Below are 81,664 nucleotides of genomic sequence, written 5' to 3' on the forward strand. Positions count from 1 at the left end.
CAAGTAAATGAAAAGACTTTTGTCGGGGTGGCAGGATTCGAACCTGCGGACTTCCCGATTAAAAATCGGGACGTGATAATCGTTCTATACTAGAATTTTAGCTTTCAGTTTATGCCAAAAAAAAAGTCTCTCCAAGTAAATGAAAAGACTTTTGTCGGGGTGGCAGGATTCGAACCTGCGGCCTCCTGCTCCCAAAGCAGGCGCGATAACCGGGCTACGCTACACCCCGTAAGCGGGTGCAAAGATAGAACTATTTTTTACTTATCCAAAACAATTTAAAAAATTAAGAGCTTTTTTTATTTCAGAAGAACCTAACGTCCTCAAAAATTGAAGATCTAAAAAACCTTATAGTATATAGATTCAAATTTAATATTTGCTTTCCCTTGGCCAAAATGGTAATTAAACACTTTAGCCTTTCACTTAAAATCTTCATCTTAATAAAAATAAATCCATCAAAACACGCATAGAACAAAGGCTTACGGAGGTTTAGTAAATGTTAACAAAATAGATTTTCAGAAACCATAAATAATTGTATTTTTACGGTTCAAAATTCAGAAAATAAATGGGCAAAATCATTGCGATTGCTAATCAAAAAGGAGGCGTTGGAAAGACTACTACATCAGTAAATCTTGCAGCCTCATTAGGTGTTTTAGAAAAGAAAGTACTTTTAATCGATGCTGATCCTCAAGCCAATGCTACATCTGGTCTTGGTATTGACGTAGAATCAGTTGAAGCTGGAACTTATCAAATCCTGGAACACAGTATAACACCAAAAGAAGCTATTTTAAAATGCACTGCTCCAAATGTGGACGTGATACCTGCTCACATTGACCTTGTTGCCATCGAAATCGAATTGGTTGATAAAGAAAACAGAGAGTATATGCTTAAAAAAGCATTAGAAAGTGTAAAAGATGATTATGATTATATCATAATCGACTGTGCACCTTCATTAGGCTTGTTAACTTTGAACGCTTTAACAGCTGCTGACTCTGTAGTTATTCCTATTCAATGTGAATATTTTGCACTTGAAGGATTAGGAAAATTATTGAACACTATAAAAAGTATTCAAAAAATACACAACCCAGATCTTGATATCGAAGGATTGTTATTAACCATGTACGATTCAAGATTACGTTTATCAAATCAGGTTGTAGAAGAGGTTCAAAAACACTTTAACGATATGGTTTTTGATACTGTTATTCAGCGAAATGTAAAATTAAGCGAGGCTCCAAGTTTTGGAGAAAGCATTATTAATTACGACGCAACGAGCAAAGGAGCTGTTAATTACATCAATTTAGCTCAAGAAATTATAAAGAAAAACAGCAAATAGTTTTTATGACAAAAGCAATTAAAAAACAAGCCTTAGGAAGAGGATTATCAGCATTATTAAAAGATCCGGAAAATGACATTACATCAGTAGAAGACAAAAATGCTGACAAGGTTGTTGGAAATATTATTGAGCTTGAAATAAGTGCTATCGAAATAAATCCGTTTCAACCAAGAAGTAATTTTAATGAAGAATCGTTACGCGAATTAGCCACTTCTATAAAAGAACTTGGTGTGATTCAACCTATTACTGTTCGAAAATTAGATTTCAACAAATACCAATTAATTTCTGGAGAACGTCGTTTACGTGCTTCAACTCTAGTAGGATTAACACATGTTCCTGCCTATATCCGTATTGCAAATGATAACGAATCATTGGTTATGGCATTGGTTGAAAACATTCAACGTCATGATTTAGATCCTATTGAGATTGCACTTTCTTACCAACGTTTAATTGATGAAATTCAATTAACTCAGGAACAAATGAGTGATCGCGTTGGAAAAAAACGTTCTACAATTGCCAACTATTTACGTCTTTTAAAACTAGATCCAATTATCCAAACAGGTATACGTGACGGTTTTATCAGCATGGGACATGGTAGAGCAATTATCAATATTGAAGATTTAGATGTTCAAACAGACATTTATCAAACAATAGTTAGTCAAAACTTATCTGTTCGTGAAACTGAAGCTTTAGTAAAAAATTATCACGAAAGTTTAAAACCAAAAGCAGAAGGAAAGCCAAAAGCAGATTCGTCATTTATGGTTAAAGAAACGCAAAAAAACACTTTCAATGATTATTTTGGTGCGAAAGTTGATGTAAAAGTCGCGGGCAACGGAAAAGGAAAAATTACAATTCCTTTTAATTCTGAAGCCGACTTTAATAGAATTATAAAATTAATAAACGGATAGTGAATAAAATTGTCCCCATAAGTCTATTGTTCTTTCTTATAGGAACCGTTTCTCTTTTTGCCCAGGCAAAAAAAGACACGGTTTTGGTTGTTAAAGACACTAGCAAATTACAAGAAATAGACCCTCTTACACCAGCAAAAGCAGCTTTTTATTCGGCTATTTTACCCGGTTTAGGTCAGGCCTACAATAAAAAGTACTGGAAAATTCCGTTAGTATACGGAGCAATTGGTACGAGTTTATACTTTTACATAGACAACAATAAAAAATACCATGATTATCGAGACGAATACAAACGAAGACTCGAAGGTTATGGCCCAGGAACTGGTGGGAAGTACGATTTTCTAGACGACAGCAGACTTATTGCTGGTCAAAAATTCTACCAAAGAAACCGAGATTTATCCCTACTATTTGTTGTCGGCTTTTACGCCTTAAACATTATCGATGCCAATGTTGATGCAGCGTTAATTCAATTTAACGTAAACGAAAGATTATCGCTACGTCCGGAAGTTTATCCTGACGCAATAACTTTTAAACCAAACGTTGGACTAACTTTTAATTACCACTTTTAGATAGCCTTTGCTATTTAAATTCAAAAATATACACAAAATGAAAATTGCGCTTTTAGGATACGGAAAAATGGGTAAAGTAATCGAAAGAATTGCTTTAGAAAGAGGTCATGAAATTGTTTTAAAAAAAGACGAATCCAACACTTACGATGGACTTTCAACAGCTGATGTCGCTATAGATTTCAGTATTCCAACTGCAGCCGTTGACAATATCTCAAATTGTTTCCATGCTAATGTTCCGGTAGTTTCAGGAACAACGGGATGGTTGGAACATTATGACGAAATGGTAAAACTTTGCAACGAAAAACAAGGTGGATTTATTTCTAGTTCAAACTTTAGTTTAGGTGTAAATATTTTCTTTGAATTAAATGAATATTTAGCTAAAATAATGGCTCAATTTGACTCTTACAAAGTGACGATGGAAGAAATTCATCATACTCAAAAACTTGATGCTCCTAGTGGAACAGCTATTTCTTTAGCAAAAGGTGTTATTGAAAATAGTAATTACGCTAATTGGACTTTAGATCAGGCAAAAAACAACGAGATTCATATTGAAGCAAAAAGAATTGGTGATGTTCCCGGAACACACACTGTAACTTATGATTCAAATGTCGATAGTATCGAATTAAAACATACTGCTCACAATCGCGAAGGTTTTGCACTTGGAGCTGTAATTGCTGCTGAATGGCTTGCCGGAAAAAAAGGAATTTACAGCATGAAAGACGTATTAAATTTAAAATAAACTGATTTAATTTTAAGGCTTACCATTCAACAACCTTAAACTTTAAACTCTAAACAAAATATTATGACACTATATCTTTGGTTTGTATTTTTCTTAGCTGTACAAGTTATTCATTTTATAGGAACATGGAAACTGTATCAGGCAGCGGGAAGAAAAACTTGGGAAGCTGCGATTCCAGTTTATAATTCGATTGTTTTAATGAAAATAATTAATCGCCCAACTTGGTGGACATTATTACTTTTCATTCCAATTATCAACCTAATTATGTTTCCGGTTGTTTGGGTAGAAACTTTAAGAACATTTGGCAAAAAATCAACTTTAGATACTATTTTAGGGATTTTTACTTTAGGTTTTTACATCTATTATGTAAACTATACTCAAAAATTAGAATACAACGCCAACCGTTCATTAACACCAACAAACAAAACTGCTGATACTATTAGCTCATTACTTTTTGCTGTTATTGTGGCGACATTAGTACATACTTATGTGGTACAACCTTATACAATACCTACTTCATCTTTAGAAAAATCATTGTTAATTGGTGATTTCTTATTTGTAAGCAAAGTAAACTATGGCCCTAGAGTTCCAATGACAACTATTGCATTGCCAATGGTTCATGACTCAATTCCGTTTACAAAACGCAAATCATATTTAAGCTGGCCACAATTGCCTTACTTTAGATTACCTGCTATGGAAAAAATAAAACGATCTGATATTGTCGTTTTTAACTGGCCGGTAGATACAGTTCATTATTTCTACGAGCCAAAAGGAAGACCTGGAGTAATCAAACCAATTGACAAAAGATCAAATTACGTAAAAAGATGCGTTGGTATTCCTGGTGATAGCTTATCTGTTGTTGACGGATATGTTTTCATTAACGGAAAAAAACTAATTTTACCTGAAAGAGCAAAACCTCAATATTCTTATTCTGTTGCATTAGACGGAAAAACAAATATTGATTTTGAAAGATTATTCAAAGAATTAGACATAACAGATCCTGCAGGTTTCAGAACTGAAAAAAGAGATACTCTTTATTTTAGAGCTTTAACAGAAGCCAGTGCAGAGCGCTTAAAAAACACACCTGGAATTACTGCGGTTAAAAGAGAAATCGACAGAGGAAATGACAATGCTATTTTCCCTCACATTAACAAATGGAGTCAGGATAATTTTGGTCCAATTTACATTCCGGAAGCAGGAAAAACAGTTGCTTTAACCAATACTTCTCTACCTTTTTACAAAGAAATCATCACTAATTACGAAGGAAACACTTTGCAATTAGACGGTTCTAAATTTTTAATAAACGGAAAACCAACAACAACATACACCTTCAAACAAAACTATTACTGGATGATGGGAGACAACCGTCACAACTCTGAAGATAGTCGTTATTGGGGATATGTTCCGGAAAATCATATTGTAGGAAAACCAGTTTTCATTTGGCTAAGCTGGGACACTAACGGAAAAGGAATTAATAAAATTCGCTGGAGCAGAGTTTTCACCACTGTTGACGGTGAAGGACAACCTCAGTCGTACTTTAAATATTTCTTATTCATTCTTGCAGCCTATTTTGTTGGAGAATATTTCTGGAGAAAAAGAAAAGAAAACAAAGCATAATAAATTAGTCAAACGTTTAAAAGTCTAAAGTCATAAAGTCAAGCTTAAAACTTGTTTTTGTGACTTTGGACTTTTGACTTTAAAACTTTAGACAAACTATGAACTCTTTATTACTTCCTACCTATTTTCCGTCTATTAGCCACTTTGCGGTTATGGCTCAATCTGAAAATATCACTTTTGAAATGGAGGATAATTTTCAGAAACAAACCAATAGAAATCGTACGTATATTTATAGTCCAAACGGAATTCAATTACTAAACATACCCGTTAAACATTCAAAAACAAATCATCAAAAAACAAAAGATGTCTTGATTGAAAATGAATTCGACTGGCAAAAACAACACTTTAAATCATTAGAAGCAGGCTACAGAAGCTCCCCTTTTTTCGAATTTTTTGAAGATGATATTCGTCCTATTTTCGAAAAACAACATACCTTTTTGATGGATTTAAACATGGAGGTTTTAGATGTTGTAACGAAATGTTTGCGTATGAAATTGGAATTTGGAAAAACCACTGAATATTTTCCTGAAACAGAAAACGTTACAGATTTCAGAGCTTTGGCAAACGGAAAAAAAGATACCAATTCGTTCGAAAAATACACTCAGGTTTTTGATGACAAACATGGTTTTATCAATAATTTAAGCGTTTTAGATTTACTTTTCAACGAAGGTAAATTCGCAATGGACTATTTAAAAAGCCAGAAAGTAATATAAAATATTCCGATTATAAGAAACGCGTTTTTCGTATTAGACATAAAAAAAGGACTTAGAATTTCATTAAAATCTAAGTCCTTTTCTTTTATAAATATTCCAAACAGAAGCTTTTTTTTATTCTATCGAAAGTCTTGTCATAATTGGATAATGATCTGAATTTTCGAAATCAGGAAAGCTTTCAAACTCTTTCACTTTCATTTTACTATCTGTAAAAATATAATCGATTCTGGCTGGATAATATCGGAATTTATAAGTTGCGCCAAAACCTTCTCCCGCTTCTTCAAAGGCATCTTTTAACTTTCCTTTTATGCTTCGATACACATAAGAAAACGGACTATTATTCATATCTCCGCAAATAATAATCGGATTTTTACATTGTTTAATATTCTCTTTAAACATTTCAGCCTGCTCTTGCTGTTGCCTAAATCCTTTACTTATTCTACCATAAATAAGCTGTGATTTCTTCTGATTTACATTATCAATATTATTGGAAATTTCACTAACATCAGGAGATATTTTAATAGACTGCAAGTGCATATTATAAACACGAATAACATCTTTACCACGTTTTATATCTGCATAAATTACATTATTGTCTGATTTAGGAAAGATAATATTCCCTTCGTTTATAATTGGAAATTTTGAAAAAATAGCCTGACCCGTTTTAATTTGCTTTCCATCAATAAAAATATAGCGATGCGGATATACTTTTAAATCAAGATGTGCTGAATTTGAATACTCTTGAATGCATAAAATATCAGGATCTTTCTCGTCAATAAATGCTTTTATATTTGATGGTATATCATCGCGATCCAACCATTTAAAAACATTAAAAAGACGCACATTATAACTCATTACAGAGAAATCTTTCTCGTCATGAACATATTCTTTTGCCGAAAATTTGTAAAACTTACTGATAAAAGTAATTCCCATTAACAATACCAAACCAGATAAAATAAGGCGCTTTTTAAACTGAATTGCCCAATAAACAAAGAACAGGCCATTCATAACAAAAAAAGCCGGCATAAAGAGCGTCAATACCGATAAAAGCGGAAAACTCTTTGGTGCCAGAAATGGTAAAATATAAATACTAAAAGTCAATACAGTTAGCACTATATTCAAAAAGAACATTATTTTATTAAACCACGAAAGGTTTTTCATATTTGTTGGCTAAAAGGATTATTTTCCAGCTTTAAATAAAAACTCTTTTTCTTCTTTTGTTAGACAATCGTAGCCAGACTGGCTAATTTTATCTAAAATTTCATCGATTTGCTGTTGCGTTTTATCTTTCGTAACAATTCTTGATGTAACTTTTTCTGTAGGTTTTTTATAATTCTTATGAACTTTTGTAAAAGGGGTCGAAGGTGATTTTTTGAATAGATTAGTAAAGAAATCTAATATTTTTGAAATTATAACACTTAAATCGGTTCCGTTTTGAAGCGATTTCATGTAGATAAACCCAAACAAAGCTCCAGCTAAATGCGAAATATGTCCGCCCGTATTATCTAAGCGAAGCTGCATTAAATCCAGAATTAAAATTACTGCAGTAACATGCCAAAGCTTAACACTTCCAACAAACATTAAGCGAACTCCCATTAAAGGCTGATAGGTAGTTACAGCTGCTAAAACAGCCATAATTGCAGCAGAAGCTCCCACAATTGGAGCCGAAATATTTAAAACATAATAACTTAAAGTAAATATTATTCCCGAAAAAATAGTACCAAGAATATAAACTCCTAAATATTGTTTTTGCGTAAAAAAAGTTAAAAATAATTGACTTGCAAAATTCAACACAATCATATTAAAAAACAAATGCAAAAATGATCCGTGAAAGAAAGCATAAGTTAAAAGTGTCCAAGGCTTGAACATAAAAACCTGCGGATCTGACGATAATGCCAACCAATTTGGATAATCAAAGCCACCACCAGAATACTGATAAAAAAACACTAGTGAAATCAAGAAACATGCAATGTTCCAATAGATAACACGCATAGCAATGCCACCTAATTTATATTGTAGTTTTAAATCGTCAAGAATATTCATAATAGCTTCTTTTGGTTATTATTTTTCGATATTAAAATTAAAAATTAATTCCAACGATTTTTATTAAACTGATTTTTTTTCCAATACAACATCATCAAATATCCTGTTAATGCTCCTCCAATATGAGCAAAGTGTGCAATTCCAGTACCACCACTTCCAAATAAAGAACTTCCTTTGAAACCTAAAAACAAATCTATCGCAAGAATTCCAGGAACAAAATATTTAGCTTTAATTGGAACAGGAATAAACATCAAAGCCAATTCAGCATTTGGAAACATAAAAGCAAAAGCTGTAAGCAATCCATAAATTGCACCAGAAGCCCCAACAACGGTTCCAAGATAAGCATCTGTAAAACCACTAAATTCTGAAACAGAAACTAAATTCTGCCATCTGGTATCGATTTTACCTTCTGCCAAAAGCTTCAAAATTTCTTGTTTCTGAAATCCATTTGCCATCAAAGTACTCATTACATCTTGAAAAGAATAGTAATTTACTAATGTATGAAGCAACGCAGAACCTAAACCACATGATATATAAAAAAATAAGAACTTTTTTCCTCCCCAAAAATGCTCCAACGCAGACCCAAAAGATACCATTGCAAACATATTAAAAGCTATATGCATAAATCCGCCATGCATAAACATATGCGTGATTGGCTGCCAAATTTTAAAATTTGGATTTTCCGGAAAAAACATAGCCAAATATTCATAAGAAACTGGCACTAATTGCGAACCAAGAAAAAATATAATATTGATTATCAACAATTGTTTTACTACGGGAGTCATATTCATCATAAGGCAAACTTTTTATCAATATCTTCCACACGCATTGTGATGAAAGTTGGTTTTTGAAAAGGTGAAATATTTGGGTCTTTGCAGGCAAACAAACCGTTTACCAAATTATCTTGTTCTTTTTCGGTTAAATAAGACCCTGTTTTAACCGCTAAACTTTTTGCCATCGATTTGGCAATTGTATCATTTTGACTATAACTACTAGCCGGAATTCCGTCTTGCAAATCGCTCAATAATTGTTCAATTACAAGCGAAACTTCACTCTCGGTAATATTTACCGGAATTCCAGAAATTATAATATGATCTGTTTGCGCTTCATCAAAAACAAAACCAGTTGTTTCTAGTGAAGGTTTCAATTCTTCGATTAATTCCATTTCGCCAGACGAATAAAACAAATTCAGCGGAAACAACAATTGTTGACTCGAAGCTTGATTTACGGTCATATTCAGCAAAAATTGTTCATACAAAATACGCTGATGTGCGCGTTGTTGATCGACAATTACCATTCCTGACTTTATTGGCGAAACAATATATTTTTTATGAATTTGGTATGTTCCCTGACTCGCCTGTTCGATTTCATTATCATTAAATAAAGACGAAGTTACTTCTTCATTTTCAAAAGTAAAAGGCGAACTCTCAATAGTTTCTGTATCCAAACCTACATATAAGCTTTCCCAACTTGCAGTTGGTTCTACTCGTTTATTATAACTAGGATATGAACTTGATCCTGAGCCGGAACTAAAACTTGAACTTGAACCAGATCCTGAGCCAGAACCCGAATTAGATTTAGAATAATGCTGATTGGTTTTGTCATCTGTAAACGGATTAAAAGTTCCATCTACCTGAATAGTTGGTGTTTCAGCTTCTAAATCCTTATAATGATATGGTGTATCTAAATTGGCATCACGATCAAAATCAAGAACGGGAGAAACATTAAATTGTCCCAAACTGTGTTTAATCGAAGCTCTTAAAATAGCATATAAAGCTTGTTCATCATCAAACTTAATTTCTGTTTTAGTTGGATGAATATTAATATCGATTGTATTTGGCGGAACTGTTAAGTACAAAAAGTAACTTGGCTGTGAACCATCTTTTAAAAGACCATCATAAGCTGCCATTACCGCATGATGCAAATAACCACTTTTAATGAAACGATCGTTTACAAAGAAGAATTGTTCTCCTCTGTTTTTCTTTGCAAATTCCGGCTTACACACAAATCCCTGAACATTTATAATCTCAGTATCTTCGTTTACAGGAACCAATTTTTCATTGGTTTTACCAGACATTATCCCAACTATACGCTGACGATATCCAGCAGCTGGCAAATTATACATTTCGCTGCCATTATGGTAAAAAGTAAAATGAATATTTGGATGCGCCAATGCCACTCGCTGAAACTCATCCATAACATGACGAAATTCAACCGTATCTGATTTTAAAAAGTTACGACGAGCCGGAATATTAAAAAACAAGTTTTTAACCGCAAATGAGGTTCCTTTTGGTAAAACAGCTACTTCCTGCGATACAAATTTACTTCCCTCGATAACAATATGCGTTCCAAGTTCATCCTGATCTTGTTTGGTTTTCATTTCCATGTGTGCAATTGCAGCAATAGAAGCCAATGCTTCTCCACGGAAACCTTTTGTATGAAGTGAAAATAAATCTTCGGCCTGACGAATTTTTGATGTCGCATGACGTTCAAAACACAAACGCGCATCGGTTACACTCATTCCTTTACCATTATCAATAACTTGAACTAATGATTTTCCAGCATCTTTTATAATCAATTTAATATCCGTCGCACTCGCATCAACGGCGTTTTCCAACAGCTCTTTTACAACTGAAGCTGGTCTTTGAACCACCTCTCCGGCAGCAATTTGATTAGCAACGTGATCAGGAAGTAATTGAATGATACTCGACATTAAGAAATTTGGGTTAAAGGTTGTCCTTCAATTCTCATCAGACTTCGTCTGTAAAAATCTCAGGATAATATTATTAATTAATTTATGATTTTTAAAAACCAAAGTCTACAAATTTAATGAATTTCCGTTGGCTTTTTAAATAAGTGGCGTCATAAAAAAAACAAAAAACCTATACTATTTATACACAGTATAGGTTTTAGTATTTTAAAACAATTGTGTTTTATTCTTTTTCGATCGTTATTGGAGTTTCTTCGATTTGAATTGCTCCTGAAGATAACAATGGTTGATTGAATGAGTGTGAAATTGAAGCTTGCTGACGAATATAGGCCATTTTGATTGCTGCAATTGCTGCCTCAGTTCCTTTGTTTCCGTGAACTCCTCCACTTCTGTCAATGGACTGCTGCATGTTGTTATCTGTTAATACACAAAAGATAACCGGAATATCTGTTTGAACATTCAAATCTTTAATTCCCTGTGTAACACCTTCGCATACAAAATCAAAGTGCTTTGTTTCGCCTTGAATAACGCATCCAATAACAATAACTGCATCTACATTTTGCGTTTGCAACATTTTTTTTGCACCGTAGATCAACTCAAAACTTCCTGGAACATTCCAACGAATAATTTGTTGAGCAGGAACTTCACAATCAATTAAGGCGTCGAAAGCACCATTGTAAAGCCCTTCAGTTATAGTTTCATTCCACTCAGAAACAACAATCCCAAATCGAAAGTCTTTCGCATTTGGGATCGTGTTTTTATCGTATTCTGATAAGTTTTTATTTTCAGTAGCCATCTGTATATTTTAGATTTTAGATATTAGACTTTAGATTTCAGATTCTGAAATACAAATCTACAATCTTAAATTTAAAATTCAGGGTTTTTATTGTGCTAATCCAATCAATACATCAACAGAAGCTGCTTCTGGAGTTGCATCGAAGTTTTCTTTAATATCTGTTAAGTATTTTAAAGCATCCTCTTTTTGACCTAAAGCTAAAGCAGTTTTACCAGCTTTTAACAAGAAACGAGGTGTTGTAAAATCATTTTTATTAAAATTAGCAGCTTTAACATAATAATCTAAAGCTTCTTTTTGTTGGTTTTTTTGAGAATAAGCATCTCCCGTTGCACCAATTGCCAAAGCTCCAACTATCGCATCTTTAGATTTAAAGTTACCTAAGTATTTAATAGCATCATCATATTTTCCAATATTCAATGAAGCAATACCTGCATAATAGTTCGCTAAGTTTCCTGCATCTGTTCCAGAATACTCATCAGCAATTTTAACGAATCCGAATTTACCTTCAGAACCGTTCAAAGCCAATTTGTACAATGAATCACTTGCTACACCATTTGTCGCTTTGTCAAAATTTTGTTGAGCAACAAACATTTCGCTTGCAGCTTCGTCTTGTTTAGGAGCTTCAATAAATTTTTGGTAAGCCAAATATCCAATAGTAGCAACTGCAATACCAGCAACTAAACCAATAATGATTTTTTGATTTTTAGCAACCCAATCCTCAGTTTTTGAAGCAGTTTCATCTAATTTAGAAAAAACCTCAGCTGTTTTACTGTTCTTCCCATCAAGAATTACTTGTTGTTCTTCATTCACAACTTCTTCTTTAACTTCCTTCTCCTTTGGTGCTTTATATCCTCTTTTATTGTAAGTAGCCATTTAAAATTAATTTAGTGAACGGCAAAAATAAAATTTTTATTGAAACTGAGGTAAAAAAAATCAATTTTATCACTATTTTAAAAAAAATAACGCTCTAAATAGCATCTTCAATCTAAATTCAGAGAAAACAATTCATATTTAAACACTACAAAAACCTGTTATAGCAATAATTTTCAATAATTTGAATCTTAAATATTTCTTACTTAACTCAAAGTTCTTAATCATGAAAAAGTAATTTTTAGCCACAGATTTTACAGATTCTCGCATATTAAGCATTTATTGAATTAAATTTGCTGAACAAAATCCTTTTTAGTCTTTTAATCTGTGGCAGAAAAACCAAATCCGCAGGACAAAATTACAATCTGGAGGTGTCAATTTTTATTATTACAGTTTCAAAAAAATGCATTTAAACAAAATTTCTCTATTCAATTATAAAAATTTCTCCGAAGCCAATTTTGATTTCGACCACAAGATCAATTGTTTTGTTGGCAAAAACGGAATTGGAAAAACCAATGTACTCGATGCTATTTATCATTTGGCTTACGGAAAAAGTTATTTTAATCCTTTGGCGGTTCAAAATATCAAGCACGGCGAAGAGTTTTTTGTAATTGATGCCGAATTAGAAAAAAATGACAGAACAGAACAAATTGTTTGCAGTCTAAAAAAAGGACAAAAGAAAGTTTTAAAAAGAAACGGAAAAGCTTACGACAAATTTTCAGACCATATTGGATTTATTCCCCTTGTAATTATTTCGCCAGCCGATCGCGATTTAATTATAGAAGGAAGTGAAACGCGCCGTAAATTTATGGACAACGTTATTTCGCAATTAGACTCCACTTATTTACATCAGCTTATTCAATATCAAAAAGTAATTGTCCAACGAAATGCTTTGCTAAAGTATTTTGCTTTAAATCATACATTCGACAACGACACCTTATCTATATACAACGAACAGCTTAATAACTTTGGTCAATCTATTTTTGAGAAGCGAAAAGAATTCATCGAGCAATTTATACCTATATTTAATACACATCATCAAGCCATAACCGGATCTGAAGAAACTGTTCAACTGGTTTATGAAAGTCATTTGTTCGAAAAAGACTTGTTGACACTTTTACAAGAAAACATAAATAAGGACCGCGCTTTGCATTACACAAGCGTAGGAACCCACAAAGACGACTTATCTTTTGAAATCGATTCGTATCCTATAAAAAAATTCGGATCGCAAGGACAACAGAAATCTTTCTTGATTGCTTTAAAACTGGCCCAATTTGAATTTTTAAAGAAACAAAGCGGCGTAAAACCCCTTTTATTGTTCGATGATATTTTTGATAAACTAGACGAAAGTCGCGTTGCCAAAATTGTCGAAATGGTGAATAGCGAAACTTTTGGACAATTATTTATTTCTGACACGCATGCCGAACGTACTGAAGCAATTGTAAAATCGACACATCAGAGTTATAAGATTTTTAATTTAGGGTAAAGCAACCACAATCATTATCATCCTGAGCGAAGTCGAAGGATTACGCACGAAGATCCATCAAGTTAGTTACCAATCTTTGTCGAGTCACTCGCGATCCTTCGACTTCGCTCAGGATGACAAAAATATATGTCTTAAAACTCACTACTAAAAAATTCGTGCTAATTCGTGAAATTCGTGGCAACGGTTTTTTTTCACTTTCTATTAAGAATTCAAAAATGAAAAAACATTATTTTAGCAATTCTATAATTTAAAATTCGATCTTATGAAATTCCCCAAAATTATATTACTATTAATTTCAATCGTACTCGTTTCTTGCAACGAAAAAAAGACAACTTCTTTTGAAGAAATTAGTCCAAAAGAATTTGCAGAAAAGATTAAAAACACTGAAAACCCACAAATTTTAGACGTTCGAACTCCTGACGAATTTGAATCTGAACATATTGATAATGCTAAAAACGTAAACTGGAACAGCGAAGATTTCGAAACAAAAGCTGCATCTTTTGACAAATCGAAAGCTGTCTTTGTATATTGTTTAAGTGGCGGAAGAAGCAAAAAAGCAGCTACAAAACTTAACGAACTAGGTTTTAATACAGTTTACGAATTAGAAGGTGGTTTCTTAAAATGGAACGAGGAGGGATTTGGAAAAGCTTCAACTGGTCAAGTTGGTATGACTACAACTGATTTTAATGACTTACTAAATACGGACAAAAAAGTTTTGGTAGATTTTTATGCCGAATGGTGTGGCCCATGCAAACAAATGGAACCATACATTTTGAAAATGCAAAAAGAAATGGCAGATAAAGTAACGATCATTCGTATTGACGTTGATAAAAACAAAACTTTGGCAAACGAATTAAAAATCAACGGACTTCCTGCTTTATTTTTATACGAAAACAAAACTATAAAATGGCAAACGACTGGCTTAATTAGCGAACAAGATTTAAAAAAACAACTGCAATAAAACACTGAATATGCTTACGAAAGAATCATTGCAATTTTTAGACGATTTAAAAATCAACAACAATAGAGATTGGTTTCAGGAAAATAAAAAACGATATGAGATTTTCAAAAAAGATTATCATCAATTGGTGAGTGATTTTCTTGATGCAATGAAACCTCTTGACCCTTCATTAGAATTATTAGAGGTTAAAAACTGTACATTCCGTATTAATCGTGACATTAGATTTTCTAAAGATAAATCTCCCTACAAAGCTCATTTAGGTGTTTGGCTTTCATCTGGCGCAAAAGGTCAAAATCGTTCCGGATATTATGTCCATATCGAAAAAGGCGCGAGTTTTATAGCCGGTGGATTTTATTCACCAGATCCTGATCAATTGAAAAAAGTACGCAAGGAAATTGCTTTTTTCCATGAAGACTTGGAAGCAATTTTAGCTGATAAAAATTTCAAAAAGGAATTCAACAGTTTAGATTTCGATGAAAATAATTCGCTTAAAAACCCGCCAAGAGGTTACGAAAAACAACATCCTGCAATTGAATTTTTAAAACTAAAAAGCTTTACAGCAACTCAAAAATATGATATTTCTGAAGTAACAAAAAAAGATTTCGTTGCTAAAATGAGTCAGAAATTAATTGCTCTAAAACCTTTAAACGAGTTTATCAATCGTGCTTTAGAAACAGAAGAATAATTTTAATAAATTAGATAAAATTTTTGCCACAGATTAAAAGATTAGCACAGATTAGCACAGATTATTGAAAATCATTTTTAAATCTTTTAATCTGTGGCAAAAAAACTTCATTGAATGAAAAGAAAAATACTTTTTCTGGGAGAATCCTATCGCGCCGACGCCATAACTTGGATGAAAGGATTGAAAGAATTTGGTGATTTTGAAATTTGCACATGGGAACTACAAACACCAAACAATTCAAAACTTAACAGATTCAAGCGTATTTTAGAATATTTATTCTCTCCTATTTCTATTCGAAAAACAATAAAACAAGAAAAACCAGATATGATTATTGCAGAAAGAACGACCAGTTATGGTTTTCTTGCTGCAATTTCAGGTCTTCATCCTATTGCAATTGCACAACAAGGCCGAACTGATTTATGGCCAGAAGGTTCTATTTTACTTCCATTTAAAAAAATCATTCAGAAACACGCATTTAAAAAAGCCGATTTAATTCATGCTTGGGGTCCTGTAATGACTATTTCAATGAAAGCAATTGGAGTTGACATGAATAAAGTTCTTGTAATTCCAAAAGGAATTGATTTAAAGCTATTTTCTCCTTCAATAAATAATTCTGCTAAAATTGAAGCGATTGTGACACGTTCTTTAGAACCGGAATATCGTCATGATTCTATTTTAAAAGCTTTTGCTATTCTCAATAAAAAAGGAATTGATTTTTCGTTGACCATTGTTGGAAACGGAACACGATTACAATTTTTAAAAGATTTAGCCAAAGATTTACTAATCGAAAACAAAGTGATTTTTACAGGAAGAATCCCAAATACCAAACTTCCTAAATTATTAGAACAATCGAATTTTTATATTAGCATGCCCATTACCGAAGGTGTTTCGGCATCTTTATTTGAAGCAATGGCTTGTTGCTGTTATCCAGTAGTTTCGGACATTCCAGGAAATCAAAGCTGGATTAAACATCGCGAAAACGGACAATTGATTGAAATTGACAATATCGAAATGGTTGCCAAAGAATTGATTTGGTCTTTTGATAATGTAGAATCTAGAAATAACGCAATTCTTACCAACAGAAAATTTGTAGAAGAAAACGCCAACTACAATATCAACATGAAAATTATTGCCGATAAATATCATGAGTTGCTGGATTCTCAAGCGTAATCTAACTGCAAAGAACACGAAGAAAGATTAAAAAAACTTTGCGAAACTTTGCGTAAAATCTTTACGCTCTTTGCGGTAAAAAAAAAAAAAATCGCACCGTAACTTTTCTTCAATTCCAAAGACTTATTATTAAATCGTTTAATTTAATCCAAAAAAGATATGAATAATAGAAGAAACTGGTTAAAACAAATAAGTTTAGGTACGATTGGATTGGGCATTATCCCATTTGAAACATTCGCAAATCCTTCTGTAGAAGAATGTTTTTTACCTAATTTGGACAAATCTCCCATATTATTACGATCAAACGAAAATCCATACGGCCCTTCTCCGCTTGCCCGAACTGCTATGGCAAAAAGTGTAAATAGCAGTAACCGATACGGCTGGAATCTTGCTTCGGAATTAATCACTGCTATTGCAAAAAAGAATAATGTTCAAGATAATAATATTCTGCTTGGTGCAGGTTCAACCGAAATTTTAGATTTGGTTCTTCAATACTCCGCTTTAAACAAAGGCAATTTTATAATGGCCGAAACCACTTATAATTATTGGACAGCTCCTTCTGAAAAACTAGGAATTAAAAAAATAACAGTTCCGCTAACCGAAGATAAAAAACATGATTTAACTGCCATGTTGCAGGCAATTAATGCTGATACAAAAATGATCTACATTTGTAATCCAAACAATCCAACAGGAACAATTTGTGATCGCGAAAAACTAGTATCGTTTATAAAGGAAGCTACTAAAAAAGTAATTGTATTTATAGACGAAGCTTATATCGATTTTACAAAAGAAGAATCGTTGAGTAATCTTGTCTCAGAAAACAAGAATTTAATTATTACCAAAACGTTTTCAAAAATGTACGGTATGGCAGGGGCTCGTGTTGGTTATGCCGTTGCACATTCTGCTACAATTGAAGAACTCAACGGTTTAAAATCATCACCTGACAGTTCTGTAAGTGTGGTTTCAGCTTCTGGCGCATTGGCTTCTTTACAAGACGAAAATTTTGTAAAACAAGTCTACGCTGATAACGAAGCAGTAAAAAAATACACGATCGAAAAACTGACTCAGCTTAACCTAACCTGCATCCCATCTCATTCTAATTTTGTTTATTTCTCTTTGAATAATTATCAAAAAGATTACTTTAAACAATTAGAAAACCACAATATACAAGGCACAAAAATTTACGAAGAAAACGGAAAATGGACTAGAATCACCATAGGAACCATGAAAGAAATGCAGCAATTTATTGAAGCTATTAATTGAAATTCCGCAAAAGTCTTTCTACGGAAATCTATCCAAATAAATAATAATCGTTACTTTTGAACTCAGAATCATCCTGAAATTTCGGGATTCAAAAAAGCCTTTTATTTATGGAAATCCAATCCAATTTTTCTTTAAAAAACCACAATACTTTTGGTATCGAAGCCAAAGCAAAACAATTTGTTGCCGTTCATTCGGTTGATGAATTAAAAACCATTTTAAAAGAAAATAAAAACGAGAAAAAGTTTATTCTTGGCGGAGGAAGCAATATGCTTCTAACTAAAGACATTGACGCCTTGGTAATTCACATTGATTTAAAAGGAAAAAAAATCATTAAAGAAGATGATGATTTTGTTTGGGTCGAAAGTCAAGCCGGAGAAACATGGCACGATTTTGTTCTTTGGACAATCGATAATAATTTTGGAGGCCTGGAAAACATGTCTCTTATTCCTGGAAATGTTGGTACAACTCCCGTACAAAATATTGGAGCATACGGAACTGAAATAAAAGATACTTTTATTTCTTGTGACGCCTTAAATATTGAATCATTAGAAATTAAAACTTTTACAAATGCCGAATGTAATTTTGGGTATAGAGAAAGTATTTTTAAAAATGAGGTTAAAGATCAATACATCATTACATCTGTAGTTTATAAACTCACAAAACGCAATCATAAAATAAATACATCTTACGGAGATATTACTGCCGAATTGGCCAAAAACAACATTACAACTCCAACTTTAAAAGATGTGAGTAATGCGGTTATCGCCATCAGACAAAGTAAATTACCCGATCCTAAAGAACTTGGAAACAGCGGAAGCTTTTTTAAAAATCCGATTTTATTGAAATCTGATTTCGAAAAAATCCACCAGAAATTTCCTGAAATGAAATACTACGAAGTCTCTGAAACAGAAGTAAAAGTTCCAGCGGGTTGGTTAATTGAGCAAGCAGGTTTTAAAGGAAAACGTTTTGGCGATGCGGGAGTTCACAAAAATCAAGCTTTGGTTTTAGTAAATTACGGAAACGCAACAGGACAGGAAATTCTTGCCGTTTCGAGAGATGTTCAGAAAACTGTTTTTGAAAAATTCGGAATTCATATTGAAGCAGAAGTTAATGTGATTTAAAACACAAATTTCGCGAATTAGCACGAATTCCTAATTATTGTGAGACTGAGCGAAGCCGAAGTCCATTAAAAGAACAAAAAACTTTGAACCTTTGCTTCTTTGTGCCTTTGAACCTAAAAACAAAAAAATGTATACACCAGATTTATACAAAGATGAAGATCCGGAATCTATCAGAACTTTTTTGAGAGAAAACAGTTTTGGCATTCTGATCAATCAAACTCACGGAAAATTATGTGCTACACATATTCCGATTGAACTTGAAGTAAATGCTGATGGAAGAGAAATTTTGCAAGGACATCTTTCTAAACTGAATCCACAAGCCGAAGGTTTTACCGAAAACGATCAGGTTCTGGCCGTTTTTACAGGTCCGCATAGCTATGTTTCATCTTCTTGGTACGATCACGAAAATGTTCCAACCTGGAATTACATAGCCGTACATGTTTACGGACGCATCAAAATTGTCGACGAAGCAACTTCGATAGAACAACTAAAGAAATTGGTGGATAAATACGAAGCTAATTCTGAGAATCCCGTTCGAGTAGAAAACTTATCAACCAAAACAATGCGTGAAGCGAGAGGAATTTTTGGTTTTGAAATTGAAATTAACGAAATTCAGGCAACCAAAAAACTATCTCAAAACAGAGACGATCACAATTATAAAAACATAATTTCGGAATTAGAAAAAACCGAAAACCCTCAGTCTATTGCTATTGCAAAAGAAATGTCGAAATGCCGAAAGTAAATCAATTTTAACCATTGAAAACTGAGATTTCATAAGTACATTTGCACTCGCAAGATTCAGAAATTAAAAGACATTAAAATCAGATGCTTATAACTTTATTTTACTTCTTTATTGCTATTGTTGTTATTCAAATTTTCTACTATTTAGGAATTTTTGGAAAGTTTGCTTTCGCAAAACCACAAAACATCACACCAAAAAGAATTCCGGTTTCAGTAATAGTTTGCGCTAAAAATGAGGAAGAAAACGTAAAAAAATTCATTCCGCTATTAGCAGAACAAAATTATCCTGATTTTGAAATTGTTTTAATTGATGATGCTTCAAGCGACGAAACCTTAGAAGTTTTTGAGCAATTTGAAAGTGAATATGATAATATTCGTTTGGTAAAAGTTAAAAACAATGAAGCTTTTTGGGGAAATAAAAAATACGCTTTGACTTTAGGAATTAAAGCTTCAAAAAAAGATTATTTACTTTTTACAGATGCAGATTGTTATCCTACTTCAAAAGATTGGATTACGTCAATGACTTCTCAATTTACGATGAACAAAACTATCGTTTTAGGATATGGTGGTTACGAAAAAATCGAGCGTTCATTGTTAAATAAAATTATTCGTTTTGAAACCGTTTTAACGGCTGTGCAATATTTTTCGTGGGCAAAACTAGGATTCCCATACATGGGAGTTGGCAGAAACTTAGCTTACAAAAAAGAAGAATTTTTTAATGTAAATGGTTTTATTGAACACATTCAGGTTCGTTCTGGCGATGATGATTTGTTTATTAATCAAGCCGCAAACAAAAATAATACAACTATTTCATATACTCCTGAAAGTTTTACTTATTCAAGACCTAAGGAAACCTATAAAGAGTGGTTTACTCAAAAAAGAAGACATGTTTCGACTGCACAATATTATAATTTTTTTGACAAAATGCAGTTGGGTTTATTTTTCGTATCACAATTATTTTTCTTTTTATCAGTTATCTTGTTATTAGCGTTCCAATTTCAGTGGATTGCTGTTTTGGCTATTTTAGCGACTCGCTACACTGTGGCTTGGACAGTAATTGGATTTTCGGCTGGCAAACTAAAAGAGAATGATCTAAAAATTTGGTTTCCTATTGTCGAAATCGTGCTTATATTCACGCAAATTAATATCTTTATAACTAATATCTTTTCAAAACCTGTATATTGGAAATAAATTCTAAAATAGAAAAAGCAAAAAAAGGCGATCAAATCGCCTTTACTTTTTTATTAGATTATTTCTGGAATGAAGTATATGGCTTCATGCTTAAGCGTACTGAAAACGAAACGATTGCCGAAGATATTACCATAGAAACTTTTTCCAAAGCTTTTGACAAAATTGCTACTTACAATTCAGAATTTCAATTCAACACCTGGTTAATTGCTATTGCAAAAAACGTTTACATTGATTTGTTACGTAAAAAGAAAACTAATCTTTTTATAGAAATCACAGATGCCGAAGACCAACAGGCATATAATATTGCCGACCCTACTCCGTCTGCAGAAGATGCATTAATTAAAGAACAAAATCTCTCCAGATTGCTTCTTTGCATCAAAGAATTAAAACCCCATTATCAAGAAGTTATTCAGCTACGTTATTTTCAAGAAATGACGTATCAGGAAATTGCGCTCAAAATTGACGAACCTCTAAGCAATGTAAAAGTAAAGCTGCTTCGTGCTAAAAAATTATTAGCCGAAATTATCGAGCGTAATAGATAATTTATTATCTTTAAGAAAAGAATAACATATCCATGTATTTATTCTTAAATTAATAAATTATTCACACAATAAAACAACAACTCTTACGTTGTTAGCTAACAACCCAAAACCTTATCGCTTATGATTTAATGTTACTTAACCTTAAAATCCATAAATCATGTCTAAATCAAGCATCTACGAAACCAAGTGGACCGATCTCGTTTTCGAAAACAAAAACAAAGAGTACGGTGCGTATCAATTACGCCAAGAGAATTCAAAAACTACAGTTACAGCGCTATTTATGGCACTGCTATTATTTGTAGGTTTAGGAAGTGTGTCGATGTTGATTAGTAAAATTAAAACCAGTAACATTGTAGAAACACCAACTATTCCAGAAGTTCCGCCAGTTACAGTAACACAAGTTGATCTTCCAATTCCCGTTGAACCAGTAGCTCCAGAACCTATTGCGCCTCCACAGCAAAGCGCTCCGGTTACAGAAGCAGTTCAATTGAGTAATCCGGTAGTCGTTCAAACAAGTCAGGCTACGCCAGATGTTATTGCGCCAAATACCCAAAACGCTCCAACAAGCAATAATGTAAGCACTGGAACAGGAACTGTTGTTAATGCATTACCAGCAGGCGGCGGCGGTGGCGATGTCGCTCCATCAACAGGAACGACTAACGAACCTGTAAACCCTGCAATATTAGACAAACTACCAGAATTTCCGGGTGGAATCAATAAGTTTTACACTTATGTTGGCAATAACTTTCACAGACCTGAATTAGATTCTGAAAGAACATTAAAAGTATATGTTTCGTTTGTAATCGAAAAAGATGGTACTATGACTGATATCATGGTAAAAAATGATCCTGGATACGGAATGGGAAAAGAAGCCATTAGAGTTTTAAAATCCTTAAAAACTAAATGGAACCCAGGAATCTTAGAAGGAAAACCTGTTAGAACAGCATATAATCTTCCAATTACGATTAAAACGGAAATGGAATAACAATAAAAACTGCAAAAAAAGCAGAACTTAGGTTCTGCTTTTTTTTTGTGCTTTATTTAAGTTGAAACTCTAAAAAGATTACTTTTAGGTTTATTTCTATCTAAAAACCTTAAATGCCATTTACTTTTTCACATCCTGCAATAATTTTACCTTTAAGATATTTTCCTGCAAAATGGTTTTCATTTACGGGTCTTGTAATTGGAAGTCTAACTCCAGATTTTGAATATTTTATTCGAATGAAAGTTCAGAGTATTTACAGCCACACTGTGGTTGGAATATTCTGGTTTGATTTACCTCTTGCAATTTTACTTGCATTTCTTTTTCATAACTTAGTTCGCGATCCTTTATTTTTTAATCTACCAAAAAGCTTTCATTCCAGAATTCTAGTTTTTACTGAGTTTAACTGGAATCTTTATTTCAGGAAAAATTGGATTGTGGTATTAATTTCAATATTGATTGGAATAGCTTCACACCTGCTATGGGATGGTTTTACCCATAATCACGGTTATTTTACAGAGCAATTTTCCGGACTAAAAAATGTCTTTATTATTTTTGGACATGAAATTCCGATTTGGAAAATCACACAACATTTAAGTTCTTTAATTGGGGCATTTTTTATTATTCTTGCTTATCTGCGACTTCCGCAGAAAAACATTATCAAATATTCGATTTCTAGAAAATACTGGATTTTGGTATTTGTTCTTACACTTTTTGTTTTATTTATACGATTTTCAGCCTCGTTTAATACAAAAGCTTTTGGAAACATAATTGTTTCTGTAATTGCCGCTTTTTTAATTTCCTTAATCCTAAGTCCTGTAATACTAAAACTGAATCAACTTAAAAACAGTTAGTCTTTTTCTTTCTTTATGAGTTCGATTTCAATTATCTTACACTTTATTAATCTCAACCATTTTGTTTTTTTTTATTTAACCATCTACTTTTAAATTCATGAAAAGAATATTCATTTTTTTAGTTCTTCTTACAACACAAAGTTATGGTCAAACCATAAAAGGAGTTTATATACACACTCACTTAAAATCTATGAGCTCAGATGCAAATGGCGTTACTGAAAACCCTGTTAAACCTGAAACATTTTCATTTTTCTACTCGGCTCAAAAATCCCTTTATGAAATGATTTCATCTCAAAAATCAAAAATTGATACCTCTCAGATATTCCACAACGGATTAAAACTGGAAACTTATAACGCAGTAACTTTAGCCGATATTGATATTACGTATAAGAACTTTAAAAACAATCAGATTATAAAAGAGTACAATATTCGAAACAGTGATTTTAGCGCCAAAGACAAACTAACTGATTACGAATGGACTATTACAAATGAGACCGCAGTAATAAATGGCTACAAATGTAAAAAGGCCACAACCAAAAAAGCTTTTGTACCAACTACAGCTTGGTTTACCGAAGAAATACCTATCAATGATGGTCCTTTTGAATTTTGGGGCTTACCAGGATTGATTATTAAAGTTGAACTTGGCGGTTATAGTACTATTGCGCTCGAAACATTAAAAATTACTAAAGAAACGTCAGAAATAAAAGAACCTCAGAATAAAAGCACACAAGTCACCTTAGACAATTTCTACAGTAGTATTGAAGCTTATTTAGAAGGAACAAGTCCTCTAAACAAATACAAATAATCATCTTATTTCAGCATAAAATACATTCCGTAATTAACAAAATCAATTACTTTTACACCTCCTAAAGAGGGAAATTAAATCTATTAAAATTAAAAACTAAAAAATGGGAATATTTTCTGCTATTCTTGGCAACGCTGGTTCTGTAAGTCAAGATGATTTACTTAAAAAATACGGACAACTTTTAACAGATAATGAAGAAATTGAAATGGGTTTTAAATTAATCCGTGACACTTTTATCTTTACGAACAAACGATTGATTCTGGTTGACGTACAAGGTATCACAGGAAGCAAAACAGAATACAAATCTATTGCTTACAAAAGCATCACACGTTTTAGCGTTGAAACTGCAGGAACTTTTGACTTGGATGCCGAATTGAAAATATGGGTTGCAAGCGAGACAAGCCCAAGTATTGTAAAACAATTTACAAAATCTGTAAATGTGTATGATGTACAAAAAGTGCTGGCATTTCATGTTTTAGGTTAATCTTTAAAATAAAAAACCCGATAAATTCATCAGAAACTTATCGGGTTTTACTTTTCTATTAGAAATTATTATTTCTTTTTAGTAGTAGTTTTTTTCGTAGTTGTAGCTTTCTTGGTTGTTGTTTTTGCTGCCGGAGCAGTATTTACAATTTTCTGTTGCACATAAGGTTTGTACAAACCATCTTTTTCAGCTCTTTTCTTAGCATCTTCAGCTCTTTGTTTTGAATCTGGATGCGAACTCATCATCTGATCGATAAAAGAAGCTTCGGTTCCTTCGCTCATTTTAGCCAAAATTCTAAAAGCAGATTCTTCTGCATTCACATCATAACCATTCTTTTTTAAGAAATTATAAGAATATAAATCAGCCTGAGCTTCCTGTTTACGGCTAAATTTACTATCTATTATCGCACTTCCAATTTTCCCTAATTGACTATCTGTAACGGTTGCAATTGTTGTAGATTGTGATGCCGCTGCATCCATTAAAGCTTCTTTTTTATAAGCCGCTTTTATAGCATCTTGAGAATCATGATTGGCTACGTGGCCAATTTCATGACCAATTACAGCAAGCAATTCATTATCGTCCATAATATCCATTAATCCTGTATAGACACGAACACTACCGTCAGCAGTTGCAAAAGCATTCACTTCTTTTAGCTTATATACTTTATAATTTAAAGTAAATCCATCGCCAGCAGTATATTTACCAAAAACCCTGTTCAACCTTAGCGTGTAAGGATCTGTTGCGCTTGCAACTTCATGCTCTGTATCCATTTTATCTACCGCAGCTTTAGACAAAGCAGCTGCATCAGCATTACTAAACGTAAAACCAGTAATCCCCTTTTGAACAGCTCCAATGGCTTTATCACCAAAATTAATCTGCGCATTCATTTTAGTAAAACCAAAAGTGGCAAACAAAACTCCCAATACAATAAATTTCTTTTTCATGTTTTATATTATTACAATTTAACAACAAATGTACTACAAATCAAATATCGTTTTTATTTCGTTAAGCTAATTTTTTAACAATTAAAGATAAAAATTTTAAACGAGTAAAAACCAACCTTCTACCATAATTATTCCTCTTTTTCAAATTAACAAACAAAAATTATATTTTTCAAACCTCATCATGATTTAAAAACGATAATTTAACATCAAGACAGAAGTATCTTCAAAAACACTTTTTAAACTATAAACAAATCCATATCAAATTAAATCTTAAACGAATCTCCAAATAAACTACATTCCTTATCTTTGTGTTTTGAATATTGATATATGGAAACAGTCGTTGAAAATGTACCAATTGGAAAACCTAAATGGTTAAAGGTTAAACTTCCAATTGGCCAAAAATATACTGAACTTCGTGGTTTAGTCGATAAATATAGCTTAAACACCATTTGTACCTCAGGAAGTTGCCCAAATATGGGTGAATGTTGGGGCGAAGGAACAGCTACTTTCATGATTTTAGGAAACGTTTGTACTCGTTCGTGCGGATTTTGCGGTGTAAAAACTGGAAGACCTGAGACGGTAGATTGGGACGAACCTGAAAAAGTAGCACGTTCGATTAAAATCATGAACATTAAACACGCTGTTATTACAAGTGTCGACAGAGATGATTTAAAAGATGGGGGTTCTATTATTTGGATTGAAACTGTAAAGGCAATTCGTAGAATGAACCCAAACACTACGCTTGAAACTTTGATTCCGGATTTTCAAGGAATGGAAAGAAATCTGGATCGAATTGTAGAAGCAAACCCAGAAGTAGTTTCTCATAATGTTGAAACGGTGCGCCGTTTAACTCGCGAAGTACGTATTCAGGCTAAATACGATCGTAGTTTAGAAGTTTTACGTTATTTAAAAGAAAAAGGAATTAACAGAACCAAATCTGGAATTATGTTAGGTCTTGGAGAAACTGAAGAAGAAGTTTTTCAGACTATGACAGATTTACGTAATGCGAATGTTGATGTTGTTACTATTGGTCAATACTTACAACCAAGTAAAAAACATTTGCCGGTAAAAGAATTTATAACCCCTGATCAATTTGCTAAATACGAAAAGTTTGGTCTTGAATTGGGTTTCCGTCATGTCGAAAGTGGACCATTAGTACGTTCGTCATACAAAGCACAAAAACACATATTATAAAAGGTTATTTGTTTAACTGTTTAATCGTTTAATCGCATTGATAAAACGATTAAACAGCTGAACGATTAAACAAATAAACAAAATATTGAAAACTAGAATAGCTATTAATGGTTTTGGAAGAATTGGCAGAAATTTATTTCGTTTACTTCTAAACCATCCTGAAATTGAAGTTGTTGCTATAAATGACATCGCCGACAACAAAACTATGTCACATTTAATTAAATATGATAGTATTCACGGTGTTTTGCCTTTTAAGGTGAGTCATGATGAAACAGGAATTATTGTTAACGATAATCATTACTTATTTTTTCATGAAAAGAGCATTTCTAATTTAGATTGGAAAAGTCACAATATTGATTTTGTAATTGAATCTACAGGAAAATACAAAACGCACGAAGAACTAAATGCGCATATTGAAGCTGGAGCAAAAAAAGTAATCCTTTCGGCTCCATCAGAAGTTGATACTATTAAAACAGTTGTTTTAGGAGTTAATGAAAATATTTTAGACGGAAACGAAAATATTGTTTCAAACGCAAGTTGTACCACAAACAATGCTGCCCCAATGATAAAAATCATTGATGAACTTTGCGGAATTGAACAAGCATACATTACAACTATACATTCTTACACCACAGACCAAAGTCTTCACGACCAACCACATAAGGATTTACGCCGTGCGAGAGGCGCAAGCCAGTCAATTGTTCCAACAACTACAGGTGCAGCTAAGGCATTAACGAAAATTTTTCCTAAATTGCATGAAAAAATCGGAGGTTGTGGAATTCGCGTTCCTGTTCCAGATGGTTCATTGACAGATATAACGTTTAACGTAAAACGTGCTGTTACAATTGAAGAAATTAATAAAGCATTTGAAGAAGCCTCAAAAACAAATTTAAAAGGAATATTAGATTACACCGAAGATCCTATCGTTTCTGTTGATGTAATTGGCAATACACATTCGTGTTTGTTTGATGCACAACTTACCTCTGTTATTGACAAAATGGTAAAAGTTGTGGGTTGGTACGATAACGAAATTGGCTACTCATCAAGATTAATAGATTTGATTTTACTAATAAGAAAAACATAAAATTCATTGTAAAAGCATTGCCATACATGAAATACCACCTTTTTATTGTTGTATGTTTATTACATTCATTTTTGCACTCTCAAAATAAAAAGAGTGCAGATAGTGTTTCGTATTACAACAAGATGGTAGATAGCAATCTTAACAATAAAAAATACGACAAAGCAGTTTTTTACACCAAAAAGTCAATTGATTTTTGCGAATCAACTCACAAAAATGAGAATCTAGCCAATCAAACTTTTAAGCTTGGTAAAATTTACTACAATCAAAAAAAATACGAAGAAGCGCTTAAAAACTTTCACAAAAGTGTTTCCTTATTTGATAATATAAGACCTACTTGCACTAAAGTTTTGGCATTGCATTATATTGGAGTTACCAATACAGCGCAAGGAAATTATGAAACTGCCGACATTTATTACAAAAAAGCCGACAATCTTTTAAATCATTTAAAAATTACGGATAGCGCAGAAGTCTTAAACTATCAAAAAGCGATGGCGTTAAAGACAAATCAAAATTTAGCAATGGCAGCTAAATCTTTTCGCGAAATCACAAAAAAACCAGATAACCCTGCTATTATAAAAACCAAAATTGATTCTTATTATCAACTAGGTTTAATTGAATCTCAACTTAAACGAAATGATTCGGCTATTATTTATTTTGATAATGCTTTAGATTATAATGCTAAAACGAATAATCTGGCTCAAAAATCAAAAATCATTTTTGCAATAAGCCAATACTACAAGCAGAACAAAAATTATGATCTTGCCTATTCTTATTTAGATGAGCATTATCAAATAGAAAATTATGTTTTAAAACTAAAAAATGCCAAATTAGATTTTAATGAATTTGAAAAATTCAAAAAAAACCAAACGATAAATAATACTATCAAACGCGAAAGCGAAGAGAAAATTCAATTAAAAACATATCGCTATTCTAAATTGGTTAGTATTTTGGCCATTGCACTTATATCGATTTTATCGCTCTTGAGTTTAGCTTTATATAAAAACAACATTATTCGAAATCAGAATAATTTACTTTTAAGAGAAAAAAATAAAGAGCTTATTCTAGCCAAAAATAAAGCCGAAAAAGCATCAAAAGCCAGATCAGAATTTTTATCTACAGTAAGTCATGAACTTCGAACTCCGTTAAATGCCATTAACGGAATTACACATTTATTACTTGAAGATAAACCTAAAAAAAGACAACTTAAGTATCTTGAATCCCTAAAATTCTCAGGAAATTATCTGACTACTTTTATCAATGAAATTCTTGAAATCAACAAAATCGATTCGACAAAAGTTGAAGTCGAGAACATAAGTTTCAATTTAAAAGAGTTACTTTTTAACATTCAGAGCTCTTTAAAAGAATTGGCAACTGCCAACAAAAACTATTTTAATCTAGAAATAGATGAATCTATTCCAGACAATTTAATTGGTGATCCAACCAAATTATCTCAAATCATATTAAACTTAATTAACAACGCTTTAAAATTTACTCAAAACGGACACGTTAATGTAATTGCAAAATTATATGCCGAGGAGGAAGATAATGCAACTGTTTACTTTGAAATTGTTGATACCGGAATTGGAATTCCAGAAGATAAACTACAAAGTGTTTTCGAAAGTTTCTCGCAAGGATCTATAGAAGTGAACAGAAAATATGGCGGCACCGGTTTAGGTTTAACTATTGTAAAAAAACTAATCGAACTTTTGGGCGGTGAAATAAAATTAAAAAGTGAGGTAGGCAAAGGTTCTACTTTTACCTTCAAATTAAACTTTAAGATTAACAAAGAACCGTTGGAAGTAATAGAAGAAGCAAAACCTTATAGCGATAAGCAATTGCAAAACAAATCGATTTTACTGATTGAAGACAACAAGATCAATCAAATGATAACTCGCAAAATGTTAGAAAACAAAGCGATTCAATGCGAGATTATCGACAATGGTGAAGATGCTGTTGAACTCTTGAAAGTAAAACGTTTTGATATGATTTTAATGGATGTTCACCTTCCTGGAATCAACGGTACAACTGCTACAAAACTCATTAGAGAATTTGATAAAACAACACCAATTATTGCTTTAACCGCAATTTCGCTCGACGAAAATAGGGATATGCTTTTGTCCTTTGGAATGAACGACGTTATTACAAAACCATTTGTTCCAGACGAATTCTACTGCATTATTGCTAAATTTTTTGATTAATTTTTTTTTTCAAATAACTAAATTTGCCTTTTCTTTTGCAATACCAATTGTAGCAATGGAACCTGAATTAAAATTTAAAAAATCTGATTCTACACCATCAGAAAAAATAAATCCATTATTAGGCATAAATGATTGAATAATTAATTTTGATCGTTCAGTAATAACTCCGGTGGTTGTATCAATTTGAGTTTTCTTACTAGCAAAAGGTTCTCTCACCGCAAACATCAATTGATTATCTTTTAACTTCACATATTTTTTACTTGAATCTTTGTTGTCTATAAATTTATTTATCCCAAAACTCATATTAAAAACAGAACTCAACCAACCTGTTGAACCTGATTGAGTCGAAACGATAATACCAGATGAAGAATGCTCTTCTGATTTATTATTAAAAGTTATTTTGTACCGAGCCGAAACATGAGAGGTTGCTCCTATAAAAAGATCATTAAAAGCTAACAATCTTTGCCCATCATTTAATTTAGCTTCTGCAAAAGAGGTCATTTTAGAGTTGTATTTATTTCTCATAACATCATCTACTGCTTTCAAAAAATTTTCATTATTAAAAGGCAGCAAAACTCCATCGAATCTTTCTTGATCAGGATTAACGGCAACAATTGGTATTTCACCAACATATTTAGCTGTATTCGCAACTAATCCATCCTGACCAACAGTAACAACAACTTGGTTTTCATTAAAAATAAAAGAAGGTAAAAAACCTCTTTCCACTATTTTATTTTTAACTATAGCCGACAAATTTCTCTGAACTTTTGAAAGAGAATCATGAAAAATTTCATGTTCTCTTTCATAATCAACAAAATCACCTCCTGAACGTTCTATATAAAACTTTGCTTGCGCTTTTGTATTGAATCGTTCAATTAAGGACTCCAATCTTGTTTTATTTTTTATAATTATCGCATATTCAATGCTCATCTTCTATCTTTCTTATCATTCAATAAGTTATCAAGTAACTCTGGACTAATATTTAAATTCCCTATTTTCCCAGCATTTTCAGCCAACTCCCTAAAGGCAAGTGAAATATTAAACTTTGGATCAGCATTATTATTCAATGCAGTTAGCATTTTCCAATCTAAAGTTTTATAAGGTTTTAAAGTTGTTTCCAAAACATATCCCTGGGTTTCAGCTTCTTTTCTTTCATTTTCAGTTTTTTGCTCTAATAAAACCTTTCGTTGATTTTCAATTGCAATATCTGCCTGAACTTTCATTTCACGAAGTTTTAATTCATTTTCTGCTTTTTGAACTTCCGTTTCTGCTTGCTTTTCTGCAATTTGCTTATTCTTTTCCTCAATTGCAATCTCCGTATTTAGCTCACTTTCTTTAATTTTTCGCTCTTGTTCAACCGCAAAGTTTCTTCGGGCATAAATTGCTTGATCTGCTTCTTGTTGCAAACTCTCTCTAGTTTGAGTCTCTAACGCCCTAGCCATCTCAGGATTTGCTTTAATTGCCAAAATATTAATACTCAATATTTCAATTCCTAACATAGTTATTGCGGTAGAATTAGAAAGTCCATCAGTAATATTAGTTTCAACAGATTTTGCAGAACGTATCGCTTCTTTTAAGCCCAATTGATGTATAAATGAAGATGTTGCTGTTTGAGCTTCGTTTACAATTGTTTGATTTAATTTTTCACTATCATCTTTCTTGTAAATACCATCACCATTTACAGTAAAATCTAAAACATCTGCTAATTGTTTTGGATTGCCAATTTTATAGGTAATCTGCCCTTGAATTGATACCGTTTGATAATCCTTTGTAGTTTCATTAAAAATAAATGGCAAATTATTACTTCCAATAGGAACAGCGGAAATTGAAGTTGTAGGAGAATAATAAAAAAAAGAAAGTCCTCTTCCCTCTTTTGAAACCTGTCCATTTTTAAACTTAATAACATAAGTCATCGAATCGAACTTAATAAAATTTATTCCAAACATTTTTTTTACGGTCTTAGTTAATAATTCATTCTGTAATATCGAAATCTAATAAAATCATTTAATCGTTAAACAACTCTTTTTACAAATTCTAAAATCGTAGCATCAAAATTTTGTCTATTAGCAATAAACGTACTTTTTATGGGCAAATAATACAATTGCGAAATTAAATTAGAATCCTTTAAACGAACGTAATCTTTCTCGGTTGTAATGATTTTTTTATTTTGAGCTTTTTTCTGAATCTCTTCTAAATCGGCATCGGAAAAATGATGATGATCTGGAAAAGTCAAACATTCATCCGTTTCATTTTTTAAATAATCAAAGAAAGGTTTTGGTTTTGCAATTCCTGCCAAAAGTATTTTTGGCTCTTTTTTAATTTCAGAAACAGCTATTTTTTCATCTTTGCTATAAATTTCATCATCATAATCGATAAAAGTAAAAAATATTTGCTGCGAGCAAGTCAGATTTAATTTCAAGCGAATTTCTTCTTGTTTTTCATTCGATAAATTGCTCGGGCATTTGGTAACCACAACAATATTGGCTCTATTGGCTCCACTTCTGCTTTCGCGCAAATTTCCTGTAGGTAACATAAAATCATCCGCATATAAATCATCAAAAGAAGTCAGTAAAATATAAAACCCAGCTTTTACTTTTCGGTGCTGATAAGCATCATCGAGTAAAATAATTTCAGGTTTCTCATTCTGCGAAAGCAATTGTGTAATTCCGTTTGTTCTATTTGCATCAACTGCAACTTGAATGTTTGGAAATTTTTGATAAAATTGAAAAGGTTCATCTCCCAGAATTTCAGCATTTGAAGTTGCATTAGCCAAAACAAAACCTTCCGATTTTCGTTTATAACCACGACTTAAAGTTGCCACTTTATATTTATCTGATAATAATCGGATTAAATACTCGATTTGAGGTGTTTTTCCCGTTCCGCCAACACTTAAATTTCCAACAGCAATAACTGGAACATTAAACGATGTTGATTTTAGAATTCCTTTATCAAAAAGAAAATTCCTAACTGTAGTAATGAATCCGTATAAAATAGCGAACGGAAAAAGTATTTTTCGAAGTACATTCATTTTACGAAAGTATAATATTTTTCGTTAATTTGTTTGATGAATTTGTTGCAGGTTTTACGTTTCAAATTTTGTCCATCAATATCGAACTTGAAACAAGTAAAACCTGAAACCTGAAACTAAACGAAAAAAATGAAAATCAAAGATATAATAGAAGTTCTGGAACAAATGGCACCATTGGCTTACGCCGAAGATTTTGACAACGTTGGTCTTTTGGTCGGAGATTCTGAAACAGAAAGTTCCGGAGTTTTAGTTTGTCACGATGCTTTAGAAAATGTAATCGACGAAGCTCTTGCTAAGAATTGTAATTTAGTGGTTTGCTTCCACCCGATTCTTTTTTCGGGAATTAAAAAAATTACAGGAAAAAACTATGTCGAACGCGCCATTTTAAAAGCGATTAAAAATGACATTGCTATTTATGCCGTTCATACCGCGCTTGACAATCATTCGGCTGGTGTAAATAAAATTTTCTGCGATGCTTTAGGTTTGGTGAATACCAAAGTCTTGATTCCAAAACAAAATTTCATTCAAAAATTAGTTACTTACACTACTCCGGACAACTCAGATAAAGTTCGAAATGCAATGTTTCAAGCCGGAGCCGGAACAATTGGTAATTATGACAATTGCAGTTTTAATACCGAAGGTTTTTTTACTTTTCAAGGAAACGAAAACAGCAATCCTGTAATTGGCGAAAAAGGAAAATTACACACGGGAACCGAAATAAAAATTGAAGTTGTTTTTGAAAAGCATTTACAATCTAAAATTTTAAAAGCCCTTTTTGCGAATCATATTTACGAAGAAGTTGCCTATGAGATTTATGATTTACAAAACGCTCACCAAAATATTGGTTTAGGAATGATTGGTGAATTTGAAACTGAAATGAATGAAAAAGAGTTTCTGCATTTTGTAAAAGATAAAATGATTGCCGACGGAATTCGCCATTCGGCCTTTATAGGAAAAAAGATCAAGAAAGTAGCTGTTTTGGGAGGCTCAGGAAGTTTTGCCATAAAAAATGCAATTATGGCTGGAGCCGATGCTTTTTTGACTGCCGATTTAAAATACCATCAATTTTATGAAGCTGAAAACCGACTACTTTTAGCCGATATTGGTCATTTTGAGAGCGAACGCTATACAAAAAACTATATTGTTGATTATCTTCGAAAAAAAATCCTTAATTTTGCCATCATTTTATCAGAAGAAAATACAAATCCAGTTAAGTACTTATAGAATATGGCGAATACGAAAGAATTAAGTGTTGAGGACAAGTTAAGAGCAATATACGATTTACAGCTTATTGACTCTAGAATTGACGAAATCAGAAACGTGAGAGGTGAACTTCCTTTAGAAGTGGAAGATTTAGAAGATGAAGTTGCAGGTTTAAGCACGCGTTCAGAGAAACTGAAAAGTGAACTTGAGGTTATTGAAGATCTTATCAAATCGAAGAAAAACGCGATTGATGAGCACAAAGAGGTTATCAAAAAATACACAAAACAACAAGAATCAGTTCGTAATAATAGAGAATTTAACTCTTTGACTAAAGAGGTTGAGTTTCAAGAATTAGAAATTCAATTGGCTGAAAAGCAAATCAAAGAAATGAAAGCTTCTATCGAGCATAAAAAAGAAGTTATTTCTAACTTAAAAGAAAAACTTGACGCTAAAAGCTCACATTTAAAACATAAAAAATCTGAACTTGACGCTATCATGGCTGAAACTCAAAAAGAAGAAATCTTCTTATCTGAGAAATCTGCTGAGTATTCAGGTCAAATTGAAGAAAGATTATTAGCTGCTTACACTAGAATTAGAACTAGTGTTCGTAACGGTTTAGCTGTAGTATCTATCGAAAGAGGAGCTTCTGCAGGATCATTCTTTACAATTCCACCACAAACTCAAGTAGAGATTGCTTCTAGAAAGAAAATCATTACTGATGAGCACTCTGGAAGAATTTTAGTTGACAGCGCATTAGCTGAAGAAGAAAAAGAAAAAATGGAACAATTGTTCTCTAAATTCTAAATACAAGTCCCGATTTAATCGGGACTTTTTTTTTCTGTTTTTGCCACAGATTAACAAGATTTTATAGATTTTACTAATCTATTTTTTTCGCCACGAATTTCACGAATTATCACGAATCAATTAGTGACAATTCGTGAAATTCGTGAAATTCGTGGCGAAAATTTTTACTAATCAGTCAAAATCTTTTTATCCCAATAGCGATCGGGAGTGGCAAAACATTTTTTACCTTTAGAAAAAAAATTAAGTTTTGGGAATTAAAAAAGGAATTCGTTTCATTACATTAAAATCGGTTGGGTCATACATTAATTTTCTAAGTTATGTTCGTCCTCAAAAAGCTGTTGAACTTTCGTATGCGCTTTTTAGTCAACCTAGAATTGGAAGATTACAAGAAGAAAGTTTACCCAAAGTTTTAAGAAATACAGAAAAAGAAACGTTTCATCATAACGAGCATCATTTTCAGACTTATATCTGGAAAGGAAACGAAACCAAAATCTTGCTTGTTCACGGTTGGGAAAGTAATGCTGCTCGTTGGAAAAAAACCTTACCTCATTTACAAAAATCAGGAAGTACCATAATTGCTATCGATGCTCCGGCTCACGGTCAAAGTAGCGGTAAAGAATTCAACGTCCCTCTATATGCTGAATTTATTAATAAAGCGGTCGAAAAATATCAGCCTACAATAATTATCGGACATTCGATTGGAGGCGCAGCCTGTGTTTATCACCAATATTTGTTTCCAAATACAAGTATTAATAAAATGGTGATTCTTGGAGCGCCATCAGAATTAAAAACGTTAATAGACAATTACATTTCGATGTTGAGTTTGAACTCTAAAATGTTTTCGCTTTTAGAAAGCAAGTTTATGAGTCGTTTTAATTTTAAACTCGAAGACTTTTCCGGGCAAAAATTTGCATCTCAATTTAATGTTTCGGGATTAATCGCTCACGATACATCTGATACCATTGTCGCTTTTGATGAAGGAAAAAAAATAGCCAGTAACTGGAAAAACAGTCAGTTTATAGAAACCATAGGCCTTGGTCACGGCATGCATGATGATCAATTATATGATAAGGTGATTGAGTTTCTTTTTTCTGAAGGGTCTAAGTAATAAAGGCTCAAAGTAGCAAAGGTTCAAAGGTACAGAGGTTTTTTAAAACTGAATAACTTGTATAATTCAACAGTCTGAAATCTAAAGTCTGAAATCTAAAATTCTAAGAAGTCTAAAATATGATCGCCGTAATTTTTGAAGTAATTCCTAATGAAGGAAAAAGAGAAGAATATCTTGATATAGCAGCAAGTTTGCGACCTGAGTTGGATAAAATAGATGGTTTTATTTCTATCGAAAGATTTCAGAGCTTTAGTAATCCAGAAAAGGTTTTATCATTATCTTTTTGGAGAGATGAAGAAAGTATTCAGCAATGGAGAAATCTTGAAATGCACCGTTACGCCCAATCAAAGGGTAGAAATGAAATTTTTAAAGATTATCATTTAAGAATTGCTCATGTTGTTCGCGATTATGGAATGTTTGAACGAAAAGAAACACCTGAAGATAGTTCGGAATTTCATTCTTAATAAAGGGACAAAGTTGCAGAGGTTCAGAGGGACAAAGGTTTTTTTTAGATTCTGAAGTTCTGAGGTTCTAAGTTGCTAAGTCTTTTTTTTAGTGAATAAAGCCATTACTTTGTGTGCATATTAAAAGAACAAAATCCGCTTAAATCCGCTTCTTTGCAAAGCAAATCCGTGTCATCCGCGTTCTATAAAACGTTTGTGAAGATTTTGTTCCTCAAAAAGACAAAATTGTGTGAAATTTATAATCCAACAATCTAAAGTCTGAAATCTAAAATTCTAAGAAGTCTAAATTTTGCTTACTTTTGCACTATGGAAGAGAATTTAAAACGTCTGAATAAATTTATTGGTGAAACAGGATATTGTTCTCGTCGTGAAGCTGATAAACTTATTGAAGAAGGACGCGTGACAATAAATGGTGTTGTACCAGAAATGGGAACTAAAGTTTCGCAAAATGACGAAGTGCGTATTGATGGAAAATTGATTGTTGAAAAACATGAAAAATTGGTTTACCTGGCTTTTAACAAACCTTTTGGAATCGAATGTACAACGAATCTTGAGGTACGAAATAATATTGTAGATTATATTAATTATCCTAAACGTATTTTTCCAATTGGAAGATTGGATAAAGCCAGTGAGGGTTTAATTTTTATGACTAATGATGGTGATATTGTAAACAAGATTTTACGCGCCAGAAATAATCACGAAAAAGAATATACGGTAACGGTTAATAAACCTATTACGGAACGTTTTATACAACGTATGGGAAATGGTGTTCCAATTCTTGATACGGTTACCCGAAAATGTAAAGTTGAACAGATTAGTAAGTTCACGTTTAAAATCATTTTAACGCAAGGTTTAAACCGTCAAATCCGAAGAATGACAGAATACTTAGGTTATGACGTTACTGCGCTTAAACGAATCAGAATTATCAACATATCGCTTGATATTCCGGTTGGTCGTTATCGTGACTTGACTGATGATGAAATTAAAGAATTAAATCATTTAATTGAACCATCTAGTAAAACTGAAGAAGCGAGTTTACCAAAACCTGAAGCTCCAAGACGAAGAACTGATTTTATCTCGAAAGATGATGTTCCAAAACGAAGAACAGATTTTATTTCAAAAGATGATCCGAGATTTAAGAAAAAAGGGGATTATTAAATTGATCTCAAAAAAATACCCTTTCGCAAAAACGAAAGGGTATTTTTTTTATTTGTATTTGAAAATATTATTCTATTAAAACCATCTTCTTCTTTTAAACAATAAAAAACCAACGGTAGACAAGATAACCGATATAAATAGTAGAATCCAAATACCATATTTGCTTTCTTCCAGACCATTTGGTACGTTCATTCCGTATAAACTGGCGATTAAAGTAGGAATCATTAAGATAATCGAAATCGAAGTCATTTGCTTCATAATATTATTCATATTATTGGATATTACAGAAGCATAAGCATCCATCATTCCTGTTAAGATGTTGCTGTAAATATTTGCCGTGTCTTGCGCCTGACTTATTTCGATATCTACATCTTCTAATAAATCGGGATCAAAATGCTCTCTGTGGGCTTTAAGATTTTTTATTCGGTGAAATAAAACATTATTCCCTTTAAGTGAAGTAATAAAGAAAACCAGACATTTTTCTATTTGCAAAAGCGCCTGTAACTCTTCATTCTTGATCGACTTTTCTAAATTATCTTCTGCCAGTTTTATCTTTTGATTGATTTGTTTCAAGTATTTTAAATACCAAATACTTGATGACAACAACAACCTTAAAACCAAGTCAAAATTATCTTTTATAGTTATATTTTTTCGTTTGGTGTATTGTACAAAATCTGCAACTATTTCGGTTTTGTAAAAACTAATGGTAACACAAACATCATCTTTAAAAATCAATCCAATCGGAATAGTCTGAAAAGGTAATTTGACATCATTACTTTTTATTGGAATACGCATGATAAACAAATTCCATCCATCTTCAGATTCCATACGAGGTCTTTCGTCGATATCTTCAATATCATTATAAAAGGCTTCTGGAATTTGAAGTTCTTCCAGTAAATATTTTTTTTCTGTTTCTGAAGGAGATTCAATGTTGATCCAGCAATTTGGAGTCCATTCTTTGATCTCGATTAATCCGTTATTGTTTTTGTAAAAGGCTTTCATTTAAAAATTGCGGGGTTTAGTATAGCAATTTGAAAAAGATCAAAAGCTATTTAATTAATTACTAACGAATAATAATCGTCCATTGGAGAAGTTTTTTTAAAGTGTTGCAAAAGTATCTTTTATTTTTCTAACCAAAAATAATTAAACATTAAAAAACCACCTTAAATACATTATTAAGACGGTTTTTTAATTTTATTACTTATTATTTACAAACTCATAATACAAGGCTTTTGAAAGAAATGATTTATTTTGATATTCGTCAATTTGTTCTTCTCTCTTAACTTCTTCTAATTGACCATTTAAATGATTCTTAGAAAAATATTCCCTGCGGGCTTCATCATTAAAATTTAAAGTACTCAAGAACATAGGCTCTGCACATTTATTTACTGAGATATTATAATTTGTTATCAAATTCCCCCAGTTTACAAAACTGCATATTAAAACTGTTCCGTAAAAATACCATACCATTTGATTTGCCAAATAAGCATTTGTTTTTTGTTTTGTGATTTTTAGAAAAACAAAAACTAAGCCTATAATTGCTAAAACCAGAAAAGCATAAACACCCAATCGTTTATAAGTTAATCCTTGAACGGCGATATACTCGGAGTTTTTAATGAATGCACTTACGATTAAAAGTCCGTTTAAAACGATCCAAATTTTGGCTAATTTTTTAAGATTAGCCGCTTTTTTATCAAAGTTAAATCCTCCTTTAAAATAGAATAATATTAAACCTACTGCCATAATAATCGAGAAGATTACTGAATTTACTCTTTCGTGAGTATCCGCACTTAAGTTTGGATTCTTTACTACTTCAAAAAACTGTTCGTAATTATAGGTTATTATAAAAACCAAAAGCATAAAATTTAAAAGTACTAAAGTTACCTCGCCACTTTTTCTTTCAAAATCGAGATCAAGAAACGAAAATGTTTGCTGATTTTTGATTTCGGCTATATTATCGAAATCATTATTCAGCAGTTCGTTTTTTTCATAGCAAACTTCGGGAACCCAATAATTCCAAAAACTGAAAGAAATATAAAATCCTAAAATCCCAATTAACACAACTTCTACAATATCAATATCTAATGTATAATCTGTCAGTAATGATGAGAAATGAGAACTACCAAATGAGTACGCGGTAAAAAAGACAATTAAAAAGATGGCTGGAATAATAAAATAAGCCACTAACTTTTTAGCAAAGTTGTTGTGTATTTTTCTCTCTGGAAGCCATTGGCTGAACATAAAAACCCGCCCCAATGTGGTAAATGCGTTCAGGAATACAAGTGGAAAAATCTGCACTATTTTAAGTTTTTTATCCTGAGTTTTAAACTGTAAAAAAAGAACAGACATTGACAAAGCCAAAAAAGAAGCAAAATCTCCGTACCAAGCAAAGGCCAAACAAGACAGAACTGATGTTACAACAAGAATTAAATGTGTTCGCTCTGTAAATCGATCCTGAAAGAAATAACATATCAGACCGGTTAATAATAGTGCAAAAATAGCGAGGTTTACTCCTATTGACTCGTTGTAAAAAAGCAGTGTAAAAATCAAACTGCTAGCTAAAATAATTTGGTATTTTTTCATGTTTTTAGTTTTTAAAAGCACTTTGCAATTCAAAGTATTTAGGTAAAAAAATATAGTTATTACGATTTCATTAATTTTTCAAGGTAAGATAGGTGCTCTTTAAAGGCTGCACGTCCTCTAGGTGTAACTTGGTACGAAGTTTTAGGCTTTTTACCCACAAACTCTTTTTTGACTTCGATATATTCAGCTTTTTCAAGTGCCGAGGAATGACTGGCTAAATTTCCATCTGTGATATTCAATAGATTTTTCATCTCGGTAAAATCAACCCATTCATTAACCATCAGAATGGACATAATACCCAATCTAACACGGCTTTCAAAATCTTTATTTAGTTTATCAATAATTCCCATTATTTGGATTATTTATATTTTTTGAACATTATTAATCCGTACAAGATATGCAAAATACCAAAACCAATGATCCAAAAAACTAAACCATATCCAATATAAAAAAGAGAAATAAACCCCAGAACTAACTCGCAGAATCCTAAATATTTAATATCCGAAAATGTATATTTTTCGGCATTTATAAGTGCTAAACCATAAAAAATTAAAGTTGCCGGCGCTACGAAACCATAAATTTGATGGTACAAAAGAGCCAAACAAAATATTCCTCCTGCCAAAAGCGGAATAGTTAAATTAAAAAGCATTTTTTTTGTCGCTGACGTCCAAATAGGTAAATCGTATTTTTTGCTTTTTCTAATAGTAAAAAGTAGTCCAAATACAAAAGCACAGATTAAAATAATAACTCCTGTAACAAACAACTGAGAAACCAAACTTGCCGGGACATAAATTTGTTGTCCTCCAAAATACTCGATGCCGTTTGCTTTGAATAATTGAAAAACATATAATCCGCCTATTAAAGCTGAAAGTCCGGCAAATACTCCTGAGAGTCCGCTTAGGGATATACATCTTGAAGAACGTTCCATCATGGAACGGATATGCGCTAAATCCTCTTGGTGCTGTTGATTCATAATAAAAGTACTTTGTATTGCAAAGTTATATTTTATTTTGAATTGACAAGCGTTAAATTGATTTTTTTTATCTATAAAAATTTAAAATCATTACAAGAATGAGACTCATTTACAATCTGGTTTGCATGAGAGATAGAGCCGACTGTATTTGCGAATGGCGCACATAAGCAGAATTTTAAATAATACCTGCTGTAAATGCGGTCACACCCAAACTTTATAAAACAACAAAGCCTACTCAATTGAATAGGCTCTGCTTATATTTATTTGAAAAAATTATTTTTTCGCGCTTCTCATTTTTCTTGCTAAAAGCGTATTTTGAAGTAACATTGCAATTGTCATTGGTCCTACTCCACCAGGAACAGGTGTAATAAATGATGATTTTTTGCTTACTCCGTCAAAATCAACATCTCCTTTTATAACATACCCTTTTGGATTTGAAGCATCTTCTACACGAGTAATTCCAACATCTACAATTACAACTCCGTCTTTAACCATATCTGCTTTTAAGAATTCAGGAACTCCTAACGCTGTAATAATAATATCTGCGTTTTTAGTGAATTCAGCTAAGTTTTTAGTTCGACTATGGGTTAAAGTTACTGTTGAATCTCCAGGATTTCCTTTACGACTCATTAAGATACTCATTGGGCGACCTACAATATGACTTCTTCCGATAACTACGGTATGTTTTCCGGCAGTTTCAACATTGTAACGCTCCAACAACTGCATGATTCCAAATGGTGTTGCCGGAATAAAACTTTCCATCTCTAAAGCCATTCTACCAAAGTTCGTTGGATGAAAACCATCAACGTCTTTATCAGGATCAATTGCTAATAAGATCTTTTGTTCGTCGATATGTTTTGGTAATGGCAATTGTACTATGAAACCATCAAGATCATCATCTTCATTTAATTCTTTAATTTTTGCCAGTAAATCTTCTTCGGTAATATCTTCCGGTAAGCTTACCAAAGTTGAATCAAAGCCAATTTGCTGGCAAGATTTTACTTTACTTCCTACGTAAGTTAAACTTGCTCCGTTTGTTCCAACAATTACAGCTGCCAAATGAGGTACTTTTCCTCCGGCATCTTTTATGGATTGAACTTCGGCTGCGATTTCGTTTTTAATGTCTTCAGCTGTTTTTTTACCGTCTAGTAGTTGCATTATTCTGTAGTTAAAATGTTTTAGATTTAAAGTTTCAAATGCGAAACTTAGATTAATTTATTATTCTCTTTTAATTAAAAAATTTAAGGTCTAAAATTCCAATTCGTTTTGAAACTTTAAACCTTAAATTATATTTTATTATCTCGGCATTCCGCCTGGCATTCCTTTCATACCTCCCATCATTTTCATCAAGTTTTTTCCGCCTGGACCTTGCATCATTTTCATCATTTTGCTCATTTGGTCGAATTGCTTCATTAACTGATTTACTTGCTCGACTTTGGTTCCGGAACCTTTTGCGATTCTGGCTTTTCTTTTTACGTCGATTATGGCAGGTTTACTTCTTTCGATTGGCGTCATCGAGTGAATGATAGCTTCAATATGTTTAAAAGCATCATCTTCTATTTCTACATCTTTCATGGCTTTTGAAGCTCCTGGTATCATTCCTACCAAGTCTTTCATATTACCCATTTTCTTTACTTGCTGAATTTGCGTTAAGAAATCATCAAAACCAAATTCGTTTTTAGCAATTTTCTTTTGAAGTTTTCTTGCTTCTTCTTCATCAAATTGTTCTTGTGCTCTTTCCACAAGAGATACAACGTCTCCCATACCTAAGATACGCTCGGCCATACGATCTGGATAGAAAACATCGATTGCTTCCATCTTCTCTCCTGTACCTACAAATTTGATTGGTTTGTTTACAACCGATTTAATCGAGATTGCAGCTCCACCACGTGTATCTCCATCTAATTTTGTTAAAATAACTCCATCAAAGTTCAAGATATCGTTGAAGGCTTTTGCTGTATTTACAGCATCTTGTCCTGTCATTGCATCAACAACAAACAATGTTTCCTGAGGCTCAATTGCTTTGTGTACACGTGCAATTTCGTCCATCATTTCCTGATCTACTGCTAAACGACCTGCAGTATCGACGATAACTACATTAAAACCGTTTGCTTTTGCATGTTTGATTGCGTTTTGAGCAATTTCAACAGGATTTTTATTTTCTGGTTCTGAGTATACCTCAACACCTATTTGATCTCCTACTACATGTAATTGATTAATCGCCGCAGGACGGTAGATATCACACGCTACAAGTAGTGGTTTTTTATTTTTCTTTGTCTTTAAAAAATTCGCAAGTTTTCCTGAGAAAGTTGTTTTACCAGAACCTTGCAATCCTGACATTAAGATAATGCTTGGATTTCCAGAAAGATTTACTCCTGCAACATCGCCACCCATTAATTCCGTTAGTTCATCTTTTACTAACTTCACCAATAATTGTCCTGGTTGAAGTGTTGTTAAAACGTCCTGACCAATTGCTTTTTCTTTTACTTTGGTTGTAAAATCTTTAGCAATTTTAAAGTTAACATCGGCATCAAGTAAGGCACGACGAACTTCTTTTAAGGTATCGGCAACGTTTACTTCTGTAATTTTACCGTGCCCTTTTAATATATGGAAGGCTTTATCTAACTTATCACTTAAATTATCAAACATACTATTTTCTTTATTTGAAGTGCAAAGATAATCTAATTAGACATTTCAGGCAATTTTTATTTAAGTACAAAGTACGTTTTGATTTTACCGCAAAGTGCGCGAAGTATTACGCAAAGTTCGCTATGTTTTTTGCTCGCAAAGTCACGAAAGCGCAAAGTTTTTTTGTTTCACGCAGATTTAAAAAGGTTTATGCGGATTGTAAAAATCTTTGTAATCCTTTAATCTGTGGCTATAAATATAAAAGGCGCAAAAGAAAAAACCTTTGCGCCTTTGTAACTTTGTCTTTGAACCTTCTTTAAAACTGAAAGTAAATAAAAGGCTGTGAACCCGCAACTGCGGTTGCATAAACGATCCAGTAAACGAAACCTAGAATTATTGCTTTTCCTATTAATGGTGTTTTATCAAAAACAAATTTCATTTTTGAGGTGATAACTTCTGGCAAGAAGTGCCAAACATATCCAAACAACATTAACAAAAACACATTTTTATATCCTATCACTATTGCTTGCCAATGTTCTGGCTCAAAAGTTAACTGCCCAATATTGTTGATTACTTGTATGGCTGTTTCGAAATCTCTTGCGCGGAAAAAGATCCAACAGAAAACTACAAAATGAAATGTGATTAAAATTGAAAAGAATCTCCATAAAAAATTTGGGCCTTTACCCTCTTTTTTAGACGGAAAAAATTCCATGAAAATTTTATGTACAGCTAATGCTAAACCATGTAATGCTCCCCAAACTATAAACTGCGCTCCTGCTCCATGCCATAATCCTCCTAAAAGCATTGTGGTAAATAAGTTAAAGTTGGTTACTAGAGTTTGATGTTTTTTCTTTGATAGCAAAAATGTTAAAGAGAATAATACAATTGCCCCAATTGCGATTCCTAACGGAATATAACTTTCGGCTACATTTGAGATTCCCCAAAGTAATAATCCGAAGAAGAATAAACTCGGGAATAAAAATCCTGCAAATGTTCCTTCTCTATTTCCTCCAATAGAAATATATAAGAAATCTTTTAGCCAAGTTGATAACGAAATATGCCATCTTCTCCAGAAATCTGTAATCGAAGTCGATTTATACGGCGTTCTAAAGTTGGCTGGTAATTTGAATCCTAACAACAATGCGATTCCAATTGCCATATCTGAATATCCTGAAAAGTCACAATAAATTTGAATGGCGTATCCATAAGATGCCATTAAATTTTCGAAAGATGTATAATTCATTGGCGTGTCAAAAACACGATCTACGAAGTTTATTGATATGTAATTTGAAATTACTGTTTTCTTAATTAATCCTCCAATGATTAAAAACAAAGCGTTGTTGACATCTTGCTTTGTCAAGTTTAATTTTTGATAAATTTGAGGTAAGAAATCTTTTGCTCTAACAATTGGCCCGGCAACTAACTGAGGGAAAAATGAAACGAAAAACAGATATTCGATATAATTTTTTGTTGGCTTAATTTCTTCACGATAAATTTCAATGATGTAACTCATCGACTGAAAGGTATAGAATGAAATTCCGACAGGAAGAAAAACATCATGAAGCTGGTAATTACCATGAAACATATCATTGAATGTCACGATCATGAAGTTCATGTATTTAAAATACCCAAGCAATCCTAAATTTAGGATTACACTTATTACAAGATAAATTTTCTTTGTGCTGTCTTTTGTTGCTTTATAAATAATCTGGCTCAAACCATAATCAACGACAGAGGAAAGTAGCAAGAGTAAAAAATAAATTCCGCTTGACTTATAATAAAAGAAAAGCGAAAAGAGAATAACGTATGTTAATCTTAAATAGAATGTTTTGCGTAAAAAAGCATACACAAAATAAAAAACCAGAAACAACCCTAAGAACAAACCTGTATTAAATAACAACTTTTCTTCTGGATTGTATATAAACCAACTTTTTGCTTGTTCTAAAGTAATTTCTCCAAAATTCTGAACAAACCAATTATTTATGCTATCAATTGTAATCAACTTAATTTTTTAATTTAAAATTATCGTATGCTTTTAAAAATGCTTCTGTAAACAAATTTCCTTGTTTTTCGTATCCTTTTTTAGAATAATGAACCCAATCCGGGCCAATAAGTCCTGTTGCTTTTAAACTTCGGATTCCGTCAAAACCACCAAATTCGTTGTATAAATCCCAAACGGCAAAACCATCTGTTTGGGCAGCTTCAATAATTGCTTTTGCATAATCACGTACGTAAACATTCGGTTTTCTTGCTTTTAATAAAGACGGTGGCGGCGTCATAACAATTATTGGAACTTCTATATTTTGTGCTTTTATATTGCTTATAAACTTTCGTAATTCGCTTATATATGCAGCGGCTTCCATATGATCATAACTTTCGTTTGTTCCCAATGAAAAAAGCAATAAATCCGGATGTAAGGCTTTTAATTGTTCAAAGAATAACGGATATTTATTGTAATCCGAGAATTTAGCACCATTTACTCCAATATTACTGTACATTAATCCTGGAGCATCTTTCTCTAAAATAATACCATTAAGCTCATATTTATCAGCATTTTTATTGGGTATCAAATAAATTTTATCCGATGCTTTATCTGAATGATAGGAATGGGTAAAAGAATCTGACTCAAGATCTAAAGAAACAAACTCTGAACTTGTAATGTTTTTGGGTCTTGTTTCATTCGTTACAATTTTTAAGGTTCTTCCTGCCCGAATATTATTTGACTTTAAATGATTATCTCTCTTGATTTCGGCAACAGAAATATTATACTTGTCGGCAATTGTCGAAATAGCTTCGCCTTTTTTAATTTTATGTGTAATAACCTTTCGCTCTGTAGACTGTATGGTTTTAGTTTGAGATGATGTAGCCAAATCAAACATATTCTCATTTTTGGGCGTAACAATATGAATGGTATTAAACCTGTATGCTGTATCTTTTATATTCAATTCAACAGCAAAACCTCCAGCATCTCTCCACAGGGCAATTCCGCTTAAACCAACTGGAACATTTTTGTAAGGATGGATATTTCTATAACTTTCCCAAGCCCTGTTTGAATAAAAACGCTCATTGTAAGAACCATTTGTTTTTGCTAACTGATAGGGGAAAACTAAACCACGACCTGCATTTCCAAATTTTTGCTGTAGATTCTTTCTAACTTCATTGGTCATTAAATCACTTTGAATATGAGAATCTCCAATATGTACAATACTTATTTTTTGATTATTATGATTTTCGTTCTCTTTTAATTTCTTAAAAAAACGCTCTAAGACTTTCGCATTATAAATTCTGTCTTCAGAAAAAGAATCAACTGTTGTTGTATCGACTTTATGAATCATGTTTTTTGTTATTGGCGGTGAATCTGTCTTTTGCGTTTTATCATTTGTTGCGAAAAAAAGACAACAAATGAAAATAATAAGTCTACTCATTTACACTATCTTTTTTTACAGATACGGAATCTGTTTTTGTTTTCCTGACTGCTTTTGGCTTACTACCATTAGTGTCTCTATTTTGGCGTAACACTTTATATTGCTCGTATCCTTTGTTTAGCTGATCGTATAATAGTTTACCAATAGCTTTTGCTCCGCGCTGATTAAAATGTGTATAATCTTTATTGGCTTTTGCCGGCGATTCGTCAACCCATTTTACCATTGATCCGTCGCCTCCCATTAAAGTGTATAAATTGACAAATCCGGATTCTGTATCCAGCGCATATCTTTTTTGCGCTTTCATTAAAGGAACTACTGCCGAGTCTGTTTTCATTTCCAGATCATACTTTGTAGATTTATCTGCTGTTGAAATAATCAATATTGAAACTCCTGGGAAAGATTCTTTAATTTTATTTACAGCCTTTGTCATTCCTCTTTGGTACCACGAATAATTCTTGGTTCCATAATTTAAAACATTGGTTCCGTAATGCAAAATGATCAAGTCATATTTCAAATTGTTATTGAATCCTTGCATTACATTTGCATTAAACATCGAGATTGGTAATCCTGAATTTCCTCTTTGAGAAAAATTATCAACGTGAACTCCTATTCCGTTATCAAAATTGAATCCATAAATTGGAATTGAATCGGCGTGTATAAAATTAGCTTTAAAAGCTTTTATGCTTCCCGAACTCACTTTTAAGGTATTTATTAAATTATTAGGAACCAGACTTTTTCTAAGTGTATCTTTCCCGATAATAAAATTCACATTTCCTTTTTTGTTTGCTCGTCCGTAAAACAATGTTGGATTATCTAATGTGTTCACATTTTTATTAAGTCCTGCTTCGTATTGAACCCAGGTTGTATTTACTTTATCATTGGCAAAAAACACGTGACCGTTTACTCCAAACGGACTAATTGGATTTTTGACATTTAAATATGATAATGTTTTCCAGTTTTTAGAATAGGTAGATTTTACAGAACCTCTCGATGCTGCAGATTCTGAAGTTATAGAAACAAAACCAACTCCGTTTCCTCCAAAGCGTTCCTGATAATTAGATCGAACGTCCTGTACGATTAAATCTCCATCTGTCATTGAATCTCCGTAGTAAGCGATTCTTACTTTAGATTGTGGATTTTTCTCGAGTTGATATAATTTTTCGTAAAAAGAAATCAGGTATTGAAATCCTTTATAATTATCAAAAGTTTCAGATGGAAATTCGATTCCTTCGGCTGGATTAAATGTAATTTTTTCTCCCGCTTCCTGCTTTTCACTTTCGCTAAGACTATCGCCTTTTTGAGACAAAGAGTCGTTTGCTACTGACTCTAAAAGCAAGCTGTCAATAAGTACATTTTTGGAATCTACTTTACTATCCGGAAAAATTTTATCTGGTAAGATTTGCTTGAATCCAATGAAAGCTACAAATGCTAATGCTACAATTGCAAAAGACTGAAAGAAATAAGATTTTGTATTCACTCGTGATAATAATTTTAAAGAATGGGATTACAAATAAGCAGTTGCGATTTTTGTCAATCCTAAAAAAAATACGTGCAAAGATAGAATTAAACATTAATTTTTAATCGTTTTTTGACGATTAAAATAAAAACAAAAAAAAGAGGTCAGATAAATCTAACCTCTCTCAAAAAAAAATAAAAAAACAAAGCTAATGATTAACTGAATTTTTAATGTTTTCTATTAAAAACCAGAACAAAATGTTCTTGATAATCTTTAATTTTTTTGTCTTATAATTTATTTCAATATAGCATATTGGAATGTTGGGTGACCTCTTTCTAAATCAGCTTTAGCACCACCTGTAAATTTCAATTTATAAACATTTCCAGCAGGATCTTTAATTACAAAGAAACGGTCTGTTCTCAATACAAATTGAGTCATTGGATTTCCGTCAGGACCAGGAGCACTTGTACTTCTCCAGTTTGATCCAATGTTTCTTTGATCTGCAGTAAATTTAGTATTATCAACATTTGCTAATGTAAAAGCCTCATAAGTAAATGCAGAAGTTAAAACTTGATACGCTTTTGCATTACCGTTTAAGTTGTTAGTAACATAATCTGGGTAGAAATATGGTACCATTGTCGCTCCATTAGGAATAACGTTTACGAAAGTTGTAAAGTTAATATCCCATTGATTTTTTTGTGGTTCAACATTTACTACTTTTTTATCGATTAGGCTTAAAAATGTAAAATTGTATGCACTATTTTTAGAAATTACAATTTCTTCGTGAGTAGTTGAAGCAATATCAGCATATTGAACTTTGTAGTCGCTTCCGCTTCTTAAAACTCTAATTTTTTTCCATCCTCTAGTGTCTCCTCCAGCAGCTCCTTCTTTTCCTAAAACTGGCGCAGCAGCAGCTGGTTTGTTCCCTAGGTAAAGTAAATATACTTTGTTATCAGAATCTGTAGATGAAACCGCAGCAATAGCCGTTTTTGTAATATCTCCTGCTGAATCATCAACTTGCTCAGGAAATCCTGTTCCTTGTGCAATAATCATCGTTTCATCTACAACCTGAACTTCGTCAATATTGGTACTTTTTAATTGTTTCGCAGCCATTTTCACAGAATTGTTCAAAACTACTCTAAAATCAGCACCTGAATAAAATCCTAAATCCCAAGAATTTCTAACTGCAGACGTCATTTTTCCACTGCTTAAATCAACATAAACTTGGTTTGGTTCTAATGGACCTCCAACTTCTGGTGACAAAGCTGTTCCTAAAGATGCTGCTTCGTTAAAGTTTAACTGAATTGTTTTATTACTTGATATCTGTCCACCAAAAGAAGTTCCTGAAATAGTAAAAACTACATTTTTAACCTCAGTTGCAGTGGCGTTTTTAATTTTATTAAAAGTAAACTCAACCGAAGTTGCATCTTTTGGAAATGACACTACTACTTTTTTTGAAGCTGCAGCAGGTGTTGTTGTATAATCTGTAGTATAAGCTACTGCAGTTTCAGTTACATCAAGAGTAATCGTTCCAGCAACAGGAGCTGGCTTAGAGAATTTTATTTGAACCGGTGTTGCATCACTTGTCAAATTATACGAAGCTTCTGCAAACGCAACAGCAACATCTGATTGCGGAGCATTATCGTCATTATTACATGCCGTAAAAGCAAGAAAGACGAAAGTAAGAATTAAGATAAAGTTCTTTTTCATAGTATTTAAGGTATTTAATATATTTAATTAAAATTTAAGTTATAAGTAAGTTTAAGAAAGTAAGAGCGTCCATATCCAAGCATCAAGGCTTGTGGACCAGCGGCATGAGTTCCTCCACCAGAAGCTCCACTACCTTGAGTAATCTGCACATTCGTAATATTGAATAAATTACGAGCTCCAAGTGTTACTTCAAATTGATTGTTAAAGAATGATTTTCGAACAGATGCATCCATCCAGCTGTATGGATTAATTTTGTTTAGATAAAACTCTGCCTCGCCTTTTTCATTGGTTCCTGTTGCATATTGCTGCTGTTGCCCATTGTATTTGTAATAAAGGGCAAACAGAGTATTCCATTTTGGAACATTGTATGAGATACTAGAGTTTAACTGTAAAGAATACAAGAATTTATCATCTGAAGTAATACCCAACTCGGCTAAATCAAGTTTTTGAGAAATTCCAACTAGAGCGGCTCCAACTTTTACATTCCAGTTTTTATAGGCATATTGCTCTGTGGTCGAAATATTCCACATTTTATATTTATTGATATTGATGTACTTATATTTTGAAGGTGTAATTTGTGTCAATACCAAATCAATTCTGTCATCAACATCTAAAAAAGTTACTGCTAAATTATTAGCAATCTGTCCTCCCGATTTTAAATCGCAAGTTCTTTTAAAACTTACTTCGTATGATGTACTATTTTCCGGAACTAAATTAGGATTCCCTTGTACGTTGTGATTAGAGTCAACAAAATAAGTATAAAGTTCATCAAAATTTGGAGTACGATATGATTTACCTAATGAGGCTCTTGCTTCTAATCCTTTTTTGAAAAGATATCTTAAACCTAACGAACTAGCGTATTGATCTTTAAAAGTATTTTGAATGGAGTAACGAAGTCCCGGACGAATTGAAAGTTTATCTGACAAGCTAATTTCTGCAACTGTAAAGATGTCATAATTTTCTAATCGCTTTCTAACATCTACAGACTGTAATCCATTATCTAAAAAAGTTCCCGCTGCACCGCTATAAAAACCATTTTCATTTGTGATTTCATACCCTAATTGAAAATCTACTTTTTTATTGTTGAAAAAATTACTTAATGTACCTGTAGAATAAAATACTTCTTTAGATTGATATGTAAATCTGTTATTGTTAGATTCTTTCTTTGTTTCCAATTGATAATCAAACAATTCAGCATCACGTTCCTGTTTTTGGTGTGATACAGAAACATTATAATTTAATTTGGAAAAAAGTTTTCCATTGGCATTCAAATGGTGATAAAAACGATTTGTCAAATAACGTTTATCTCTTGCAAAAAAAGTTTCAGGAAAAGGATAATTGTCTTGAGGAACTAACACTGGACTATAGAAATCAACATTTTCTCCGTAGTAATCAAATTTGTAAAAAATCTTGAAATTATCTTTCTGATAGCCAAGCATTGCGTTTCCAACCCATTGTTCTTTTGGCAGCCATGAATATCCTCGTAAATTATCATTAACTATATAATCTTTTCCTTGTTTATCATCATAAAAACCTTTAAAATCATTATGATTTCCACCAATATTAACGTACCAGTTATCATTAAATTTATGTCCTACTTTAAGGGACTGAATATGTCTTCCTTTATCGCTAAGTGAATATTCATTACCAACAGTTTCCTCCTGAATAGTTGCGCTGATATCCCATTTATTAGCCCCTCCTTTCTTTGTAATAATATTTAAGATTCCGGTCACGGCATTTGCTCCATGAGTAACTCCCATTGAACCTTCGATAATCTCGATGCGTTCTACATCGTCAAGATTTACCTGTGTTAAATCAACATTAGTTCCCATACCTGTATCACTTACTAAAGGTATATTATCAACTAAAATTTTAAAATACTGTGAATCTAATCCGAACATTGAAACCGTCGAACGTCCATCGCTTCCGCTATTCTGAACTGTAATATTTAAGTATTGATTTAAAACGTCTGATAGATTATTTGCTGCTAATTGCTTGATATCTTGTTTAGAAATTACGCGAACATTAAAAACAGATTTCTTAATAGACTGTGGTTCAATTTGTCCTGTAACAACTACTTCAGAAAGTTTTTCTCGCGATACAATGGTATCTTTTTGCTGAGCAAGAGAAATTTGACAAAAAACAAAAGCTGCAAAAAGGGTAAAATTTATTTTCATTATTTTTATTCAGTCTTAATAATGATGCAAATATATAACTATTTTTATTTGTTCTAAATAAAATCTCTATATTTGCAAAAAATTAAAACAAAACAAAAAATTATGATTTCAAAAAGCCTTTATTTATCGGCCTTTATGGCTTTGACTTGTGGTCTTGGTTTTAGTCAGGACAAGAAACAACAAGACATTAAATCAATTAAATCGATGTGTGGTTGTTACGAAGTGAAGTTTAATTTTACAGAAACTTTTAAATATCCTAAAGATTCTTTGACTTATAAATCTTCACCAACTAAACATGAATCAGCTTTAGAATGGGTAGAACTTTTAGAAGATACTCCAAACAAAATTGTAATGCAGCACTTATTAATCGTAAGTGACGATATGATTATTAAACACTGGAGACAAGACTGGTTATACGAAAACACTGATTTATATTCATATGATAAAGGAACTTCTTGGAAATATAAAAAATTAGATAAAAAAGCTGTTAAAGGTCAATGGACTCAAAAAGTATATCAGGTAGATGATAGCCCAAGATACGAAGGTTCATCAACTTGGGTACATGTAGATGGTAAGGATTACTGGGCAAATATTGCCGATGCACCTTTACCAAGAAGAGAGCAAACTATACGTAATGACTATAATGTTTTAAAAAGAAGAAACATTCACGAAATTACTGCTACAGGATGGAATCATGAACAAGATAACGAAAAACTGATCAGAGATGACAGTGGAAAAGATGTTTTGTTAGCACAAGAAAAAGGAATGGATGTTTATACTAAAGTACCAGACATTAAATGTATCGCTGGACAAAAATGGTGGGTAGCAAATAATGCGCTTTGGAAAAATGTTCGTGATAAATGGCAAACTCTTTTTGACAGACATAAAGATTTAAACCTTGAAGCTAAAGTTGACAGAAAAGCACTTTACTCTCTTTTGTTTGATCTAAAACCAACTGCTACTAAAGCAGAAAGTGATGCTATTATTGACAAATTTGTAAAATAAAATTGTTTGTGTTGGTTGTAAAAAAGCCGATAATCCTTAGATTATCGGCTTTTTCTTTTAACAAAAAAACCGTCTGAATTAAATCAAACGGTTAAATATATAAATTCACATAGTTCAAAATGCCGTTAAGACATTTATAGCCATTTTACAATTCGTTTTGAATTATTAAAGGATTGGCATTTATTTCGTCTACTGGAATTAACCATTGCCATCTCTTATCTCCAGCAGGAACAACAAAAACTCCTCCTACAATCGACGAATCATGATTTGCTCCTGTACGATCTAAACTAGAGTTTGTTCTTTTTAGATCAAAAAATCTAAAGCCTTCTCCCCACAATTCTATCCTTCTTTGTAATAATATTTCATCAACTAGGGCTTGTCCAGTATTTGTAGACAGTACATATTTAGGATCCCTTGCTTTCTCTAATTCAAAAAGTATATCAGCAGCATCTGCTTGACCCAATCTTGCTTTTGCCTCTGCTTCTATTAGATACATTTCTGCAGCACGCATATATGGCACATCACATCTACTATCACCAGTACTTATTGATAAAAATTTCTGACTTGTGTAAGGGAATTTAGAAAAATTACTCGCTAGCGATAAACCAGGATGTTTACCATCTACACTAAATATAGTTGATCTTACATCTGTTGAAGGGATTAAATTATACAACTTGCTATTAATTGCTTTTGGACATGAACGAATAACGGTCGAATTGTAGTTTCTGGACATATAAGCCCCAAAATTTCCAAAATATTCTGTTTGAACTTCATTAATATGACTACCCCACATCCACTCTCTATTATTATAGTCATTAAATCCTGCACCATATTCTGCAACAGACATTAAACTTATTCCTGTTCTAGCTTTTTTAGCATAATCTGCCGCAACAGCCCAATTACCTTGTGTTAATGCTACTCGAGCTTTTAGACCTTGCGCAACATTTAAATTTAAATGAGATTTGTTTGGTCTAGGATATCCTATTAATAAATTATTAGCTTCATCTAAATCTTTATTAATTTGAGCATACACTTCTTCTACTGTAGAACGAGGAAACTTTTCATTTCCAACTGTTAAGATAATAGGAACTCCTAATTGAGTATTATCTTGACCATTTACATATCGTTTGCTGTATAACTGTACCAATTGAAAATGACAAAATGCTCGATACAAAAGAGCCTGACCTTTTACAATATTTTTATCAGCAGTTGAGCCAATTGCCACATCTGTTGCATTTATTATTGTATTGGCATTTCGTATTATTCTATAATAGGTTCTGTAAGGATATCTAATATCCACAGCATTTATATTTTGCAATGCGCTCCAATTATAGACTGCTAAAAACCAACCATTTGTTACTGGAAAAACGATATCATCACCGGCAATGTCTGTTTGTTGCATTAAACCACCTAAACCTGATTGGCTCTGATCTTCATATCTTATATATAATGATCTATGAATACCATTTAATGTTGTCATTAAATTTTCTGTTGTCTTTGTCGCTGCATCATAATCTACAAATTCCGTTGGCTTTTTATCCAAGAATTCTTCTGAGCATGATGACAAAACAACCATCGAAACTGCACAAAAAAGCAGTTTTATATAATTTGATTTCATATTATCTAAAATTAAAAATTTAAGTTAAGTTCTAATGAGAATACTCTTGAAGGAATGTACCTGTTTTGAGTTGTACCATTAAAAGTTTGCGTTGGATCCATACCTTGACGTTTTGTAAACAACAATAAGTTTTCTCCATTAATGTAAATACTTGCATTATCAATAGATAATTTTGAAATCAGATCTGAAGGAAGCTTATAAGACAAATTAATTTGTCTCAACGCTAAATAATCTGATCCTTTTAACCATCTGTCTGAAGCAGCAGAAGACTGCGTATTTCTATTAATATCTAAACGTGGAACATCAGTAATATCCCCAGGTTTTTGCCATCTTCTAAATATATCAGTGCTAAATGCTGAACCATAATTATTTCCTGTTTGCATTAATTCTCGATAATTATTATCGTACATTTTACCTCCTATTTGGTACGAGAACATTGCTTCGAGCTGAATGCCTTTGTATTTAAGAGTTGTACCGAAACTACCAAACAAATCAGGAATTGCAGAACCTGCATAATGGTACAAAGCTTTATTTTGATCTGTCGTTACATTTACACCATTTACAACTCTTGCGGTTGGATCACTTGCCGTCATTAAATTTGGGTCGGCCACATATAGAGCATAACCATCTGCTGAATCAACCCCATACCAACTTCTTAACCAGTAATCATAAATTGATCTGCCTACCATAAGTTTTTTTGTAACATCGATAATTTCACTTTGTGGCAAACTTGTAATTTCATTATGAATCGTTGAAGCGTTAATATTTAATCCCCATGAAAAGTTTTGAGTTTTAAGAACTATACCATCTAATGAAACCTCAAAACCTCTGTTTACCATAGAACCAATATTTTCAACTCTATCATCTAATCCAGATGACAATGGATTTGGTACCGAAAAAATAAGTCCATCAGTACTTCTATTATAATACTCCACACTACCTCTTAGTCTGTTTTTAAACAACCCAAATTCAACTGCAATATCTCTTTGTGTATTAACCTCCCATTGCAAATTAGGGGCTGCTGCAGCATAAGTAATTATACCACCCTCATTCCCGTTATTATAGCCCAAACTATACGTTGCCTGGTTTATGTAGTAATTTAATCCTCCAATCTTTGTACCTGCGTCGTTTGTGTTATTGGTAATGTGAGAATCATTACCTACACCCCCAATAGATGCTCTTAATTTCAAGTCATTTACCCATGAACTTTCACTCAAGAAGTTTTCTTTAGTAAGTACCCAAGCTCCACTTAAAGACCAGAAATTCCCCCAACGATAGTCTTTATGAAATTTTGAAGATCCGTCTCTACGAAATGATGCGGAAAAAATATATTTATCCATATAGTCATATCCTACTCTCGAAAAATAAGATTCAGTAGCATAATTTCTTGTATACGATGTTAAATTTGTTGTAGTAATATAATCGACAAATTCTACAATATCAGGGACAACTTGCCCTATTTTTGTTCCTGTAGTAAATGCTGACGCATAATCAAAACTTTCGTGACCTAACAACGCTGTAATCGAATGATTTCCTAATTTTTTATTATAGTTCAACAACTGATTAAAAGTTGTTCCTGTTAAAACGCGATCCTCCTTAGACATCAAGCCTGTTGGAGCGCCATCCCCTATTAAAGTATTGTAGATGATGTTTCTATTAGAATACGTTTTATCAATAGAAATATTGGTGGTAAATTTGAAATCTCTTAAAAAAGCGATCTCAAAATATGTTCTTCCTGAAAGTGCTGTTGCTTTAACATTATCAGTATTATTTAATGTTTCATAAACTACGTTTCTACCGTTTGCCGCTCCAGATCCACGTGCAGTCGAATATACTTTGTTACCATTTACATCATACACATAATCTCCATTTGCAGTATGATCATGAACTGGATATATTGGTCCCATATATCTCATTGCGCGAAATGGGTTACTAAAAGAATTTGTATTCTCTACGCCGTCAACTCCTAAATTAGAATTAGTAAAGGTTGCTGAAAGATTAACACCTGTTTTAAACCAATCATTTAAACTTGTATTTAAATTTAGTCGACCAGTTGTTCTTTCAAAATCGGATTTTCTTAGATATCCATCTTCATTTAAATATCCTAATGAAGCAAAATAATTTGATTTTTCAGATTTACCCTGATAAGCAAAATCAACATTTTGACGAACTCCGGCTCTTTCTAATTGTTTTTCCCAATTCAAATCTTCAGGATACAATAGTTGTGCATCAGGATTTAGTTTTCCGTCAGTCCCAACAATACTTGCATTTGGCACATTAAAAGGGTTTGTTACCAATACAACAGGAACTCGACCAGATGCATAAGTGTTAGCAGCATCTATTTGTGCTTGTGTTCCCATCGGACGGCTATTTCTAATTGCTTCCCACTCCAGAGGATAATAATCGTAAGCATTTACTCTATCATAATCTTTAATTGCGCGAGAAGTCATACTTGTACTCATGTTTAAAGAAAACTTATCTTTAGACGATTTACCAGTTTTTGTTGTAATAATAATAACTCCGTTTGCAGCTTTCGAGCCATATAATGAAGTCGATGCAGCATCTTTTAAAACACTTAAACTTTCAATATCATTTGAGTTTATATTACTGATATCTCCCGCAAACGGAACTCCATCAACAATATACAACGGATTATTTGACCCATTAACAGAACTAAACCCGCGTATTCTCACTTCTGGTGCGGCACCAGGCTGTCCTCCTGAACTTTGAATTTGCACTCCAGATGTATTTCCCTCAATAACCGAAAGTGCATTAGTTAATGGTCTGCTTGAAAGTTGCTCTGATTTTATTTGAGTTGCAGATCCGGTGTAAGTAGATTTTTTTGTTTTACCATACGCAACTACTACAACTTCATCTAAATCTTTTCCATCTTCCTTCATAGTAGCATTAACAACAATTGAAGATCCAACTGTTATAGCCATATCTTTCATTCCCATGTAGGTGAACACAAGAATATCTCCTGTTTTAGCCTGAATAGTATATTTTCCATCAAGATCTGATTGGACACCACTCTTCGTGCCTTTGACTACGACATTTACATTTGGAATTGGTCCTAAGGCATCAGAAACGACACCAGTAATTTTTCTGTCTTGTGCAAATGTTAATTGCATAGCCAGAATACAAAAAAGCGTAATTAAGCCTTTTAATTTTTGTTTCATTATTATATCTTTTTTAGTTATTGGGAACGAACTTAAAAATTTAAAATAATTTTAACAAGAATAATATACCATTTAACAATATTAATTGTAATCTTTTTACATATAAAAAATTAATTACAAAAAGTATATATGTTAATATTTGGCTTTAAAAACAGAATCAATGCATAAAAAACAAAAAACAAAGTAAGAATTGTCTTAAATATTTGATTTTACAGAAAAACTACTTCCGATTTACTTTATGCAAAAAAAAACCGCCTAAAAATCAAATTAGACGGTTATTTAACCCTTATTTTTTACATATAGCTTACTAATTCAAACACGTAAAAAGAAAATATAAGGATAATATTTTTGAATAAAATCGTTTACATTTTATAATGTAAAAAGAAAAACCATTTTAATAAGTGAGAAATCAAAATTCCAAATATGAGCGAAAATTAATACAAATTAAAACGGTTTCCTATAAAAATTTCAAATTTAACGTAATAAAAATATTACAAATAAAAAACTTGCATTGTTACGCAATTAAGAAAATCATCTATTATTATTTATATCTGCTGGAATCAACGGATTTGAATCAATTTCTGCTTGTGGAATTTTCAAGAAAAACCTTTTATCATCAGCAATTAAACTAGCTGTAGTTGTTATTCGCTGATTTCCTGTTCTAAGAATAGGCCTTCTTAAGCGTTTTGCATCAAACCATTCCACTCCGTTTTCTGCATATAATTCCTTTCTTCTTTCTACAAGTATTTCATCAATTAAAGCGGAGCCTGTTACGGTTGATTTTACAGCATTTACATCTCTATTTTTTTGCAAAGTATACAGTAAATTATGCCCTCCGGCATCATCTCCAAGTCTAACTTTTGCTTCTGCTTCAATCAAAATCATTTCGGGAGTTCTAATAATGGCATTATCTCCAGTAAAACTAAAAGAGAACTTACGGGTTGTCCAATATCTATAATCATCTACATTAACAATGGCAGCGCTTTTTCTCTGAAAATAGCCCCTCACATCTGTAGGAGAAAACAAACTGACAAAATCACGATTAATATATGTTGCAGCGTATGGACCTGCCACATGATCTATCATTACGGCCGGTGCATTATAATAATAGTTCGTCTGATCTGCCCTTTGAGCACTTCCCCAAATCCATTCGATATTGGAGTAATCGTCAAAACCTGAACGATAACCAGCGGCATTTAAAACCGATGATGGGTTTCCTCCATAGGCGGCATTCGCAGCAATTGCAGCATCAGACCATTTACCCATTACTTGATAAACCTGAGCTAAAATGCCATTCGCAACATCTTTATTAATATAAGATTTTCCTAAACGTTCATCTGTTAAACCATCTACTGCTTTTCTTAGATCAGAAACAATAAATTCATACAGCTCTCCTACAGTTGACATTGATCCTCCTACGTTTGCGGGAGTGGTATAAATAGGTGGGGCAGGATAATTTATATCTACAGAATAGGAGGGACAAAATTCCAGAACTAATTGATGGTAGAAAAAACCTCTTAAAGCATATCCATAACTAACAAGTTCGTTTTTATCTTGTAAAGATAATGTTGTACTTTCTTCTACTCCTAAAATTAAGGCGTTTGCCTGATTAATCATATAATAACAGTAGTTCCAAGTAAAAGTGGTTCTTCTGTAGGTAGGTTCTCTGTTTGCATTTGAATAATCAAATCCAAACCAGTTATCAGTCTGAATCAAATCATTACCCTTGACACTTCTCGCAAAAAAAATGGAATTCAGACCAGCAGAGTCTGTACTTGTAAATTGCCCTCTAAATCGTCTCATTATTCCTGAGATAAATGCTTCAACTCCTTCTCTGGAATTAAAAACAACATTTTCAGAAACTTCGCCTGTTGGTTGTGGTTCATCAAGGAAATCCTTGCTGCATCCTGTCATTATAAACAATGCCAATAAGGCAATGATACTTTTTGAAATTATATTTTTCATATATTTTATTTTAAAATTCTAAATTGACTCCAAAAGAAAAAACTCGCTGGTTGTAGGATCTGCTATTTGTTGTTCCAGAAAAATTTTGCTCTGGATCGAGCCCTTTATGAGATTGAAAAGTGAGTAAATTATCTCCCTGAAAATATAGTCTAACTTTAGAAAGACTTGTTCGGTCTAGAATAGTTTGCGGAAAATTATAGCCCAGATTTAAGGCTTTAAGTCTAACGTAATCATTCTTGAATAAAAATCTTGTTGACTGAGAATTGAAATCATTATTGGATGTTAATAATATAGGAACATTTGTAATGTCACCAGGATTTTGCCAACGGTTCTCAATATCCTGACTTGATGCTCTGCCGGGAGATTTAAAACCTTCCATCAAACTTGCGTAAGTACTGTCATATAAGTAGGAACCAAAACTGAAATTAAACAAGAAGTTAAGATCAACATTTTTATATCTGATATAATTAGTAAATCCACCTATAAAATCTGGCAATGAAGACTTGCCAACGTAGTATCTTGTGGCTTCAGAATAGACTTTAGTAGTTGCTCTCTCGCCTGTAGGTTTTCCATCTGTGCCTAACACATCTTTATACCACATTCCGTAACCTGTTTCCGAGTCTACGCCCGCCCAATCCTGAACATAAAAATCATATAAAGATTTTCCAACTTCCCATCTCTTAGATCCATTAATATAACTTGCCTGAGTTAATGCCGTAATTTCGTTTCTGTCAATAGATAAATTTAGCCCTGAAGTCCAATCAAAATCATGAGTCTTTATATTTTTAGAGTTTAACGAAAATTCCCAACCATAATTTCTTAAAGAACCTACGTTTGTTGTAACACCGGTATTTCCTGTAGAACCAGGCAAAGGTTTAGTGTAAATTAAATCTATAGATTTTTTATTATAATAATCAATTGTACCAGTCAGTCTATTTTTGAATAATCCAAAATCAACTCCTATATCAGTCATGGCTGTTTTTTCCCAAGTTAATAATGGATCAACTGCAGATCCTAAAACAACACCTGTGTTATCTAACTCATTATAGCCTGTTGCAAACAATTGTTTATAAGGAAAAAAATTAGGGTTTCCATTACTATCTAAAGCTTGATTATTTCCTAATTCTCCATAAGAACCTCTCACTTTTAAATCACTAATAATTCTATTCTGTTTTAGAAAATTTTCCTGAGATATAAGCCACGAACCTCCAACGGAGTAAAAATTCCCCCATCTTACGGCCGAATCAAATCTTGAAGATCCATCTCTTCTATACGTTCCTTCTATAAAATATTTCTCTTTATAATTGTAAGCCAAACGCCCTAAATAACTGGAGATCCTATCTTCAGCCGTATATCCACCAACACTAACGGGTGTAGTGCTACCGTCTAACACTTGAACTCCCGGTAAAAAGCCTTCTCCTTGTGCACTTAAATTATCAACTTGAAATTTATATGCTTCTTGTATTAAATCTGCAGAAAAATTATGATCTCCAAAAGATTTCTTATAAGTCAGGCTATTTATTAAATTTGTAGAAGTTGTAATATCTCTTTCCTGAGTTACTCTTCCGCCTGCACTAGCAGCATATCCAACTTCATTACTGGCATAATTAAAATAATCATACAAGTATCTATCATAAGCTAGGTTGGTTTTAAAAATTAAATCTTTAGCTAACGTAAACTCTAAATAAGCATTTGCCGTATAATTATCACGTTTGTATTTTACTTTATAATTATATAATGCACCATAGGCATTTTCATTAAGCAATTGCGGTCTCGTAGCATTCAATAACTGACCGGGAGTTCCTCCGTAATCAAAAATTTTCTGCCCATTACCGTCCATTACCAAATCGCCTCTATTGTCTCTTCTGTATAAAGGATATATCGACGGAATGGTATAAATCCATTGAATAGCGCTTTCAAAAGAGCTTCCGCTCTGGCTAGGAAAGTTTTGATTTGAGGTCGAGTAAAACATGGTTGCTCCAACTTTGAACCAGTGGTTAACTTTAGAATCGATACTTAATCGCGTGGTAGTACGCTCAAATTTTGAAGTAACCACATTCCCTTCCTGAGATAAATAATTGGCTGTAAAAAAATATCGCGTATTATCGCTACCTCCAGATACAGACAATGTATTTTCTTGTCTTACGGCAGCACTATTAAGCATTAAACTTGCCCAATCAGTATCCCACTTTTTATCTGTTGTTACTAAATTACCAGTTGCATCAACGGGATTAGCAACGGTATAAGGATTATACCCTAATCTCGATATCAAACCGTTTGAAGCATTTAAGGCTGCAGTTGCCTGATTTTGCTTACCTACATACTGATTTGAATTTTTCATCGCCTCCCAAGTCAGCTTCATGTAATTGTCTGAACTTACCAATTTTTGTAAAGGAACAGCACTGTCTGCAAATCCTGTTGAAGTTGTAAAACTAACTTTGGGCACTGTATTTAATTTTCCTCTTTTGGTGTTTATAAGTATTACACCGTTTGCACCTCTGGATCCATAAAGTGCTGTCGATGATGCATCTTTTAAAACAGTCATCGATTCGATCTGATCTGCACTTATAGTATTTACATTACCGCTAAAAGGTGCGCCATCTAAAACAATTAAGGGTTCAGCAGAAGCATTGATTGAACCTATTCCTCTAATTCGAATGGTTGGACTTTCTCCGGGCATTCCTCCAGATGAAATAATATTTACACCAGCAACACTTCCTTGTAAGGCATTAAGAACATTTACATTTTGTTGTTTCTCAATAACATCTGAAGAAACTATACCTACTGCTCCTACAATAGATTTAAGCTTTTGTTTACCATAAGCTACTACTATAACTTCTTCGAGGTCTTTACCATCTTCTTTCATTTTAACATTGACAACGTCTGACGATGTAATTGTTACCAACACTTCCTTCATTCCCATATAGGAGAATATAAGAACATCTCCTGTTTTTGCCTGTATAATGTATTTTCCGTCGATGTTTGACTGGACCGCATTTTTTGATCCTCTGACTAAAACATTTACATTTGGAATTACCCCTGAAACATCAGAAACAACTCCACTAATTTTTCTGTCCTGTGCATACATAAATTGCATTACAAGAACAAAAAAAAGCACAGTTAAGCTTTTAAATTTTTCTTTCATTATTTTGATTTATTTAGGTTTATTGAAGCGCAACTTAAAAAATCAAAACAGTTTTAACACGTATTTTACTAAATTTAACACATGCTATACTCTATTTTTCAACATAAAACAGAGTAAATACTCTATTTTATTTGTTAATTAATAATCGGAGAGAAAACAAAAAAGAGAACTTGACAAAAATAAATGCACGAATTTTCTTAAAAACATATACTTATCATAAAAATGCAACACAAACTTTTTTGTAGTCTCAATTATTATGAAAACTTAAAAAATCAATCAAGAAAGTTCCTAAGTAAGCAATTTATTTTTCTAAATATTTATCGTTAGATACAAAATAAAAAGAGCCCATAGTTTTACTATCGGCTCTTTTTTTAATCTTTTTAGTTGAATTTTTACATTCGCTCCGGAACTTCAATTCCAAGTAATGTAAACGCAGATTTTATTACCTCGGCAACTTTTTGGGAAAGCTGTACTCTGAATATTTTTTTTGTCAAATCTACTTCTCCTAGAATATGAACAGATTGATAAAATGAGTTGTATTCTTTTACTAAATCATACGTATAATTAGCAATTAAGGCTGGACTATGATTTTGCGCTGCATTTTGAATTACTTCTGGAAAAAGTTCAATTTGTTTTACCAATTCTTTTTCTTTCTCGTGTAATTCTTCAGTATTTGTTTGCTCAGAAAAATCGAAATCTGACTTACGAATTATAGACTGAATTCTTGCGTATGTATATTGAATAAACGGGCCTGTGTTTCCAGCAAAATCAACAGATTCTTCAGGATTAAACAAAATACGTTTTTTAGGATCTACTTTTAATATGTAATACTTTAAAGCACCAAGACCAATTGTTTTGTACAATTTTGCCTTTTCTTCTGGAGAATAACTGTCTAACTTTCCTAAATCTTCAGAAATTTGCTGCGCAGTATCTGTCATATCTTGCATCAAATCATCGGCATCTACAACAGTTCCCTCACGGCTTTTCATTTTTCCAGATGGTAAATCAACCATTCCGTATGATAAGTGATAAAGACTTGAAGCCCAATCAAAACCAAGCTTTTTTAGAATTAAAAATAATACTTTAAAGTGATAATCTTGTTCGTTACCAACGGTATAAACCATTCCTCCAACATCTGGCATATCTTTTACACGCTGAATTGCAGTTCCAATATCCTGAGTCATATAAACCGCAGTTCCATCCGAACGTAATACAATTTTACGATCTAATCCTTCGTCTGTCAAATCTATCCAAACTGAACCGTCCGGATCTTTTTCAAAAACTCCTTTATCAAGACCTACCTGAACAACATCTTTACCTAATAAATAAGTGTTGCTTTCGTAATAATACTTATCAAAATTAACCCCAAGATTGGTGTAAGTTGTTGCAAAACCATCATAAACCCATTGGTTCATCATTTTCCAAAGCGTAATTACTTTTTCATCTCCAGATTCCCATTTTTTAAGCATTTCCTGAGCCTCAATAATAATTGGAGCTTGTTTTTTTGCTTCTTCTTCAGTTTTACCACTTTCTATCAATTGATTGATTTCGGCTTTATACGCTTTATCAAACTCAACATAATATTTACCAACTAATTTATCTCCTTTTAAACCAGTACTTTCAGGAGTTTCACCATTTCCAAACTTCTCCCAAGCGAGCATAGATTTGCAAATATGAATTCCACGATCGTTGATAATTTGAGTTTTATACACTTTTTTACCCGAAGCCTTTATGATTTCAGCTACAGAATATCCTAACAAATTGTTACGAACGTGACCTAAGTGCAAAGGTTTATTTGTATTTGGCGAAGAATATTCGACCATTATTGCCTTGTCGTCGGGATTTGGCGTTACATATCCAAACTTCGTATTATCTTTTATTCCATTAAAGAAATTCAAATAATATCCATCAGATATCACAATATTCAAGAAACCAGAAACGACATTAAAGCGTGTTACTTCGGGAAGATTTTCAACCAGATAATTTCCAATTTTATTTCCTAATTCGACCGGATTACTTTTAATCACTTTTAATAAAGGAAAAATTACCATAGTAATGTCTCCTTCAAACTCTTTTCGTGTAGTTTGAAATTCGATTTTATCAACAGTAACATCAAATAATGCTTGTATTGCTTTTTGTATAGAAGGTGTAAGAATTTGTGATAATGACATGTAAACTTATTTTAAAGTGAGCAAAGATACTGCTTATTCATCAATTACAGAAAATGAAAAACATATAAAATACAACAAAACAATTCGAAATTCTTAAAATGGATTTTGTTTTGATTGCAAAAATTATCAAAAAATCAAAACGCTAATCTATTCACAAACAGAGCATCTTAAAAAAAAGATAATATTTTTTCTTTTTTTGTGTAACATATCGATGATAAAGGAGTCTTAATAAGAACTTTGAATTCATTTAAAGTAAAAAAAAATCTAAGAAAAAAACAAAACAATCATCATCATCAATCAAATCAAAAAAATCAATTTACTACAATTATGAAATTAAAATTCTTTCTGTTCGCTTTACTGGGGGTAATGGCAACAGCGCAAGCCCAGAACGCGGGATCGGTTTCTGGAAAAATTACCGAAAAATCGAATAGCGCGCCTATTTCTTATGCAACTGTTTCTATCAAAGAAAACGGAAAAGTAGTTTCGGGAGTAAATACAGATGATAATGGTGATTTTGCTATTAAAAATTTAGCGTTAAAAAGTTACACAATCGAAATTCAATATATTGGTTTTAGAAAATATACGGGATCTATTATTTTAAGCGACAATAAAAAAACTGCTACAATTAATATTGCCCTTGAAGAAGAAGCGACTCAGCTTAAAGGTGTAAATATTGTAAGCGACCGCTCAACAATAGAACAAAAAATTGACCGAAAAGTAATTACTGTTGGAAAAGATTTAACTACAGCAGGAGCATCGGCATCTGATATTATGAATAATATTCCTTCTGTAAATGTAGATCAGGACGGAAAACTTTCGCTTCGTGGAAACGATAATGTTCGTGTATTAATTGACGGAAGGCCATCGAATATTGACCCAGCGCAATTACTAAAACAAATTCCATCAACTTCTATCAAAAAAATTGAGTTGATTACGAATCCAAGTGCAAAATACAATCCTGAAGGAATGTCTGGAATCATCAATATCGTTTTACATAAAAACACAAATAATGGTTTTAACGGAAGTTACAGCGGAGGAATCACTTTTGGAAAAACGGCTAAATACAACCAATCTTTAAACTTGAACTACAAAACAGGAAAAGTAAATTTCTTTGGTAATGTGGGACAAAACTTTGGAACGTATCAAAATGATGGTTTCATTAAAAGATTTAATCCGGATGTATTTCAGAAAATTGATGTTCTAAACGATAATGATTCGTATTTATATAAAATAGGAATGGATTATTTAATTGACGATCATAATACTTTATCTTTTTACACGAATCAAAATAAATCGAACGGAAAAGGTTTTGTTGATACTGGTATTAACTACGACGATGTAACAGGTTCTGATGTAGCAAGTATTTTTCAAAAATCTAAATATTCTGGACCAGACCAAGTTGGAACTTATAATTTAGCGTACAAACATATCTTTAAAAAAGAAGGTCATACCTTAGATTTTGAAGGAAATTACAGCGATAATAAAGACACTCAATATTCTACTTTTGATACTCAAACGATAAACAACGACAACACTCAAAACAATGTTGTTTATGATGATTATATCAAAGGAACTCGTAAGCTGACTACTTTAAACGTTGATTACGTAAATCCATTAAACGATAAAACGACTCTTGAAGCTGGTGCCGAAGCTAGAATTACTAAAACAGATAATTACTACCTTACCGGAAATCCGTTTGCAGCGCTTCCAGTTTCTAATTATACTTATGACACTGATATTTATTCTGCTTATGTAACATTTGGTCAGAAATTTAAAAAATTTAGTTACCAATTAGGAACTCGTTTCGAAAGTTATAAAGTAGCTGCTAACTTGAATCAAGGTCTTGAAAAATTCAATGATGATTATATTACTTTATATCCATCGGCTTATTTTACTTATAATTTAACTGAGAAAAATACTTTGCAATTTAGCTACAGCCGTCGTGTAGACCGTCCGAGTTTAGAACAAACTAAACCTATTCGTGAGTTTTCTACTCCTTTAGTGACTTCATTAGGAAATCCTGAATTAAGACCTCAATTTACAAATTCGGTAGAAATAAATTATACTAGAACTCTTGAAAAAGGAAGCTTTACTACTGGTATATTTTATAGAAGTATTAATGACCAAATTAGTAGAATTTTATATCCAGACGAAACTGACCCAACGGGTAACAAGCAAATCTTAACTTATACCAACTACGATCATAATACATCTTATGGTTTTGAGGTTTCTTTTAATTACAAAATCACAAAATGGTGGGATATTCAACCGTCTATTGATTTCTCAAGCATCAATCAACAAGGAGTTGTATTTGCATACGATCCTGTAACACAAACAAGTAATCCACTTGAAAGAAAAGTTACTGTTGCAGCATTTAATGGTCGTATGAACTCAAACTTTAAAGCCAACAAGCGTTTAAGCTTCTTATTATTTGGTTTTTACAGAGGTGGTGTTGATGGTTTACAAAATAACAGTAAAGAAATGTACAAAATGGACATAGGTTCACGTTATACATTGTTAGACAACAAGATGAATATCAGCTTACGTTTTAATGACGTTTTCAATACGATGAAATATTCATTTGATTCTATGTACCCTTATGCACATGAAGGGCAATTTAAATGGGAAAGTCAAACAGTTTATTTAGGTTTAACTTATAATTTTGGTGGTGCAAAAATCAAAAACTTGCAACGTAAACAAAGAGAAGATAACACTAGTAAAGCTAGCGGTGGTGGAATGTTTTAATCCCGCTTTTATTAGTAGATTTTAATAGTTCTTGTAGAAAAGAAAAGCCTGGAGTTTGCCAACTTCAGGCTTTTTTATTTTTATATCTCTTTATAAAAAATTTCGCAATTCTTTTATTTCTTCAGGATTTGCAGTTTCTGTATTATCTGTAATTGCTGATGAATGATAAAAAGTTGGTTCTAATTTTGTTTGCAGTAATTTTATATTTGAAGATCGCAAACCTCCTCCGGGCATAATTTCGATTCGGTCGTTAGCTAATTTCTGAATCATTTCTAGATCTGAAATTCCCTCTTCAACATTTTTTCCTCGTCCAGAAGTTAAAATAGTTTGAAAACCACAATTAATTACATCTTCAAGAGATTGTGCTATATCATTTACAACATCAAACGCACGATGAAATGTGCACGAAAGCGGACTCGCCAACTCTACTAATTCCTGATTTTGTTTTTTATTAACGCTTCCGTCAAGATTTAAAATCCCGAATACAAAACCATCTATACCAAGTTTTTTGAATTGTTGGATATCTTCTTTCATTTCAGCAAATTCATCATCGGTATAAACAAAATCGCCACCACGAGGCCGAACAATTACATGCATTTTGATCGATAGTTTTTCTCTTACTCTTTCGGCCAAAAATACATTTGGCGTTGTTCCGCCAAGTTCCATGTTTTCACACAACTCAATTCTATCAGCACCACTTTCCTGGGCAATTATCGCCGATTCGTAATTGAAACAGGCTATTTCTAGTTGATTTTTTTTCATTTTAATTTATTTTAAAAAAGTCTTCGACTTCGCTCAGACGAACAATCGTTATTATAATGGTATTTCAAACTCCAGGTGTCATCCTGAGCGGAGTCGAAGGCACTGCAATTGGAACGTGTCTTCGACTCCGCTCAGACGGACAATACTTATTAACAAAACGATATCAAGTCTCGACTGCTATACTGAGCGAAGTAGAAGGCTAATTTACTACTAAACATCCTTTTTATTAAAATTTTTATACGTTGTTTTATTTAAACATTCTGAAAGATTTTTTAAATCCTCCCATTTATCATTTATTATTGCTTCCTTCTTTTTCCTACTCCAACCTTTTACTTGTTTTTCGAATGCGATAGCTTGGTTCACATCATTAAATTCAGTACAAAAAACTAATTCAAGAGGTCTTTTACTATAAGTATAACTTTCTTTATTCGAACCAAAGCAATGTTCGTTTAGTCTTCTTTCTATATCACTTGTAACTCCTGTGTAATAACTATCATCTGAACACTTTAATATATAAACATAATACCTCTTCATTTTAAATAACTTTATAATTAGACTCCTCTTTGATTTATTAGCAAATTTTAATTATTAAAAGTAAGAAAAATACTTAAATTTATTAATGTTTGTCATATTGAACAAAAAGTGAAATCGTATCAATTGAAACGTGGTCTTCGACTTCGCTCAGACTGACATACTGATTCAAAAAACAAAAAATGCACAATCTCGATTGTCATCCTGAGCGAAATCGGAAGCGTACCAATTGGAATCTGTCTTCGACTTCGCTCAGACTGACATACTGGATTAAAAAAAAAACAAAAAATGCACAACCTCGATTGTCATCCTGAGCGAAGTCGAAGGCGCTCCAATTTAAACGTGTCTTCGACTTCGCTCAGACTGACATACGGGTATAAAAAAACCTGCTCTAAAAAAGAGCAGGCTTTGAAATATATTGCAAGATGAATTAATTTACCATTTAATAATTGCGCTCGCCCAAGTAAAACCACTACCAAAAGCAGCCAAAACAACTGTATCTCCTGATTTGATTTTTCCTTGTTCCCAAGCTTCAGTCAAAGCAATTGGAATAGATGCTGCAGTTGTATTTCCGTATTTCTGAATATTGTTATGAACTTGATCATCACTCAATTTAAATTTATTTTGAATGAATTGCGAAATTCTCAAATTTGCCTGATGCGGAATCAACATATCAATATCTGAAACTTGTAAACCATTTGCTTCCAGACCTTCGTTAATTACTTCGGCAAAACGAACCACTGCATTTTTAAATACAAATTGTCCGTTCATATACGGATAATAACTTTCGTCATTTGGGTCATTATCTGCTAAAATATCAGTTACCCAACGTGCTCCCATTCCTGGCGCCTGCAAAGCTAATTCCTCTGCATGTTGTCCTTCTGAATGTAAATGTGTAGATAAAATTCCTTTTGTCAAATCTTCTTCACGGCTTAAAACCGCCGCTCCTGCTCCATCTCCAAAAATTACCGAAACGCCACGTCCGCGGGTTGTCATATCTAATCCTGTAGAATGCACTTCAGAACCAATTACCAAAATGTTTTTATACATTCCGGTTTTAATGTATTGATCTGCAACAGATATTGCGTAAACAAAACCTGAACATTGGTTTCTAACGTCTAAAGCTCCAACGGTTCTTAATCCTAAATCACGTTGTACTAAAACTCCTGGACCTGGAAAATAATAATCTGGACTTAATGTAGCAAAAACTACAAAATCAATATCTTCTTTGGCAACGCCAGAACGTTCTATAGCAATCTTAGCTGCTTTTACCCCCATTGTAGTTGTGGTGTCTTCGCCACGAATGATATGTCTGCGCTCTTGGATTCCTGTGCGCTCTTGAATCCATTCATCATTGGTATCAATAATCTTAGACAAATCATCGTTGGTCACAACATTTGAAGGGACATAATATCCTAAGCCCGCTATTTTTGAATGATACATATTCTTTTATTATTTGTTATAAAATTGGAATGCAAATTTAAGTATACTTTAAAACATTAACGTCCAAATTAGTGTTTTTTTCGTAATTGACAATTTAATATACTTTAATTATATACCCAATTAAGGCTATTTACATTTTGAAAAATCAGTTTTTACATCAAAACAATGAAAAGTATGAAAAATAACGCATAAAATGTAACAAGATTAAAGTACTTTAGTCAAACATTATGAATGCCATTTTTTAAACACCTAAAATTCAAATTATGAAATTAAAGATCACATTTTTCTTATTTCTAAATATTGGCTTTTTTGCCTTTGCCCAAGAAAATCTAACCTATCAAAAACCATCAAAGTCGATCTTAGATTTGGCCGATTATGAGAAGGCTCCTACTGTATCAATGGATACAAAAAAAGAGAATATGTTATTGATGTATAGAAATACATACAAAACATTAGACGATTTAAATCAGGAAGAACTTCGTTTAGGTGGTTTGAGAATTAATCCTGTAACAAATATTTCTAGTACTGCCACCTACATTATCAATCTTAAAGTACGAAAAATTAGTGGTAAGGATGAAGTGCAAGTTTCCGGATTACCTACTAATCCCAAAATTAGCAATATACTATGGTCACCAAATGACAAGAAAATTTTGTTCTCGCATACTACAAACACAGGTGTTGAACTTTGGGTTTTAGACGTTGCAACTGCAAAAGCTAATAAACTTACAGAAGCGACTGTAAATGCAAACCTTGGAAATCCCTTTAACTGGTTTTTAGATAGTGAAACAATTTTGGTAAAAATGCTACCAAAGAACAGACCTGCTTTATTAGATTCTAAAAAAGATTTGCCAACTGGTCCAATTATCTCTAATACTTCTGGAGAAAAATCTCAAAACAGAACGTATCCTGACATGTTGAAAAACAAAAATGATGAAATTAATTTCGAAAACATCATCACATCAGAATTATACAAAGTTAACATTAACGGAACTGCAACATTATTTAAAGATGCTGCTATGTACGCAGGAGAAAGAATTTCGCCAGATGGTAATTACATCATGTTAACTACTATTCAAAAACCATTTTCGTATGTTGTTCCTTTTAATAGATTTCCATCTCGAACAATTGTTTATGATGCAAGAGGAAAAGAAGTTAAAACAGTTAACGAAGTTCCTTTAAACGAAATAATCCCAAAAGGTTTTATGGCGGTTAGAAAAGGAAAAAGAGAAATGACCTGGAGAAATGACAAACCTGCAACTTTATCTTATGTTGTAGCTCTTGACGAGGGTAACCCGGCAAACAAAGTAGATTTTAGAGATGAAGTTTTTCTATGGGAAGCTCCATTTACAAATGATGCAACATCATTAGTAAAAGTACCTCAACGTTACAGCGATGTTACTTGGGGGAATGATAATATTGCTTTTATTTCTGACGAATGGTACGATACTCGTAACACTAAAACATACTTAATTAATCCGTCAAATCCTGGACAACAGGCAAAAGTAATTACAGATAGAAATCAACAAGATGTTTATTCTGATCCGGGAGTTTTTGAAACAAGAAAAAACCAATACAACAAATATGTTTTAGCGATCGAAAAAGACAATGCTTATCGTATTGGTGACGGATATACAAAAGAAGGACAATTTCCTTTTATCGACGAGTTTAATTTAAAAACATTACAATCTAAACGTATTTACACTTCGACTTATAAAGACAAAAAAGAAGATTTGTTAGAAATTGAAGATTTTAAAACTGGTAAAGTTTTAGTTCAGATTCAATCTAAAAGTGAATATCCAAATTACTATTTTAGAAATATTAAAAAACAAAACAGCTTAACTCCTATTACATCTTTCAAAAATCCGTTTGAAAGCATTAAAAATGTGAGTAAAGAAGTAATCAGATACAAACGCAAAGATGGTCTTGAACTTTCTGGAACTTTATATTTGCCTGTAGGTTACGACAAAGCAAAAAAAGAGAAATTACCTTTGTTAATCTGGGCTTATCCTGCAGAATACAAAGACAGAAATAGTGCAGGTCAATCGACACAAAACTCAAACGAATTTACTTTTCCTTATTATGGATCGTTTGTGTATTGGGTAACTAAAGGATATGTTGTTCTTGACGATGCTGCTTTCCCAATTATTGGAGAAGGAACTACAGAACCAAATGATAATTTTATTTCTCAATTGGTAGACAACGCCGCAGCTGCAATTGATGCCGTTGACGCTTTAGGATATATTAACCGTAAAAAAGTAGCCGTTGGAGGACATTCTTACGGAGCTTTTATGACTGCAAACTTATTAACTCATTCTAATCTTTTTGCTTGCGGAATTGCCAGAAGTGGTGCTTACAATAGAACTTTAACACCTTTCGGATTTCAAACTGAACAACGTAATTACTGGGAAGTTCCTGAAGTTTACACGACAATGTCTCCTTTTATGAGTGCCGATAAAATGAAAACTCCTCTTTTATTAGTTCACGGTGAAGCCGACAATAATCCTGGAACTTTTACATTGCAAACAGAGCGTTATTATCAAGCTCTTAAAGGTTTGGGAGCAACTGCAAGAATGGTAATTTTACCTAAAGAAGCGCACAGTTATGTTGCCAAAGAAAACATTTTGCACCTGCTTTGGGAACAAGATCAGTTTTTAGAAAAGTATTTAAAGAACTAATTTACACAAGTAAACCCGACAGGTTTTGAAAACCTGTCGGGTTCAATAAAACAAGAAACCCGATAGTTTTAGACTATCGGGTTTCTTGTTTTTATACCACTAAAAAAAATTATCTAATTTTCTAATTGTCACATTTTCTAATTAAAGATAATTCAATCCAAGAAATATTTCCTGTTCAAGTGGTAAATCAATCTCACTTTCAAAAAATATTAATTGCCTTTTATAAACTGTTTCAATTAAAAAATGATTTCCTCTAAAATAAGTTCTTCTAATCTTTACCGGTAAATTCGATTCGGGCACCATTTTAAACTGGTGCGGATAAACCAATGTTTTATGAGTTTGATCTTCATAAGGAACCAATACATGCGTTGGCACTTCGTTTACTTCTCCAAAAAGTGAAGCTACATATTTAGTCTCCGGATCTTCATAAATTTTTGTTGGATTTCCCTTTGTAAGAACTTCCCCGTTTCGCATAACGATTGCTTCATCAGCAAACGACAAAGCATCTGTACTATCGTGTGTTGCAATAATACAGGTAATTCCTTTTTGTCTTAGGTATTTAAATAAATTTCGGCGTAAAGCATTTTTACGAAAAGCATCGATTTGACTAAATGGTTCGTCTAATAAAATTACTTCCGGCTCAAGAGCCAAAACCCTCACCAATGCAACCCTTTGTTGTTGTCCTCCACTCAAAAATTTAGCTTTGACATTAGAAAACTGCTCCATTTCAACCATTTCTAATAATTCCTGAACACGAAGTTTTTTCATATTCGCAAAACCATTCGAAAGAAATTTTCCAACATTTTCTGCAACAGTCTCATAAGGAGACAAATCAAAATCCTGTGCCAAATATTTCATATACGGCATTCCCGGAATCAAATTATACTTTGGACCTAAGATTGGCTTTTCGTTATAGAAAATTTTGCCATCGTCTAAGTTATACAAACCATATATTAGCTTAAGAAGAGTACTTTTTCCGCAGCCACTCTCGCCAATAATAGCAATATTCTCACCTTTATTTATGGTAAAAGAAACGTTTTTTATAACAGGGTTTTCGGTATACGAAAAAGAGATATTTTGAATGTCGAGCATGGGTTATATTTGAAAGCACAAATTTACAATGTTTAATTTCTAAAGTCAAAAAAAAAGCTGCTTCAATTACGAAACAGCTTTTAAGAAATTTTATTGCGTTTGAATAATTATTTTCCCGCTTGAGCTTTAGCATCATTAACCATTTTGTCATTTGCAGTAATCGAAAATTCTACACGACGGTTTTGAGCTCTTCCCTCAGGAGTATCATTTGTTGCAATTGGATCAGCAATTCCTAAACCAGAAGTTTTAAAACGGCTTGCTTTTAATCCTTTTGCAACTAAGTAAGCTTGCACAGATGCAGCTCTTTGTCCTGAAAGTGTTAAGTTGTATTCTGGTTTCCCTGTATTATCAGTATAACCAAAAATTTGAATATCAGTATCTCCGTACTCATTAAATACAGGAACCAATTTATCTAGGTTTGCTTTTGCTTGAGCAGTTAAAGTCGATTTGTTAGTATCAAAACGAACAGAGTTTTCATTTAAAGTTAAATGAATACCTTCTCCAACTCTTTCTACAGAAGCACCTGGTAAAGCCTGATCAATTTCACGAGCTTGTTTATCCATTTTGTTTCCAATAAGAGCACCTGTTCCACCACCTACTGCAGCTCCAATAGCAGCACCTAAAGCAGCGTTTCCACCGTGTCCTAAATTATTTCCTAAAATACCTCCAATAAGACCACCCGCAACTACTCCAATTCCGGCTCCTTTTTGTGTATTATTAGCATTTTTTACTGAATCGCAACTTGTAAAGAAACTTACTAATACAAGTAAACTACTCAAACTTAAAACGGTTATCTTTCTCATCTTTATATATTTTTAATATTAATTAGCTCTTTGAAATTGGTAAGTAACATCTTTCACTTGTCCACCTACATTAATGTTGTCAATTAACTGAAAAGAACTATCAGTAACTCCAGCAACTTTTAGTAAATACCCATCTCTAACTTTTTTTGCTTTTACACCAGCGTCAAGAATTTTAAGTATAAACATACCTTGGCTGTTGATGCTCCATACAATAGGAGAAGAAAATGAAGTACAACTTGGCGCAGTCAAAGCCATTGATCCTTTGTTGTTGTTTGAAATGAAACTCCAAGTACTACCAATAAAACATTTAGAATCCGCAAGATCAAATGAATTTACTTTAATATACTCAGATCCGGGATAAGAAACATTGGTAAGTACCCAATTTCCTTTTAACGCTACTTGAGTCGATTTATCAAGTTTAGTTGCAAGCGTTGGTGCTTCTGTTGAAGCAGTTGTAGACGAAGCTGATTTACACGCGAATAACATCGTTGCAATCATGCAAATGAAAATAATTTTCTTCATTTTGTACATTATTTAAGTTAATACTTACAAGTTTAACAATTATTATAACACAAATATACGATTCAAAGAAACATCTTCAGTTCCAAAATCTAATTATTTTCTTTCAAAATTAACACTTCGGTCATTTTGTCACCCAAAAAACAATTGGTATTCTATTTGAAGGAATGAGAATCATCACGTTAAACTAAAAAATTAAAAAATATGACAACAGGTAAAATTAATGTTTCAGTAGAAAACATATTTCCCTTAATCAAAAAGTTCTTATACAGCGATCACGAAATTTTCTTACGTGAGCTTGTTTCAAACGGAACCGATGCTACTTTAAAATTAAAACACCTTATAAGCATTGGCGAAGCTAAAGTAGAATACGGAAATCCAATTATCGAGATCAAAGTTGATAAAGAAGGGAAAAAAATCCATATTATCGACCAAGGTTTAGGTATGACTGCAGATGAAGTTGAAAAATACATCAATCAGGTAGCATTTTCCGGAGCCGAAGAATTCTTAGACAAATACAAAGATTCTGCTAAAGACTCTGGAATTATTGGTCACTTTGGACTTGGTTTTTACTCTGCATTTATGGTTGCAGAAAAAGTAGAAATTATCACAAAATCATATAAAGATGAGCCAGCTGCACATTGGACATGTGACGGTAGCCCTGAATTTACTTTAGAGCCAGCTGACAAAACTTCACGTGGTACAGAAATCATCTTGCATATTGCTGAGGATTCTCTAGAATTTTTAGAAGATTCAAAAATTAGCGGATTATTGAATAAGTACAACAAGTTTATGCCTATTCCAATTAAATTTGGAACAAAAACAGAAACACTTCCAAAACCGGAAGATGCTCCTGAGGACTATATAAACGAAACTGTTGAAATTGACAATATCATCAATAATCCAAATCCAGCTTGGACTAAACAACCAACTGAATTATCTGATGAAGATTATAAAAACTTCTACAGAGAATTGTATCCAATGCAATTTGAAGATCCGTTGTTCCACATCCATTTAAATGTAGACTATCCGTTTAACTTAACTGGAATTTTATATTTCCCTAAGTTAGGTTCAGATATGCAAATTCAGAAAGACAAAATTCAATTGTACCAAAACCAAGTTTACGTTACTGATAACGTAGAAGGAATTGTTCCAGAATTTTTAACGATGTTAAAAGGAGTCATTGACTCACCAGACATTCCGTTAAACGTTTCACGTTCAGGATTACAGGCAGATGGTGCGGTTAAGAAAATATCAAACTACATTACTCGTAAAGTAGCTGATAAATTAAAAGCTTTATTTAATGAAAACCGTGCTGATTTTGAAGCTAAATGGAATGACATTAAAATAGTTTTAGAGTACGGAATGCTTTCTGAAGATAAATTCTACGAAAAAGCAGGTGCATTTGTATTATACCCAACTGTAGATGACACTTATTTTACTTTAGAAGAATTAAAAGAAAAATTAAAAGAGAATCAAACGGATAAAGACGGAAAGTTAGTAATTCTTTATGCTGGAAATAAAGAGGCACAACACTCTTATATTGAAACAGCAAAAGAAAAAGGATATGAAGTATTACTTTTAGACTCTCCGATTATCTCGCATTTAATTCAAAAAATTGAGGGTGATAATAAAGATGTAACTTTTGTTCGTGTAGATTCTGACCATATTGATAACTTAATCAAAAAAGACGAAAACACGATTTCTAAATTATCTGATGAAGAAAAAGAAACTCTTAAAACTTCATTAGAAGCTTACATACCAAAAGCGTATTCTGTACAATTAGAAGCTATGGATAGTCAAGCTGCTCCATTCATTATAACGCAACCAGAATTTATGCGTAGAATGAAAGAAATGAGTCAGTCTGGCGGTGGCGGAATGTTTGGAATGGGAAATATGCCAGAAATGTATAATTTGATTGTAAATACCAATTCAGATCTAGCAACTAGTATTTTGAACACTGAAGACAAAACACATCAGGAACACTTGGTAAAACAAGCTTTAGATTTAGCTAAATTGTCACAAAACTTATTAAAAGGAGAAGCTTTAACTGCTTTTGTAAAAAGAAGTTTTGAGATGATTAAATAATTTTTGAATCATAAATATTTTATAAAAATCCTGTAGGCTTTGCTTACAGGATTTTTTTATTACAATTCATTTTTTTTATTACATTTGAATGCCTTTTTAACCTAATCAAAAACCCAAACTACTATGAAAAAAACTTTTTTACTACTGCTAACAGTTTGTGCCACAGGACTTACTTATGTTTCGTGTTCTAGTAACGACGACACAAGCAACCAAACCGACGTTTCATCTGTGGGAGCTTCGATAGCAATCGATGCTGCAAACGAAATGGACATTAAAACCGGATTACTTGCTACATCGAAAACTTCTCCTACATCAAAAAATGCAGAAACTACACCCGGCATTTGCGCCACGATTACCGTTACTCAGCAGAATGCTGATTCTTATCCAAAAATATTTACAATAGATTACGGAACAACTGGTTGTACTGATAACACACTAACAAGAAAAGGAAAACTTAAAATTACCCTTTCTGGCCCGGTAATTACAACTGGAAGCAAAATGACTATTGAAAGAATCGATTATTCAATTAATGGTATAAAATTAGAAGGAACCATAGAATACACCAACACAACAACTATCCCAACAGTTCCGCAATGGAGCAGAAAAGTAACCAACGGAAAATTTACAGATTTAGTAGGTCGAGTTTATCTTAATTCCGGCTCATGGACCGTAAAACAAACTGCTGGTGTCGACACTCCTTACGTTTTGGCTGATAATATTTACGAAATGACCGAAGGAAATCATACTATAACAACAGCGAGTGGAGCAACATTGACTTTAACTGTTCAGGAATCATTAGTCAAAAAATATTCTTGTGAATTTATCTCTAAAGGAAAATTAAAAATTCAAGGCGGCTTATTAAACGGAGTTGTCGATTATGGAAATAATGACTGCGATAGTAAATACACTTACACCCACGAAAACGGAACATCTTATAATTTAACAATGTAACCGTATTATTCTTTAAAAATTACAAATCCCAATTTAGAAATAGATTGGGATTTATTTTTGACAAAATTTAAACACTACTTCATTACATTCAAACTATTTTCTTTATTTTGCAGCAAAATCTAAAAACCAATGAAAAAATCAATTATTGCCTTTGTTGCACTTGCCCTATTAGCATCATGTAGCAAAAAAGAATCGACTGACAACTTGCATATTACAGGAAATATTAAAGGATTAAAAAACGGAACTTTATACATTCAAAGAATTGTTGACACATCACTTGTTGCGATCGACAGTATCAAAATTGATGGAAATTCTTCGTTTGAAAGAGACATCAAATTAGAATCTCCAGAAATGCTTTATTTATTTTTAGACAGAGGTGTAACAAACTCAATGGACAACAATATTTTATTTTTTGCAGAGCCTGGAAACATCAATATTGACACCAACTTAGATAATTTTATTTATAGCGCTAAAATTACAGGATCTAAAAATCAAGAATTATACGACGAGTACAGAAAAATAAACTCACGTTTTAATGAAGAAAATCTTTCTATGGTTGAATCAAGATTCAAAGCAATAAAAAGACAAGATCAAAAAGCACTTGATAGTATTACCGCAAAACAGGAATCTAACATTAAAAGAAAATATCTATACGCTACAAACTTTGCTCTTAACAATAAAGATCACGAAATAGCACCTTATATTGCTTTGGCTGAGATTTATGATATTAACGTAAAGTTTCTTGATACAATTCAAAAATCAATGACTCCAAAAGTAGCCAATTCTCTATATGGTAAAAAGCTAACAAAATATGTTGCTGACATTAAAAAAGAACAACAAAAATAGATTTTAAAAAATCTCAAAAACAAAAACGTCCTGAATACTATTTTCAGGACGTTTTTTTATTGCGTAAACTTTAAATTCTAAGATAGTAAATCAATCATATGAATTGAATCCAGATTTTGAGCTTAAAATTTGAGCTGTACTAGTTTTATCTACCAAATAAAGCTCCTATAATTCCAAATACAAATATAAGCGCATATAGAGCTAAAATCGCTACCATAAAAATACCGATAAATTTGTAATGTGATTTTAGATATCCCAAAGAGCTACTTAAAGCTTCTGAATCATTCTCTCTAAATGCTTTTTTGGCATTTACTGAAAATTTGAATAAATAAAAAACAGGAAAGAAATAAATAGCAGCAATAAAAACATAAACAAATCCCATTGCCGCTCCAAAAGAACTTCCAAAAGCCCCTCCCATAGCGCTTCCCATTGATGCAAAAATAGTTCCTGCAAAAACTGCAATTACAAGCATAAGCCCGATACCTACAAATCCTACGATTGATAGAAAATAAGCCCATTTAGCGATTTCCTTTAAAAAGTCTTTTGCAGTTTGGTCGAGCTGCAACTCAAATTTTTCAAAAACTGAAGTTTCTTCCATTGTAATATGTTTTTCTGGTTAAGTAACAAACATAAGAAAATTAACGCAATAACCGCTACAAATAAAAAAAGGTTAAATTCGATTTTACAATTTATTAATTCAATCAGTGAATTAGCCAAGTATTTCTGAGGTCTAATAAAAATTAAAACAAAGTTTCGATCAACATTAAAACCTACTGAGAGAGTAAAAAATTACTGTAAAGAACGCTGAGTTTTTTTTCTCTTAGCTTTTAAAAAAGGTAAAGTTCACAAAGCTTTATATTGACTTAGCTTTGCAAATTTTGTGCGTTTAGAAGAACTCTTAAATTTAAATCTTTGCAATCTCTGCGGTAAGAAATATTAAGTAATATTTCTTTATGCTCCTCCACAACATTTAATGTTGATCGTAGGGCTCTAAAAAATCTGAAATTTCATTTTTCAGTTTATTCCAAAAAAAAAACCATCACTAAAAGTGATGGTTTTACGTTGAGCCGGCGGAGGGACTCGAACCCACGACCTGCTGATTACAAATCAGCTGCTCTAGCCAACTGAGCTACGCTGGCGACTCATTACGGGTGCAAATATAAAATGGATTTTTGTATTTTCCAAAATAAATCTACTGCTTATTTTAATAAAAAACCACCACTCGAAGTGATGGTTTTTGTTGAGCCGGCGGAGGGACTCGAACCCACGACCTGCTGATTACAAATCAGCTGCTCTAGCCAACTGAGCTACGCTGGCGACTCATTACGGGTGCAAAGATAAGCCTGTTTTTCGTTTTTCCAAAAAAAAATCAAGCTTTTTTATACTTTTTTTTAACTACAATGCGTTGA

Annotated in this window: 66 protein-coding genes and 3 tRNA genes; 33 read left to right on the forward strand and 36 right to left on the reverse strand. The window is 32.6% G+C overall.

Features of this window, described 5'->3' with window-relative positions; translation table 11 throughout:
* Positions 1-154: 154 nt before the first annotated feature.
* Positions 155-229 (reverse strand) — tRNA-Pro (locus IW18_RS19560).
* Between the two features lie 333 nt (positions 230-562).
* Between IW18_RS19560 and IW18_RS19565 the strand changes: the two genes are divergently transcribed.
* The 6 genes from IW18_RS19565 to IW18_RS19590 all read left to right on the forward strand — a co-directional run bounded on the left by IW18_RS19565 (position 563) and on the right by IW18_RS19590 (position 5,876).
* Positions 563-1,330, forward strand: coding sequence for a ParA family protein (locus IW18_RS19565; RefSeq protein ID WP_041519864.1), 768 nt, complete (start codon positions 563-565; stop codon positions 1,328-1,330).
* A 5-nt stretch (positions 1,331-1,335) separates the two neighbouring features.
* A complete protein-coding gene (locus IW18_RS19570; protein ID WP_041519865.1) occupies positions 1,336-2,238 on the forward strand; it encodes a ParB/RepB/Spo0J family partition protein in 903 nt (300 codons plus the stop codon).
* Entirely contained in the window at positions 2,238-2,807 is a 570-nt protein-coding gene (locus IW18_RS19575; RefSeq protein WP_041519866.1) for a DUF5683 domain-containing protein, read from the forward strand. The genes IW18_RS19570 and IW18_RS19575 overlap by 1 nt, the downstream gene beginning before the upstream one ends.
* Before the next feature lie 37 nt (positions 2,808-2,844).
* Entirely contained in the window at positions 2,845-3,546 is a 702-nt protein-coding gene (gene dapB, locus IW18_RS19580) for a 4-hydroxy-tetrahydrodipicolinate reductase (RefSeq protein ID WP_041519867.1), read from the forward strand.
* Between the two features lie 63 nt (positions 3,547-3,609).
* Positions 3,610-5,163, forward strand: coding sequence for a signal peptidase I (gene lepB / locus IW18_RS19585; RefSeq protein WP_041519868.1), 1,554 nt, complete (start codon positions 3,610-3,612; stop codon positions 5,161-5,163).
* A 98-nt stretch (positions 5,164-5,261) separates the two neighbouring features.
* Positions 5,262-5,876 (forward strand): WbqC family protein, encoded by a 615-nt coding sequence (locus IW18_RS19590; RefSeq protein WP_041519869.1) that lies wholly within the window; start codon positions 5,262-5,264, stop codon positions 5,874-5,876.
* Between the two features lie 114 nt (positions 5,877-5,990).
* Here IW18_RS19590 and IW18_RS19595 read toward each other — a convergent pair whose 3' ends face one another.
* The 6 genes from IW18_RS19595 to IW18_RS19620 all read right to left on the reverse strand — a co-directional run bounded on the left by IW18_RS19595 (position 5,991) and on the right by IW18_RS19620 (position 12,298).
* Complete coding sequence (locus IW18_RS19595) at positions 5,991-7,007, reverse strand: endonuclease/exonuclease/phosphatase family protein (RefSeq protein ID WP_089081914.1); 1,017 nt, start codon at positions 7,005-7,007, stop codon at positions 5,991-5,993.
* 48 nt (positions 7,008-7,055) lie between these two features.
* Positions 7,056-7,919 carry a rhomboid family intramembrane serine protease gene (locus IW18_RS19600; protein ID WP_041519871.1) on the reverse strand — a complete coding sequence of 288 codons (864 nt, stop codon included), beginning with the start codon at positions 7,917-7,919 and terminating at the stop codon, positions 7,056-7,058.
* Positions 7,920-7,963: 44 nt separating this feature from the next.
* Positions 7,964-8,713 (reverse strand): rhomboid family intramembrane serine protease, encoded by a 750-nt coding sequence (locus tag IW18_RS19605; RefSeq protein ID WP_084607999.1) that lies wholly within the window; start codon positions 8,711-8,713, stop codon positions 7,964-7,966.
* A complete protein-coding gene (gene mutL, locus IW18_RS19610; protein ID WP_041519872.1) occupies positions 8,710-10,632 on the reverse strand; it encodes a DNA mismatch repair endonuclease MutL in 1,923 nt (640 codons plus the stop codon). Before mutL ends, IW18_RS19605 begins: the two co-directional genes overlap by 4 nt.
* A gap of 220 nt (positions 10,633-10,852) precedes the next feature.
* A complete protein-coding gene (gene ribH / locus IW18_RS19615; RefSeq protein ID WP_041519873.1) occupies positions 10,853-11,425 on the reverse strand; it encodes a 6,7-dimethyl-8-ribityllumazine synthase in 573 nt (190 codons plus the stop codon).
* 87 nt (positions 11,426-11,512) lie between these two features.
* Positions 11,513-12,298, reverse strand: a complete 786-nt coding sequence (locus IW18_RS19620; RefSeq protein WP_041519874.1) for a tetratricopeptide repeat protein — start codon at positions 12,296-12,298, stop codon at positions 11,513-11,515.
* A gap of 400 nt (positions 12,299-12,698) precedes the next feature.
* Here IW18_RS19620 and recF point away from each other — a divergent pair, with 400 nt between their 5' ends.
* From recF to IW18_RS19685, 13 genes are all read left to right on the forward strand, one after another.
* Positions 12,699-13,781, forward strand: a complete 1,083-nt coding sequence (gene recF, locus IW18_RS19625) for a DNA replication/repair protein RecF (protein WP_041519875.1) — start codon at positions 12,699-12,701, stop codon at positions 13,779-13,781.
* A gap of 262 nt (positions 13,782-14,043) precedes the next feature.
* The gene (locus IW18_RS19630; protein ID WP_041519876.1) at positions 14,044-14,742 is read left to right on the forward strand and encodes a thioredoxin domain-containing protein; all 699 of its coding nucleotides are present in this window, start codon (positions 14,044-14,046) and stop codon (positions 14,740-14,742) included.
* Between the two features lie 10 nt (positions 14,743-14,752).
* Positions 14,753-15,427: a DUF2461 domain-containing protein gene (locus IW18_RS19635; protein ID WP_041519877.1), complete on the forward strand. Its 675-nt coding sequence runs from the start codon at positions 14,753-14,755 to the stop codon at positions 15,425-15,427.
* Positions 15,428-15,541: 114 nt separating this feature from the next.
* On the forward strand, positions 15,542-16,597 hold the full coding sequence (locus tag IW18_RS19640; RefSeq protein WP_041519878.1) for a glycosyltransferase: 1,056 nt from the start codon (positions 15,542-15,544) through the stop codon (positions 16,595-16,597).
* 159 nt (positions 16,598-16,756) lie between these two features.
* Complete coding sequence (locus IW18_RS19645; protein ID WP_041519879.1) at positions 16,757-17,860, forward strand: pyridoxal phosphate-dependent aminotransferase; 1,104 nt, start codon at positions 16,757-16,759, stop codon at positions 17,858-17,860.
* A 107-nt stretch (positions 17,861-17,967) separates the two neighbouring features.
* Complete coding sequence (murB, locus tag IW18_RS19650) at positions 17,968-18,981, forward strand: UDP-N-acetylmuramate dehydrogenase (protein ID WP_041519880.1); 1,014 nt, start codon at positions 17,968-17,970, stop codon at positions 18,979-18,981.
* 127 nt (positions 18,982-19,108) lie between these two features.
* Entirely contained in the window at positions 19,109-19,723 is a 615-nt protein-coding gene (locus tag IW18_RS19655) for an FMN-binding negative transcriptional regulator (protein ID WP_041519881.1), read from the forward strand.
* An 83-nt stretch (positions 19,724-19,806) separates the two neighbouring features.
* Positions 19,807-20,913 carry a glycosyltransferase gene (locus tag IW18_RS19660; protein ID WP_041519882.1) on the forward strand — a complete coding sequence of 369 codons (1,107 nt, stop codon included), beginning with the start codon at positions 19,807-19,809 and terminating at the stop codon, positions 20,911-20,913.
* A complete protein-coding gene (locus IW18_RS19665; protein WP_041519883.1) occupies positions 20,904-21,455 on the forward strand; it encodes an RNA polymerase sigma factor in 552 nt (183 codons plus the stop codon). Before IW18_RS19660 ends, IW18_RS19665 begins: the two co-directional genes overlap by 10 nt.
* A gap of 157 nt (positions 21,456-21,612) precedes the next feature.
* On the forward strand, positions 21,613-22,440 hold the full coding sequence (locus tag IW18_RS19670) for an energy transducer TonB (protein ID WP_041519884.1): 828 nt from the start codon (positions 21,613-21,615) through the stop codon (positions 22,438-22,440).
* A gap of 113 nt (positions 22,441-22,553) precedes the next feature.
* Positions 22,554-23,291, forward strand: a complete 738-nt coding sequence (locus IW18_RS19675; protein WP_041519885.1) for a DUF4184 family protein — start codon at positions 22,554-22,556, stop codon at positions 23,289-23,291.
* A gap of 97 nt (positions 23,292-23,388) precedes the next feature.
* The gene (locus tag IW18_RS22775) at positions 23,389-24,096 is read left to right on the forward strand and encodes a GLPGLI family protein (RefSeq protein ID WP_052480239.1); all 708 of its coding nucleotides are present in this window, start codon (positions 23,389-23,391) and stop codon (positions 24,094-24,096) included.
* A gap of 103 nt (positions 24,097-24,199) precedes the next feature.
* Positions 24,200-24,580, forward strand: a complete 381-nt coding sequence (locus tag IW18_RS19685) for a PH domain-containing protein (protein ID WP_041519886.1) — start codon at positions 24,200-24,202, stop codon at positions 24,578-24,580.
* Between the two features lie 68 nt (positions 24,581-24,648).
* Here IW18_RS19685 and IW18_RS19690 read toward each other — a convergent pair whose 3' ends face one another.
* Entirely contained in the window at positions 24,649-25,524 is an 876-nt protein-coding gene (locus tag IW18_RS19690; protein WP_041519887.1) for a M48 family metalloprotease, read from the reverse strand.
* Between the two features lie 327 nt (positions 25,525-25,851).
* Between IW18_RS19690 and lipA the strand changes: the two genes are divergently transcribed.
* The 3 genes from lipA (at position 25,852) to IW18_RS19705 (ending at position 30,000) form a co-directional block, all read left to right on the forward strand.
* Complete coding sequence (gene lipA / locus IW18_RS19695) at positions 25,852-26,718, forward strand: lipoyl synthase (RefSeq protein WP_041519888.1); 867 nt, start codon at positions 25,852-25,854, stop codon at positions 26,716-26,718.
* 85 nt (positions 26,719-26,803) lie between these two features.
* Positions 26,804-27,802, forward strand: a complete 999-nt coding sequence (gene gap / locus IW18_RS19700) for a type I glyceraldehyde-3-phosphate dehydrogenase (protein ID WP_041519889.1) — start codon at positions 26,804-26,806, stop codon at positions 27,800-27,802.
* A gap of 26 nt (positions 27,803-27,828) precedes the next feature.
* Complete coding sequence (locus tag IW18_RS19705; RefSeq protein ID WP_041519890.1) at positions 27,829-30,000, forward strand: tetratricopeptide repeat-containing hybrid sensor histidine kinase/response regulator; 2,172 nt, start codon at positions 27,829-27,831, stop codon at positions 29,998-30,000.
* Between the two features lie 9 nt (positions 30,001-30,009).
* Here IW18_RS19705 and IW18_RS19710 read toward each other — a convergent pair whose 3' ends face one another.
* The 3 genes from IW18_RS19710 to lpxK all read right to left on the reverse strand — a co-directional run bounded on the left by IW18_RS19710 (position 30,010) and on the right by lpxK (position 33,028).
* Entirely contained in the window at positions 30,010-30,930 is a 921-nt protein-coding gene (locus IW18_RS19710) for an NAD(+)/NADH kinase (protein ID WP_041519891.1), read from the reverse strand.
* A complete protein-coding gene (locus IW18_RS19715; RefSeq protein WP_041519892.1) occupies positions 30,927-31,946 on the reverse strand; it encodes an SPFH domain-containing protein in 1,020 nt (339 codons plus the stop codon). Before IW18_RS19715 ends, IW18_RS19710 begins: the two co-directional genes overlap by 4 nt.
* Positions 31,947-32,011: 65 nt before the next feature.
* Positions 32,012-33,028 (reverse strand): tetraacyldisaccharide 4'-kinase, encoded by a 1,017-nt coding sequence (gene lpxK / locus IW18_RS19720; protein ID WP_041519893.1) that lies wholly within the window; start codon positions 33,026-33,028, stop codon positions 32,012-32,014.
* A 129-nt stretch (positions 33,029-33,157) separates the two neighbouring features.
* Here lpxK and IW18_RS19725 point away from each other — a divergent pair, with 129 nt between their 5' ends.
* The 5 genes from IW18_RS19725 (at position 33,158) to rluF (ending at position 37,765) form a co-directional block, all read left to right on the forward strand.
* On the forward strand, positions 33,158-34,252 hold the full coding sequence (locus tag IW18_RS19725; RefSeq protein WP_041519894.1) for a Nif3-like dinuclear metal center hexameric protein: 1,095 nt from the start codon (positions 33,158-33,160) through the stop codon (positions 34,250-34,252).
* Between the two features lie 3 nt (positions 34,253-34,255).
* Positions 34,256-35,035, forward strand: coding sequence for a zinc ribbon domain-containing protein (locus tag IW18_RS19730; RefSeq protein ID WP_041519895.1), 780 nt, complete (start codon positions 34,256-34,258; stop codon positions 35,033-35,035).
* Between the two features lie 247 nt (positions 35,036-35,282).
* The gene (locus tag IW18_RS19735; RefSeq protein WP_041519896.1) at positions 35,283-36,143 is read left to right on the forward strand and encodes an alpha/beta fold hydrolase; all 861 of its coding nucleotides are present in this window, start codon (positions 35,283-35,285) and stop codon (positions 36,141-36,143) included.
* A gap of 119 nt (positions 36,144-36,262) precedes the next feature.
* Complete coding sequence (locus IW18_RS19740; RefSeq protein ID WP_041519897.1) at positions 36,263-36,607, forward strand: antibiotic biosynthesis monooxygenase family protein; 345 nt, start codon at positions 36,263-36,265, stop codon at positions 36,605-36,607.
* Between the two features lie 306 nt (positions 36,608-36,913).
* Complete coding sequence (gene rluF, locus IW18_RS19745; protein WP_041519898.1) at positions 36,914-37,765, forward strand: 23S rRNA pseudouridine(2604) synthase RluF; 852 nt, start codon at positions 36,914-36,916, stop codon at positions 37,763-37,765.
* Positions 37,766-37,840: 75 nt separating this feature from the next.
* On the opposite strand, the gene IW18_RS19750 is transcribed toward rluF, so the two are convergent.
* The 11 genes from IW18_RS19750 to IW18_RS19800 form a co-directional block, all read right to left on the reverse strand.
* Positions 37,841-38,767, reverse strand: coding sequence for a magnesium transporter CorA family protein (locus IW18_RS19750; RefSeq protein ID WP_041519899.1), 927 nt, complete (start codon positions 38,765-38,767; stop codon positions 37,841-37,843).
* A gap of 195 nt (positions 38,768-38,962) precedes the next feature.
* On the reverse strand, positions 38,963-40,348 hold the full coding sequence (locus tag IW18_RS19755; protein ID WP_041519900.1) for a DUF4153 domain-containing protein: 1,386 nt from the start codon (positions 40,346-40,348) through the stop codon (positions 38,963-38,965).
* A 59-nt stretch (positions 40,349-40,407) separates the two neighbouring features.
* Positions 40,408-40,698 carry a winged helix-turn-helix domain-containing protein gene (locus IW18_RS19760; protein ID WP_041519901.1) on the reverse strand — a complete coding sequence of 97 codons (291 nt, stop codon included), beginning with the start codon at positions 40,696-40,698 and terminating at the stop codon, positions 40,408-40,410.
* A gap of 8 nt (positions 40,699-40,706) precedes the next feature.
* Complete coding sequence (locus IW18_RS19765; RefSeq protein WP_041519902.1) at positions 40,707-41,321, reverse strand: hypothetical protein; 615 nt, start codon at positions 41,319-41,321, stop codon at positions 40,707-40,709.
* A 273-nt stretch (positions 41,322-41,594) separates the two neighbouring features.
* Entirely contained in the window at positions 41,595-42,479 is an 885-nt protein-coding gene (locus IW18_RS19770) for a bifunctional 5,10-methylenetetrahydrofolate dehydrogenase/5,10-methenyltetrahydrofolate cyclohydrolase (RefSeq protein WP_041519903.1), read from the reverse strand.
* Positions 42,480-42,617: 138 nt separating this feature from the next.
* On the reverse strand, positions 42,618-43,970 hold the full coding sequence (ffh, locus tag IW18_RS19775; RefSeq protein ID WP_041519904.1) for a signal recognition particle protein: 1,353 nt from the start codon (positions 43,968-43,970) through the stop codon (positions 42,618-42,620).
* Positions 43,971-44,265: 295 nt separating this feature from the next.
* Positions 44,266-45,951, reverse strand: a complete 1,686-nt coding sequence (locus IW18_RS19780; RefSeq protein ID WP_052480240.1) for an MBOAT family O-acyltransferase — start codon at positions 45,949-45,951, stop codon at positions 44,266-44,268.
* Position 45,952: 1 nt separating this feature from the next.
* On the reverse strand, positions 45,953-47,284 hold the full coding sequence (locus IW18_RS19785) for a GDSL-type esterase/lipase family protein (protein ID WP_240475586.1): 1,332 nt from the start codon (positions 47,282-47,284) through the stop codon (positions 45,953-45,955).
* A gap of 82 nt (positions 47,285-47,366) precedes the next feature.
* Positions 47,367-48,851, reverse strand: coding sequence for an SGNH/GDSL hydrolase family protein (locus IW18_RS19790; protein ID WP_041519906.1), 1,485 nt, complete (start codon positions 48,849-48,851; stop codon positions 47,367-47,369).
* A gap of 273 nt (positions 48,852-49,124) precedes the next feature.
* The gene (locus IW18_RS19795; protein WP_052480241.1) at positions 49,125-50,540 is read right to left on the reverse strand and encodes an HmuY family protein; all 1,416 of its coding nucleotides are present in this window, start codon (positions 50,538-50,540) and stop codon (positions 49,125-49,127) included.
* A gap of 23 nt (positions 50,541-50,563) precedes the next feature.
* Complete coding sequence (locus IW18_RS19800; RefSeq protein ID WP_041519907.1) at positions 50,564-52,717, reverse strand: TonB-dependent receptor plug domain-containing protein; 2,154 nt, start codon at positions 52,715-52,717, stop codon at positions 50,564-50,566.
* Positions 52,718-52,819: 102 nt separating this feature from the next.
* Here IW18_RS19800 and IW18_RS19805 point away from each other — a divergent pair, with 102 nt between their 5' ends.
* Positions 52,820-53,722: a DUF6607 family protein gene (locus IW18_RS19805; RefSeq protein ID WP_052480242.1), complete on the forward strand. Its 903-nt coding sequence runs from the start codon at positions 52,820-52,822 to the stop codon at positions 53,720-53,722.
* A gap of 145 nt (positions 53,723-53,867) precedes the next feature.
* On the opposite strand, the gene IW18_RS19810 is transcribed toward IW18_RS19805, so the two are convergent.
* The 5 genes from IW18_RS19810 to argS form a co-directional block, all read right to left on the reverse strand.
* The gene (locus IW18_RS19810) at positions 53,868-55,340 is read right to left on the reverse strand and encodes a RagB/SusD family nutrient uptake outer membrane protein (protein ID WP_041519908.1); all 1,473 of its coding nucleotides are present in this window, start codon (positions 55,338-55,340) and stop codon (positions 53,868-53,870) included.
* An 11-nt stretch (positions 55,341-55,351) separates the two neighbouring features.
* Complete coding sequence (locus IW18_RS19815) at positions 55,352-58,519, reverse strand: SusC/RagA family TonB-linked outer membrane protein (RefSeq protein WP_084608000.1); 3,168 nt, start codon at positions 58,517-58,519, stop codon at positions 55,352-55,354.
* Between the two features lie 531 nt (positions 58,520-59,050).
* Positions 59,051-60,484, reverse strand: coding sequence for a RagB/SusD family nutrient uptake outer membrane protein (locus tag IW18_RS19820; protein WP_041519909.1), 1,434 nt, complete (start codon positions 60,482-60,484; stop codon positions 59,051-59,053).
* Positions 60,485-60,494: 10 nt separating this feature from the next.
* Positions 60,495-63,629 carry a SusC/RagA family TonB-linked outer membrane protein gene (locus tag IW18_RS19825; protein ID WP_041519910.1) on the reverse strand — a complete coding sequence of 1,045 codons (3,135 nt, stop codon included), beginning with the start codon at positions 63,627-63,629 and terminating at the stop codon, positions 60,495-60,497.
* Between the two features lie 392 nt (positions 63,630-64,021).
* Complete coding sequence (argS, locus tag IW18_RS19830; RefSeq protein ID WP_041519911.1) at positions 64,022-65,800, reverse strand: arginine--tRNA ligase; 1,779 nt, start codon at positions 65,798-65,800, stop codon at positions 64,022-64,024.
* Between the two features lie 327 nt (positions 65,801-66,127).
* Here argS and IW18_RS19835 point away from each other — a divergent pair, with 327 nt between their 5' ends.
* Positions 66,128-68,545 carry an outer membrane beta-barrel family protein gene (locus IW18_RS19835; RefSeq protein WP_041519928.1) on the forward strand — a complete coding sequence of 806 codons (2,418 nt, stop codon included), beginning with the start codon at positions 66,128-66,130 and terminating at the stop codon, positions 68,543-68,545.
* 90 nt (positions 68,546-68,635) lie between these two features.
* On the opposite strand, the gene IW18_RS19840 is transcribed toward IW18_RS19835, so the two are convergent.
* The 3 genes from IW18_RS19840 to IW18_RS19850 all read right to left on the reverse strand — a co-directional run bounded on the left by IW18_RS19840 (position 68,636) and on the right by IW18_RS19850 (position 71,281).
* Positions 68,636-69,307, reverse strand: coding sequence for a copper homeostasis protein CutC (locus tag IW18_RS19840; RefSeq protein ID WP_041519912.1), 672 nt, complete (start codon positions 69,305-69,307; stop codon positions 68,636-68,638).
* Positions 69,308-69,517: 210 nt separating this feature from the next.
* Positions 69,518-69,841, reverse strand: coding sequence for a GIY-YIG nuclease family protein (locus tag IW18_RS19845; protein WP_041519913.1), 324 nt, complete (start codon positions 69,839-69,841; stop codon positions 69,518-69,520).
* Between the two features lie 432 nt (positions 69,842-70,273).
* Positions 70,274-71,281, reverse strand: coding sequence for a 3-oxoacyl-ACP synthase III family protein (locus IW18_RS19850; RefSeq protein ID WP_041519914.1), 1,008 nt, complete (start codon positions 71,279-71,281; stop codon positions 70,274-70,276).
* Positions 71,282-71,544: 263 nt separating this feature from the next.
* Between IW18_RS19850 and IW18_RS19855 the strand changes: the two genes are divergently transcribed.
* A complete protein-coding gene (locus IW18_RS19855; RefSeq protein WP_041519915.1) occupies positions 71,545-73,956 on the forward strand; it encodes a S9 family peptidase in 2,412 nt (803 codons plus the stop codon).
* Positions 73,957-74,097: 141 nt separating this feature from the next.
* Here the strand turns inward: IW18_RS19855 and IW18_RS19860 are convergent, their stop codons facing one another.
* From IW18_RS19860 to IW18_RS19870, 3 genes are all read right to left on the reverse strand, one after another.
* Complete coding sequence (locus IW18_RS19860; protein WP_041519916.1) at positions 74,098-75,048, reverse strand: ABC transporter ATP-binding protein; 951 nt, start codon at positions 75,046-75,048, stop codon at positions 74,098-74,100.
* A 107-nt stretch (positions 75,049-75,155) separates the two neighbouring features.
* The gene (locus IW18_RS19865) at positions 75,156-75,851 is read right to left on the reverse strand and encodes an OmpA family protein (protein ID WP_041519917.1); all 696 of its coding nucleotides are present in this window, start codon (positions 75,849-75,851) and stop codon (positions 75,156-75,158) included.
* A gap of 18 nt (positions 75,852-75,869) precedes the next feature.
* Positions 75,870-76,373 (reverse strand): lipocalin family protein, encoded by a 504-nt coding sequence (locus IW18_RS19870; protein ID WP_041519929.1) that lies wholly within the window; start codon positions 76,371-76,373, stop codon positions 75,870-75,872.
* A gap of 201 nt (positions 76,374-76,574) precedes the next feature.
* Between IW18_RS19870 and htpG the strand changes: the two genes are divergently transcribed.
* From htpG to IW18_RS19885, 3 genes are all read left to right on the forward strand, one after another.
* Positions 76,575-78,458 (forward strand): molecular chaperone HtpG, encoded by a 1,884-nt coding sequence (gene htpG / locus IW18_RS19875; protein WP_041519918.1) that lies wholly within the window; start codon positions 76,575-76,577, stop codon positions 78,456-78,458.
* A 123-nt stretch (positions 78,459-78,581) separates the two neighbouring features.
* On the forward strand, positions 78,582-79,409 hold the full coding sequence (locus tag IW18_RS19880; RefSeq protein ID WP_041519919.1) for a hypothetical protein: 828 nt from the start codon (positions 78,582-78,584) through the stop codon (positions 79,407-79,409).
* Positions 79,410-79,538: 129 nt separating this feature from the next.
* Positions 79,539-80,255, forward strand: coding sequence for a DUF4369 domain-containing protein (locus tag IW18_RS19885; RefSeq protein ID WP_041519920.1), 717 nt, complete (start codon positions 79,539-79,541; stop codon positions 80,253-80,255).
* 145 nt (positions 80,256-80,400) lie between these two features.
* On the opposite strand, the gene IW18_RS19890 is transcribed toward IW18_RS19885, so the two are convergent.
* The 3 genes from IW18_RS19890 to IW18_RS19900 all read right to left on the reverse strand — a co-directional run bounded on the left by IW18_RS19890 (position 80,401) and on the right by IW18_RS19900 (position 81,572).
* Entirely contained in the window at positions 80,401-80,853 is a 453-nt protein-coding gene (locus IW18_RS19890) for a DUF5362 family protein (RefSeq protein WP_041519921.1), read from the reverse strand.
* 467 nt (positions 80,854-81,320) lie between these two features.
* Positions 81,321-81,394 (reverse strand) — tRNA-Thr (locus tag IW18_RS19895).
* 104 nt (positions 81,395-81,498) lie between these two features.
* Positions 81,499-81,572: transfer RNA gene (locus tag IW18_RS19900), tRNA-Thr, on the reverse strand.
* Positions 81,573-81,664 lie beyond the last annotated feature (92 nt).

The sequence above is a fragment of the Flavobacterium hibernum genome (genome assembly GCF_000832125.1).
GTDB classification, from domain to species: Bacteria; Bacteroidota; Bacteroidia; order Flavobacteriales; family Flavobacteriaceae; genus Flavobacterium; species Flavobacterium hibernum.

Coding starts and splice junctions, on each gene's coding strand:
- IW18_RS19730 (WP_041519895.1), top strand. CDS start 34,256: ATGGCGAATACGAAAGAATTAAGTGTTGAGGACAAGTTAAGAGCAATA.
- IW18_RS19800 (WP_041519907.1), bottom strand. CDS start 52,717: ATGAAAATAAATTTTACCCTTTTTGCAGCTTTTGTTTTTTGTCAAATT.
- IW18_RS19770 (WP_041519903.1), bottom strand. CDS start 42,479: ATGCAACTACTAGACGGTAAAAAAACAGCTGAAGACATTAAAAACGAA.
- lepB (WP_041519868.1), top strand. CDS start 3,610: ATGACACTATATCTTTGGTTTGTATTTTTCTTAGCTGTACAAGTTATT.
- IW18_RS19740 (WP_041519897.1), top strand. CDS start 36,263: ATGATCGCCGTAATTTTTGAAGTAATTCCTAATGAAGGAAAAAGAGAA.
- IW18_RS19630 (WP_041519876.1), top strand. CDS start 14,044: ATGAAATTCCCCAAAATTATATTACTATTAATTTCAATCGTACTCGTT.
- IW18_RS19760 (WP_041519901.1), bottom strand. CDS start 40,698: ATGGGAATTATTGATAAACTAAATAAAGATTTTGAAAGCCGTGTTAGA.
- murB (WP_041519880.1), top strand. CDS start 17,968: ATGGAAATCCAATCCAATTTTTCTTTAAAAAACCACAATACTTTTGGT.
- IW18_RS19595 (WP_089081914.1), bottom strand. CDS start 7,007: ATGTTCTTTTTGAATATAGTGCTAACTGTATTGACTTTTAGTATTTAT.
- htpG (WP_041519918.1), top strand. CDS start 76,575: ATGACAACAGGTAAAATTAATGTTTCAGTAGAAAACATATTTCCCTTA.
- IW18_RS19670 (WP_041519884.1), top strand. CDS start 21,613: ATGTCTAAATCAAGCATCTACGAAACCAAGTGGACCGATCTCGTTTTC.
- lpxK (WP_041519893.1), bottom strand. CDS start 33,028: ATGAATGTACTTCGAAAAATACTTTTTCCGTTCGCTATTTTATACGGA.
- IW18_RS19825 (WP_041519910.1), bottom strand. CDS start 63,629: ATGAAAGAAAAATTTAAAAGCTTAACTGTGCTTTTTTTTGTTCTTGTA.
- argS (WP_041519911.1), bottom strand. CDS start 65,800: ATGTCATTATCACAAATTCTTACACCTTCTATACAAAAAGCAATACAA.
- IW18_RS19635 (WP_041519877.1), top strand. CDS start 14,753: ATGCTTACGAAAGAATCATTGCAATTTTTAGACGATTTAAAAATCAAC.
- mutL (WP_041519872.1), bottom strand. CDS start 10,632: ATGTCGAGTATCATTCAATTACTTCCTGATCACGTTGCTAATCAAATT.
- ribH (WP_041519873.1), bottom strand. CDS start 11,425: ATGGCTACTGAAAATAAAAACTTATCAGAATACGATAAAAACACGATC.
- IW18_RS19885 (WP_041519920.1), top strand. CDS start 79,539: ATGAAAAAATCAATTATTGCCTTTGTTGCACTTGCCCTATTAGCATCA.
- IW18_RS19640 (WP_041519878.1), top strand. CDS start 15,542: ATGAAAAGAAAAATACTTTTTCTGGGAGAATCCTATCGCGCCGACGCC.
- IW18_RS19765 (WP_041519902.1), bottom strand. CDS start 41,321: ATGAATCAACAGCACCAAGAGGATTTAGCGCATATCCGTTCCATGATG.
- IW18_RS19660 (WP_041519882.1), top strand. CDS start 19,807: ATGCTTATAACTTTATTTTACTTCTTTATTGCTATTGTTGTTATTCAA.
- dapB (WP_041519867.1), top strand. CDS start 2,845: ATGAAAATTGCGCTTTTAGGATACGGAAAAATGGGTAAAGTAATCGAA.
- IW18_RS19810 (WP_041519908.1), bottom strand. CDS start 55,340: ATGAAATCAAATTATATAAAACTGCTTTTTTGTGCAGTTTCGATGGTT.
- IW18_RS19645 (WP_041519879.1), top strand. CDS start 16,757: ATGAATAATAGAAGAAACTGGTTAAAACAAATAAGTTTAGGTACGATT.
- IW18_RS19840 (WP_041519912.1), bottom strand. CDS start 69,307: ATGAAAAAAAATCAACTAGAAATAGCCTGTTTCAATTACGAATCGGCG.
- IW18_RS19815 (WP_084608000.1), bottom strand. CDS start 58,519: ATGAAACAAAAATTAAAAGGCTTAATTACGCTTTTTTGTATTCTGGCT.
- IW18_RS19880 (WP_041519919.1), top strand. CDS start 78,582: ATGAAAAAAACTTTTTTACTACTGCTAACAGTTTGTGCCACAGGACTT.
- IW18_RS19590 (WP_041519869.1), top strand. CDS start 5,262: ATGAACTCTTTATTACTTCCTACCTATTTTCCGTCTATTAGCCACTTT.
- IW18_RS19795 (WP_052480241.1), bottom strand. CDS start 50,540: ATGAAAAAGAACTTTATCTTAATTCTTACTTTCGTCTTTCTTGCTTTT.
- IW18_RS19725 (WP_041519894.1), top strand. CDS start 33,158: ATGAAAATCAAAGATATAATAGAAGTTCTGGAACAAATGGCACCATTG.
- IW18_RS19715 (WP_041519892.1), bottom strand. CDS start 31,946: ATGTTTGGAATAAATTTTATTAAGTTCGATTCGATGACTTATGTTATT.
- IW18_RS19675 (WP_041519885.1), top strand. CDS start 22,554: ATGCCATTTACTTTTTCACATCCTGCAATAATTTTACCTTTAAGATAT.
- IW18_RS19705 (WP_041519890.1), top strand. CDS start 27,829: ATGAAATACCACCTTTTTATTGTTGTATGTTTATTACATTCATTTTTG.
- IW18_RS19855 (WP_041519915.1), top strand. CDS start 71,545: ATGAAATTAAAGATCACATTTTTCTTATTTCTAAATATTGGCTTTTTT.
- IW18_RS19785 (WP_240475586.1), bottom strand. CDS start 47,284: ATGATTCATAAAGTCGATACAACAACAGTTGATTCTTTTTCTGAAGAC.
- IW18_RS19600 (WP_041519871.1), bottom strand. CDS start 7,919: ATGAATATTCTTGACGATTTAAAACTACAATATAAATTAGGTGGCATT.
- IW18_RS19850 (WP_041519914.1), bottom strand. CDS start 71,281: ATGTATCATTCAAAAATAGCGGGCTTAGGATATTATGTCCCTTCAAAT.
- IW18_RS19750 (WP_041519899.1), bottom strand. CDS start 38,767: ATGAAAGCCTTTTACAAAAACAATAACGGATTAATCGAGATCAAAGAA.
- IW18_RS19690 (WP_041519887.1), bottom strand. CDS start 25,524: ATGAAAAAGAAATTTATTGTATTGGGAGTTTTGTTTGCCACTTTTGGT.
- IW18_RS19620 (WP_041519874.1), bottom strand. CDS start 12,298: ATGGCTACTTACAATAAAAGAGGATATAAAGCACCAAAGGAGAAGGAA.
- IW18_RS19870 (WP_041519929.1), bottom strand. CDS start 76,373: ATGAAGAAAATTATTTTCATTTGCATGATTGCAACGATGTTATTCGCG.
- IW18_RS19605 (WP_084607999.1), bottom strand. CDS start 8,713: ATGATGAATATGACTCCCGTAGTAAAACAATTGTTGATAATCAATATT.
- IW18_RS19570 (WP_041519865.1), top strand. CDS start 1,336: ATGACAAAAGCAATTAAAAAACAAGCCTTAGGAAGAGGATTATCAGCA.
- IW18_RS19835 (WP_041519928.1), top strand. CDS start 66,128: ATGAAATTAAAATTCTTTCTGTTCGCTTTACTGGGGGTAATGGCAACA.
- IW18_RS19820 (WP_041519909.1), bottom strand. CDS start 60,484: ATGAAAAATATAATTTCAAAAAGTATCATTGCCTTATTGGCATTGTTT.
- IW18_RS19710 (WP_041519891.1), bottom strand. CDS start 30,930: ATGAGCATTGAATATGCGATAATTATAAAAAATAAAACAAGATTGGAG.
- rluF (WP_041519898.1), top strand. CDS start 36,914: ATGGAAGAGAATTTAAAACGTCTGAATAAATTTATTGGTGAAACAGGA.
- IW18_RS19685 (WP_041519886.1), top strand. CDS start 24,200: ATGGGAATATTTTCTGCTATTCTTGGCAACGCTGGTTCTGTAAGTCAA.
- IW18_RS19755 (WP_041519900.1), bottom strand. CDS start 40,348: ATGAAAAAATACCAAATTATTTTAGCTAGCAGTTTGATTTTTACACTG.
- IW18_RS19860 (WP_041519916.1), bottom strand. CDS start 75,048: ATGCTCGACATTCAAAATATCTCTTTTTCGTATACCGAAAACCCTGTT.
- recF (WP_041519875.1), top strand. CDS start 12,699: ATGCATTTAAACAAAATTTCTCTATTCAATTATAAAAATTTCTCCGAA.
- IW18_RS19565 (WP_041519864.1), top strand. CDS start 563: ATGGGCAAAATCATTGCGATTGCTAATCAAAAAGGAGGCGTTGGAAAG.
- IW18_RS22775 (WP_052480239.1), top strand. CDS start 23,389: ATGAAAAGAATATTCATTTTTTTAGTTCTTCTTACAACACAAAGTTAT.
- IW18_RS19845 (WP_041519913.1), bottom strand. CDS start 69,841: ATGAAGAGGTATTATGTTTATATATTAAAGTGTTCAGATGATAGTTAT.
- IW18_RS19655 (WP_041519881.1), top strand. CDS start 19,109: ATGTATACACCAGATTTATACAAAGATGAAGATCCGGAATCTATCAGA.
- IW18_RS19890 (WP_041519921.1), bottom strand. CDS start 80,853: ATGGAAGAAACTTCAGTTTTTGAAAAATTTGAGTTGCAGCTCGACCAA.
- lipA (WP_041519888.1), top strand. CDS start 25,852: ATGGAAACAGTCGTTGAAAATGTACCAATTGGAAAACCTAAATGGTTA.
- IW18_RS19805 (WP_052480242.1), top strand. CDS start 52,820: ATGATTTCAAAAAGCCTTTATTTATCGGCCTTTATGGCTTTGACTTGT.
- IW18_RS19865 (WP_041519917.1), bottom strand. CDS start 75,851: ATGAGAAAGATAACCGTTTTAAGTTTGAGTAGTTTACTTGTATTAGTA.
- ffh (WP_041519904.1), bottom strand. CDS start 43,970: ATGTTTGATAATTTAAGTGATAAGTTAGATAAAGCCTTCCATATATTA.